This is a genomic window from Candidatus Hydrogenedentota bacterium (genome assembly GCA_035450225.1).
Classification (GTDB): Bacteria; Hydrogenedentota; Hydrogenedentia; order Hydrogenedentales; family SLHB01; genus DSVR01.
Window position 1 is genome coordinate 1 of the sequence record DAOTMJ010000014.1, and the last position, 105921, is coordinate 105921.

The window sequence follows — 105921 nt, forward strand, 5'->3', positions numbered from 1 at the left end:
TACATCACATCATAAGGACTGCCCGCAAGCTCATTCGGCGCATTGTTCCACAAGACGCAGTTTGTGAGCGATGGAAAACAACTACTACGGATATACATGGCGCCGCCGTTCGTAGCCGTGTTTTCGGCGAGCGTGCAATTGACCAGAGTTGGCGAGAACCAACCCTCGCCTGCAAGGGCGCCGCCATCCGTGGCCGTGTTCCCGGAAAAAACGCAGTTGGATATCGTCCCTTCGGACGTATCATAGGTGGCAATCGCGCCACCCATCAGTTTCGCCGTGTTCCGAACAAACACGCAGTCGGTCAGATCAAGAAAGTTATTCAGGTCGTTGTAGATGGCGCCACCGGATGCCGCCGGCACACCGGAATCGCCGGCCGCAGCATTGTCCGAAAAGGTGCACGTATCGGCTGTGAGTGTGGAGAACCGATTGAATATCGCCCCACCGAAGAAACTCGAATTGCCTGCAAACACGCAATTCGTCAGTGTGAGAGAAGTGTCGTCGTTCGAGATGGCGGCGCCGTAGTTACCGTACATGACGAACGCAGACGGACTTGTGTTGTCACGAAACGTGCAGTTCGACACGATTACGCAACAGCAGTTCTTGTTTACCATCCCCGGACGCCCGTTCCGCACGATAAAGCCGTCCAGGATGCCGTGGTCGGCTCCCGTAACGCAGATGTCCGTCCCCTTCCCGTCAATAATGGTTGGATGCGCGGCCCAATCCCGTTCAGATCGAAAAGTCTCAACGCCCGAAAAACCACCATAGATGCCAATATTGACAGGTAGATCAATGGTGGGACAATAGATGCCTTCTGCTACCCAGATCTCACCGTTTCCCGGCGGAAATGATGCTTCTATGCCCTGTTGAATCGTTGGAAAAGCTGTCGCCCACGACAATCCGTCCGGTGCGGAAGCGGTACTGTCGGCATCAACGCGGATAATAGGCCTTATTTTTACGAATAATGTAGCAGATACATTATGGTCATGATGATACACCACAGTGAATATTAATATTAGGAACAATGTATTTGCCGAGACACGACTCAAATAAGTTGTCATTGCTGTTCCCTTTATTGTAACTTGGTTACCATGTCTCGGAACTTTCATGTATTTCCTGCTAGTCAAGATTGTTTCAACATAGTCAGATGCTCTACAATGTCAACAGACTTGTATCTTCGTTCTTTAATGGACAATTTCCTGTTTCAGCAACAGGCTCCCTGCGGGCACGACATATGGAGAAGTAGGTTCGATCGCGGAATTGATAAACTCCTGACTATTGATCATTGCTACCGTTGTGCCTGCTGGATCTCTTACGCGCATGCAGGGAATAGATGTAACTTGATTCAGATTCACTGTCACAAGTTGATACAACTTGCCCTTTAGGTATACGCCGGTTTCGTCGATTAAGGCAAGCACCACGGAACCGTTCCTAACGATAAATTCCCTGTCGGATGACGGTGTTAATTGTTCGGTAGTGGCATTAATATAACATCCTGAGCGTGTAGTTATATATCCCATAGAATCAATGACGGTGCTGGGATCTATGCCTGAGGAGGTTATAATGAAACGCGAACGCAGCATATTTAAGAGTTCCTCTCGCATACCGTTCGTTCCGTTCCAACCATAATTATTTGGACGATGAAAGATGAAAGCTGCGGAAAGAGTGTGGTAACCGCAACGAATAGCGCATCGAAAGTGTGTTCTTGGATACACACTTGATGCCCATACCGAACTTTTAATCCCTTGCGGAGCTGCATAAAATCTCAGAATGTGGCCATCAGACCAGCTCTGACTCACTAAGACATCAATTACGTCCGCTAAGTCTCTTGCAGGAACCTCTTGTGCGAGTAAACTCTTCATTTGTTCACAGATTGGGTATATTGGCCATGAACCAGAAAAAGATACATCTGAGTAGACAAATAGCACATCGGGATTTGCCTCATGGCAGGCATCGCTCATATCTATGATTTCCTGTGGCGTTGCAGCTTGGTTTTGTCTCCACGCCAACTCATCCGCAATCACAATTCTCGCTCCCATGGAAACGATCTGAGTGTTAACTACCTCATTGATTTCATAGACATTGTTATAGATGAACGTTCCTATCACGTACCCATCGTTTATAAGACCTGGTATATCAACGTACTGGATGCAGTCTGCGTGCCATGGCATATAAGATAGGGTCCAGATACAGAACTGAACGCCCTTCACCTCAGGAAGAGGGTAAGTCCGAAAAGTGTCAACAATAGATGTACTTACACCTGCCTCCAGTTGTGGATGCCATACGATGCGGGGTAATGCTATCTGCGCCCAACTCGTCATGGAGATACAGTAAACAAGAATGCCCAGCAACGGATTAGGGAGCGAAGAGATGCGTGCGTGTATACAGGGCATGATGGGCGTGCTTTGCAAATGCCCGAAGTGTTTATGGTTGTGAATCATTGAGGTACTCCCTCGTAATTAACATCCCAGTATGGATGATGAAGAACGATCTTCGCAAGGCCAACGAACTTGGTGTTGTCCGCATCATGAATGCGATTCACGAGATCGATCAAATCCGCCGTGGATATAAGGTATGGGTCAACTCGCAGTGTATACCGAACCGGATTATGGGACGCTGTCTGTGTACTGTCGAGAACAGCGAGTTCAGTGCGATCACGGAGTATGTCGCCGATCCCCGCCACGCCAGACGGATAAACCGAGAGGCGAACAAGATAGGTGAAGATGAAGTCGAATACGTAGCCACCCACGTCCTGCTGGCGGAAGACCGGAGAGACGACATCGACTTCGGGACGGGACATGAGATCTCGTGCTGTTTCTTCGATTTCGCCGATACTTCGCGCCTTGTCGAACCGCAGCGTGATGGCGTTCACTCTGCCCGGCCTGCTTGAGTGCGACGGGGGCGGCAAAACGATGTCGGCGGAAGCAACTCCCTCGCAGGAAAGTAGGGCTTGACGGCATGCCTGCACATCCGCGTCCAACGGCAGAACGATGCCCAGTTCGTTTGGCACCAACTCGATCGGGATCTTCACGTTATTCTCATACATGTAGTAGACGGTGCCCGTTGGCGTCCACGGCGGGGGAAGGCTCAGCGGGAGTCCGGGCATCGTGTGCTGGATTATTTGCTGGTTCGTCATACGCTCACCGGTGTGGGCATCCAAATAATACTTCTCATCGCCACAGGGCAATGCCCAGAAGAAGTGGAATGGACGCGTCTCGATGAGAACCGCATCCGTCAAGGATACCTGTCCTTCAAGTCCAGCAGTCTGAGCGGCCTGTTCCGGCGACAGCCCGATACGTCCAAACAATCCCGCAGGACGCGAGAAGAACTTCCCGTGGCCAACTTTCCCATCGAGTCCGCATCGGAACTGTGCCAGCAAGCCCTCCAACTGCGCTGTAGACCCTGTGTCCGTGCCATTGCTTGGCACAGGTCCGGATTTCACCTCGTCCGTACAAGTCATCGTGCCGCGAACCAGCGCAAGGTAGGCTTTCGGCTCGTATTGCATGGTACGCGTCCTGTAAATCGCAGACATCTCCGGGGCACAGATGGGAAAGATTGCCACTTCACGAGGTTCCGCAATGATGCCGTATTCGGCAGCTCCAGCGCGAAAAGCGTCCAGACAATTCTTCACAATCGTTTCCTGAAAGTCGGCGTGCGCAGAGGAAAGCACGGCCAACCATACGCAATGGAGTGTGACAATCGCCAACCTTCGGTTGTTTTGCCGATAATCTGATCGCATATGCCGTAACTCCTCGAATGCCTTGCCTATTTTGGCTATTGCGAAATCAGAATTCCGCGCCCAGATCCACGGTGAAATCGCCGCCGTGGGTGGAGATATACACGCTGTGCGAACGGATCTTGATCTGCGAGGCCGTCTTGGTGTCGGCATTTTCGGAACGGATGTACTCGTTCGAGTTGTCCACGTTCACCATGCCCTGTCCGGCGCCATCGAAGGTGATCACGCCCGGCTGATTGTCATTGGGGGAACCGAAACAGATCGCGTCCTTGCCGGTGCTGAGGTGCAGGATGTCGTTTCCGGTGCCCATGTTGATGGCGTCGTCGCCTTCCTCGAATCGGATGGTGTTCGCGTTGCTGCCGTTGTTCGAGAAGAAGACGCCTCTCTTGTTGAATTCGGAATAGGTTTGCGACCCGTTGGGATAGGGATCGGGATAGGTCGTGGCCTGAAAGCCCTCGTACTGCGAATAGGCGGCATAGGCAACACCGACGCCGACGCCAATCGCAAGCGCCACCATGAGAATCACCTTCACTGCACGCTTCATTGCCGTTCCTCCTTGTTTCGTTGCTCTTGACAACCAAAACCGACTATGTCAATAGTATACACAGCAATGGGGGGGGGGGATATATCCCTTTATTCAACTGATGCCAAAATAGCACGAAGAAACGCGGTTGTCAAGACCTTTTTTGCTTCTCACGTTTCGGCCGCGGTTCAAGTCTGTTTTCTTGATGCAAACCCGGAAGGTATCTGGAATTGTGGTTGTTGGATGACTTTTATGGCCCATTGTTGTCTGAATGGCAATTGGCTACGAATTCTGCTATAAAGGCGGGCATGGACAATCTGTATCAAATACGGGAAATTTCGACATTGTCGTTCAATGAGCGCGTTCTGCAGGAGGCGGAAGACGTTCGCAATCCCCTGCTGGAGCGCCTGAAGTTTCTTGGCATTTTCTCGTCCAACATGGACGAATTTTTCAAGGTTCGGGTGGCGAGCATTCGGCGCCGCATCGAGATGGGCAAGCGCGGCATGCCGGTCCTGCTTGAAGTCGTTACCCGGAAGTCGCGGGAGTTGGATGAACGTTTCCGGAGCGCCTACAAGGCCATAACGGCCGGACTCGCCGGGGGTGGCATCAAGATCCTCGACGAGCACGACATCGAAAGCCAGCCCGCGGACGTCATCGCATGGCTTCGCGACTATTTCCACGCCGAGGTGCTGCCGGCGCTCGTGCCCATCATCCTGAGCAAGACCCGGCCGTTTCCGAGCCTTGTGGACGGCGCGCTGTATTTTGCCGTGCGCATGACGGGCAAAAAGACGCGCTATGCCCTGCTTGAAATTCCGGGCGGCATTCCGCGATTCGTCCTTCTTCCCAACGGGCACATCATGTATGTCGACGATGTCATCCGGCATTCGCTGAATGATATTTTTTACATATTCGAATACGATCGCATCGAGGCGTTCGAGTTCAAGATTTCGCGCGATGCCGAACTCGACATGGACAACGACTTTTCGGAGGGGTACATCCGCAAGATGGAGCGCGGCCTCCAGAAACGGAAAGGCGGCCGCCCGGTGCGCCTCGTCTACGATGCGGGCATGCCGCCTTCCCTGCTCGAACTGCTGCTGCGGGAACTCAAGATATCGAAGGACGATCCGCTTATCGCGGGGGGGCGTTACCACAACATGCGGGATTTGATGCGTTTTCCCGGCAAACGCCCCGATTTTCTGTTCGAGCGGATGGACCACGTGAAGCATCCCGTGCTCGATCGCGACCGCGCGCCGATGTTCGACCTGCTGCGGACGGGCGATTTGCTAATTACGTACCCCTACCAGGAATTCGATCACCTGATCCGCTTGTTGCGCGAAGCGGCCATTGATCCCCGCGTGCAGTCCATCGCCATGACGCTATACCGCGCCGCGCCTCACTCGCAGGTCGTCAACGCCCTCGTGAACGCCGCCCGAAACGGGAAAAAAGTGGCGGTTTCCATCGAATTGCAGGCCCGGTTCGACGAGCAGAACAACATCTGGATTTCCGAGCGGTTGCGCGAAGCCGGCGCCACCGTGGCCTATGGCGTGCCGACGATGAAGGTCCACGCCAAACTCCTGCACATTCAGCGCGAGGACATGGCCGTCGCGGGATTGTCCACCGGAAATTTCAACGAAGTCACGGGGCATATCTATGTGGACAGCCTACTGTTGACGTCCGACGAACGGCTAACGCGGGAGGTGCAGGACGTTCTCGGAATGCTGCTGGAGCCGTCGAAGACGCGCGTGTTGCGTCCGCCGAAGTTCAAGCACCTGCTCGTGTCGCCCATCAACTCGCGCAAGAGCATGATGAAATTCCTTTCGCGCGAGCAGGAAAAGGGGGCGGACGGGTACGTTTTCATCAAGACAAACCATCTGACCGACGCGAAGATCATCAAAAAAATCGTCGAGGCGGCCGATGCCGGCGTGCGGATGGATCTCGTTGTCCGCACGACCTATGCGATGCTTCCGCATCCGAATATCCGCGCCATTTCGATTCTCGACCGCTTCCTCGAACATCAGCGCATCTATATTTTCGGGCGCGGCGACGATCGCCTTGTGTTCATGAGTTCGGCGGATCTGATGGAGCGCAACCTGGACTGGCGCGTCGAGGTTGCGTTTCCCGTTTTCGATCCCGTGCTCAAGGGCCAGGTCTGCGACATGATGAACCTTCAAATCGCCGACAATGTCAAGGCCCGCATCCTCGACGAGACCCAATCCAATCCCTATGTCGGCGACGGTTCCGGCAAGCGCCGCGCGCAGTACGATACCTACCGGTATCTGGGGAAATTGTTCCCCGGCAAATGACCGAAATCCGGGAGATCGCACCTCTACAACAAGACGGCGACGGGATACATCGTCACGCTAGAACACGGTTGTCGCGACGGCAAATGCGCGGGTGACGGGAAAATCGCCGGGATAACGCAAAAATTCGCAGTGTCCGTCGAAAAACAGCACATTGGTGCCGCCCGGTACATGGTTGAACTGCCGGATGTTCGTGTTCACATGGTCGAACATGATCGGAATGCCGCTTTGCGCGAGCGCGGCGGCCGCGGGGTTGTTGACGTCCGTGACGAGAAACCGTTCGACGCCTTCCCGTATCTGGTAGAGCGTGACGATTCGATCCTGTTCGTTTTTGTACTTGATGTCTTGGTCGTAGACGTTTCGCGATCCCACGGGCGCCACGGCGGCCTGTTCTTCCTGCAGATCGTTGAATATGCCGACGAAACCCATGTCGTAGATTCCGGACTGCTCGGACATGCCGGCATGGATTCGGGGATCGTTTGGATCCACTCCCGGCCGCAGATAATCCTCGCCCGGGCGGCCCGTCAGCGCCCAATCGAAATAAAAATACGATTCGCCGTTCAAAGCACACGGGTCCGTTTTGCCGTTGACGATCCAGTTTCTGCGGGCATTGGCGCCTTCCGCGTCCGAGGGACAAATGAGGATGTTGATGTCCGTCAGATATTCAGGATAGACCGCCCTGCCGGACATCGTGAAATCCGCGGAGCCGTCCGCGCTGGGCGGACGATGGGGATTGGAGTATCCGCATTCGTTGTACGACGTGTACATTTCCTGCGTGTTTTCGAATGGATAGGACAACACGCACGCCATCGGCGGAAACTTATGACCGGGCGCCTCGTTGGCATACATCTTGAAAACAATGCCGAGTTGTTTGAGATTGTTTTCGCAACTGGCGCGCCGCGCGGACTCGCGTGCGCGGGCCAGCGCGGGCAGAAGAATGGCGGCCAGTATGCCGATGATGGCTATAACGACCAATAATTCAATGAGGGTAAATCCATGTTTTTTCATATAAAGTCCTCTGTGCCGAATCGCGGCGGCGGCGAACCGGCGACGGCCGCTTCGCTTTCGCCGTACTTCCCGTTGCTTTCAACGCGCTTCCCCGGCCATTCCTTTCGCCGCGGCTCCGCCGCGCCTTTTCAACACAGAGAACCGTGCCGCCCGGAGGCTTCGTTGCGGCGCGGGGCTTACTGGAAAGCCACGTTTGAACTATAATGCCGTCTTCCTGGTTTGTCAATGAGCGGACATGTGCCTCTTTATGGTGAGTAAGGCGCGGGATGGAGGACAGATTGTCCAGTCGGTCTTTTCCGAAGCCATGCCCTGTCCGTGGAAGGACAGGTTGGACAGCCTGTCGCACACATTCGCCTTTGTTTCCGCCCTGTTGGCGCCCCAAGATTGGCGCTTCTTTACAATTTCCGATAACCTGTTCAATCGGGAATACGCCCTCTTTTGGGGGATTTCAGACTGAAAAAGCCCCGTGAATTCGATACGCCCAAAGAAGACATTTTCGGCAATTTTATTTTGGATTGCCGGGGGCGAGTTTATCGGGAACGTTTTTCCAGAGGCCGTGATGCTCTTGCGCCCACGCCAGGCTGACCCGTCCGCCGAAGAGGCCCCGGAGGCTGTGCGGATTGACGGCGGCGGCGAGGTAGACGTGGGCTATAATCGCAAGGGTCATGAACAACGCGGCAATATCGTGCATGGTGTAAATAATGGATTGTGCGTCGTCGGCCTGAAGGTTCGGATGCGCCATGAGAATGCCGCTGAAAGACAGCACGGCCATAAGGAACATGTCAAACCAGAACAACAGTTTTTGACCGGCGTTGAATTTGCCGGCGGGCAACGGCTTGTTGCCGCCGAAGTAGCCGCCGGCCCCGCGCAGCCAGCGCCAGTCGCCGCGTCCGGGAAACATGAACCATATCCACGAGAGCAGGATGAACGCGGCGCCGGCGACGCCGGCGTAGCCGATCCATGTATGGACGGATCGGGCCCATGGACCGAGTGGGTCGTGTCGGCCCAGCAAAAAGCAGAAACCGGTGACGGCGAGGACGGTGATCGAAACCATCGCAACGAAGTGGGCGATTCGTTCGTGGATGCGGAAACGCGGGATCTCCGGACCGCCGTAGCCGCCCGCCCGTTGATGCGTCCCAAAGAGGACGAAGTGGATCAGGATGATTCCCAGCGCGCCGATCACAATCCACGGGCTGGCCGGTTTGATGACTTGTTCGCGCCACGCGCCGATGACCACCGCCAGCGATGTGATGCGCATGCCGCGGTGGGCGGGCAAGTCGATCACACCGCCGTCCTGGGTAAAACCATCGGACAGCAGCCGGCCCTGGAAAAAGGGCGTATTCTCCGAGTGGCAGTCGGCGCAGCCTTTCGCGCCCAGCGCTTCCGTCACGGGTTCGACGCCGTGCGCGATGTTCCAATACAGGCGTTCGCGAAACGGACGAACGGCGATATCGCGGCTGCGACTGACTGTAGCGGTAAATGTCGTTTCGGGATATGACGTGTCTTTACCGGCTTGTAGGATGAGGTAGGCGCCGTCGGTGGGTTCCGTGTCAAGACGTTTTCCGTTTTCGATGGCAACGGAATAAGCGGTGGTCCCTTTTACATAAATCAGCGCGGGCGCTTTGAATCGCGTCTGAGTTTGTCCGATGGCCCATCCGACGAGACCAATTTCGGCCTCGGTGTTGGCTTCGGGCCAACGATCGTTGTTGTCGTCGTACACCGCCAGCGGCTGCCGCTTGCCGTCTTCCACGCGCACGGGCGCAGCGTTCTTCAGAAAATCGAACGCGGCTTTCATCTCGGCCAGCCGAAGCGGGCGGACCACGCCGTTCTCGATGGCGAGCCAGTAACATGCGATTTGATAGCCTGCGGGTTCGATTGGACGTGTTTCTTCTGCTTTTATGCAGACGACGGGGTACTCCGCAAGGGATCCCACGCGTTTCGGCTCCAGTTTGACGGGAAGTTCGGCCAGCCGGTTTCCGTTCATGGCATACGCCGTGCCGCGAAACACGCATAGGGGAATGTACGGTTTCACGAGTCCGGGCGTTTTCGCCAGCGCTTTCAGCATGGCGGCCCGCGCTTCTTCCGAAGCGGCGCCGTTCTCCTGCTCGAAAATCCGGAACACCGGATCGGCGTCCATGGATTGCGCGGCGGCAAGGGCAATCTCGTCCGGCGTAAACGGAACGAGTTCCGCGTCGGGCTGCTGCGCGGCGGCTTTGCCCCACCACGCGCCGAAGGCAAAACTTTCCGGCCCGAACGCATCCATCGTGTTTGGCAACAGGACGGCCTTGCCCGTCAACGTGTCTATTGTGCGTGCGGACAGGAACGGCCGTTTTGTGATGTGGCACGCCTCGCAGGAAAGTTTTTCGAAGTGCAGAGGCGGCATTCCGCGGTGGACGCATGGCGTCGCGCCCATGCGCCGCGTGTCGTGACATTCGCGACAGGTCGGCGCGGTCCCGTCAAGATCGTCGCGCACGGTGAGATTCAGCGAACGTCCCTTGGCGAAATGGTGGCGAATGTCGCCCGGATGGCAATCCGTGCATTGGATGCCGCGTTCCGAGTGGACGTCCGGGGTGTAATGCGAATGCCAGCCCGTCCCGCGTTTCTCGATGCCGGATATTTCATGACAGAACTGGCAGGCGCGATCCGTCGGACGCCGTATGGCCAGTTTGACCTTGCCGTCGGGACCGAACCATTCCTTGCGGTAGGCGAGTTTCGGAATTTGATTGTCCTTGACGGCTCCCTCGACGGTTCCGAATCCGGCGGCGGCGGTGGCGGCCCACCGGAAATTGAGTTTTTTCAATTGCTGCGCGCGAATCGAGTAGTCGTAGCCGTCGAGGTGGCAAATGAAGCAGTCGGCTTCGACGACGCCGGATTCGTTCCACCGCGCCTGAAAATAATCGCCGTCCAGCGTTGCGGCAAGACCGGGATCGCTTCCCATGGTTTCGTCGTAACGCCGGAATCCGCGATCGTACTCCGCGGGACCGCCGCCCGGATGGCAGACGCCGCATTCCGCGACCCACTGGTAGGATGTCATATCCGCGTCGTTTGGATGGTCGAGGCGCTTGGGCGCCAGTTCGCGCTGGTAAAACGGCAGCCACTTTCCGTAACAGCCCGGTCCCTTGCTGAGCGGCGCCGGTTCGCCCGGCCTGTTTTCGGGATACAACTCGTCCTTGCCTGCCTGGAAATGATAGCCCTGCGTAATGCGCGCGTAATCGTGGCATTCCCCACAGGTCTGTTTCGTGCTGACGGGGCGCGTCACGTCCGGTTTGACATTCGCGTCAATGATTTGGCCGTATCCGTCGCGTAGATAAAAAGGCGGACACGCCATGGGCAACAAGGGGTCCACTTTCGCGCGCGACGCCCGGCCCTCCCTCGCCAAGTCCCGGCCGATGTACCGATCCGGATTCTCGGCATCATCCACTGCGAACGAGACATTTACAGCCATCCAGACGGTTACCATCAGTGAAAGGCCACACGCGACACGATGTTTCGCCCGCGCTCGACATGCCCCGTTGATCATTCTAACTCCTAACTCCTAACTCCTAACTCCTAACTCCTAATTCCTACTTCAGAGACTTACCCTATTGCTATCGGGCGTTTCAAAATCGAAAGTCCACCATGCCGGATCGAACACAATCTCGCGTTCCTCGCGCATGGCCTGGAGTCCCGCGATCCCGCAAATTGCGCTTTTCAGTCCGACCATGATGTTGGCCTTCGGCGTGCCGCCATTGATGATATCGTTTGCGAACGCCTCGAATTGCAACTGATCCACCGATTTGTCGGTGTCCACCAGCACCGGTTTTGCGTCCTTGCGCGCCTTGTTGCTCAGGGTGAGCGTGCCGCCCGATGTGATGACGGTGGCATTTTCCTGCGAGGTGTCCTTGCGTCCCTTTTGTGCCCATGGGACGGGCGACGACGCTTCCGGATAAAACAGGCTTCCGGCTTCCGTCATCTCGAATGCGCCGTTGTCGCCGAGAATCTGCTCCGAACAGCCCTTTTTGGCATTCGCGCAGATGCTCGAATACATGACCCGGACCTTGTACGGTTTGTTCAATTCTTCGATGTTCTGGTACTTGTTGCGTGGTTCGAGTTTGCGGAAACCGCGGCTGGTTTCCCTAATTTCATATTCATACGTCAGGTTGACATTGTCGTACACCTCGCGTCCGTCGCGCCAATAGTCTATGCCGCCGCGCCCGTAAACCCGCGAGGGCATCGCGTCGAGGAACCAGTTCGCGACATCGATCTGATGTGTCGCGAGTTCGGTCATGAGACCGCCCGAACTGGCGTTGTAGAGCCGCCAGTTCAGATGGCGTTCCAGATCGGGTATCCACTTTTTCTCCTCATCGCTCAACACGTAATCGGGATCAACCGGCCTTCGCCAGTCGTTGTTGCGGTGCCATTGACAATCAATGTGGTTGATCCGGCCGAGGACGCCCTCGTTCCATGCGAGATGGACCGCCTTGTTATAGACGGGATTGTAGCGTCGCTGATGGCCGACCTGTACGAAACGCCCCGCGTCGCGTGCTTTTATGACCAGATTCCGGCATTGATCGATCGTTTGGCAAAGCGTCTTCTCCGTAAAACAGAACTTGCCCGCGTCGAGACAATCCATCGTGATGGGGTAGTGGGTGTGAAGCGGCGTGGAGATGATTACCGCGTCAAGCGTCTTCTCCTTGTCGAGCATCGCGCGATAGTCCGTATACTTTCTGACGTCGCCGCCGCCGGCGTTCTGCCAGCCGCCCTCCAGATGGGGCCGGTACACGTCGCACACCGCCACGACCCGGATGTTGTGGGCGCGGGCAAGGCCGTCGCGCAGATGAAAAGATCCCTGCCCGCCGGTGCCGATGGCGGCCACGGCGACCGTTTCGTTCTGCGCGTAACTCAGCGGCGAAAAGCCCGTCGCCACCATGATGCCACCCGCGGCGCCGGTGGCTTGCATGAACCCGCGCCTTGAAATGCTGTGGATCATAAGCCCTCCTTCGGTCTTATCGAAGCCCGATCCAATCGTTAGACGCGCCCTGTCACGGCCTCGTTTCAAATCCAATCCGAACGGGCATGGGCTTTCCGTTCTCCGGTATAGGCGCCATGATCGCCCGGATGCCCTTGTGCGCATCGCAATAGGCGCGGACGCCGGCTTCGCCCATTACGAAAAAGGACGTACTCAATGCGTCGGTTTCCGTGGCCGTGTCGGCGATTGCGCTGGCGCTCAGCATGCCCTCCACCGGCTTGCCCGTGCGCGGATCGAAGATGTGGCAGTACTTTTTCCCGCCGATCTCGAAGAACTTCTCGTAATTGCCGGACGTGGACAATGATGCATCGCAAAGAGTGACCTCATCCAGGCAATGGCCGGGTCTGTAAGGATCGTAAATTTGGACTCTCCATCCCTGCAGACCGGGCGGCGCGCCTATCGCAAGGATCGAACTGGTTCCGGCATTCAACACAGCGGCCTTTACGCCGTGGGCGCGCATGGCGCGGGCCGCGCGGTCAAGGGCAAGTCCCTTGCCGACACCCCCGAAATCGAGCAAGACGCCCGGCTTGGCAAACTTTATCGTCCGAGCGGAGGAATCCACGTTTACTTTGTCCATGCCGACGTATGCGAGCGCGTCGCGGAGAACATCGCCCGTAGGCAGGATGCCCTCGCTTTTGTAGAATCCCCAACACTTGACAAGCGGCCCGACGGTGATATCGAACGCCCCGCCGGATTCCCGGTTCACCTTCCGGCAATAGAGGAGCAGATCGATAATATCAGGCGCCGCCTTGACAGGTTCTTCGGCGGCGTGCCGGTTGACGTAGGAGATTTGGCTGTCGGCCTTCCAGACGCTAATCCGGTTGTCCAGGTCGTCCACGATGTCGAAGGCCTCTTCCGCAATGCGCCGTATATCGTCTGTGCCGTCATCGCCGGGCCGCGCATACAGTGTGAACTCGAAGATCGTGCCCATCGCCGCATGCGTAAACGTTTCCTTCCGGGGATCGGCATACAATGCGCCAGAACCACAGCAAAGAACCCAGATGCACCAGATGCAATAGAATGCGAATCTTTTCACAAAGAAAGGGTATCCGGATCGTTTTTCGATGTCTTGCGGCTCCAATATTCCGCGAGGATGGACGCGGTGACGATGCACCACGTGGCGAACAGTGCGTTGGGCAGGGCCGCTTGCGGGCTGAAATGTTTCAGAGCCAGCACGGCGCCGAGTCCGGCATTTTGCATGCCGACCTCGAAGGCGAGCGTCCGGCGGCGCTTGAGGTCGAAGCGATAGAGGATGCCCGCGCCGTAGCCCAGCATCAAGCCGAGGGCGTTGTGCAGGAATACCGCGGCGAAAATCAGCACGCTGATCTTGGCCAGGCAATCCGCGTTCAGCGCGACAACCAGCCCGCAGATGAGGGCGATAAACAGGCTCGAAATCGCGGGGAACACAGGCTTGATTCGCTCGATTCGTTGCCGGAAAAGCCGTTTCAGCGCAAGCCCGGCCAGCAGCGGCAGGATTACCATGATCACGATGCTTTTGAACATGGGCCAGAACGGAACAGGGATATAGGCGCTTCCCAGCGCGAAGGTGATCGCCGGGGTCAGCAGGGGGGCAAGAAGCGTGGACGTGCTGGTCAGCGCCACGGAATAGGCCACATCGGTCTTCGCAAGGTAGGAAATGACGTTGGACGCCATGGCGCCGGGCGTGGCGCCCACGAGGATCAGCCCCAGCGCGAGTTCCGGCGGCAGGCGCAGCGCCATGGCGATCAGGAAACCCAATACCGGCATGATGACGAATTGCGCCAGCGTGCCGAACAGGACCAGATGCGGTTTCCGGATCAAGGGGAGAAAATCTTCCGCATTCATCGCCGCGCCGATGCCGAGCATCGTGGCGGCGAACAGCCACTCCATGTGCGGCTTCAGAAAAACCAGCATCGGCGGGTAACAGAACCCGATAATCCCGGCCAGGACCACCCACAGCATCATCAGGCGGGAAATTCCGTTCAACAGCCGCGTCGGCAAGGCAAGGGATTCTCTTTTCATACGGCGCGATTATAGGCGATCCGCCCATGATCGTCCAGCCTTCTCCGCGTATTCAGCCCAATAACCCATTCCGCCCTTTCGCTTCGCGCCCCATCCCCAAGAATCGTTGTTATCGAATGCCCGTGAAAAAAAAAGGATCAGTACCTTACTGGAGAGTACCGAGTTCTTGGGGTGAAATTGAAAATGGCCGCTTGGTAGCGCCGATCCCCAAATCGGCATATCGTGTTTCAGCAAGCCGATTTGGAAATCGGCGTTACATTCCGAGGTCTTCACGACTCCGGGAACACGCTACTCTCAAGACGCTTTAAATCCGGCTTCCATAAAAAACAACGAGTAAGTCTTGGGCTATTTGTGCAACCAATTGAAGTTCCATAATTTAGCGAGTGCGAAAAATGCGGGGGTTTGATTGCGATTACGATTACGAGCACGATTATGAGCACGAGAAATTGGGGTGTGGGTGTTACCCACGTCAATCTACTTTTGCCAGGTAATCCTTCAGCGCAACCTGCCACGGGCGCATTTTGCGTCCGATCTGCCGTTCAAGCGCGGAGGAATCGAGGACCGAATACCGTGGACGTTGGGCAACCGTTGGATATTCCGCGGAAGAACAGGGGATGATTTTGGTTTTCAATTTGGCCAGGCGGACGATTTCGCGGGCCATTTCGCATCGCGAACACGCGCCGGCGTTGACTGCGTGGTAGACGCCGTAGGCTTGCGTCCGGCACAGCGCCAGGAGAGCCAAGGCCAGATCGTGTGTGCTGGTGGGCGATCCAATTTCATCCTCGACCACGCGGAGTTGCGGTTTCTCCGCGGCGGCGCGACGGATTTTTTCAACGAAGTGATTACCGCCGGGGCCGTACATCCACGCGGTCCGCACGATGAAGTGCTTGGATGTCGCCGCGCGCGTGGCGCGTTCGCCGGCTTCCTTCGATTTTCCGTAAACGTTGAGCGGACGGGGGCTGTCGCCCGGAACGTAAGGCGTCTTTTTTCCCCCGTCGAACACATAGTCGGTGCTGATGTACACGACGGGCACGCCTTGCATGGCCGCCGCTTCGGCGACGATTCGCGCGCCCGTGTCGTTGGCGCGGAACGCGGCTTCCGGGTGGCTTTCGGCGGCCTCCACATCGGTATAGGCCGCCGCGTTGATCACGAGGTCCGGCGCGCCATGCCGCATCGCGGAAAGCACGGCATACCGGTTGGCGATATCCAGTTCAGGCAGGTCGAGCCCGATGGCTGCCCCTTTCGCGCCGAACACGCCCATGAGATCACGGCCCAATTGGCCTTTGCAACCGAAAATGATTGTGCGCACACCGCCGCTCCTTTATGGCCCTTGTTTGCAAATCAACGCAGCCATTCTTCCCGATGGGCTGCTACGAACGCGTCGTCGTTCAGCCATGGATACGCGCGATGGACCCGATCAATTTCTTCGGCTTGGCCCGGCGAGAGATCCTCCGCCGGATCCAGTGTCCACCGCCCCGCCATCAGACCCTGGCGTACAAGGATTTCGTGAATTCCCGCGATACAACCCGCGAAACCGTTCGCCGTGTCAAAAGCCGCGGCGTTGCAATCCGTAATCTCGACCGCACGCGTGAGCAGTTCATGCGGAACCCCGTCCATGGAGTGGACGGCCCGCCGGCATTCCTCCAGCAATTCAACGGCTTTGCGTGTCCAGAACGCCCAATGGCCCAACAGGCCGCCCACGATCCGCAACCGGACATTTCCGATGCGGTACGGGGTCAGCAAATCCACGAGAATATTGTCGTCGTTGCCCGTGTAGAGGCTGATGTCGCCTGCGCGTCCCGCCTCGACAACACCCCGGACAACGTCGAGGGTCTGATAACGGTTGAACGGCGCGATTTTGATGGCCACGACATTTTCGATGTTTGCGAATGCCCGCCAGAATGTGGCGGGCAGGAGACGTCCCCCCACCGCCGGTTGAAGGTAAAAACCCATGAGGGGCATCGCTTCGGCCACGGCCTTGCAATGCGCCACCAGCGCCTCCACCGGTTCTTCGCGCATCGCGCCCAGACTCACCAGCGCCAGATGATAGCCCAGATCCGCCAGGCGTTCGGCCTCCTGCACGGCCTGGGCCGTTTTGCCGCACACGCCGCCGACAAGCACGATTGGACGTTTCTGTTCGCGTACGGTATCGCGCGCCAGTTCGAGGACCGGTTCGAGCAAGCCGTGGCGCGGATCCCGAATGGCGAATTGCGTCGTGTGCACACCGACGGCCACGCCCCCCGCGCCTGCCGCGCAATAGTAACGCGTGATCGCGCGTTGCCGTCGCTCGTCGAGTTTGCGGCTGGCGGTCAAGGCCAGCGGGTGGGCGGGGATAACCTGTCCCTCGCGGATTCGTTGCAGGATGGACGGTGGCGGCATGGGGACCATGTCAAAACCTCCCATCGCGAATTGAAAAATGCGTGGGCTTGTGCAACAGGGAACCGCCGCGCATTACCCAATCGGCGGTCCATGCGATCAACCGTTCGAGATCCACTTCCGGCAGTCCGAAGATCCGGTGGCATTCCGAAGCGTCGCTGAGCAGCGCATCGGGGGCTTCTTGCCCGATGAAAACCGGTGTTTTCCCCATGTATTCACCCAGACGAAGGGCAAGTTGCCGGACCGAAATAGTTTCAGGTCCCGTTACGTTCAGAATCCGCGCGGGCGAGTCGGCCAACGCGAAACATTGCAGGGCCACCGCGTTCGCGTAGCTTTGCCAGACGCAATTGAAATACCCCATTGTCACGTCCACGGGGATGTCGTTCCATACGTTCAATGCCACGTCCACAATGACGCCATAGCGCAATTCCACGGCGTAATTCAACCGAAGATGAAGCACGCGGCCGCCCCATTCGCGCGCGCAGTAGTCGAACATCCGCTCGCGGCCGAGACAGGTGATGGCGTATTCTCCTACCGGACCCGGCGGCGTCGTTTCAGTTGCGCCTTTGCCGCCAGCCGGCACGAAGGGATAGACATTTCCCGACGAGAATGCGACCACGCGCGAGTCCTTGAAACGGTGTCCGGCCAGGCCGGCCACGTAAACATTCGTTGCCCACGTCTGCCATTCGGCGCCGGTCGAACCGAATTTTCGCCCGACCATATACATCACGTTTTCCGCTTCGGGCAATGCCGCAAACGCGCCTGCCTCGAGCAGATCCTTGCGAATGGTTTCAACGCCCGAGGATTCGATCCGTTCGCGCAAGCCTGGCGTGGAAAACGAAGACACCGCCGTAATTTTGCGCGGCACGCCGGAGGCCTCGCGCGCTCTTGCCGCCATCCGCGCCAGCGACGGCCCCATTTTGCCCCCGGCGCCCAGAATCAGAATGTCGCCCTCCAGCAACCGAAATGATTCCACCAGTCCAGCCGGCGGGCGGGAAAGGCGGTCTTCCAGTTCTTCCTGATTGCTTATGCCATCGCCGTGCGCCATCCGCGTTTTTCTCCATTCGGTGAACAGTGTATATGTTTTTCCACCCGGTTCCAACAGGCGGACTTTCCATGCGCATGGAACACGGCAAGAGTGCCGCATCCAAAGTTGAGGCGGCATCTGGGCGTTTTTCGTTCGCTTGACATGCCTTGGAAGTGCGCCTAGAATAATCCTGCAACAAGGAGATCCGGCCATGAAATCCTGCGTGGCACTTTCGTGTTTGCTGATCGTGGTGTGCATGTGCGCCGCGGCGCAAAACGCGCCCAATCCACCGCCGAATCCGCCGCCTTCGGCCAAACCCGAGGAAAAACCCCCGGACATTGCCGGGCCGTCGCCGGATCTTCCCCCCGGGACAACTCCCCCGGAACTTCCGCCGGGGACGCCGCCTCCGGACAAACCCCCGGAAGCCCCTGCCGGCGACGTGATTACACTCAAGTCAGGCAATAAACTTACCGGCGTGCAGGTGGTCTCCCGTTCCCCGACCGACATCGAGGTGGATGTCGGCGACGGAATTCTCATGAAAATTTCCCGCAAACAGATTGTGGATATCAAATACGACAAAATCGAGCCTGTAAAGCGGAAGTCGTCGGCCGTTTCCGATGCAGCCGTAGTGCGCGGCGACGTTATCCAAGGCAGTCAAATTACCGCGGAAGTCTCCGCCAAATTGACGGCTCCGATCCCTGATCCGCCGCTCAAATACGAGAACCAGGATTTGGTGGTTATCCTCGATGAACTGAGCAAGCGGCTTGGAATCACGATTATCGTGGACGATCCCGTCAAGGCCCTGCCCGACAACGAACGCCAATGGTCCATCGAATCCGGGCCGGATACGACGCTGATGTCGCTGTTGCAGGATCGCCTGCTCAAACAGTTTCCGGGGCTCGGCGTTGTTTACCAGTATGACAAACTGCTGGTTACGACCAAAGAAGCGGCGGACACTATCGCGGCCAAGGAATCGCAATCCGGCAACAAGACCGATGATGAAAAACCGGCCATGGAAGATCTGCCGCCCGAACCGCCGCCGGGCACTCCGCCTCCCAGTACGCCGCCCAAAACCTGATCGCGTTCGATCGAGATGGAGCATGCCCGGCTCGTAGCCCCGTTTTGAGGAACGGCTTCGTGCGGCGTGCGACATGACAGGGCGGTTCAGGGTGTCAACCACTTTCCCGGGTGAAAGCGTTTGCATCCCAAAGACGATTCTGGCATCGTAACGCCGGTTTTGGGGTCTTACGTTCGTAAAGGAAGAGTTCCGCATGGACAAGAAAGGAATCGTCGCGTATCTTTTGATTACGCTCATTTTGTCGTTTGCGATCCAGTTATTGGTCTTGAAAGTGCCCAAGGCTTCGCTGTCGCATCTACTTTTGTTTGCGATTCCGGCCTTTGCCGCATGGGCGGCCGGCCGGATTTCGCCGGCTTCGGAAACGGCCCCGGGCATTTTATGGCCCGTGCCCTTTGTCCGCGCATTGCGGATTTCATGCGCCATATACCTGTGTTTTGCCGTGGTTTTTACAATCGGCGCCATAGCCGGTTTTGCCAAACCGGATTGGAGCATCGGCGAATTGCTAATGCGTTTGCCGGCGTATAACGACATTCGTGTTCCCGAACACGTCAAGCCCATGTTGCCCATGGCGTTTCTTCTGCTTTCGTTTGCAATCATGTTCGTCATCGCCCCGACCGTTTACGCGGTGCTGCTGCTGGGCGTCGCATACGGCTGGTGCGGCTATCTGCTGCCGAGACTGATGCCGCTGGGCCGATGGATCGCGTACGGATTGGCCGGATTGGCGGCGGGCATCTCCATCCTGCCCCTTTCGCTTCGAGGCGGGGCGGATGCGGCGCACGCGTTCCAGTTGTTGGCCTACGCCATCGCGGTAAGCGCCATGGTGGGCGAAGTCTGGCGGCGTTCCGGACATTTGGGACTGACGGCCGTGTGCGCGGGCTGTGTCTATTGCCACGCGACGCAATTATGGAACGCCCTTTTCCCGGCCAACGCGACGGTGTTTCCCTGGGGTGGAACGACAGGAATTCTTTTCGCGCTGGCGTGGGCGATTGTCGCGCTGGCGCCCGATGAAGTCTTCGGGCCGCTCGAACCTTCGCGGACTCCGTCCGCGATCCCGATCAATCAGACGGACGCCGCAGGATGAAGGCAGTGAGCGCCAGCGCCAAGACCGCCATCGCCGCAAGGGGCGCAAGAACATAGGCGACGAGATAACTGCGCGCGCCGGATGGGGGAACGGGCGGTTCGCCGGCCGGGACCATGCACAACCGGGGGACGAACGCCGGAATCCGGCGATCGTGTTCCGGTTCCCAGCGCATCGGCACGCTTACCGACCGCACCTCGGCGTCTTCCACGCAGGTGCATTGAACGGACAACCGCTGCAATTGCGCGTTGATTTCGTCCCCCGTAATTTTGTCCCCTAATAGCGGCGGCAACAGCAGTTTTCCCTTGCCGTATACGATGCCCAGCCAATCCGGCATGCCGGGTTCCAGTCCGGCAAAGGCGCACAGCAATCGCTCGTGCGGGTCGCTTCGGTCGAGCGTCAGGACGGCGATCCCGGGCGATTGCTCGGCAGCCCATCGCTTGGCGACTGGGTCGAACAGTTCCGCGCGATCCGACGCGTTGGGGCCGGGCGAATACAACAGGACGGCCCACGCATTCAGAACGGCTTCGGCCAGCCGCGCGCGCAACGGGGAATCCACGATGGCCGCAATGTCGTCCGCAGGCAGATCGCCGTCCCATTGAGCGACGAACAACACGCGATCGATGCCGCGAACCCTGCCGGTAAGGGTGATGACGGGAAAACGGGCCGGAGGCCCGTCGAGTCCATAGGCATTCCATGCCGTTTCGTCATCGCTTTCGATGCGTGATGGAAGGACGTTCAACATATCGCCGGCCGCGCGAAACGCTTCTTCGACCCTGCCGAATATCGCATCGCCCCGGGCGTCGTTACGGGGCGCAATGACGGCGAGTTGAAAAAGATCGCGCTTGCCATGAAACCCCGCATCGCGGACCGTGCCCGTGTCGCACGCCCAGCCCGCAAACGTCCATGCCGCAAGCGCCGCGGCAGCCCATGATAGACGAAACATGTCCCTATTATATCCGCATTGCGCATGCTTGGGGGTAATCCGATGGGTCGGATCGGCCGGATCGGTCAAATCCACAAGCAACGCCAAGGACGAAAAGGACGTAAACGACGAAGAGATACGTTGCCGTCCGGGCATCTTGCTATCAATGGGAATTCGCGCTACACTTGCGTCTTCCGAAGGTGTCCGGCGTGGGATTGGCGCGGAATCCTCCGGAACGGAATCAAGCAAGAAGGAGAAGAGGCCATGAGATGGATTGCAACAGTGTTCGCCTTTGTCATGTCGGCGATCGCGATCGGGGCGTTTGCGGATTTCGACACGCCGGTCATCAAGGAATGGACCCAGATTGAAAAGAACGACAAGGGCAAGGATGTCACGGTGCATTACATGAGCATTGACGGCATCCTGGTCCATGAGGAAGATCCCGCGAAACAGCCCCAGCCGCCCGTTGTGACGCCCGGGGCGGACAACACGCAGCCGCCGTCGGACGCTATCGTGCTGTTCGACGGACGGGATCTGTCGCAATGGACTTCGCTGGTTCCGGACAAGCCGACGAAGTGGATTGTCCAAGACGGCGCGATGATGCCGGTAAAAGGGTCGGGCATGATTCGCACTAAACAAGAGTTCGGATCGTGCCAGTTGCACGTTGAGTTCGCCTGTCCCGCCGAAGTGTCCGGCGAAGGCCAAGGCCGCGGCAACAGCGGGGTGTTTCTGATGGGCCAGTACGAGGTGCAAGTGCTGGATTCATACGAAAACAAGACGTATCCGGATGGACAAGCCGCGGCGTTGTACGGCCGCAAACCGCCGCTGGTCAACGCCTGCCGCAAACCGGGCGAGTGGCAAACCTACGATATCGTCTTCCACCGGCCACGGTTCGAGGGCGACAAGGTCGTCAAGCGGGCGACGTTCACCGTGTTTCACAACGGCGTGCTCGTACAGGATCATGTCGAATTGTCCGGCGGCACCGGCTGGAAAGGGCCCCATTCCGTTACGGGTTATGTGCCGCACGGCGACAAAGGTCCCATCGAGTTGCAGGATCACGGCAATCCCGTGAAATTCCGAAACATCTGGATACGCGAATTGAAGGACTGAGGCCATGGGTCGGCGCCGGGATTGTCCCGATCCCGCGCCGATGATTTCTACACATGAGGCGCCTGCATGCATCCCACGCTGATCGATGCGTTCGGTTACAAGTTTCACGCCTACCCGACCATGCTGGCGGTGGCGTTTCTGACGTGCACGCTGCTCGCCGTGCGCGAGGCGCAGCGGCGCAATCCGCCCATTGACGCCACGCCGCAGGGCGGGTTGTGGGCGTTTATCGGCGGATTGCTCGGCGCCAAAATCTACTGGATTCTTCAGTATTCCGAACCCAAATACCTCTGGCGCGCCTTTTTCGTGTGGGAAGGCGGCCTGGTGTTTTACGGCGGGTTGATTGGCGGGATCTTCGCCGTGTATGTGTATATTCGCGTGAACGACTTTCCCGTGCGCGTTTGCGCGGACATCGTGGCGCCTTATCTGGCGCTGGGCGAAGCCATCACCCGCCTCGGTTGTTTTTTGAACGGCTGCTGCTGGGGTGCGCCGGCGAATGTGCCGTGGGCCGTGTCGTTTCCAAAAAACAGCCACGTTTACTGGCAGCAGGTACGTGATCATCTCATTACCGGAAGCGAAACGGCCTCACTGCCTGTCCACCCGACGCAACTTTACATGACCGCCGGGCTTCTCCTGGCGATGGCTCTGATGATGCGGCACGAGAAAACACCGCACGTACCCGGCGCGACCGGGGCCCTGTACCTTTTCTTTTACGGCGTTGTCCGATTCACCGTCGAGATGTTCCGAGGCGATTCCGCGCGGTCCGTCATGGGCATGACAGTGTCGGAAGCGATCAGTCTTGGACTGGTCTTCGCCGGCGCTGCGTTGTTTCTTTATCTCCGGCGGCTTCCCCGGCCCGCCGCGCCCGAATCGGCCGCACCCGAACCGGCGGAATCCGTGCCGGAGGTTTCCGAAGATCCACGGGAAACGTCGTGAGACGTCGTACTTTGATAGAAGCGGGCCAAATGGAATGGGTTTGGCGCTCGGAGCGGGATCTCGAATCCGAACTCAGCGCGGAGGCGCGCATGCCTGTCCGGATCGTGCTGACGGACAATCGCTCTTCCATCATGTCCGTTCGTCATGCCCCTCGCCATGGCGGCGCCGTCGTGCGTGTTCACCGTATGTTTCTGGCGGCTGAAAAGGATATTGTCCGCGCCCTTGCGCACTGGATTCGTTCGCCGCGATCAAAAACCGGCGCAGGCCTGCTGAACCGTTTCATTCAAGCCCATCACGAACAAATCAGACCTCCAAAAAACGCCCCGGAACGGCTTGAAACCCGCGGCGTCTGTTTCGATCTCAAGGCGATATTCGACGACGTGAACCGTGCGGAATTCGGCGATACCGTGCAGGCCGGGATCACCTGGGGGCGCATGCCGGCCGCGCGGCGGCGGCGTTCTATCCGTTTTGGCAGTTATTATCCGGACGAAAATCTCATCCGCATACATCCCCTGCTCGACCAGCCCTTTGTGCCGCCGTATTTCATTCGCTACATCGTGTTCCACGAAATGCTGCACGCCGCGCTCGGCATCAAGGACTCCCCCGAAGGCCGCCGCCGCATTCACACGCGCGAATTTCTGGCCCGCGAAAGGCAGTACGCGGATTACGGGCGATCCGTCGCGTGGCAAGAAAATCCGGCGAATCTCAAAAAATTGCTGGCGAAAAGGCCCTCGGGGTCGTAAGGTCCGTTACCGCCGGTTGCGGGGCCGCCAAAGGCCCATTTGTTCCGCATCGCGGATCAGCGCTTCGCGGAAGTCGGGATGTGCGATGCCAATCAACAATTCGGCGCGTTCCGGCAGGGTGCGTCCGCGCAGGTTGACGATACCGTATTCCGTGCAGACATAGTGCATGCACGAGCGGGGCGTCGTGACGGTGGCGTTGGGCGGCAGCGCCGCGACAATGCGCGAAACGCGCGTGCCGTCCTTCTGCACATAGGTCGAGGGGCCGCAAAGGATGGATTTGCCGTTTTTGGATCCCTGGGCGCCTATCGCGAAATCCAGATGCCCGCCCGTGCCGGAAAACGTCTGTCCCCCGACCGATTCGGCATTGACATCGCCGGCAAGACTGATATCGAGAAACGCGTTGATGCCCACGACATGGTCATTTTGCGCGATGACGGTGGGATTGTTCGTGTAGGAACTCACGGTCATATAGAGATCGGGGCATTCCCGCATGAACGTGTAGAAGTCCTGCGAGCCGAAGGCGATGCCGGCCGTGATTTTGCCGGGCTGGAGTTGTTTTTTCGCGCCGGTGATCTTGCCGGCCTTGTAGAGATTCATGATTCCGTCGCCCATGAGTTCCGTATGGATGCCCAAATCCTTGAGATCCGAATGGATAATCAATTCCGCGACGGCGTCGGGGATGTCGCCGAAACCGATTTGCAGGCAGGCGCCGTCGAAGAGTTCACCGACGATGTGGCGCGCGATGGCCTCGGTAATCGGCGTGGGTTGGACGCGGGGAAGGGGCATGAGCGGGGGATTATCGCCTTCGATGACGTAGTCCACCTCCGAAATGTGGATGCGCCGCTCCTCGCTGCCGGCAATCGGGAAAAGATTTTCGTTGATCTCGGCCATGAAGCATTTCGCGTGGCGGGCGTCAACCAGCGCCAGTGACGGGGACGGGCAAAAATACAGATAGCCGTCGTTGTCGGGCGGGCTTACCATGAAGGCGGCGATGTCCGTTGTCAAGTCGCCGGAAACGAACAACCGCTCGAATTCGCTGAGGCGCGCCGGTGTGTAGGCCCGGCGATCCGCCGGCACCATGAGTTCGATGGGACCCATGAACAGCGTTTCGAGTCGGAACGTCTTGCCCTCTGGATCGGCCATGAACGTCTGAAACGGCGGCGCGATGCGGATTTCGCTGCGGATGGTCACGTCCTCGAGTTCGCCGGCCCGCTTCGCCAATGCCGCGTCGAGGTATCGCGAAGACACGGAAAAGGCATAGTAGTCCACCGTGCTGTGCGAACGCACCATGGCGGCCGCCTCGTCCGCTGAAATTCGCTTGCCACGATACAGGTCCATTGCTGCTCCCATTGTCAATCCTCCGGAATTGTCACACTTCGGCCATTTTTATAATTTCATGGGCTTGGCGCGGTGTTTCCGCGGTCATGCCGATCAGGAACGACTCCAGCGCGGTCCCAAATTCGCGTTTCAAGCGACGGAGGCTTTCCACCCCCTCGCATGAGTGAACGTAAATTTTCTTTCCCGCTTCAATCGTCTTGTGATAATACGGCCACCATCGGGGATGGTCCGGCGGTTCGACGCCCGCCCCCGGCGTCCATTGCAGCATGTCGAGCGCGGGAATCGAAAGCAGATGATCGTGATGCCGCAACGCGGACGGGCCGTCCCAATGATACATCGAATGCGTGACGCGCGCGGCCATTTCGCGCAGCACGGGAACCATGAATTCACCGAACAGGTCCGGGCCGATCATTGCCGAAAAATCGCATTGCAGTTTCACCATGCGCCCGGGCGCCCACGACCAGAATACCGATCCTCCTGTTTCGTCGCGATAGGCCTCGTAGAGCAGATCGTAGCATTGGAAGTAGCAATCAGTGATTTGGCGGAGGCTTTCCCGGACCCAATCCGGACGCTCGTATAAATCCTGCAAGAGATATTCCGTGCCGCGCATGGCCGCCAGCGTGTCGAGTCCCTCGATCAGATCGGGAAAGGCGACCAGGAACTTGCCCTTGCCGTACCGGAGCAGATCATGGCCCAGCCGCCACGAAAAATCCCAGTAACAATTGGCGGGATCAAAGTGAAAACGGGCCTCGTCCGGCGAGTGCATGCAGGGTTCGCACCAGACGGTTTCGGGCATTTCAATACCGCGGCATCCCAGAAACAGCGCAAGACAGTTGGGCGCGAGATCGGGGGAAACATGGGGAACCGCCTCGGCGAAATAGTGCGTGTTCACGCAGGCGCGCAATCCCCAATTGAGACGATAGGCGTAATCACGCGTCGAATAATGCGTCAGCCAGCCGTCCGGTTCCGGAAGCGGCTCGATGTCTTCGGCCGGTGTTTCGCGCGGCGCCGTCAGCAGCAGCGCCGGACGGCCGATGCGGCCTCCATTCCACCACGTAGCCAGGCGAGCGCGGACTTCGTCCATGTCCTCGCGGTATTTCAGCCCCGCCATTACACTTCCTTCCGCAAGCAATTTCTACAACCCCATGAGTATAGCAACTGGGACACGGGGATAACAGCCTTGTCTTTCATCGTTTTGCGTCCCATCATTCGCTTGCGTTAGCCTGTAGGCTCGGGAACGGAGAAATGGCGGAACCATGGATCTTGAACGGCGGATTGAAATGCTCGAACGGCAGGTGGCCGAGTTGTCGGAACAGATCCGTTCTATCGCCGGCAATCTTCCCACGGCCAACGAAGACGCCGCACGCAAGGAAATCGTCCCGCCGCCGGAGGCTGTGCGCCCCGTCCGTTTTCCGCCGCTGCGCGGCGATTCTTCTATCCCGCAAAACCGCGGCCCTTCCTTGTATCCCGTGGTCAAGGCGTTTTCGGGCGCACGGGACGGCACGCTCGAATCGCGCATCGGAAGCATCTGGCTGAGCCGGATAGCGGTGGTCATGCTCATGACGAGCATCGTGTTGGGCGCGCGGGTGACTCTGTACAGCGAATCCATCACCCCCGCGCAGAAACTGGCCGTGTTCTATGCCGTCGCGGCCTGCGGCATCGGATACGGGCTATGGCGGCGTTCCACGGGCGATCGCTTTGCCCAGGTAGTGTTGGGCGCGGGGCTTGCCACGCTGTATTTCACGACCTATGCGGCCTTCTTCGTGGATGAGATGCGCGTGTCGGGGCGGCAGGTCCTTGGCATTCCCCTGTTGCTGGTTTGCCTCGGAGCGCTGGCCGGCGTGTCGCATTGGCGGCGCAGCCAGACCGTGGCGGGCGTTTCGCTGTTCCTTGTGTATTACACCGTCGTAGCCAGTTGCATGAGCGGCGCGAACGGCGAAAATCTGTATTACGGCCTGCTCACGTGCGCGATGCTGGCGGTTGTGGCGGTGGCCTTTCACGCGCTGCACCGCTGGTTCCTGTTTGCGTGGGGCGCGCTCATCGCGACCTATGCGGTTTACCTGTATTTCTTCCTTGTCAAGCCCGGCGGCCTCGACATGCCGGATCGCGAGTACTTCTGGCTCAGCAACGGATTTCTCGCCGTCTGCTACGTCTCCTTTGCGCTTGCGGGAATCGCCGACGCGCGCAAAACGGGCGAATACCGACGCGGCATCGCGCCCATGACGGGCGTCAACTCCTGCGTATTCATCGTCCTCGGATGGTATGCGGTCCGGCACGCCTACCCGCACGAGGAATGGATGTTCCGGCTGGGGTTTGCCGGGCTGCTTTTCGGTTTTGCGGCCTTGCTGCACGTCACCGGACCACGCGGCAACTATCTTTATCAGGTTTACATCGCCAAGTCGGTTGTCATGGCAACCCTCGCGCTGCAAGCCTATTTCTCGGGCGAAAAACTCATGGTCGCGATCAGCCTCGAATGCCTCGCGCTCGCGTTTTCCTACAAACGAAGCGGTCTCGTCACATTCAAACTGCTTGGGCTGTTGCTGCTCTTTGTGACCTTCTTGGGATCCATGTTCCATCTCAACGCCGGGGGAACAATGTCCGTCGCCGGATACGCGATAGGGACCAACTGGTTCTGCTGCGCGGGAAGCGCGATCGTGCTGTGTGTCGTCTCGGGGTATTATGCGCGGTTCGTCCGCCGCGTGCGGCCCGCGGATCGCGTGGCGCAGGGACAATGGTTCCTGGCCGATACGATTTTCGATGTCCGAAGCCGGACGGTTTCGCTGATGTACGCCATGGCGGCCGCCGTGATACTCATGGCCGTAACCGTCGCCGATCGCGGCGGCGACGTGCGCATGCCCTACCTGCTGGCCATGGAAGGGTTGTTGCTGGTTGCCGTGGGCGGATGCGTGCAGACCCCCCAACTGGCGTTCGGCGGCATTCTACTGTTTGCGGCCGCGCACGCCGCTTACCACATGTTTCTCATCGGCGGTATGCCGGGCTTCGACACACAGCCGCGTTTTGCCTTCAAGACCATCGCCCTCGCGTTGCTGACCTTTGCCGGGGCCGGTTTCTGGGACCGTTATCTGCGCCGGACACGCGGCGGCCAGCCATGGGACCACGACGCTATGGCCGCACTGCCCTCGCTGGCGGCCACCGTGATGTTGACGGCCATGATCAAACATCTCTTTGCCGGCATGTGGATTCCGTTCGGGCAGAATCTGCTGGCCGTCGGACTGTTTGCGGCAGGCGTTGTCTTGAGCATGACCTCCATGAAAGCGGCGGGACTGGTCGCCTTGGGCGCGGGGACAATTTCGCTGTTCAAGGGAATCTACTTGATTGAGCCGGGTTATCACCGCGAACCGTGTTTTCTCATTTGGCTGGCGATGATCCTGCTGGCCTACGTCGCCGGCGAGCGCTTTTTTTTGCTGCTGGAACGTCCGGAGCGGACACCGCCGCGAAACGAGGAATGGCTGCGCACGGCGATCGTCGTCGCGGGCGCCTTGGTCGGTCTGGCCGGCGTGAGCCGATATGCCCCGGACGCCCAGCGCACGCTGTATTGGCTGGGGCTGGCAGTCTTTACGGTCGTCATCGGTGTTGCCGTCCGCGAAAGCCGCTACCGCTGGATCGCGTTGATCCTTTTCGCGGCGGCCATCGTGCGCGCCTACGCCTATGACTTGCGCAGCCTGCCGCCGTTCTACCAGTTTTTGTCCTTCGCGGCGCTCAGCGTGCCATTGATCGCGATTTCCTGGGGTTATTCGCATTACCGGAGCAACGCCCCGCACGGCACGGCGGCGCCCGCCGAAAAAGATTCCCATTCCGATGAAACCGCCTCCTGACGATCCGAGATGGCCCGCTGCGCTGGGCATTTGCGCCCGGTTGCGCGCGGCCGGGCATCGCGCGTTGCTGGCGGGCGGCTGCGTGCGCGACGGCATTCTGGGCGTCTTGCCGAAAGACTATGACGTGGCCACCGACGCAAGGCCGGAAGACGTCGCGCGGCTCTTTCGCAAATGCGTCGGCGTCGGCGCGGCCTATGGCGTGCAGATGGTCGTGCTGCCCGAAGGATCGTTCGAGGTGACGACATTCCGATCCGACGGACCCTACAGCGACGGACGCCATCCGGATTATGTCGAGTTTCGCGACGAAATCGCCGACGCCCGGCGGCGGGATTTCACCGTCAATGCCTTGTTCTACGATCCCGTTTCCAACACGGTGCTGGATTATGTCGAAGGGCAACAAGACATGCGCGACAAGCGTCTTCGAACGGTCGGGAATCCGAAACGGCGGTTTGCCGAGGATCGTCTCCGCCTGTTGCGGGCGGTCCGTTTTGCCGCGCGACTCGGTTACACCATCGATCCGGACACCGCAAGGGCCATTCGTGAGACGGCCCCGCTCGTGTGCTGGACCAGCGCCGAGCGCATCCGCGACGAGATCGTCAAGATGCTGACCGAAGGCCATGCGCGCGAAGCGTTCGCCAGTTTGGACGAGTTGGGCCTGCTGGAACACGTGTTGCCCGAAGTCGCCCGCATGAAAGGCGTCGAGCAGCCCCCGGCCTTTCATCCGGAAGGCGACGTGTTCCAGCACACGCTCGGAATGCTCGGCCTGATGAACAATCCGTCGCCTGAATTCGCGATGGCGGTCCTTCTGCACGACGTGGGCAAGCCGCAAACGCAAACCTTCACGGACCGCATCCGGTTCAACTACCACGACAAGGCCGGCGCCGCCCTGGCAAAAAACCTCTGCGAACGGTTGCGCTTTTCAAATGCATCCACGGAACACATCGTGAACCTCGTGCTCAACCACATGCGGCTGGACGCCGCGCCGTCCATGCGGCCCTGCAGGCTCAAACGCTTTGTGCGGGAACCGTGGTTTCCCGATTTGGTCGAATTGTGCCGGCTGGACTGCCTGGCCAGCCACGGCGCGCTGGATACGATCGAATGGGTGGAGCGTTACCTTGTCGAAATGCCCCCGGACGCCTTAAAGCCGCCGCCGCTCATCCGCGGAGACGATCTCATCGAAATGGGGTATACGCCCGGCCCCCTGTTTTCCACTATCCTGCGGGCCGTCGAGGACGAACAACTCGAAGGCCGTCTGAGGGATCGCGGCGAAGCATGGGCGTTCGTGCGCGCGCGTTGGCCGCGTCAGGATTCCAGCGAGGCGCTGTAGGCAAACAGGAGTTGCGCCATATAGTAAAGCGGCAACCCCCAAAGAGCGTTGACGAATCCGGGCGAAACGAAGCGGTCGCGCGCCACGGCCAAATCGGAGAGGTAAAAAATAAAAGCCGCCACAAAGACGCAAAGACGCCCCGACAGGGCCGCCATCCCTCCGGACAATGCCACCATGCCCGTGATGACGAGGATATACAGTCCGACGGGAAAACGCATGTGGCCCGGCACATGCGGCCAAAGCCAGCGAACGATAATTACCACGACCGGCAGGAGGAATCCCACCATCGCCAAGGCGGCAAAGGGTTTGATCCCGCTGGCGAGAAACGCCCCCCCGTAAGCGATGTGGGCCGCAAGGAAACAGAAAAGACCTATCTGAAACACGCGTTCCGAACCCGACAACAAGAGAACGTCGCCCAGCCATGAAAGCCCCAGGGCGATCAACACCGCCCGGCCGTACACGCTTTCAAGCGCCCCCGCCGATATCGCGGTCAGTAGGAAACCCGTGGATGCCAGCGTCTTGAATATCGCCCGGCGCGGCTGCGCGTCCGAATATTCCGCCTCCAGTAGAAGAAACGCCGCTGCCAGACTAAGACATATCCACGGTAACATCATACTCATACCCGAAGAATACACCAGTTCCCGCGACTATTCCAATTTCCACGAGGGCATGCGCGACAGACCACCATGCGCCCGAACTTTTCGGCGCGGCGCGTTTGACTTGCGGCGGTGCAAAGGGTCAATATCGTTTCCTTGGAACCAAATGGACAATCAACCGACGGGGATGTCTGCCATGAGAGAAAGAATGATGGATTGCAAACCGACACGCCGTGATTTTGTCAGGATGGCCGCCGCCGCGGGCGCGGGCTTGTTGGCCGCGGATGCGCTGGCCCAGGCCGGGACCCCGGGCGCCGCCTCGGCGCCGAATCTCCAGTTCGCCACGCCGCCGCTCGAACGCGTTCGCGTGGGTTTCGTCGGCGTGGGGGGGATGGGCACGAACCATGTCCGGAACCTCCTTCGCATTGAAGGAGTAGAACTCCGCGCCGTATGCGACATCGTACCGGAAAAAGTCGCCAATGCGCAGAATCTTGCCATGCAGGCCGGGCAGCCGAAACCGGCGGGGTATACTAAGGGCGAATACGATTTCAAGCGCATGTGCCAGGAGGAAGACCTCGATCTGGTGTATACCGCGACGCCGTGGGAGTGGCATGCGCCGGTCTGTGTCGCCGCGATGGAAAACGGCAAGCATGCCGCCACCGAAGTACCGGCCACGGTCACCCTCGAGGAATGCTGGCAACTGGTCGAGACGGCCGAGAAACAAAAAAAGCACTGTGTGATGATGGAAAACTGCTGCTACGACCGGCCGGAAATGATGGTGCTCAACATGGCCCGGCGCGGGATCTTCGGCGAACTCATCCATGGCGAATGCGGATATCTGCACGATTTGCGCGAGCTCAAATTCGCCACATCCAGCGAGGGACTCTGGCGTCGCGCACATGCCGTGAATCGCGACGGCAACCTGTATCCCACGCACGGAATCGGCCCCGTCGCCCAATACATGAACATCAACCGGGGCGACCAGTTCGCCACGCTGGTTTCCATGAGCAGCAAGTCGCGCGGGCTCCAGGAGTTTGCCCGCGAACATCTCAAGGACGACGACCCGCGCAAGCAGGAAACCTTCAAACTGGGCGACGTCAATGTCTCGCTCGTCAAGACGGCCAACGGATGCACCATCACCATCGTGCACGACACCAATCTGCCCCGGCCGTACAGCCGCATCAACATGCTGCAAGGCACGCGGGGACTCTTTTGCGGCTATCCCAACCGCGTCTTTATCGAAGGACGATCGAAGGGCCATGAATTCGAGGAAATGGAAGCCTATCTGAAGGAATTCGATCATCCTTTGTGGAAGGCCAACGAGGCCGCAGCCAAGGGCGCCGGCCACGGCGGCATGGATTTCATCGAGGACATGCGCCTCATTCAATGCCTGCGCCATGGATGGCCGCCCGATATGAACGTGTACGATGCCGCCGCATGGACCGCAATCGGCCCTGTCAGCGAACAGAGTGTCGCCAAGGGCTGCGCGCCGATCGATTTTCCCGATTTCACGCGCGGCGCATGGAAGACGGCGCCCATGCTCGACCCGGTGGCGATCCTTGATCAAGAAACCATGGGGCCGCGTTTTTTAGCGTAAATCGTGTTCCACAAGGACGATATTTCTGAAATGGCGGCGCTTGATCCCCCGCATGCCGAAAAATCCCGCCGTTTGCCGGGGCGGGTCCGTTTATTTCTTGCGGCCGCTCTGGCATGCGGGATGGGCATCGTCCAAGCGGATCCCGTTGCGTTTCGTCCGCCCAACGTTTCCTGCAGGGCGGGGGGAAAAGGCGGCCCGGTGGTTTTTCTGGACAACGCCCCGTATACGCCGCTGTTCTACATGTGCAACAACCGGCAGGGAAGCGACGAGGCTTCGCTGAAGGGCCTTCGCGAGGCCGCCGGAGCGGGAATTCCGTTCCATGTCTTCAACATGCCGCTTGCGCGGCACGGTACGGCCGAACAGGCCGCGGAAATCGTGGAGCGATACCGGCAGGCGCATCCGGAGGGATACTTCCTTATTCGCGTCGCGTTGGATCCGGACGTTTCGGGCGTGGACGAATCATGGCGCGAAACCACGTCCGGGATGTTGCGGGACAGCATCCGCCTGATGGCCGAAGGGCCGCACGGCGCACGTTTCATCGGCGTGATTATTGAATGGTCGGCATCCTCCCCGGAGGAGCCGGCCCCGGATACGGGCGGCGCCGTTTTTTCGCAGGCCGATGTGAACGCGTTCCGTTCATGGCTGCGGCACCGGTACGCGAAGGACGATGCGTTGCGCAAGGCATGGAACAACCCCGCCGCGTCGTTCGAGGATGCCGCCATTCCCACGCCGGAGGAATGCGACAAAACGGGTTGGGGGCCGTTCCGCGATCCCTTCGCGCATCGCCAAGCGAGCGACTTCGAAGCCTTTCAATGCGATCTCGCGGCGGATACGCTCGCTTATTTTGCCGGCATCGTGAAAGAAACCGGCGCGCGCCGCCTGCTCGCGGGCGCCGTATGGAACGGCAACGGCCCCGCTTCGCTGGAGCGGTTGGCCGCCTGCCAAAAGATCGACATGCTGCTGGTTTCCTATTCCGTTTTCCCGGGGGAATCCATGCGGCCTTCGCTCGATTCGCCGGCGCTGCACGGCATGCTCTGCGTCCTCGATGAACCCGGGCCGGACCTTTTCGGGATCTTCGGCCATGCCTTCTCGCATCGTTGCGGCTTTTCGTATTCCGTTGAGGGTGGGGGAGAGGCCGCTTTGCGCCCAACCATGCCTTTGCTTCGGCGCTTGCAGGCGGAACTGCGCGGCATGGCGACGTTTGAACCCCAAGTGGCGTTTCTTTTCGACGAACAAGCCCGGCATTGGGTGATTCCGGCGGCATGGCGCGAAATTCGGCAATCCCTGTCGCGGTGGCAGTCCGAACTCGACCGCATCGGCGCGCCCGTGGGCTGGTATCTGCAACGCGACCTGCCGAATTTGCCCGATTCCGTGCGCGTGATCGTTCTTGCGAACGCCTTCGCGATTGACAAGGCCGGGCGGCGCGCCATCGAAAAACGCCTCGACCGGGGCGCGACCGTGGTTTGGGCCCTTGCGCCCGATATCGTGGGTCCGGACGGTGTTGCCTGTGCGCGAATCGCTGGGATAACGGGCATGGATGTCGAGCCGAAACCAGGCACGGCCTCCGGGGCGATGACCGGAACGATTACCGGCGAGGAATTCACAATTGCCGGGTTGCATTCAATCCCGCGCTTCGTTGTCGCATCCGCGGACGTGGACATCGTCGCGCGCCACAAGGATACCGGCGAAATCGCCGCCGCGGCGCGCCCGCTGCGCAAGGGCGTGAGCGTGTACACGGCGGCGCCGTTCCTGCCCATGGGGATTATGCGTACGATCTGCGCAAGGGCCGGCGTCCATCTGTACCGCGACACGCCCGGCGCAACCGGCGTCGCAGGCCACTATCTTTTCGTGCAGGCCGAAACGGAAGGAACGCACACCTTTCAATGGCCCTACCCCTGCCGCACCGTCGAGCGAATCGTTCCCCCCGGCCGGCGGCCGATCACACCCGACGCCGACCGCCGATGGTCCGATACCCTTCCCGCGCGAACAACCGCCCTCTATGCTTCTTACGCCGACTGAATCAACGCTAACCCGACTTCCGGTATGATGCCGATTTTGGCAGCAAGAAATCACGTTTTACCTCGTTATCCCGATCATTCTGTTCGATATCTGCGTGTATCTGCGTCATCTGCGGATAATCATACGATCCACAGATGACGCAGATACACGCAGATGTAAAACAGGGATGGATGTTCGGGCCAGGCGATGCCAAATTCGAATCCGCATGTCAGTGCTGTCCAAAATAAGTTTGCTCGGGGGAATTTTTTCTTCATTGCGAGAAAGAGGTGTCTTACGAACGCTATCCCTAAAAAACTGTTGTCTATTTGTTCAAAATGGCATTCTGCAAGCCGTGATTTGGACACAGATGGTCTATTTACTCAAAATGGCTTTCTGCAAGCCGCCGTTTGGACAGAGATGACTGACGATGAACTCCACGTCGCGTAAGCCACGCTCTTTGAGACGTATCAGGAAATCACGCCAACGGCTGCGGCTTTCCCGGTTGGCAAGCTCAACGCCCCATACGCACCGTCGGCCGTCGCCATGGATGCCGATCGCCACGAGTACCGCCCGGCTGCGGATAACCCCATCTTCGCGACTATGGAGCGGCGTTATGGCCGCTCGAACCGCATCTGGGCGATGGACCGCAGGATGGTCTCCGAAGGGCATATCGAATTTCTGCAACAGACCGGACGACGGTATCTGGTGGGGGCGCCCAAGAGCGGGTTGAAGAAATTTGAACACGAACTGCTTTCGGAGGACTGGGAAATCGTGCGGGAAGGGTTCGAGGTGAAGAAGTGTCCCTCGCCGGACGGTCAAGAGACTTTTATCCTATGCCGTAGCGCCGACCGGCGCGAAAAAGAAAAGGCCATGCACGAACGCTTCGCCCAACGTATCCGGGAGGGGCGGGAGAAGTTCGCCAAGGCATGTGCGCACAAGAAACAAGACCCGTTGACCATTGCCCAACGCGTCGGACGCCTCAAAGGGCTCAACAGCCGGGCGGCCGGCCTTTTTCAGGTCACGATCAATACCCGTTCCGATGGCGGGGCCAGCGTGACTTGGCGGGAGGCTCGAGAGTGGCGGGTCCGGTCCGAACTCAGCGAAGGGTGCTACCTGCTGCGCAGCAACATCGAGGACTGGAGCGCCGAAGAGCTTCGGCGTACCTCTATCCAACTGACCGAAGCATAAGCCGCCTTCCGCATCCACAAGAGCGACCTGCGCATCCGCCCCATCTGGCGCCAGAAATCCGAACGCGTCCAAGCCCATATCTTGGTGTGTTTTCTCACCTATGAACTTTGGAAAACACTCGCTCATCGGCGCCGACAGGCGGGTCTTGGCGACGGGCCCCGCAAAGTGCCGGCCGAACGGCAACAACTCAGTGTCGGAGACGTTGTCCTGTCCGCCAAGACGGGCATCGATATCCGCAAACGCTGCGTTACGCAGCCTGTGGCGCACCGCAAATTCGTCTTACATTTGGCCATCGTGTTCACAATGATTTCTAACGTTATCGGCATGGCTCTCTATTGTCGTTGGCCATCGGCACGGCACCTTTTCACGGTATCCACAAGACAATCTCGGGCAGGTCCTCGCCGAGCGTCACGCTGGTTCCTTCGGCGAAGGGCCATGTATTGGCCGTGCAATAGGGACCGCGATCGATGAGCGACGCGCCTTGGCGTCCGTCGGCCAGTTCAAAATACAGGCAGATGTTGCGGACTTTCATGAAGTCGCCGCCGGGATTCTTGACGATGAGGGTATTATACCCCGTGATCGTGGCGAGAGCGTTTGCGGGAAGCGTCATCGTTGCCGCCTGCCAATCGGTATCGCCGGCGGATTCTGGTGTCGTGCCGATGGGAATGCCGTTGAAAAACACGGGCGAGGCATAAGGGCCACCATTGACACCCGCGGTTTCGATCGCGATGTGCGCAGCCCGGATATTCGCCAGATTTTCCTGCGTCAATTGGGCCAGCGGCTTCGGAGACGGGCCGAACGCGGGGCTGGATTCTTCAGTGCGCAATTCGATTTTCCATGCCGGTTCGGCCATCACGATACGGGGCGAACCCCACATCGCCCAGTCGGAATACGAGTCGTCCTTCGGCCCGACATCGGACACGAGTTTGATGGAGATGGTTTTTCCCGCATGAGCGGAAAGATCAACGGATCGCGAAGCCCATTGATTGACGGTGGCGTATTGCTCGCTGAAGACTTCCGTTTCCTTGCCTTGATCGGTTACAGTCACCTTGAACACGCATCCGTCCCGGGTGGTGGATCCGGCGCGGAAACCCATGGCGAATTTCAACATGGGCCGTCCTTCCGGCAAGGCAATATTGTCGAACAAGGCCGAGGCGTATCCCACGCCGGTCTTGTACGGCGGGTGCATGAACACGGTCGGGTGCGTTTCGCCCGCGAGTCCGTCGCGCGCAATATCCACCAATGCGCCGGTCGCCGCCGAATCATAGGGAACCTCTCCTGTTCCGCGCAGTCCCATCCCGCGCGCCATCGGCAACCGTGTCAGTTCGGCGACGGTCCATGTCGCCGGCCGCATTTGCAGATGGCGCACGCATTCGACGGAATGTCCGGCGGCATCCGCCGTCATGCGCAGTTTCGCCGCGCAGGGATCGTCCGGCATGTGCAGACGCCAGATCAGCGGTTGAACTGCTTCCGGTTTTACAAAAACCTGGCGGCCCAGCGGTTTTGGCAACAATCCGCCGGCTTCGAGGCGAAACGTCGCCGTCACGGGACCGGGCAGGTGGCTGATCGCGTTCGCGCCCATGTCGAACGGTTTTCGGGCTTCGAGCATGAATTCGCCGGCCGGCAGCGTGATGTCGAACGCGGGCAATGGTATCGCATCGGCCCAGCGCGCGGCATCCGCGCCCAGCCATGCGGGCTGAAACGAATACCAGCATCGCTCATGCAGGGGGGCTTCGGCGGGCATCGGGAGATCGATCGTCGCGGTGGCGCTTTGCCTGTCGCCGGAACGAACAAGGTCCGCGGTTCCGGTCTTGAACGGCGCGGCGCCGGGCCGTCCGCAAGTCCACGTCACCGCAAACGGCGTCGGGTCGGCGTCCACGGGCAATCGCACGGCAACGGTTGCCGGAACGCTGTTGGTCGTCAACACGGTGCGTGAGGCCAGGCGCAATTCCGAAAAGACGGATGCGTCGGCGGTTTCCGCCGTCAATCGGTATTTCACAACGGACGACTCGGTGGAAGGAACGACCGTTACCGTATCCATTCCCTCCAAGACCGTCGCCGGTCCCACGGCCGCCCCGTCGAGCGTGCAGGCCGTCGCGCTGAAACGCACATTGCCGCCTGTGTCCAGCCATGCGCGCGCAATCGTTGCCTCGTCGCATTTCGTCGCGGGAATGATCCACCACGCCTGTGCGCCGTCGGGCTTGACGGCCAACGTTCCGCGCGCCGTCAAGACAGGCGTCCGCACCAATGCGCCCCGCGTATCGAGATAGAGGTAATCGCGGCACCAGACCAATTCATGCCGCTGTCCGTTCCGCGTCGCGGAATACACGAGAATGTCGTCCGGCTTGAATGCCGCGAAACCGCCGGGCGGCAAGGTGTACGCGACGCCGTTCACCTCGACCGGCCAGTCGTCCTTGAAACTCAGATTGCACCATGTGACAAGGCCGTTTTCGTATTCGGTCCGGATTTGCCCGCGCTTGTGGGCGTCGCCCGCGATGGCCGCGGACGTGTCCGCCAGTTCCTTTCCGTCGAAGTACCGAATCGTCTTGACCGGAACCGCCACATACCGCTGTTGCAGCGCCTGCAACAGATAATAGGACTTGAGCGTGCCGTCGAATCCCCACTCGTCCGCGAGAAAACCGATGTGACCAAACGCGATCGTCGCGGCGATGAACCGGTCGAAAAACGGACTCGTGCGCGATCGGTCTTTTGTCCATTCGCCGCCGGTTCCGTAGTACATCAGCGGCATGCCCATGCCGAAATCGGTCAGTTTCGTGTGCATCTTGAGCAGGTCGAAATCGGCGAGCGGCGGAAATTCCCAGCCGCGTCCATAGGGAACGATCGTCGCATAGTTTCCGTCCACGATCCCGGCATAGAACCAATGGTAATTGCCCTCGCTGAAGACCGGCCCCTTGTGCGCGCCGCTTTCGTTGTGCAACAACCGCGCATAGGCGTCGAACTGTGTGCGGAACTTGCCCGCGCCGGGCGTCCGCGCGTCGTAATCGGTGCGTCCCCATGGCGTGTACGCGGTATGCACGTCGCAATACTGCGCCGTCGTGCCGTAACGCGCATTGATACGCGGCGCGTAGACGGCCTCCTTTTCGGCGGCGCGTAACGGTTTCAACGCATAGCAGCGCGGCCACGCCCGCTGCCATGATCCGTCGGAATGCAGGCAGACGTCGTCCGCGTTCCAGTTCGCATTGACGGGCGCGAAATCCGTGTAGTTCGTGTAAGTGCCGAACCGGTAGCCGAGGCTGCGCACGAACGCCGCGTATTCCGCGAGTTTCTCGTCGCCGATGCTCGGCGCGGGCCGGTCGCGCAACGTGAAACTTTCGCCGCCCTCGCGCCAGCCGACTTCATGATGGCAGGCAATGAACTTCTCGATGCCATGCCCCTTGTATTTCAGAAGCATCTCGTTCTGAAACGGATGCCCGATGTTGCGCCAGAGGTATTCCCGCGCGACTTCCCGCGTATCCGAATCGGGGTTCGGAATATTCGGCAGAACTTCGTGGACGTCACTGCCGACATTGATGAAGATGCGTTCGCGCATCGGGTTGCGGACGCCCGCGGTCGTCGGACGATACACGGCGCCGCCCGCATACTCGACCGATCCGGCATCATGAACGCGCGGCGCGCCGAACAATTCGGAGGCCTCCGAATGGTAGTAATCAATCAGCGACAAAAGAAACAGCGATCCACCGTCTCCGGTCGCGCAAACGACCTTCGGCCAGTCGTCGCCATAGGTAAGATACGGAAAGAATACCGTCTTGGGCGACGACAAACCCCGCGCAAGACCGATGTCGAGTTGCACGGCGTCTCCTGTGTCCGCCGACACATCAACTATCAGGGATTTGCCCCGAACCCGGAACGCGTACCGGTAATCGAAGGTCTGTCCGTCCACCGTGGCGCGCCATACCGCAACGCAACCGTCCCCTTCATCGCGTTTTTCCATTAGCGAGACTTGAACGCCCGCATCGCCGATCCGGACCTCGCGGTTCCCGGCCTGAAACACGATTCCGCCTTTCCTGCACGGCTGAAAACGTTGTCCATTCATCTCGACGAGCACGTCGCCCAGCGTGCCGTCGCCGGGCGCATAGATATAGCGGACGGTATCCACGCCGTCCGAAGCCTCCGCCGACCAGATTCCCGACGCAATGCCGCTCATGGCCCGAATCGTCACGTCGCGTTTGCACGAGGGTAGAATCGTGTCCGGGGTCGTCGGCCATGGCAACTCGTCGGGAACCGGCTCGAACGTCAAGGGCGGATATTGAATCGTGTAGAACGATAGGGCGTCGAAAAACAATTTCGCGGGTTCGCGGCTCGAACAGCCGTTGATTTCGATACCGGTGAAATGCGCCGGAAAGTCAATGATGCCGTCGTTCGGCGTGCCAACAGGCTCATAGAGGCGCGTCTTGCCATCGGGACTTACGCATGTCGCATGCATTAGAAACCAGTAATCGAAATCCACAACGCCAAGATCGATCCGGTACGATTCCCCTTTCGCGTCGCCGATCAAAACACGCACCCCGACACGCGCCGTCGTGGGGGGATCGACCCAGCCCCAATTGTTGCCGCGCACCCACAAATCCACACCCGTGAACGGTTCCGGAATCGCAATGGGCGCAGGTGGTTCCAAAACGAAACGGCTGGCCGCCGACGTCCCGTGGTATAAAGCCTTGCCCGTATAATGGCCGAAGAGTTTTTCTTCTTTCGACCGAAACAATTGTGCCTCGGCGCCGTCGGCGCATCGCACCTGCCATCCGGTCAGATCCTCGAAATCCACCAATGCTGGCTGATCCGGTGCGGTGCGATTCGCCCAATCCATCTCGTAGGGCCGTGCGCCTTCCTTCACGCCGGGCTCGTCTTCGTTGAAAGCCCGAACCACCGACTCATCCGGCCAAGCCGCCGCCCTAAACCATACGGCAAGCAAGACAATCGCCAATACCCGTTTTGCATTCATCGGTCGCATTCCCGCCCTGCGGTCATCCGTTTCGCCTCCCACAAGCATACGGGCTTTTCAAGCAACTTTCTACTTCCGCCCATTTGAAATGGGGTGGGTTTCTGTTATAATCGCCGCATTGTACCGGGAGCGCGCGCACGACTATCGTGGTGTGCGGCGGCGCCCGGCGGGAGGGAACAAGCCGCCAATTGTCGCGCATGAGCGCGTTGTGCGGAAAGTGGTTCCCAATTCAACGGTTATCCGATGCGGGCCGCTGTGGGAAAACAGCGAATCCGTATTTTCGCACGGAAGACGAGGGCTGACTGTGATCCGTTTTTTGCGATTTCTTCCGGGTTTGTATTCCCGCGACATGGGAATCGATCTGGGCACGGCCAACACGCTGGTATATGTGCGCGGACAGGGCATCGTGCTCAGCGAGCCGTCCGTGGTGGCCATCAACCGCGACACGGGCCGCGTCCGGGCCGTGGGCAACGAAGCCAAGAGCATGATAGGCCGGACACCGGGCAACATCGTCGCGATTCGCCCAATGAAGGACGGTGTGATCGCCGATTTCGAGATCACCGAGGCGATGTTGCGGTATTTCATCACCAAGGTGCATAACCGCCGCCGCCTGGTATGGCCGCGCGTGGCCATCGGCATCCCGTCGGGGATTACGGCGGTCGAAAAGCGCGCGGTGACGGAAAGCGCCACGCTGGCGGGCGCCAAGAAGGTGTTCCTGATCGAAGAGCCGATGGCCGCGGCGATCGGCGCCGGGCTTCCCGTGCAGGAGCCGCAGGGCTGCATGATCGTGGACATCGGCGGCGGCACGACCGAGGTCGCGGTGATTGCGCTGGGCGGCATCGTGTTTTCGAAGTCGGTGCGTGTGGCCGGCGACGAGATGGACCAGGCGATCATCCAGCACCTCAAGCGCACTTACAACATGATGGTCGGCGAACGGACCGCCGAGGAAATCAAGATTGCCATCGGCTCGGCGTTTCCACTCAAAGAGGAAATCGAAATACAGGTCAAGGGCCGCGACCAGGTCATGGGCCTGCCCAAGATCCTCACGATAACCTCGGAAGAGATTCGCGAGGCCTTGCGCGAACCGGTCAGCGCGATTGTGGACGCCGTCCGCGTGACGCTCGAACGGACGCCGCCGGAGTTGTCGGCGGACATCGTGGACCGCGGCGTGGTGTTGGCGGGCGGCGGCGCGTTGCTGCGCGGCATAGACCAGTTGCTGTCCAAGGAAACGGGGCTGCACGTGGCCGTGGCCGAGGATCCCCTCACCGCGGTGGCCTTGGGCACGGGCAAGTATCTCGAAACGCTCAAGGGCTTCCAGGATGAAGATGCGTAGCCCGGCGTTTAGGTGAAAACACGCCGCGGCAAGAGGGATGGCTGTGGCTCTTTCCCGTCGAATTAGCGAACACCGGCCGGCCATTGTGCTGTTGGTCATCGTGGCGTTGTCGCTTGCTTCGATGGCCGGCGGCAAGCGCGCCGGATTCATCGGCGAAGGCCTCCGCATAGCCGTCTCCGCAACCTCCTACCCGTTTCTCAAGGCCATGAAATCGGTCCAAGGCGCCGCCGGCTACGTGGCCGGGCTGGTGTTTTCCTATAACGCCTATCGCACGGAGGTCGAAACCGCGCGCAGCCAACTCGCCGACGCCATGCAACACACCGCCCAACGGAACGAACTCCTCCAGGAAAACCGCCGTCTGCGCCAGATGATTGATTTCGCGCGCACCGAACAACGTTTTGCGCTCGAGGCCGCCGAAGTCATCGAAAGTTTTAAGGGTGCAACCGTCACCATCGATCGCGGCTCGTTGCGCGGCATCGCCGAATCCATGTGCGCCATTACCGAAAACGGCGTCGTCGGCATGGTCACCCGCGTCGGCCCTTTCAGCGCGACCGTGGTGACGTTGCGCAATACCGAATGCCGAATCGGCGCCATGATTGCCCGCAACCGGGTGCGTGGAATCGTCCAGGGAAGCGGCAGCGATATCAGCCCTTACTGTTCAATGAATTATATTGACATGAAAGACGATGTGCAGCCGGGCGACCGGGTCGTAGCCAGTCCGGAAAGCCTCTTTCCGACCGGCTATCCCATCGGCCGCGTGGTCGCGGTTCACGAAACCGGTTCGCTGTGGAAAAGCGCCGATGTCGAGCCGGCCGTCAATCCGTATCGTCTCGACGAAATCTTCATCGTGCGGGAAACGGCCCCGTCCGCCGGCGAACTGGCCGGCACGCCGCCCGCCGAACCGCTGTCGGCAACGGGCCCCGACGATCGCCCGTTGCAGGAACGGCTTGCACCCTGACCATGCAGGCGCTACGATCTTGCTTGAAACCGGGCTGTTGACATGCGAAAAAATCTGCTTTGGGCCGTGGTTGTAATCGCCACCGCGTTGCTTCAGACAACGTGGCTGGACGCGATCCGTCTCCAGGGCGTGCTACCCGATCTGACCCTGCTGCTCGTGCTGTATTTTGCGATGTGCCACGGCGAGGAACGCGCGATGTTCACCGGCCTTCTCGGCGGCCTTTACCAGGATGTGGCGGGCAACACCCTGCTTGGTCACCACATCGTGTGCCACGCCCTGATAGGCTTCTGGGTGGCGAGGCTGGCGCGCCGCTTGATCACCGAACATCCCGCCGTCAAGGCCGGCATCGTATTGGTGGCTTCCATCGCGCATGGAACCCTTTACACCTGCATCCAGTATGTGCAGACGCCAGACATGAGCGCGTTGCAGACGATCTTTTCGACGGTCATGCCCGGCGCCTTCTACACAGCCCTGGTCACGCCGCTGGTGTTTTTTGTTCTATCGCGATCGCTTCGATTTGACGAGGAAGCCTTCCAGGGAGGCGCGCCGCCATGATGCCCGCCCCATCCAAAAAAGGAGGAAGTGAATTCCGCGACAAGCGGATTTATTCCCTCGGCGCGGCCCTGACCCTGCTCTTTGCCATTCTTGCAACCAGGCTCTGGGACCTCCAGATCGTTCACTGGGCCGAATACCGGCAAAAAGCCGAGTTCAATCGGCTGCATCCCCAGCGCCTCAAAGCCCCGCGTGGGCTTATCTACGGCCCCGACGCTTCCGTCGTGCTGGCCGACAACCGCCCCGCATGCGATCTGGTCATCATCCCCGCCGAATGCCGGGAAGAAAATCTCGACGACGTCTGTGGGCGTCTTGAACGCCTGTTACGCATAGATGCCCAATCCCTCAAGGACAAAATCGAAAAAAGCCGCCGCCAGCGTCAGGTCTACCGCCAAATCGTCGTAAAACAGGACATTTCCAAGGACGATCTTATCCGTGTCGAGGAATATGTCTATGCCTTGCCGGGCGTCTATGCCGTGGCCCGGCCCCAGCGGCGTTATCTGCTCGGCAAAACCGCCGGCCAAATCCTCGGATACCTCGGCGAAATCAACCTGGACGAACTCGCGGCGAACGAACAATATCAACTGGGGGATTTGATTGGACGCGGCGGACTCGAACAAATGTACGAGGAGGACATGCACGGGACCGACGGGCAACTCGTGGTCAACGTCTACGCTTCGGACACACGCCCCCAATTGCGCACCGACGCCACCGGCCAGCCCGATATTGACCGGATTATTGACAGTTACGGCCGCAAACTCAAGGAAGAACCCGACTTCCGCGTCGAACCCGTCCCGGGACGCTCGATCTTCACCACACTGGACGTGGAACTGCAGGCCTATTGCGAAGCGTTGCTCGAAGGACAAGTCGGAGCCATTGCCGTTCTCGAGGCGGATACCGGCGCCGTGCTGGCCCTTGCCAGCGTACCTTGCTACGATCCAAGCGTCTTCGTCACCCATGGCCGCAACCGCCAGCGAAACGAAGCGCTCACCGCCAAGCCCAACCCCATGGTCAATCGTTGTTTCCGAGAAACCTATGCCCCGGGTTCGACATTCAAGGTCATGCTGGCAACCGCCGCGCTCGAAGAAGGCGTCATTGACGAGCACTCTACATTCTATTGTCCCGGTTTCTTTCAACTTCCCGGAGTAAACCGCCGGTGGCGCTGCTGGAACCATTCGGGACACGGCGCCGTCAACGTCGTGGACGCGCTCGCGTTTTCCTGCGACGTGTTTTTCTACAATGTCGGATTGAAACTGGGCGTGGACAAAATCGTCGAGTGGTCACACAAACTCGGTCTTGGCGTCAAAACCGGCATCGATCTACCCAGCGAGGTCGAAGGCCTCATCCCTTCCCGCGAATGGAAAGAACGCCAACTCAAAAAACTCTATCCCAACAATCCGTGGGAATGGAAATGGTATCCGGGAAATACCGTCAACTTGGCCATCGGCCAAGGCGAAGCAGCCGCCACACCCCTGCAATGCGCCGTCATGATGGCCGCCATTATCAACGGCGGCCACCGGGTCCGCCCGTACCTAAATAAGGCGGTCGGACCCCATGTGTCCGAACCATTCATTGGCGCCAAGGCGCTGGAAATCGTTCGGGCGGGCATGCGCAAATGCGTCGAAAAAGAGGCCCCCGCCCCCAGCGGCACCGGAAAAGCCGCAAAAGTGCCAGGCATGATTGTCCTTGGAAAAACCGGTTCGGCCCAGATGGTCTCCTTGGAACAGCACAAAGAGTATGCAAAGGAAGAAGATATTCCCTATGCATTACGCGATCATGCCTGGTTTGTCTGCGGCGTGCTGGATCGCGAACCCAAAATGGCCATATGCATCCTTGTTGAACATGGGCACCACGGCAGTTCCGCCGCCGCTCCGCTCGCCAAACAGGTTATCGAACATTTTTACGGACGCGCCCGGGGCGGAAACATGAATATCGCATCCGGCGGAATCGGGTATGACACAAAAAATTAAAGATTTTGACATCCTCGATGTTCGTGTCGGGATTTTCAATTACCGCAATCTCAAGCGAATTGACTGGATGTTCGCCGGTCTGGTCCTTGCGTTGGCCCTTGTCGGGTTAGTCGTGCTGTTCAGCGCAAGCCGCGGCACAACGGCGGGGATGCCTTATTACCTCAAACAAGCCGCGTTTTGCCTTGCCGGTGTTGTCTTGGCCCTGCTGATTATGTGCATGGACTCGCGATTTCTCGTGTCCATCGCCCCCGTTTTCTATTGCGGGGCAATCCTTATTCTGGGCGCCGTCATTCTCTTCGGCGTTTCGGTCAAGGGCGGACAACGCTGGCTGCCCTTGGGACCGCTGCATCTACAGCCATCGGAACAGACCAAGATTATCGTCGTCTACACCCTCGCATGGTATCTTTCTCTGATAAAAGATCGTGTGCGTTCGCTGCCTTTTTTCCTGCTGGCCTTCGTTATCGCCGGCGTGCCCGGCCTATTGATTCTCAAGCAGCCCAGCCTCGGAACCGCCTTGGCGTTGGGTCCCGTTACCGTCGTCATGCTGTGGGTGGCCGGATGTCGTTGGTGGCATTTGCTCATGGTCCTGCTCGCCGGTTTGGCCATGGCGCCCATCGCATACCAAAAACTCGAACCCTACCAGCAAAAACGCCTACTGTCCTTTGTAAACCCCGAAGCCGACCCCAAGGGCGCCGGCTGGCAAATCCGGCAGAGTAAAATCACCATCGGCAGCGGTGGTTTTTCGGGCAAGGGATTTCGGCAAGGAACACAGACCATGCTGAATTATCTGCCCGAACACCACACCGACTTCATCTTTTCGCTGCTCGCCGAAGAGCACGGGTTCGTCGGCGCCATCATCGTCCTGGGACTCTACCTGACCTTTCTGCTTCGCGGACTCAAACTCGCCTTGAAGGCATCCGAACCGGCCAATGCCCTGTTGGCCGCGGGCTGCGTGACCATTCTCGCTTTCCATATCTTCGTCAATATCGCCATCACGCTGGGACTCATGCCCGTTACCGGCATCCCCCTGCCCTTTCTCAGTTACGGCGGCAATTTCTACATGACCACCATGATGTGCGTCGGGACTCTTCTTCACGTGCCCGTCAGAAAACAACTTTTCGACTGAACACGAAAGAACGCGCCGCCATCGCCACCCCGAATACTTCGGTAGGCGCAAAGATTCCCGGCTTATTCCATAAACGAGATGGACTTGGTGGACGATTAAGTTCCGCAAGACATTTTTCCGCCCGGGTTAAGCCCGCCAGGCCCACAAAATCCATACTCGCCCATGGTTGGGGTCAGGGAGTCATGATCAATTGCCGGTGTGGATCAGCATTTTTCCCATTATGCCGCCATTGCGATATACTGGTGAGAAAATCGGATCGGACAGGTGGAGGCGGCATGAAACTGACCACTCGGAGCGAATACGCCCTGTTGGCCCTGATTTGTCTCGCCCGCCACAAGCCGGGTGAGCATGTCAGCGGCGAGACGATCGCGCAGGAACAGGGTATTCCCATCAAGTTCCTGCAACATATCCTGCTGGCTTTGAAACACGCGCGGTATGTGCAGAGCACCAAGGGCCAGCACGGCGGCTATCGCCTTGCCAAGCCGGCCAACGCCATCAGCATTGCCGAGATTGTAAGGCTGTTCGACGGCGCCTTGGCCCCAACCGAATCGGTCAGCAAATATTTTTACGAATCCACGCCCATCGAACGCGAGGACGGACTGATCCGCGTATTTACCGAAATACGCGACCGCGTGGCCGAAATACTCGAAGGCACGACCATCGCCGACGTGTGTTGAATGCAAACGAAATGCAAGTTATGGCCGCCCGGCCATGCCTTCCCGGATGACCGCGTGAATTAGCGGGCCCAGTTCACCCCGTTGTTTGAGTTCGGCCATGCAATTGTGGCGTTCGGAGACGATCGGTGTTACGGCCACGGTCGGGACATCTCGAAATTGCCGAATTTGCCGGGCGTCGGGCAGACTGTTTGTGCTGAAGAAGACCGTGGCAGGGGCAGGCGGTTCTTTGCGGTGGTAACATTCGATCGGATTCATCATGTTTTCAACACCGACCATGCGGCGGTTGCGGTTGTATAAAAACCTCACGCCCAAAACAACAAAGAGCACCTCGATGTGGGCTTTCGGGTGGCGCAACAACTTGGAAACATCGAAAAGAATCCCTCCAATATTTTTCCACGAACCGTATTCATTCATCGGAAAGGCCGGATTGAACGTGATGATCTGATGAATCGGCAGGAGGCCGCTGAACGCGAAAGCCGCCGCACCGCCGCCCGATGCACCGATCGCAATGTTGAACGTGGAACCCAGCCTGTCGATCGCGTCGCCGATGATGCGCGTATAAAACGCGAGACCGTTCGGCGAACCGTCCGGGGCCCGGTCGTAATAGGAACGATAAATGTCGCGCACCCAGATGTAGTTATATGTGCCGCCCGTGCCGGCCAGTGTCTTGCGAAACTCGAACTTCGGCATGGCGGCATAGAGCACGGCCATGCCCGCGAAACAAATCAGCGTCGTGTCCGAACCGTTGTCTTCCACGTCAAGATGCCGAGAAACATCCATGTCGCCGGGGTCGGCGGGATGTTCGTGAAGATCGAACTGGCCTTCCTGTTCGAGGCTCTGCGCAATGCCCGGGAAAAGCGCGCGAACCATCAACCGGACAAACGGCCGCAATAGTCTATTCACGAAAGTATCCTGATAAAAGCGGCCCCGTTCATGATGAACGAGGCCGTGGTGCACCCATCGTTTTACACGTCAATTCTTGCCGACGGTGATACCGGGCCAGTCGTCCGTGCGGAAAGGCGATGCGGGCAGACCCGCGCCGTTATACAGGTTGCAATCGGGATTATGCGCCCATCCGTACCGGACGGCAACCGGTTTGGCAACCTTGGGCGACGAAACCGCCACAGTCTTACCCTCAATGACCGCGTCGGCCCATACAAACCGCCGGTCTTCGCCCGCAATCGCAAACCCCTTCAACGTGCCGCCTTTCGCGGACAATCCACCGTCCGCATGATCGAAACGCAACAAGACTTTGTCGCCCCGCACCTGCATGGATTTGTACATCGGCCCGGAAAACGCAACACGCTTGTGGTATGCCTTGGCCAGCGCATTGAGGGCAAGCCGTTTGCCCACATCCTGCTTATTGCGCGGATGAATGTCCTTGGCCTCGCCGATGTCAATGGCCACGGCCATGCCCGTGTTGGGCAGATCGAGCGCCATCGTCTGTGCTTCACGCAATTCGGCCCAGTCCGAATCGTCCGGATCGGGCTTTCGCTCGGTAAAATTCGCCAACTGCACGAAATAGAAGTGGAACGGCCCTTGGCCCCACGCTTTCCGCCAGTCTTCTATCATCGCCGGAAACAGTTTGCGGTACTGATAGGCACGGCCGGCATTCGACTCGCCCTGATACCAAATTGCCCCCTGAATCGCATACGGCAGCAGCGGGGCAATCATCGCATTGTACAGCCCCGACGCCAGCCAGGGACTATCCGGACCTTGGGGAGGCTTGGGCTTGTCCGGCGGCTCCGGTTGGCCCGCGGCTTTGGCTTTCTCCGCGGCGGCCTGCCATTCCGCCAGCGCTTTGTCGAAAGACGCCTTTGCCGCCGGATAATCGGCCAGGGTCTTGTCCCAGCGCTCGACGATGCACCTGAGATCCGGATCGGCTTCAAGGGTTTGACGGCTGGTCCACGATTCCGCAGGCGTGCCGCCCCACGAGGTGTGAATCAGGCCGACAGGCACGTTCAACGCCTTGTGCAATTCACGTCCAAAATAAAAAGCCACCGCTGAAAATCCAGGGACCGTTTCAGGAGTGCAATGCGTCCATGAGGCCTCGCAATCATCCTGCGGCTGCGTGGCCACCGTTCGCGTGACATAGAAAAGCCGGATTGACGGCAAATTCGCCGCGGCGATTTCCTGTTCGGCGTTATTCGTGTCTTTCACGGCCCATTGCATGTTCGACTGGCCGGAGGCGACCCATACCTCGCCGACGAGAATATCGTCAAATTTCAATGTGTTTTCCTTGCCGGAGATGGTCAATTCAAAAGGTCCGCCGGCCTTCGCCTTAGGCATCTTGACCATCCATTTCCCGTCGGCGCCCGCGACCGCCTTGACGGTTTTCCCGTTGAACGTGACGGACACTTCCTCTCCGGGCGAGGCCTTGCCCCAAATCGGTATCACCTTGCCCTGCTGCAACACCGCATGACTGCCGATGACGCTCGGCACGCTCACGGCGGCCGCCGCCTCGAAAACCGAAACCACCAGACAAACCGCCACTACAAATGCCATTCGCCGGAACACAACGCGTTTCATTTTTCATCCCTCCCATTGAAAACTGCGTAATAATACCCGCCAAAAACCCTAAGCGCAAACCGAACAAGGATGAAAAGGACCAAACACAAAATAGGCTGATGCCTTTTAGGTCCCGCAAGCCTTTTATTGGGCGAAGTGCGAAAATTGCGGGGTTTTGATTGCGAGTACGAGTACGAGCACGAGGAGAAACTGGGTTGTGGGTAACGCCCACGTCAGTACTTTAATCGTCAGGCAGGATAGAGAGTGTCGCGGCCGCGGCCAGCGAGCAGGCGACAATCAGGAAAAGCCCCGCCGTGTACGAGCCGGTCAAGAATGCCGATCCGACCGCGGCGGTGGAACTGTCGCTTCCGCCCCATCCATCACCGTGCGTCCGGACATGTCAAGGCCCACGTTTTTCCATGTATGCCCCCCATTCTTCAGGCCGTTTCGATGCCGGCCTCGCGGAATGCCTTGTGAATGGCCATGTTGAGGTCGTGTTGAACGGGCACTGTGAAGTCCACATCCTCGCAGTAAACGCGCAATTCGAACTTCAGCGTGTTCTTTTCGATGCCGGCCAGCAGCACGACGGGTGCGGGATTGGCCATGACGTGTGGGATTCCGGCCGCAAGTTTGTAGAGGATGGCTTGTGCTTGTTCGGCGTCGGCGTTGCGCGCGATTCCAACCGGGATGGTTACCAGCACAATCGAGTCGGAAAGGGTCCAGTTCATGACTTGGCGCGTAATGAATTCCTTGTTGGGGACAATCAGCTCTTTTCGGGTGAAATCGGTGATGCGTGTCGCGCGAATCTGGATGCGGGAGACGATGCCGTTGACGCCGCCGACGGTTACGGTGTCGCCCACGCGAATGGGGCGTTCGATCAGAAGGATGATGCCGCTGACGAAGTTGGCGAAGATTTCCTGGAGGCCGAAACCCAGTCCCACGCTGAGCGCCGCGACCAGCCATTGGACTTTGGACCATCCGATGCCCAGCGCATTGAACGTCAGGGTGATGCCCACCATGGCAATCAGATAGCGCGCCACGGTCGTGATGGCGTAGCGTTCGCCGCGCATGTAATGCGTTCGCGAAAGCACCGTCAGGTCCAGCAGGCCGGGGATGTTGCGCGTGGCGGCGAGCGTCATGCCCGCGAAGATGCACGCAAGCAGGAGATCGCCCACGGTCAGCGCCGTTCCCGCGGGCGCGGAAGGCGCGGGCGCCGGTTGTGCGTCGGTTTTGGCGGGCGCCTGCGCGGCGGGCGCGGCGGCGAGACCTTCCGCGCGCCAGACTTCGATCTGGGTGAAGATGCGCAAGGCGGGCAATTCGCGCGACCAGATACCCCACATTCCCACGACAAGACCTATCATCGCAACGGTCTTTATGAGGCGGTTCATCTGGAGATCAATGCGTCCCAGTTCGATTTCCGGCGCCTCGTCCCGGCAAATGTCCGTGGTGTCGTTGTCTTTCGGTCCATGTCGCAACGCGCGCGCGCGATCCATGGCCAGGCGCCGGCGCGCCAGCAGGAGCCAGCGCGAAACGCATCCGCGCGCGGCGCCGATGCCGAACGCCAGCGCGGCCGTCTCGAAAAGCCGCACACCGAGCCGGTGCGCCGTGTAGTAATAGCCCAATCCCGTCAGCAATCCCAGCAGGATCGGTATCGCAATGCCGGCGGCATGCGCAATGCCTTCGAATCGGTATTTTGCGCCTGTGCGCAGGGCGTACCATTGCGGAACGGCGCCGTTGGCCGGACGCAGAATCACATGGGCAAACAGCGCAAAGACCGCCAGAACGGCCAGATAGGCCAAGCGGCCCAGGGATTCGTCAATGCGTTCGTCGCCCAATCCGGAAGAAAGCGACAAAATGAAGACCAGCGCCGGAACCAGCGCCAGCATCCAGCCGGTGTGCTTGCGAAGGGTGCGGACGGGCTTTTCCGCCCACCCCAAGTGAGCGGTCGCCAAGCCGCCGGGAAACAGAAATTCACGCACGGCGCACAGAACCAGCGTAACCCATGCCGCATTTTTAGCGGCGGCGCCTACCGCGCGAACGAGGTCGCTTCCGCCCGTGGCCGCGGCAAGACGGTCGCCGATGAGCCATAACAACAGGGGCCACGGCAATACCATGGCCAAGGTATGCCCCATGGCGCGCAGCGTGGGGATAAAAGTGATGCAGGCAGACCGGCACGCCAAGGCGCCTTCCGCGACAAGACGGGATCCCAGCCAGCGTCGAAACCATATCAACAACAGTAGCGCAATGGCTATGGCGCCATCCACCGCCGGCCGTTCAGCCACAGCGGTCCATATCGTTCCGGGAATCGTTTTGACAGTTTGCGGATTAGCGATGGACCGTAACAAATCGGCCAAGGTCCGCGCCTCGCCCCAGCCGAACAAACCATTACTGCGGATCCACAGCACGCGTTCGTCTATGAACTGCTCGAATCGCCCGGTCTCGGCGATGAGTTCGCGCTCTTTCGCATCGGCGTCCACCAGTTTCTCGAAAAGCGCATCATAGTCGTCCATCAACGCGTCAAGGGCGTCACGCTTGGCTTTCAGCAAGCCGCGCAGACTCGCGGAGAGGCGGGTCTGCTGTTGCTGGAGCGCGGGATCTTCTATCGGCGGGACAAGTTCGCGCAGGGTGCTTTCAATGTTGGCCATGCTTGCACGTTGCTCGCCAAGGCCGACACGTTCCGTCTGGATCGCGGCGATTTCGGACTGCCGGATATGCAGATTGCGGCGATGCTCGCGGAGATCCGGCAGATGCGTGCCACTCTGACGAAGCATGATCCCAACGGCATTGCTCGATCCCAGCGATTCGGCTTTCTGGCGTGCGCGGGTGAATTCGTCTTTCACCATTTTCAGTGATGATTCGATTCGGCGCAAATCCTCGGACACTTTGTCAATGCGTGCAATCAGGCCTTTCGGGCCGTTGCGCCGTTCGACAAGCGCCGCATTTTCGGCGGCCAGTTTTTCGGCGTATTGCCGCACGACGGGACTTGCCTTGGCCGCGTCCATGACGTCGGCCCGCGCCTGCGCGGCGGCTTGGCGCGCATCAGCTTGGCGACGGGCGCTTACCGCCTCGCGCCAGAGTCCAACGGCCTTTTCCCTTTGTTCAACCTCCATGACCGCGCCGTCAAGTTGCACTTTGAGCAATTGGCCGCGAATATCGAAACTTTGCAGTTCCTTTTCGAGCGCGTCAATCTCGCAGGCAATCGCAAACCGTTGCGCGCCCGCAAGCGTATACCGGGCCTCAAGCAGCAATTTGTCCGACTCGGACGCGTCCGGCGGGAACGTCACGGACGCCAGGTCGCGCAGACGCTGCCGCGCATTCAGAATCAGTGCGGGTAGTTCTTTGCGGCGTTCGCCCCGTTGTGCCAATTCCTGTTCGATGGCGGCCTGCCTGGCCTGCGCAAGACCGAGATCTTCCTCGGCCAGAAGAAGGCGGTGATTCAGTTCCAGCAACGTTGATTCTTTGGGCACGTCAATGCGGACTGTCTGCGGCTGGCCCAGAGCGTCGAGTTGCATGCGGACCAGTTGCCCCGGGCCGTTTTCCAGAATCTGACCGAACGGCGCGGCCTTGCTTTTCCATTCTTCCGCCGTCTTGAGTAACTTCAGCGCCTCGCCATACACGGCGGCGATCTCGTCCTTTCGGGGCTGCTCAATCGTATCCAGACTCTGGACATTGGCCATGCGCGACTGGATCGCGTCGGCGGCAGGCGGCGGTTCGACCACGGCCCCGCCCGGCGGCTCTTGGGCATGAAGCAGACCGGCAGCCAGCGCCATCCACAGAAGGCCCATGAAAACGTGGCCGGCCTTGTTCTTTCTGCTCATCGCATGGCTTCTCCTTGTCCGCCATTATAGGCAAGCGCGGCCCGCCGCGCCACAACCCGGTTATAAGGCTCATGGTTCAAGACACAAGGCACAAGGCACAAGGGTCAAGGTTTATGGTTGAAAGCGGGTGGTTGCTCGAAGCTATATGGATGAAAGTTGGAAGGGTTGGAAGGGGTCGAACGAACGGAAGAGCCACCCGCCATCATTTTGCAGTACGCCGGCCCATGTGGGATAATCAAATTGATTTGCGCGCCTGTAGCTCAGGTGGATAGAGCATCGGCCTTCTAAGCCGAGGGCCACTGGTTCGAGTCCAGTCAGGCGCGCCATTGTTTCCAGCGGATTGTGGCGGTTTCGCCCGCCCGGGCTCGTGCGCGGTTCAGAGGTGTTGGCTGGCAAGCCGGTTATCCGGGGAACGCGCCTTGCCGTCGAGTTCATCTGATCTCCTCGCACAAGGCTGGACTTACGACGACATCTTGCGGAACTACCCTGGCATCGCTATCAACGACATCCACGCGTGTTTTCAGTACGCCAGCGATGTACTCTATGCGGAGAAACTCTACCCTATTGGAGTATGACCGCTGAGAATCCATGTTTAGCAGGCTACAGATTGCCCTGAATTCCTTCCATGATTGAATCGGGTTCTTTCCATTCTCCGAACGGTTTCCGGTCTCGTCTGGGATGTTTGGGAAATCTGGCGCGACAGGCACTTTCGACGGCCGAGTTGCGGCGCCGCTCGGCGCTCTGCCGCCTTGACTTGATTCGCTCTGAGACAAGAGGGTGAAAAACAGGATTCCGACAGGAAAACTCGCCGTATGATGCGAGGAACGATTGACGCTTATCTGTTCAGCGGATATCCGCGTCAAACCATTTGAGGACAGCCATTATGCCTTTGGCTTGACGGAGCATGGTCGCCTTCAGGCCCTTTTGTCGGAGCTTCTCCTTGGCTTCATGTCTGGATTTTGCAATGACCACGCCCCCCACGAACGATTTTTCCTCGTCGCCTTCCGCCCGAATAGCGTGATATTCATAGGTCGGCATCCGTGACTCTCCCGTGGAACAGCATTCTCGCTGATTTCTCTATGCTTTATTTTAGCATTTTTTATTGCTGTTGCCAAGTTATTCCATTTGACCGGTTTTCTCTTTCTATGCGACGGTTCGGTTGCGCCGGACCGGACGCGTGGCGATCAGCAATGCGGCACAGGCGGCCGCAAGGAAGGCATCCGCCGCGACGGGTCCGAAGGGGCCTGTTGTTCCGGGTCTATTGAGGGCGCCTCCGATGCAGCCGGCGGGTTCGCCTTCGCCCTCACCTTCGCCCTCGCCTTCGCCGACAGGCGCTTTGATGACGGTCAGGGTGAAGCCCTTGTCGCTGGTGTCGTCGAACTGATCCATGACGCGAATGCGGAAGGTGTAGGCGCCGTCGCTCGTGGGAATGCCCTGCAAGACGCCGTCCTCGGTCAATTCCAGTCCGGGGGGGAGACCCTCGGTCTTCTGCGTGACAGACCAGCGATAGGGCGGCGTGCCCTGTACGACGTGGAAGGTAAATGCGTAGGGTTCTCCGACCGTGGCCGTGGGCAGTATGGCGTTGTCGGTGATGATCATGGGAGGTCGGCGAACCCGGATGACGCGCCTGAAATTGTCCGATCCGACAGCCGTGGTTACAGTGAGAATCACGTCGTAATCGCCCGCAACCAAAAAGGTATGCACAGGATTTTGCTCGTTGCTCGGCTGCGATCCGTCGCCGAAATCCCATGCCCATGCCGTGATGGCGGCGCTACCGGGCGTAGACTGGTCGGTGAAGTGAACGGTCATGGGCGCGTAGCCAAAGGTGATGTCCGCGTTGAAACCCGCGACGGGAAGCGTGTTCACGACGATGTAATCCGTTTTGCGTTCCTGATCGGATCCCACGTTCGTCGTGACGGTCAATTGGACGGTGTAGATGCCGGGATTGGCGTAGGTGTGCAAGGGATTTTGCTCGGTGCTTGTGGCGGTCTGATCGCCGAAATCCCACACCCGCTGGATGATGGGCTGGCTTCCGGGCGACGAGAGATCGGTGAACTGGACTTGCAGCGGGGCGAGTCCCACAACGGGATTCGCGCTGAAATCGGCCTGCGGCATGACCATGACCGTGACGAGACTGGCTACGGTTTTCGTGTCGCTCTTGCCCACATTGGTCGTGACTTTCAACGACACGGTGTAAGTTCCCGCCACGGTGTAGACGTGCAGCGGATCCTTTTCATCGCTGGTCTGTTGATCGCCGAAATTCCATTCCCATGCCGTAATGGGCTGGCTCGGCGAGGCGGTGGACTGATCGTGGAATTGCACGCTCAAGGGCGCGACGCCGTTCAGCGGCGGATCCGCGCTGAACGCGGCAACCGGCAGGGTATAGGCGAAAATGTAGTTTTCCCTGGAGGTCGTATCCTGATTGACGACGGTTCCCCGTTGCGCGGTCACGGTCAATGAAACCGAGTACGCGCCATCCTGGGCATAGGAATGGCTTGGATTCTGCTGCGTGCTGGTTTGGCCGTCGCCGAAATCCCAAAGCCATCCCGTGATGGGCCATGTGCCGGGCGTGGACTCGTCCGTGAAAAAGACCATGAGCGGCGAGGCGCCCGTTGTAACATTTGCGGAAAACGCGGCGGAAGGGGAAAGAGGCGGAGTGACCGTGATGTATGCGGTTTTGGTTTCGGTGGATTCGCCGACGGCGTTCGTTACCGTCAACGAAATGGTATAAGTGCCCGGTTCGGAAAACGTGCGGCTGGGGTTTTGGCTGGTGGACGTCTGCCCGCCGCCGAGCGACCATGCCCATTGCGTGATGGGCGAACTGCCGGGCGTGGATTGATCGGTGAACTGGACCTCGAGCGGCGCGGGGCCGGAGATCGTGTTGGCGGTGAAGGCGGCCGTGGGGCGCGCCGCGATGGTGACCTGTTTGGACGTGGAAGCGTTGCCGATGGCCAATGTGACGGTAAACGTGCCGTGTGTGGCATAGGTATGCGATGGGTTTTGCTCATTGCTGCTCCCGCCGTCGCCGAAATCCCATTCATACACAGCGCCCTCGCCGACGCAAGAACCGTCGGTGAACTGGATGATCGCCGGCACGACGCCCGACAGCGTGTCCGCGCTGAACCGGACAACCGGCGGTTCCTGTTCATAGGCGCCCATGTCCGCGGCGGCGCATTGGGGGCGCGGCACGCCGAGGATATCGGTGTTGGGCGCCTCGTCGTCCGAACCGGCATCAATGCAGGGAGAATCGTTTTTGAGTTGGAGAATGCCCGAGGCGGCATTGACAAACATGGGATTAAGGGCGATGACATTCGTGCCCGAGGCATAGCCGCCTTGAATGTCGCAATAGGCGATGACCGGTGAAGAACCCGCCTCATCCGCGATCTGATCGGGCGTGTTGTTCCAGACAATGCTGTTGACGACGCCGGGCGCGGACGCGGTATTGTAAATGCCGCCGCCCTTGCTGGTGGCCGCATTGCCATGAAGGGTGCAATTGCGGATATCCGCGGCGGAACCATCGTTGAAGATTGCGCCGCCTTGCGTGGCGCTGTTGCTGCGGAAAACGCAGTTGATCAGCATGGCCGACGAACCATTCCGGTTGGCGACGGCGCCGCCATACGTGGCTTGGTTGGTGAAAAACACACATGCCTCGATGGCGGGTGAGGCGTTGGTGGAATTGTAGATGCCGCCACCGCGTCCCGTGCCGACGACCCGGTTGCCCGAAACGACGCAGTTGACGATGGAGGGGCTGGCGTTGGAATTGTAGATGCCGCCGCCGTCGCTCTGGGCGGTATTGCCGGCGATCGTGCAGTTGGCGATCGTGGGGCTGACGGACACGTTGTAGATGCCGCCGCCGCGGATATGCGGGTTGGGGCCGTTTGCGCTGCCGCCGGTGACGGTGAAACCGTCCAGCGTGGCATTGTCCGAACCGATGACGACATGATACGCGCGCCCGCCTTGCGTGTTGCCGTCAATAAGGGTGGCGCGCGCGGCCCAGTCACGCTGATTGCGCGCCGTTTCGACGCCGGCAAACCCGCCGTAGACGGCGACGCCGGATTTCAGCAGCAGCGAATTCGACTCGTTCGACGCGCGCGATTCGTTGTAGGCGCCCGCCGCGACCCAGACTTCTCCGCCGCCCGCGCCAAAGGCCGCATCAATCCCTTCCTGAATCGTCCGGTACGCCGTGGCCCACGAGACCCCGTCGGGCGATTGCGCGGTGCTGTTCACATTTACATGCCATACGGCCCCCGCCGCGCCGGAGGCATACACAAGCGCCGCGGCCATTGCAAAGCGAATATGGTTCGTCATGATGCAAACCCTTTCCCGCCCACGGCGGCGATTACGATATCCCGGTCCGGCACGCCGGTCGAAAATCCAAATCAAAACGAAAACAGTATAACACGGCTTAGCCGCATTCGTTCATTTGACAACAAAACACGCGGCTGATAGAATGGCTTTCGACATGGGCGATTAGCTCAGGTGGTTAGAGTACTTGCTTGACATGCAAGGGGTCACTGGTTCAAGTCCAGTATCGCCCACCATTTTCTTCCTACTCGAAATTCTCTATCCGTAAAACCACTTTTACTGCGATTGCCCTGCAAGCCGGGTTATTTCACTTCTTGTCTATGGTACAATCGGACTGTGATGAAGACACCGCCGTTTGATTTTGCAAAGCCCGACTATCCGCTCGCTCCCGAAACCTTTTACAAGGTTGGCGGCCCGGCGGAGTGGGCGCTGTTTCCCCGCAATGCGGGGGAAGCCGCGCAGGCTTTCGCGTGGGCCGTGCGAAACGCGGAGCGGATGTTCGTCATGGGACGCGGCTCGAACCTGCTCGTGTCCGACAACGGCTTTGCGGGCGTCGTGTTGTTTACGCGGGGACTGGCGGACGTCACGCCACTGGGAGAAGACCGCTACCGGATTGCATCGGGCGTGGATCTGCAATGGCTGGTGCGCGAAATCATCGTTCCGAACAATTACGACGCGACGGGCGGCCTAACGGGGATTCCGGGTTCGGTCGGCGGGGCAATCGTCATGAACGCGGGCACGGTGAACGGCGCCACGTGCCAGTGGCTCGAATCGGTGGCCATCATGCGCGAAACCGATGACGCGCCGCAGACCTTTTTCGTCACCGAAGACGATTACGCCTATCGCAGCCAGACGTTCTGCGGCCGGCGGGATTTCGTGATCGGCGGCGTATTCCAATTTCAACCGTCGGACAGGGATCAGCGCGAGGTTTTCGCGCATTACATGGCACGGCGCCGCGATACGCAGCCGCAGGGGCTGTGCTGTGGGAGCGTGTTCAAGAATCCGCCCGGCGATCATGCGGGACGCCTGATCGAAGCATGCCGGCTCAAGGGCACGCGTGTCGGTGGCGCGGTGGTCAGCCCGCGGCATGCGAATTTCATCATGAACGAGGATCGCGCCACCTTCGACGACATCCTCGCGCTGATTGAACTCTGCAAGCAGCGCGTACATGAACAATTCGGCATCCGCCTTGAGGAAGAAGTGCGCATCATTGTGTAAGTCCAGCGGACATGGCGCCGCTTGCACTTTCGGGCGGACAAGCCTTATTCGCGGCGGATAAACGAGGTGCGGGGACGATGGCGAGAATTGAAGTCTGGCAACATGTTTATCTGCGGTTGGGCCGGGAACAGTCGCCGAACGGATTCGAGGGGCATCAAATGCTTTGTTACACGCAGCCCGGCCTTTCGGCCGTCGCGGCGCGCGAAATCGAAAAGCATCTGCTTTCTTTTCCGGTTGAATCGGCGCCCGGCGCGAAGCAGGCGTGTTTCGTACTACCGGATGGACGGCCCGTCGCGTCCAATATGGTGCGGTTGCCCGAACCCGACCGGTACGGCAGGGTTTGCTATCTTGCGCACACCGCCGTTGTGCCGCGCGCCGTTTTCGACTCCGCCGGCATGGACCCGTTTGGTCTGTTCAATGCCATTCCGTTTCTGGCGTCGGTCCGGGAGGCGGTGGCCTGTCTGAATCGCCATGGCGAGCATCCGACGGGCCGGGCTGGAAACGCCTGTCCGGCGCCGCCGGTAATGGCATAAGGCGCATACGTCCAGCCTTATCCTCTTTACCGCGGCCACGGCAAAACTCTTTTGTCCGTGGCTACTTCGGCGCATGGCCGCCAAGGCGCGCCGGGCCAGCCGGCATTGACGGACCCGCAACCGCGAATAATGTCAGGTTGGTGAATTCCGCACGGCACGAACAAGTGGCGCTTCACTCTTTTTCGGGGCTTTCGCGTGTGACGTGGAGGACGGGATAGGTCCAGCAGACGGCCATGGCGCAGAGTCCGAAGAGTCCGGCGATGGGACCGACAAGGAAGATGCCGGTGGGGTTTTCGATTGAATTTCCCCAAAAGCCCATTGTCAGCGTCGCGACATAAACGGAGAGCGCCTGGGAACCTTTCCATGCGAGGCCGCTGACGCTTTGATAGATGGCTTCGCGGCGTTCGCCGGAACGGCGCTCGTCGTAGTCAATGATTTCGCCGATCATGGGCGTCAGAAGAACGTACTGCATGCCCTGGCCGATGCCGCAATAGGCAAACAAGGCCGCGCCGAGTAGGGTCTTTACGTGGTCGCTCAAGCCGCAGACGCCGATGACGTACATCATGGGAAGGCCGGAGGTGATGATTGCGAGCGAGAGGAAGATCATCCATTTGACGGGCAGGTAACGGGACAGGCGATCGGTCAGCGCAAGAGCCAGCAGCGCGAAGACGATATACGGCGCCATGAGCAGCGAGACGGTGCTTTCGGTTCCGTGAAGCCCCACCTTGGCCCAGTACGGCAGGACGCGCTGCACCGCGAGGTAACCGAGGTTGAATAGAAAGAAAATAAGGATGTAGCGAAGGAATACGGTATTGCGCAGGGTTTGCGCGACAACGGCGAGCGGCGGGGCGATTACCGATTGATCTTCCGAGTGGTATCGTTCCCGGACGGTCCAGACGGTGAACTGGAAAAAGAGCAGCGCTATCGCCGAAAAGAGGATCGCCATGCGTTGGAATCCTTCCGGCGACACGGGGACGATGCCGTCTTCGGGCAGGGGTTCGGTCCGTGCGGGGGCGAGCAGGTCCACAAGGATGCCCGGCGCAATTTCGGCAATGGCCAGACCGACAATCATGCCGGCGGCAATCCACGTGCCGATGCGGACGCGGCCTTCTTTCGTCCGGGCGATTTCCGGGCCGAGCGCATTGAACGGCGTCGTGCACATGGCTACAAAAAGTCCCCAGTGAATGCACAGGATGGCCGTGCCGTAAAGGAAATTGGCGATGGAAGTGTGCGCAAGCGGCGGATGCCAGAACAGGATGCCGGTAACCGTTACTCCAATGGAGCCCCAGAAAATGAAGGGGCGTCGCCGGCCCGCGAGGGGAACCAGCCGCCGGCGTCCGCGGGTGTCGGTCCGGTCGGACCACAAGGCGATGAGCGGATCCGACAAGGCCGAAACGATGTAGGTGACGACGAACATCGTGCCGGCCAGGCCGATGGCGACGTATACGATGCTGCCGCCGCCGGATGGGGGCGAATAGAAATACGCGCCCCACTGGGTCATGACCTCGGTAATGAGTTGAATGGCGATGCAGCCCAGGAAAAGCGCCAGCCCCTCGATCCGTAAAAATTCACTTCCATTGTTGGATTGGGATGCAATCATGCCCGATTTTTCCATTTGTCCCCGAATTGGCTCTACGCTTCGATGAACGCCGAATCACGCCGGTGCGGAAGACTACTCGACATGCGTGCCGTCCGGAATGACAGCGTTCTTCATTACGACGACGATGCCGTCGCGGACGGCATATCCGTCGCCGTCGCAATCGGCCAGCCGTTTCGATCCGCGAATGACGACGTTCTTTCCGATGCGGGCGTTTTTATCCACGATGGCGCACGAGATGATCGAGCCTTCGCCGATGCCCATCGGAACGGCCGCGTCGGGATGGCGAACTTCGAGATAGTCCGCGCCCATGATTACGCTGCGATTGATACTTACACGATCGTTGACGAGGCTGCGGATGCCGATGACCGATCGCTGAATCGAGGCGTTGCGTATGCGGCACCCTTCGCAGACGATCGAGTCCCTGATGCGCGCGTCCTGAAAACGCGAACCGGGCAGGAGGCGCGGATGCGTATAAAACAGGCGATCCTGATCGAACATGCGGAACGGCACATTGGGCGATACCATGCGCATGTGGACTTCGTAATACGAGCGCACGGTGCCGATGTCTTCCCAGAATCCATCGAAGGGATGCGCGAAAACCCTGCGTTCTCGCAGCGAGTAGGGGATGACGTGCTTGCCGAAATCAATCCAATCCGGACGTTCGCGAAGGATGGTTTCGAGGACGCCGGCGCGAATCAGGTAAATGCCCATCGAGGCCAGATAGCGATGATCCGTCTTCAGCCCGAAACGGGCGAACAGCGCCGGGGGCGTCGCGAGAGGCTCGAGTTGGGCGGCGGTGGCGGGTTTCTCGACAAATTCGCGGATGCGCCCGGTATTGTAGACTTTCATAATGCCGAATCCGCGCGCCGCCTGTGCCCCCACGGGCACTGTGGCGACCGTGATGTCCGCGTCGTTTTCGAGATGGGTGCGCATCAGCGTCCGGTAATCCATGCTGTACAGGTGATCGCCCGACAAAATGAGGTAATGCGACGCATCAAGGTCACGAATGTGGCGCAATTGCTTGCGGACGGCGTCCGCCGTGCCCTGGTACCAGTCGCCGCTTTCCATGGTCTGTTCCGCGGCGAGAATTTCGACGAATCCCCGTGAAAAATGGTCGAACTGGTAACTGTTGCCGATGTGCCGGTGGAGCGAGGCGCTGTTGAATTGGGTGAGGACCATGATGCGCTTGATGCCGGAATGGATGCACAGGCTCAGGGGAACATCCACGAGGCGGTAGCGTCCCAGTAGCGGAACGGCCGGTTTTGCGCGCAGGGCCGTCAGCGGATACAGGCGCGTGCCCCGGCCGCCGCCCAGGACAATCGCTCCCACCTGTTCCATGACGTCGTGTCCAATGACCAGATCCACCTGTTTCTTGGCGGATTGCCCGCCGCCTGCCTTCTTGCCTGATCCGCGTTTCACAGCGTCAGCCTCCACCAGTGAATAGCCGCTTTCCAATAGATGATTCCGGTGCACGCCATGCCCCACAGCAGCACCGTGGCGGCCAGCGGCTTGTCTTTTACCAGCGAATTGCTCGGATCGCCTCCGTCGAGGTGTTGCTGCACAAGATACAGATACCGGAACAGTCCGTAGACCACGAAGGGCAGCGTGAGATAGAGTTTGTCCGTGCCCAGCCGCAACACGACCTCCGGCGAGCAGGTGTAAATGGTATAGGTGATGAGCGTGGCCCCCGCGACGAGGATATTCAGCGAATCCAGGTAAGGAATCGTGTAATGCAAAAGCACCGGACGGTGGTCGGTAGCGCCGTCATTCAGGAACTGTATCTCATGTCTGCGCTTGCTGAATCCAAGGAAAAGCGCAAGAAACATCGTGCAGACGACCAGCCAGTTCGAAAAGGTCACCGACAGGGCGATTGCCCCGGCCATTGCGCGAATCACGAAACCGATCGCGACCACCATCACGTCCACGATGACAAGCCGTTTCAATACAAGGCTGTACAGGATGATAAGCACGACGTAGAAGGCCAGAATCGCGCAGAACCTCAGGTTGAGTTGCAGGGCCAGCACGGCCGCCGCCGCCAGAAGCGCCGCAATCATCGCTTTCGCCGTTCCCGTGCCCAAGGCGCCGCTGGCCAGCGGGCGCGTGCATTTTTCGGGATGCGCCCGATCGTTTTCGATGTCCATGAGATCGTTGAACAGATAGATCGCGCTCGATGCCGCGCAGAACGCCGCAAAGGCAATGACGCTTCGTAGACATTGGGCCGGAATTTGGAGTTGCTGCGCGAATAGAAGCGCCGCGAACACCAGCAGGTTCTTCGACCACTGATAGACGCGAAGGGCTTTGACTATCGTACCGATCATTGTGTGCGCCACCGATAACGGAACGCATTGTGCCCCACCCCTGCGAAAAGAATCAAGAGGATTTTCCTGCCCGTTTTTATTGGCTTGTTGGACCCGTGGCCGGATTCTTTTCCGGATCGGGCGCTATGGCCTGTTTACCGGAGCCGCAAAGACGCGCACGTAACCATCGGAGGCCGCGCAGGCGATCTCGCAACGTCCGTCGCTATCGAGATCGGCGATAATGGGCGCTCCCACAACCGCTGGAAGGTCTTCGCTTTTCCAGAGGATTTGTCCTGTCGTGCCGTTATCCCCCACCGCCATCAACTGTCCGTGGCTTGTGCCGAACACAAACTCGAAACGGCCATCGCCGTCAATGTCGCACGCCGCGGCATCCGAGCAGGCCGCATCAACCGGGAGTTCCCAGCGGACTTGGCCCGTGGCGGCATCGAGACACGCAAAGCGCCCGTTTTGGCGTCCAAACCCCATAAGCCATGTGCCGTCGGACGCCCGCATAAAGGCTTCCATACCCGAGCGATTCTCGCCGACACGCGGCAGCGTGTGCCACAGGGGATCGGCGTTCAACGTCATGCCCGCTTGGAAATAGTGCCCTGCCACAAGGCATGCCACCGGCGGCTGACCCTTTCGTTCCAATATAGCCGGATAGGTGTACAGCCCCTGGCTGGGTTGCTTGAAAATTTCGGGCGGATATAGGGGCCCCAACAGCGGAGCGCCGGTTGGGCCGTCCGCGATGCAGTAGTAGTCCGGGTTGGTGAATAGGAGGTCTTCTTTGCCGTCATGGTTGAAATCGAACGTGGAAGCGAAGTTGACGCTGGGTCCCCAGTAACGCTCGATATTCGGCGATTCGCCCTTGTCCCACAAGATGGCGCCCGTTTGCCCGTCCATGCCGGCGCTGCGCACGATGGGCGCCCCGGCCCAGACGTACAGATCGGGTGTTGTTTTTCCGGTTAGGCGGATTGTCCTTGCGTATGCCTTGCGGGGTTGCGGAAGTCCCGTTCGATCGGAAGGCGGAAAAACCGTTTGCCACAGTTGTTTGTTTTCGAGCGCCGGCGAGACGACTTCAACCATGGGAGTTTGCCCGGCAGCGACATGAACGAGCGCCAAGTCGGTTTTGCCGTCGCCGTTGAAGTCGGCGAAGGCGGGCGGCGCGGAACTCTCGTATTCAGCCAGAGGCGAGAGGATCCCGGTCTCCCAATGCAAGACGCGCATGCGTGGTTCCTGATAGACAATCAGTTCATTGATGCCGTCGCTATTGACATCGGCGGCGAGCAACGTGGGCAACGGTGGACCTTGCGTCGCGGGAATCGCGCTGCAATCCGGTTTTTCTTCCTGTGCGGGAGGGCGCCACGGCGTGGTATGCGCCGCGCCGTCCGCGTCAAGCGCCAGCACGAGGACCGCGCCATCGCGTTCAATATGCGCTTGGGCCTTGTGCGGCAGGACCTTTGCCGTGTCGTCGCTCCACACCGGCGCCAACGCCCCGTCCTTCACCTTCAGCGCATGCGCTCCGGACAAGACCGTCTGGCTCGGATCGGAACTCGCATTGCCAAGAATTTCCACCATGGTATCGCCATCGAGATCGGCGCAAGCCGCGACGATCATGCCGGCATACCGGTACTTGACCGCGCCCGATACGGCATCGTACACGCGGACTTGCCACGCACGGTCGTTTTCGGCATTGAACATCGAAAGGACGATTTCATATCGCCCGTCGCCGTCTATGTCCGCGTGGGGCGGTTCAGCCCAAACCGTCGCCACTTTGCCGGTCGTCACACTTTCCGGCCAACCGTAATGCCATGCCTTTTCGAGTTTTCCGCCCCGGTTCAACAGGACTTCATGATGTTGTGCGAAATTCGCGATGCACAGGAAATCCTCGCGTCCGTCTTTGTCGAGGTCAACGAATTCGACATGGCCATAGCTGCGAACATTGCCTGGTGAAACATCCCATTCCAGGAATTGCTTGACGGCCCCGGTAACCGCATCGAGAAGCCACATCCGGCTATGGGTTTCGACCGCGAGTTCCTTTACGCCGTCGCCGTCCAGATCGGTTTGGAGAAAAGACGGAAAACAGGTGTATTCGGAAAAGTCGTACCGCCATTTCTGTTGCGGAGGCTCGCCGGAATGGGGCGAGGCAAACAAGGCCATGTATCCGTTGTCCTTGTCCGGCGGATAGGCGTGCACGATGACGGCGATTTGCTTGGATGCCGTATCGGGGAGGTAATCGCCCGCGTAAAGATACCATGCGTACGACATGGGTTCGACATCGTATCGCCAGCGCACCGCGCCGTCGGCCAACGAGACGATCACCGCAGCCCCAAACGGTTCCGCGGGGCGTCCCGCGGACAGCAAGATGTCGGGTTGTCCATCGCCGTCGAAATCATCGGCCGATACGATCGTGGTAAAGTTGAGGCCGGATGGATGAGATGTCCACAACAGCGCGCCGGAGGGTTCGTACGCGTGGAGCGCGCCGGCCACGACGGCCAACGCCCGCGGACCGTGGGCTCCTTTCACGATCGTGAGCGGCGGCTGTGAACGGCCCAAGTCGAATTTCGCGTCGCATTCAGGCGCGGCGCGCATCGCGCCCGGCATGGGTTGGCAGGCCGTCAAATGAGCGTTCTGGCGCACTTCCGGCCAATCGCCGGGAGCCGAAACGAGCCACGACATGAAAAACGACGCCAGTGCAAACATGCCTTGTATTTTCTCATTACGCGATGGTCCATGCCAATCTCGTGCTTGGTAATCGTGCATGAAACGCACAAACGGCTAAAGCAGGTTGTTGGATATCCGCCATACGGGGATGCGCCTGTCCTGATTTACGCCATGGGCTGAACTCGTATCGAACGGCCCAATCGGGTATTATCGCGGCGGGTCCGGCTGCGATGCGCAACCGGCGTGTTTTCGGGATGAGGGCGTGTATGAACGACTCGGTGTTTTCCGCCCGGCAGGCGGCCAATGCCCGCGAGCGATGGGCGCTGGCGGCCATCGTGTTGTTGGGTTTGGCGCTGCGCCTGCTCTGGTTGGGGTCGCGTCCCTATTGGCAGGACGAAGTGCATGGCCTGATCGCCGGCGAAGATCTCCTGAAAATGTTCCAGGGCAACATGCTGGCGAATCATCCGCCGCTGACCTATGTGCTGGTTCAGGCGTGGCGTTGGCTGGGAATGGACCACACCGAATGGACGATGCGCCTCCTTCCGGCGTTGACGGGCACGGCGACCTTGGTTGCGGTGTATTTTTTGGGCAAGCGTCTGGGAGGCGTGCGCGCAGGCCTTGCCGCGGCATTCCTGCTCGCGGTCAATCCCCTGCATGTGCACCATTCCCAAGAACTCAAGGAATATATTTACCTTCCGGGCGTGGTGTGCGTCATGGGCTACTGCCTGTTCGAAGCCGCCGAAAGCAACCGGCCCCGGTGGTGGGCCGCCTATGCCTTTACGGCCGGTCTGGCATGTCATACCGAACTGTTCGCCGCCCCGTTGCTGGTGGCGCTCAATCTGTGGATGCTGATCCGGCTGCGCAAACACGGGAATCGTTTCACGGGCTGGATCCTCGGAAATGCCGGGGGGGCGTTGTTGGTCGCGCCGGTGCTGCCCCTGATCCTCAAAAAAACGCAGGACACGCTTTTGTTGGCGCCGGACTGGTGGGTCCCGGCGCCGAATCCCATGACGTTCCTGTTTTTCCTTAAGGCCATTGCATTCGGCTATTCGGATCTGAAGCCCTATTTCTATTTCGCCATGATCCTGTTCCATCTGCTCGTGGCCGCCGGATTCGTCGTGGTATGGAAACGCAACCGGTACGCGGCGTTGTTTCTGGGCATGTGGTTTGTGCTGCCGGTCCTCATGATTTACGCGCTGTCCCACGTCACCCAGAGCGCATTTCTGATTCGTTCGATGATCCCGTATGCCATGGCGCTCTTCGTGCTTGCGGGCATGGCGGTCGCGGCCTTTCGGCCGGCCTCGTTGGGGATCGCCGCGGCAGGAACGGTGGCGTTGATCGGGGCCTTTTCGCTGAATGAACGTTACCACGAGCGTTTTCCGCTCCATGAAATGCCGCACCGGCCGGGCGTGCATCCCGCGATGGACTCGGACCGCGCGGCCCGGTTCATTGCGGACCGGTGGCAGGAGGGCGACGTGGTTGTCCACGGCGGCGTGGCGTCGTATCTGCCCTTTTACTGGTACGGCTTCCGCGAACGGCTGATGTATACCGGATCGCCCAGCGCGGCCTTTCGGAAATATGTGGAACGAAGCACGCCGCGCAACACGGACGATGTGGTGATGGACCGCTATTTTCCGCATTTCCCCTATCCCGTCGTGAAGGACAAGCGCCGGATTTGGTTCGTTTTCGCGGAATGGGAACGGGAACATTTCCCGAAAAATCCCATGGATACCTGGCGATGGATGGATGCGCATCTCGTCGAAACGCTTCATCAGTCCTTCAAGAACATCGAAGTGTTCCTCTACGTCAACAATGCCGCGGGCGAACCCATCCATGCGATCGCGCGCACCCGCGACGACGGCGTCTCCGCCGATTTGACGTATGCCGGCGCCATGAATGGGCCGTATACCAAGACACGCCCGGATGCGGGACTGGTTGCGTGTCCCATCGAGGCGCGCCGGGGAAACCTGGAGTTGCGCTTCGATGACGCGGCCGGCGGAGAACCGTTCCGCATGGTTTCCGGCGACGCCCCGGCGCGCACCATCGGTTTTGCCATCGAAAACCGATCCGGGGCGCCTGTTCACTGCGAAGTCCACCTGGTCGCCTCGGATGTCCTGGTGGATTTGGCGTCGCTGATCGAAAACAATCCCGAGCGCGACGTCTGGCGAATTGCCCCACTGTACAACACGGAGCCGCCGCCAAGGGAATACGAGATTTCCGTGCCCTCGGCCACCTTGCGATCCGGCGCGGATACTCTTCTGGGCGACGTGGCGCTGCCCGCCGGGGAATTCATTCCGATGATCTATGTGCTGGGGACTCCGGGCGAGAGGGCCGCGTCGCGCGCCGAATTCGACGTGTGGATTGGCAACAGCAACCTGTTTGGGCCGGAGTTGCGAAACCGCGAGGACCTTGGCGGATGGCATTGGGTCCGTTCGCAGCCGGTTGCCATTCCGGAAGGATTGTCCACGATTCCGATACGGGTGGAGGCGAGGCCCAACCCAGGCCTGCCGGAAAGTTATGTGAACATCGGTTGGCTGGCCCTGATCAAAACCACGCGCATGAAGGACATGCGGCCCGAAAGCCCCGTTTGTACGGCATGGCCCGGAGAAATCGTCGTGCCGGCCCGGCAAACCTACCGCGCAAGGGTCGAAATTGAGGCCGATATCCCCCGTGTGGACATTTGGGTCTATGAACACGGCGAAGACGGACGCGCCTACCGGATTTTCAGACTGTTGCAATGAGTTGACGATCCCTTTTTTCCCCATTTCTATGGAATTGGAGGGGAGGGGCGAGATTTGTCCAAGGGAGTCCATTCCGATCCATTCATTCCTTGCCACTTCATCTTACCCCTGTTTATTGAGCCAAATGTGTATATTTAAAAACGTGGGGATTAATTCAGGGCGTTTTCAAAAAATGAAAGAATATCGAAAAAAAAGAAATCTGTTGACATCTGGAATTTTTTGATATAAAATTCAAGTAGAAAAGTGTGTTTCTAGTAGGCTCCAATGTGCCGACAGGAAACTGGGCTGCGGCACAGGAGATATGATGGGCCTAGATGTTTCATGCGGCCAATACGCGCGAGGTTTGCATTCTCTTCTTTGTTTGGTGTTCCTGACGTTCGTTTCGGTGGGCGAGGGGTTGGCCGATTCCGGAATCTGGTTTGTTGACAAGGACAATGCGTCCGGTGCGCAGGATGGCCGATCATGGGCCACGGCCCATGCCGGCCTTCAGGACGCCATCAACGCCGCTTCCGCCGACGGGGGCGAGATATGGGTCGCGGAAGGAACCTATGCGCTAATCGTCATGCAGCCGTCAGTGCATCTTTATGGCGGTTTTTCAGGAACTGAGACTTTGCGGGATCAGCGGGACTGGACGGCTTACGCCACCATCATTTCAGGTGGCGCTCCATGCGTGACGGGAGCGGATGCCTCGACGCTCGACGGATTCCGCATCCAGTCCGGCACACCGGGCATGCAAGTCGCTTCGGGTGCGCCCGCCATTCGCAACTGTGTGTTTTCGGGGAACGTGGCGTATGGGACGCCAGCCGGCCCGCCCAGTATGGGAACCTACGGCAACGGGGCTCCGGGAGGCAGCGCAACCAACTGGGGTCTGATCGTTTCCGGCGGCGCGCCCATCGTCGAAAATTGCCTCTTTTCCGGCAACGGCGCCTACGGCGCGCCAGGCGGAAACGGCGTGGGCAGCGGGTACTGCGTGACGTTCTATGGCGGCCCGGGCGGCAATGCCGGCGGCGGCGGTGTGCTTGTCAGTTCATCCGGCGCCGCAAGTTTCGTCAACTGCGTGTTCTACAATAATTTTGCCTATCCCGGCGCAGGCGGTTCCGGCACATGCAGCGTGGTGTGCGGTTGCGCCGGTGATGGCCTTGACGGTCAGGTATCGAGCACAGGCGCGATCTGGTTCGCCGGCACGGCGATGTCCGTGATGAACTGCACATTCGTAAACAACACCAGAGGGGTCGTCAATGCGTCGGTCCATGCCGCCGGCATTGTCAATTCGATCATGTGGACGGGCGGCATATCGAACACATCCACGGGCGCGACCTCCATCGCCTACTCGAACGTGCAGGGTGGATATGCCGGCACGGGCAACATCACCAGCAATCCCCATTTCGTCAATGCGGCCACCGGTGATTTCCGGCTGACAGAGGACTCGCCGTGTATTGACGCGGGCACGACGGAAGGCGCTCCCTACACGGATATCGAAGGCGCCTTTCGCCCGCAAGGTGCGGGCATTGACATGGGCGCGTATGAATTTCCGGCGCCGATTGAACCGCTGACGATAATCATGGATTCGACCGCGCCCGCCCTGACGAACCTCTCGCCGATTCCGGTATCGGTGGCCTTCAGCCGGCCGGTGGCGGATTTCGAGGTTCAAGACATCCTGGCAACGAACGGCGCCGTGGCGAACCTGCTTGCGGGCGGTGGCGGAGGGGGCGGGGGCGCCGCGGCAGCGGGCGGCGGCGGTTCGGCGAAGGCGGAGGTTGCCTATTCGTCCAATTATACGTTCGATTTGTTCCCGGCGGGCCAAGGCGAAACCGGCGCAGACATTCCCGCGGATCGGGTTCATGATGAAAACGGCATCGGCAACGCGGCCGCGCCGCATTTCGCGCGGATGTATGACAGTATTGCACCGGTCGCCACGGGCGTATCCCGTGCGGACGTCACGCCCACGGCGGAATCCTATGTGGCCTTCAACGTGATGTTCAGCGAAGACGTCGTGGGCGTGGATGCGGCCGATTTCGCCGTGACCGCCACTTCGGGCATTTCCGGCGCCGCCGTCGTGAGTGTAAACGGGGCGGGTTCGGCGTACTCGGTGGTGGCCGGGACCGGAACGGGTTCGGGCACGATACGACTGGATGTGGTGGACGACGATTCGATTGCGGACAGGGCGGGGAATCCGCTGGGCGGGCCGGGCGCGGGGAACGGCGCCTATTTGCAGGGCGCTTTGTACGAGATTGATCGGATGCCGCCCGCGGCGTCCTTCAGCGCCGATGCGACTTCGGGCGCCGCGCCGTTGGCTGTCCAGTTCAGCGACACGTCCACGCAGAGTTCCTCGGCGATTGCGAGTTGGGCATGGTCCTTCGGGGACGGCGCCACGAGCACGGAGCAGAATCCGTCGCACACCTACGAAATCGCCGGTTCCTACACGGTATCCCTCACCGTAACCAACGCGTTCGGGTCGAACACGTCGGTCGAGACCGGCTACATCGTCGTGACATCCAACGCAAGCGGCTTATGGTTCGTGAACGGAAGCAACGCGTCGAGCATACGCGACGGACTCACGTGGGCAACCGCCTTCACGACGATTCAGGAAGGGGTGGATGCGGCCTTTGCGGCGGGCGGCGGCGAGGTCTGGGTGGCCGGTGGAACCTATACCGCCACGACCGATCCCGTCGTGACGATGCGGCAGGGCGTGGCCATCTACGGCGGATTCGCCGGCACGGAAAGCACGCGTGATCAGCGCAATCCATCCCTGTACGTCGCGACGATAGACGGCGCAAACGCGCGGCGCGGTGTGACATTGTCCAGCCGTTCGACCCTTGACGGCTTTACGATTATACGCGGCAAGGCGACGAATGGCGGCGGTTTGTACGCAGTCAATTGCGCGGACTGCCGCATCTCCGACTGCGCTTTCATCTCGAATTCGGCCGTGGGCGGCGGCGGCGCCTACGTGAACAATTCGAGCGCGACGATAGACCGTTGTTTGTTCAAGTACAACAGCGCGCGCGGAATAAACGGTGAAAACGGGTACTCCAACTTTTACAGTTACTCTTCGCCAAATCCGGTCGTTCGCACGCCCAGCACGCCGGGAAGCGGCGCAGGCGGCGGAGCGGCGGTCATCGGCGGCAGCCTGCCCGTGACGATATCGAACTGCCGGTTCGAGAACAATTCCGCCACGGGCGGCAACGGCGGAAATGGCGCGTATAATTCCTACGAAAAGGAGTGCATTGCCAGTGTCGTCAACGGCGCGAACGGCGGCAATGCGTACGGTGGCGCAATCGCGCAAAGCGGCGCAACCGTGCTGCAATTGGTCAACTGCGTGTTTTGGAAGAACCGGGCCCAGGGCGGCATGGGCGGAAGTCCCGGATATGCGCTCGTTTGCTATGGCTTTCCCGGCATGCCGGGGCGCGCACTCGGCGGGGCGGCCAACGTGGAGCGAATTCGTGCCGTCAATTCCACATTCGAGGGAAATGCCGTAAGCAGCCAGTTGCAGGCGTCCGGCGGCGCCATTTGGTGTTCCTCGTCCGGCAGCGTCGAAATCGCCAACAGCATTCTGTTCAACAATATGGACGAAATTTATGGCGCGTCCGGTGCGATTGCCGCGACCTATTCCGATATCGAGGGCGGATTCGCGGGTGAAGGCAACATCAATGCGGAGCCGCTGTTCCGCGACGCGGCCAACGGCGATCTCCATTTGGTTCCGGGTTCGCCCTGCATTGAAGCCGGTACGATGGAAGGCGCGCCAGCCACCGATCTCGAAGGGACGATTCGCCCGCAGGGCGCGGGTGTTGACATGGGCGCGTACGAATTTGTCCCCAGCGGCGAAGGTGAAGGAGAAGGCGAGGGAGAAGGTGAAGGTGAAGGCGAAGGTGAAGGCGAAGGTGAAGGCGAAGGTGAAGGCGAAGGTGAACCGATTGATGGGCCAACGGTTGTCATGGAGTCCATTGCGCCCGCACTGACAAATCTGGCCCCCATTCCGGTATCGGTGACATTCAGCCGTCCGGTTGCGGATTTCGAGGCCGTTGATATTCTCGCCGTGAACGGCACCGTGATGAATCTCGTTGCGGGCGGAGGCGGCATGGGCGGCGGGGGAGGCGCGGCAGGCGGCGGAGGCGGCGGAGCGGCAAAGGCGGCGCCCGCCTACTCAGCCAGTTATTCCTTCGATTTGTATCCGGCGGACCAGGGCGAGGTGGGAACGGACATCCCCGCCAATGCGGCGCACGACGAAAATGGCGCCGGCAACCAGGCCGCGCCGCCGTTCAGGCGCGTGTACGACGGCGTGCCGCCATCCGTTGCGCTGGCGCCCGTGCAGCCGGATTTGCGCAACATGCCGGTAATCGCGATCGAAATCGCATTTACCGAACCGGTGACGCATTTCGACCTGGCGGATCTCGCGCTGTCGCGCGACGGCGGATCAAATTTGATTGCCGGCGCGCAATCCCTCGCAACGGTGGACAGCATCCATTGGACGCTTGCCGGCCTGGATGCCATCACCGCCGAAACGGGACATTACCTGCTGACGCTCGATGCCGCGGACATCACCGACCTTGCCGGCAATGCCGTTACCGGCGGAGGCGCGGTCGAATGGACGATGGATACCGTCTGTCCCGCGGTCACCTGTATTGAATCCGATCCAAGCGGCATCACCCATGCACGGGAAGTCGTATTCACCATAAACTTCAGCGAACCGATCCTCGGTTTCGACTCGATGGATTTGTCGTGGGATATGACCGGAACGGTGTCTTTCGAGCCGGCCAGGGTGACGGGCGGCCCGTCCGTCTATATCGTTCACGCAACGAATCTGGACGGCGACGGCGCGCTGGCGTTGTCCGTCGGCGACGAATCGGACGTGACCGATCGGGCGGGGAATCCGCTGGCGCCGGCCGCGGCAACCGCCACGATCGTCCTGAACCACTCTCATCCGGCGGTCGCGATCGAATCCTCGCTTCCGGACCCGACCAACGCTTCCCCCATGCTCGTCGGCGTTACCTTCAGCGAGCCGGTCAGCGGATTCGAATCGTCCGACGTGGTCCTGGGCAACGCCACGCTGGCGTCGTTCGAGGCGGTGAGCGACGTCTATGCCCGGGCATGGCTGGCCCCGATGGAGCAAGGGATCGTGACGATGGATATCGCCGCGAATGTCGCGGTGGACAATGCCGGCAACGGCAATCTGCCTGCGGCGCCCTTCCGCCGGATCTTCGATTCCGTGGCGCCGATGGCGACCATGACATCGCCCGCGCCGGCATATACCCATGCCGCGCCGATTTCCGTGGCCGTCCATTTCACGGAACCGATCGCGGGACTTGCCGCCGCCGATTTTACGCCGGTCAACGCAACCCTGAACCGCTTCGATACCGTTTCCGAAACCTACGCGACGTTCGACTTGCTGCCCGGCGATCAGGGGCTGGTGGCGGTGGATATGGAATCGGCGGCGCACGACGCCGCGGGGAATGCGGCAACGACCGCCCATTTCGAGCGGGTATTCGACACAATCGCGCCCTCGGCCCTCATCGAGTTGCCCGGCGCCAACCCAACCGATGCGGAAACGGTCGCTTTCCTGATGACCTTCGACGAGCCGGTCCTATTGCCCGATGACCTTTCGGACGCCGTCGAGGCCGGTGGATCGCTTGCCGAGGCCGCGCAATGGACGGTAACGGGCGCGGACGGTTCCTGGGTGGTAACGGTGGACCTTTCGGGATCGAGCGGCGACGGCACGATAGGGATTGTCCCGGCGCGCGTCTCGGACCGTGCGGGCAACGTGTGCGCGGCGGCGGTATCCGGCCTGTACACCATCTACCGTTGGACCGGTTTCCGCGAAGACCTGCGCGACATGAAACTCTATGCCGGCGACACGGCGGCATTGTCCGTCGCGCCGGCCACGGCCAACCCCGCGCTTGCGTATCATTGGAAATACGAGGATGCGGACGAAATCGTGCATGAAGCCGGGGTGAATTCGCCCACGCTTACGCTGGCGCCCGTGACGATGGAATCGGCCGGGGTGTACTGGTGCGAGGTCGCCCATTTCGGCACGCGCCACGCCACCCGAAAGGCAGAGGTCGCCGTCGCGCCGCATCTTGCGATTACGCGGCAACCGGCCGGCGCCGTCGCGGGAACGCTGCGGTCGTTCATCTTCACCGTGCGCACGGCGGGCGGCCATCCTCCGCTCGAGTATCAATGGAAGAAAAACGGTCTGCCCATTCCGAACGCGACCGGCGAGCCGTCCCTGTTGTTGACGCCGCTCAAGGCGGGCGATACCGGAACGTACTCCGTCGTGGTGAGCGACAGCGGCACGGATTCCGTCGAATCGCAAGGCGCGCTGTTGACGGCCGTTGAAGGTTTGCCGGCAGCCGGGCCTTTCACCGCCGGGATCTTGGCGTTGGCCCTTCTGATTTCGGCAGGATACCGGTCACGTAAACAATAAGATCAAATCAACTGGAGGTTGGCGGTCGAAAGCGGTGTTTTCGACCGCTCCGTGGACGGGGTGGATGTTGTGGATCCGGTGAACTTTCGCCGGAAAGCGAACCTATTCACGGATCCGTCCCGCCCATGGAACAAGACGCGAGCCTTCAGCCTCCAGAGCCTTATTTCGGCTCAACCTCGGGTAGCGACCGCACGATGCGTTCCAGATTGTAGCCGAACCCCGGCCCCTTGATCGTGGAGAGATCCAGGGATCCATTTCGCCGCTGGTAGATGCCCGGATGCACGGCGGCTTCCGGAAGCGAGGCGGCGGGGTAGAACTGCATGCCGTTGGTTTCCACGCCCATGATGGTGCCGGCGTGCGCGGCCAACAGGACGTGGGGAATCTGGGCGAGCATCGGATTGGTCAGGTCCTGGACCATGAGGGTCATGCCGTGCGCCTTGGCCCAGCATAGCGAAAGCAGGGCGCCGGTCTGCGTTTTGCAGGTCTTGAGCGCGACGCCTGTCCAACCCAGGGACCGGCCCAGTCTGACCATGGGCCAGTCGTGGGCGCTTTCGTCCATGAACAGCGGTTTACGCGCGGACACGGCGTGAACGTCAATCCGGTGTTTTTCGAGATCGTACGGAAACGGCTGTTCGACATAGAGAATCATTCCGTAAATGCGCGGGTGTTCTTTCACGAGCCGGTCGAGCATGTCGGTCACATAGACGGGATTGGTTACGGTGCTGTTGAAATCCGCGCTAAGCCAGTCGGCCCCGTGCGCAATGCCGATCAGTCCCACCTGCACCAGGCGTTGATAATCCCAGTCCGCGTCGGTTCCCCGCAACTTGACCTTGAGGCATTTCAGCCCGTCGCGATCAATCCAATCGCCCAGCAGAAGCGGATAGCCGTCCCGTGGATCGCTGTCGTCGAGTTCTCCGGCGTCGAGTTTGTCTTTGCCGCCGACGAGATGCCATGCCGGCAGGCAATTGGGACGGGGAAAAACCAGATAGTCCGCCGGGTACTTGTCCCGGAACGACACGTTCGCGTCGTCGGCGGGCGTGAGATAGCGCGCCAGATCGTACGACATGAACTCACGGGTGTAGGTGTCGTAAATATATTTCTGATGCAGCATGCCGTAGGCGTCGTGCAGTGCAATGTCGAACGCGGAACAACAGACGAGCGCCGCCAGCCACGGCATGGGCTCGGCGTCGCCCCGAGAACGGTTGAATGCCTCGAGCAGTTTCGGCAGCCGTTTTTCGATGAACGCATAGCCGACTTCCACGGGATGCCCGCCGACGTTGAACAGTTCCCATTCGGCCGCCAATCGCCTCGTAAACGCCTTGAGCGCCTCATGGCGCTCCTCGTACGGCAGCGAACTGGGCCAAACCCATTGGACGCTAAGCGGCGTTTCACCCCAGCCCTCGGCCGCATGGCCGAACGTGTCCTCGACGCGCATCCGGACCCGCGCGCAGGTCACATGCGTCAATGTTTCGGTTCCGAATTTCAGCGGAACCCGCGTTTCCACGGGCAGAAAATAGAGGGTGGTCGCCCGCGGGTAGATATCCGTCGGTTTGGCCATGCGTCACGTCTCCCGGCTTTATAGCCTTCCGAGCCTTTCTTTCCACCATGATGCCGCCAACACGCTGAAAATGCAAGCCCCATTACGGATCCGTCTGTAAGGAACGCGACAAGGATGCCGAGTCCACGGTAGAAACGGCATCTTGCCGCGTTCTCGTTGCCTTGTTTGATCAAGCACGCCATGCCCTAACGCGGGCAACGCCCACAACCCAGTTTCTCGTGCTCGTGTTCGTGCTTGTAATCGTGCTCGTAATCCTGCTCGTAATCGTAATCACTCTCAAAACCCAGCGATTATCTCACTCGCTAAATCGTGGAACTTCGATTGGTTGCACAAATTGCCCACGTTCTTGTTGTTTTTTGTAGAAGTCAGATTGTAAGTTACTGACATGCTGGCGAGCCTGCGCCCCTTATTGGGAGCGGATTGCGGACGGACGGTTCGTGCCGCTGTGAAGCTGGCAGATGGCGATGGCCAGCGCGTCGGCGGCATCGTCGGGCTTTGGAAGGGCGTCGAGGTTCAACAGAATTTTGACCATTTCCTGGACCTGTTTTTTCGTCGCTTTTCCGTAGCCGACGACGGCGTTCTTGACTTCGAGCGGACTGAACTCGCCCACGGGAAGATTGCCGAGGGCTATGGCCACGGCGATGACCCCGCGCGCCTGCGCCACGGATATGCCGGTGGTCACGTTTTGCGAAAAGTAGACCTTTTCGATGGCGGCGGCATCGGGACGAAAACGCGCCAGAAGATCCCGGGTTTCCTCGAATATGATGCGCAGTCTCTCGGCGAAGGGAAGATCGGGAGGCGTGGAAATGATCCCGTGCGCGACATGCTCCAACCGCGCGCCATGGCGTTCCACGACGCCGTACCCTGTCGTTGCGGTACCCGGATCAAATCCCAAAGCGCGCATGAATGGTATTGAACACTAGCCTTCCATGGCGGCGGCCATGTCCTCGTCGGAGATGTCAAAATTCGCATAGACGTTTTGCACGTCGTCGTGTTCTTCCAGCGCTTCCATGAGTTTGAGGACATTGGCGACGGATTTTCCCTCGACCTTTTGGGTCGTTTTGGGAATCATCGTCAGTTTGGCGCTTTCTGCCTTGAGCCCCATGCCTTCGAGCGCCTTGGCCACGGCATACAGGTCCGTCGGGCCTGTGGTGACTTCATGGAATTCGTCCCCGCTGCTGTCCACGTCTTCGGCGCCGGCCTCGATGGCCTTTTCGAGCATTTCATCGTCGCTGCACGCGCTTTTGGGAATCACGATGAGACCTTTTTGCTCGAAATTCCATGCAACCGCGTTGGTTTCGGCCATGCTTCCGCCGTGCCGGGTGAGCAGATGGCGGATTTCGGCCACCGTGCGGTTCTTGTTGTCGGTGAGGATATCTATGATTAGCGCCACGCCGCCGGGGGCATACCCCTCGTAACGAACCTCGTCGTACGAAACGCCCGGCAACTCGCCGGTGCCTTTCTTGATGGCCCGTTCGATGTTTTCCTTCGGCATGTTTTCGGATCGCGCTTCCATCAGGACAGTGCGCAATCGCGGATTGCCCGCGGGATCGCCGCCGCCTGTTTTCGCGGCAATGGTGATTTCCTTCGCCAGGCGGGAAAAGATTTTGCCGCGCTTGGCGTCTGCGGCGCCTTTTTTGTGCTTGATGGTGCTCCATTTGGAATGACCGGACATGCTGCGTGTTCTCCCTTGAATACCGCGATTTCGATAGAAACCGGACCCGTTGTTGTCAGCACGGCATCATATCACGCCGCCACCGCCGCGCGCAAACCGCCCCGGTCCCTCATTCGGGGATTACCGGCCTCCGCCGTGCAGAATCGCGCGCATTTTCGCGGCGATTTTCCGGTATTTCGGATCATCCGCGAGATTCTTCATCTCGGCCGGATCCGCGGCATGATCGTAAAGTTCCCTTCCAAGCCGGCCTTCATCCCATTCGGTATAGCGCCATTGTTCGGTTCGCACGCTCCGTCCCATGATTTCCCGGGCGGATTTGCGCCGGTTCTGGGCGGAATACGTTTCGGTGGTGCGCGTCACTTGGGAAAAGGCCGCGTGCTTCCATTTGGCCTGCGGATTCTCGACCAGCGGCCGGAGGCTGTGCCCTTCTGTTTTCGAGTCCGGCGCGATACCACAGAGATCCGCAAGGGTTTTGTGCAACGAAACCAGTTCCACGGGCCGCCGGCAAACTTGGCCGTTGGCGCGGTTGCGCGGCACGCGGATGATCAGGGGCACGCGGGCCGATTCCTCGAAAATGCTCATCTTCTGCCACAGGTTCTTTTCGCCGAGGTGATAGCCGTGGTCGCTGTGGAAAACGACGATGGTCTTGTCGGCGAGCCCCGTGCGTTCGAGCGCGTCGAGCACATGGCCCACCTGCGCGTCCATGAATGTGGTGGAAGCGAAATAGGCTTGGATGGCATGCCGGCGGAGACTATCGTCCATGGCTACTTCCGCCGCTTTTTGACGGGCAAGGGCCATGGCGGGAAAAAGGTCCTTCAGATTGGGTGGAATGGCGGGCACGACCAATTTTTCCCGGGGATACAGGCTGAAATAGGATTTCGGCGCGATGAACGGCGTGTGGGGACGGTAAAAGCCGACCGCCAGGTAAAAGGGTTTCGATTCATTGGCCCGGATTTCGAGCAGGCGCGCCGCTTCGGCGGCGCCCTTGCCGTCGGTCTGCTCGTCGTCGCCGCCCTCGGCGGCCAGCCAGCTCAGGGTCCCGCCGGTATCCTTCAAGCCTTTTCCGGTAACCGTCATGGCTTTTCCATCGGGACCCAGTTGCAGCACTTCGACCATTCCGATGTCGTCCACGTCGCGTCCCCGCGGATTGACGATTTTTTCCCACGACGCCGGATCGTCGAGCCCGCTTGTCCCGATCTGCGAGGGTACGCCATAGTGGTAAATCTTGCCCACGCGCGCCGCGGAATACCCCGCCTTTTGAAACGTCTGCGGTATGGTGGCGGCGTCCGGCGCGTTTTCGCGGAAGTGGACACGGTTTTCATACACGCGGATGGTGTCGGGGCGCAGGCCCGTCATAAACGACGCGCGGCTCGGATTGCACAACGGGAACTGGCAGTAGGCCTGCTCGAACCGCACCCCGGTTTCGGCAAGACGGTCAATGTTCGGCGTCTGGACAATTGGATCCCCGTAACAGCCCAACCGGCTGCACAAATCGTCGGCCATGATGTGGAGGACGTTGAAACGGCCATCGCATTGGGCGGTTGCATCCGGCCAAGCCTTTCCCGCGCCCAGCCAAAGACCGGCCAAAGTCATTCCCAGAAAGTCGCGGCGGTTCATTGAAGGCATGGCTATACCTCCTCTGTTGCGACGCCGGCGCGTCTTCTCTCAGGTGACGTTGTCCGGCGCCTGGTTGCCGTATTCGAGGACTTCGTCGTACTTGTATTCGATCGCGATGCCGGCCTGGCGGAACATTTCTTCCGATTCGGCGCCCGCGTGATATTTGCGCTCGCACACGACGCGCACAATGCCGGCGTTCACGATCAGCATCGCGCACACGCGGCACGGCGTCATTTGAAGGTAGATCGTGGCCTTGTCAATGGACACGCCAAGTTTCGCCGCCTGGCAAATCGCATTCTGTTCCGCGTGAACGGTCCGCACGCAATGCATCGTCTCGCGTCCGTCCTCGTGGATGGTCTTCTTGAACTGGTGGCCGATATCGTCGCAATGCGGAAGGCCCGCCGGCGCCCCGGCGTATCCCGTAACGAGCAATTGCTTGTTGCGCGCGATCACGCAGCCGATGCGGCCGCGGTCGCACGTCGATCGTTTCGCGATGGCGCGCGCGACTTCCAGAAAATAGTCGTCCCATGAGGGACGCTCGTATTTTTCGGGCATGGTATCTCCTCCACGATCCGCCGGATCCGTCGGATTTTATCACATCCGTTCGAGGGCTTCGATTCCCAGCAAATTCAGCGCGTTTTCGAGCGCGGTCCGCGTGGCCACGCAAAGTTGAAGCCGGGCGTCGCGCAAGGCGTCCGTTTCCGCGCCCAGCACGGGGCACGCATGGTAAAAAGCCGTGAACAGCCGGGCGGCATCGAGCGCAAACTGCGCGATCGGCGCGCAATTCCGTTGCTCGGCCGCATTGCGCACAACCGCGGGAAACGACGCGAGTTTCAGGGCGAGCGCCCACTCCGCGTCCGTCTCAAGGGAAGCGTCTTCAACGGGGGCGCTTTCGACTTCCTGCCCGTGCTTGCGGAGTATCGAATTGATGCGCGCGCAAGAATACTGAATGTACGGCCCCGTGTCGCCGCTGAACGACAGGCTGCTTTCCCAGTCGAAAATCACGTTCTTGTTCGGATTCACGCGCAGGATCGCGAAGCGGATGGCCGCGACGGCTACCTTGCGCGCGATTTCGGACTGCTCTTCGGCGGGAATGTCGGCGCATTGTTTGGCGACGCATTCAGCGGATCGCCGCGCGGCCTCGTCGAGGAATTCCGACAACAGCACGACCTTCCCTTGGCGCGTGGACATCTTGCCCTCCGTCAGCAGGATGTACGCATAGTAGATGGCTTCCGGCGCGGGATGTCCGGCGGCGCCGAGAATGAGCGCCAACTGTTGCGCATACAACTTGTGATCCTCGCCGAGCACCATGAGATTGATGTCCGCGCCGCGCTCGCGCTTGTCCAGCGTATACGCAAGATCGCGGTAGCCGTACATCGAACTGCCGTTGGCGCGCATCAGAACGAAATAGCGGCCTTCCTCCTGCGTGTGGCCGATCTTCGACAGGTCCACCACGAGCCGCTGTTCCTCGTCGGTAAACAGCGCGCCCTTTTCCCGCAAGGCGTCCAGCACGGCGTCCAGCCGGGCATCCTTCACATATTTCGACTCGTAATCGAAGACGTCGTAGGCCACGTTGAGCCGGGCCAGTACCGCCAACTGGCCCTTGAGGCACAAATCCACCACCGACCGAAACTTCGCCCGCGTTTCCGAATCGCCCTCTTCCATCCTCGCGAGCAGTTCGTATCCTTCCCGCGCAAAGGCGGGATCGGCCTCCGCGCGCGCGTTGGCCTGAACGTACAGTTCAAGGATTTGATCGAACGTCAAATCCTCGCGCCCCTCGCAGACCAGCACCAAAAGGCCAATCTGGCGGCCCATGTCGTTGACGTAGTAATGGACCTCGACGTCGTAGTCCTCGAACCGCAGCAGCCGCGTGAGACTGTCGCCGAACATCGCGCAACGTCCACGGCCAAGATGCGGGCTCGCATTGGGATTGATGCTGGTATGTTCAATGAGCACCCGCTTTCCCGCGCCCGTCCCGTTCGAGCCGAACCGCCGACCTTCCCCCAGTACCCCGGCCACGACACGGCGCGCGACGAGTCCACGGTGCAGCCGGAAATTGACGTAGGGTCCGGCCGTCGCAACTGATGCCACTTCCGGGCCGAACGACACCTCTCTGGCGATGCGCGCGGCCAGTTGCGGGGGCGCAACCTTCAGTTTGCGCGCCGCCTCGAACGTGCGCAGGGCCACGTCGCCCAGTTCCAGATTCGGGGCTGGCACAAACGGAAGATCCGCGGGCGCCAATCCGGGTATAGCTTCGCAAATACATGCCGCCAAAGGTTCAAATAAATTCATGCGTCCTGTTGTCCTTGTTCATGCCCATGTACGGTTCCAACCGTGAGAGTTCCGGGTTCCTGCATGGATTCACCGGTTCCGAAGGCGTACGCGCTATCCTTTGGGTTTCGGTAAGCATAACAGGCTATCCAGCCTGTCTTTGCCGAAACCACGCCGTTTTGGACAGGCTGGACAGCCTGTCCCACATTTGCCTTCTGCCATGTGGGCGTTCCATGATGGATGTTTCTTTACGGTTCCATATCCTGAAAACATCGTTTCTTGGGACTTTGAGACTGAAACACGCCTCGATCATTCGGTGTTCTCAGACTTCAATGTCTCTCTTTGTAACACCAACAGACGTCCGGATGCAAAGGGCTGCGGTTTTGCAAATAATCTCTTACTTATGCTGCTTAAGGCCTTATGGAACTATTCGCTTGTTGATCCGTTCCCCAAAATCAAGAACCCCGCTAATTTATAGACGAATAGTCAATAATTTATATTTTCAAATCAATAAAAACTTGAATATACCGAACCTTTGTCAAAAAAATTCTCAAAGAGTACTTGCCAAAATCAGCAATTTGGAGTATACTCATTATATGCAGATTCGAGTAGGGCGATTGAACCTATTCGGAAATGTGGCGGAGGGGATGTTTCGTACAGGTGGGCAATCTGTCTTTGCTGTATGATTCGGTGGTGGTGATGTGCATTGAAGGAAGTAATGTGGCAAGCATTTTATGATTCAAGATACACGGATTGTTTCCAATGATTGATGGGGAATCGTCGTGCCAGGCTGGCTCGACTTACACAAAAAACCATTCTGCGCGTGCAAATAGTTTTTGATTGTAAAAACTGGTAGTTCTATGGGATAAGGAGGCGTCGCAATATGAGCAGCGAGGTGAAAAAAGCAACCGGGGCCAAGGCATTGGGGCAGAGCGTGTGTTTTTGTGTGGCATTGGCCGTCATGGCCGGCTTGTGTGGATTTTCCGCGGATGCCGCGGTGTCTGTTGTAACGTACGGCAGAAGCGCGCCGTCGGGAACGCCGTTCAATCTCACGGTGCCGGCCGGATCATCGGCGAACGGGGTCGTCGTCATCGTTCACTGCACCGCTGTATTGCTGGCGGCCGAAAACGTGAACGTGACGGTCGGCGGTGCGGCGGCCGGTCCCATTCAGGGCGGCGACATCCTGCACAACGGAAACGATGCCGACGTGCAGATTGAGACCTTCTATTGCGCTGGAAACTGGGCCGGAGGGGCCACGATTCCGATCAACTGGACATGGGTCGGCGCAACACCCACGGACTATGTCATTGGCGCGTATGCCCTGCGGGGCGTCAGCGCCGTGGATTGGCCATTCCAAGCGGTGAAGTTCCGCAGCGATCCCATTCTTCCCAACCCGCGTTCCGTACTGCTGCCTTCCATCAACACGGCTATTAACGGATCGATAGTTCTCTGGTCATATTCAAGCGATCAGCCGAACGATACGACGCCCACCGCGAATCCCGCCTTGAGCGGCGGAACGATTACCACGGCATGGGAAGTCAGCGACGGCGGATCCGGCAACCGCATCCGGGCCGAGTCATGGTTCGGGATGGCGGCCAACAGCAGCAATTCGGAGATTCTCGGGACGACAACGACCGGTGGTTCGAACAGCCGCATCGTAATGGTCGGCATGTCCATGTTGCCGATACCGCCGTCGGTTGTTTCGATTGTCCGTGCGGACAGCGATCCCACGAGCGCGGAAACCGTGACGTTTACCGTGACCTTCAGCGAACCGGTGACGGGAGTCGGCGTCAACGACTTTGCCTTGTCCGTCAACGGCGTTACGGGCGCTTCCATTGCGGGCGTCAGCGCGGACACGGGCGCGACACGAACCGTGACGGTCAACACCGGCAACGGCAGCGGCACCATCCGGCTGGACGTGGTGGATGACGACTCGATTATCAATGCGGAAGAAAATCCCCTGGGCGGGCCGGGAACCGTCGTGACCGGCAACGGCAGTTTCAGCAGCGGCGAAGTGTACACCGTTGATAAAACCCCTCCCGAAGTTACTTCGGTGCTTCGTGCCGTGGCCAGTCCCACCAATTGGGATTCCGTCACGTATTTCGTGAGTTTCAGCGAGTTTGTGACGGGAGTTGAAGTGAATGATTTTGTTCTGACGACGAGCGGCATCACCGGCGCCTCCGTTGAAAGCGTCTGGCCGGACGGTCTGGGCGCATGGCGGCTGGTGACGGTCCGCACGGGCAGCGGGAGCGGCACACTACGTCTGGATGTCGTGGCCGATGGATCGATTGTGGACGGCCTTTCGACGCCTCTTGCGGAGCCTTTCAGTACAGGCGAAGAATATGAAATTGACAAGGTGCCGCCCACCGGAACGATTTCCATTGACGACGGCCTGTATCCGCCTTCGGATGACGTAACCCTGACGCTCAGCGCCACTGACGCGAACGGCGTCGTGGGCATGCGGTTCAGTCCTGACGGCTCCTTGTGGAGCTTGGAAGAGGCCTATGCCACCAGCAAGGCATGGACCCTCTCGCCCGGCGACGGCGTGAAGACGGTCTATGTGCAATACAAGGATGCCATGGGCAACTGGTCCACGGCGCCGATAGCGGCCCAGGCGATTCGGGATACGACGCCTCCAACGGGAACGATTGCCATCGCCACCGGCGGTTATTCCAACACGACCAGTGTGAACCTAGTCCTGAGCGCCAGCGATGCAAACGGCGTTGCACGAATGCAGTTCAGCAACGACAACGTGGACTGGTCTCCCGACGAGGTGTACGCCACGAGCAAGGCATGGAACCTCGTACCGGGCGACGACGGGCCCCGGACGGTCTATGTGCGGTACCAAGACAATGCGGGCCTTTGGTCCACCGACACGATTAGCCTCAATATCATGCTGGATCGCGTGGCCCCCTCGGCGGATCTCATTGAAATCAACGGCGGAAGCGAATTTTGCATGTCAACCGATGTGATCCTGGCGGTGCAGGCCAGCGACGATAACGTCGTCGGCAGCATGCGGTTCAGCAACAACGGCGTGACGTGGAATCCCGAACAGGCCTACGACCCGAGCGCGCCTTGGACTCTTTCTCCGGGCGACGAAGTGAAGACGGTTTATGCGCAATTCAAGGATTCCGCGGGCAACTGGTCCGGTGTCATCAGCGACACCATCACCCTCGATACGACCCCGCCGGCCAGACCCGTGATGACGCCCGCGCCACCCACCACCAACCAGCGTCCCACATGGAGTTGGACTTCGGGCGGCGGCGGCAACGGCGTCTATCAGTACGATCTCGATACCAGCGGCACATGGACCGAAACCACCGACACCTCGTTTACGCCCGATGCGGATCTCCCGGAAGGCAATCACCGTCTCGTGGTACGGGAACGGGACGCCGCGGGCAACTGGTCGGCCACCAGTTTCTTCGACATCTTCGTTGATTTGACGAATCCGGTGGTAACGTTCAATCCGCTCGGTCTTATCAACGACACGACCCCGGCCTTCACCGGATCGGTGGGCGACAATCTAGCCATCGCGAGCGTCGTGGTGGCGATTGTGGACGGCAACACCTATACCGGCACGTTTGGCGGCGGCACGTGGATTGCCCAAGTGCCCAACGATCAGCCGCTTGTCGGTGCGCCGCCTACCTCTTACATCGCCGACGTGACCGCCACGGATACGGCGGGCCGGACGGCCACCGCGCGGATCTATTTCGCCATTGACAGCACGGTGGAGACGCAGGTCAGTTACGTGGCGACGGCCGACGCTTCTTTTACGAACGCCAGCCAGGTGGTCTTCGACGTGGTGTTCTCGCTGGGCGTCCGCTGGGTGACCGTGAACGACTTCGCGCTCACCACCACCGGCGTGTCCGGAGCGTCCATCGTCAACGTCGCGGGTATCGCCGACAGCGACACGTGGGCCGTCACAGTGAACACAGGAACCGGCGAAGGCACCATCCGGCTCGATGTGGTTGACTGGGACACGATCATTGACATCTACAACCACCCATTGGGCGGGATCGGCATTGGCAACGGCAATTACTCGTCCGGCGGCGTTTATACGATAGACAAGACGCCCCCGACGGTCATCCTGTCGTCGAGCGCGACGACACCCAACAATTTCGCATCCATTCCGGTGGTGGCGACATTCAACGAAGACATCCCGGAATGGTTCGCGGGCCAGCCCAATTTTGTCGAAAGCGATGTGACATTGGAAAACGCCACGTTGAGCGACTTCGAGATGACGTCTCCGAGAGTGTTCCATTTCAACGTGCATCCGGTTGCCGATGGCGAGGTTTCCGTCCGTCTCAACGCGGGCGTGGCCAAGGACCAGGCGGGGAATGGCAACACGGCCACCGGATCGCTGATTTTCCAATCGGATCGAACGGCGCCCGTGCCTTCCGTGACGGGGCCCGGTGTGGCGACCCGTGTGTCGCCGATCATTTTCACGATCAGTTTCCCCGAACCGGTCACGGGGTTGACGGAAGCCGGCATCAGCGTAATCGGCGGAACGAAGGGCGCCCTGTCGGGCAGCGGGGCCGGACCCTACACGTTGCCGGTAACGCCTCCGGCAGATGGGCCCGTCACCTGCCAGGTGCTTGCGGGCGTGGTCCGCGATGCCGCCCAGAATGCCAATCCCACCTCGGATCCCGTCACCGTTTCGTTGGATCGCGTGGCCCCGAGTCCAACCGTCACGGGACCGGCGTCGCCGACGAACGCGTACCCGATCGATTTCGTGATCAACTTCGACGAACCGGTCGCCGACTTCGACGCGGACGACGTGACGGTAACCAACGGGACCAAGGGCTCCTTCTCGGGTAGCGGGGCGGGTCCGTATACGATGCCGGTGTATCCCGATTCCGAGGGTGCGGTCACGTGCAGGGTGGCTGCCGGCGCCGTGGACGATCTTGCCGGCAATCCGTGCCTCGCCTCCAACGTGCTCAGCATCGTCTGGATTCAGGGTGCGCTGCCGGTCACGATCGAACCGCCTTCCGTTCCGCTCACACGCAACGGTCCGGTGTCCTTTGTCGTGACTTATACCGGCGCGGCCAACATAACGCTCAGCGCGTCGGATGTCACCTTGAACGCCACTGGCACCGCGGCGGGTCTCGTGAGCGTCAGCGGAACGGGCACCGAGACGCGAACCGTCACCATAGATACCCTCTCGGGCACCGGCACGCTGGGGATCAACATCAACGGCGGAACGGCGTCCGACTTGGCCGGCAATCTGGCCGCTGCCGCGGGTCCCAGCGACACGTTCATGGTGGACAACACGCCGCCCGTGGTCACCATCAACCCGCTCGGCGTAACCAACAACACCACGCCGACGATTAGCGGCACGGCCGCCGACAATGTGGGCGTGGCCGCTGTCACCGTGACGGTCGAGGGCAACACCTATACTGCGACTCTCAACGACATCTGGTGGAATGCAAAGGTCTCCGACGCCTTGGCGCCCGGCGATCATCTGGCAAGTATCGAAGCCACCGATACCGTCGGAAACAAGACGACCCAGACGATGTTGTTCACCGTGGATCCGAACGCCGTCACGACAGTCGAGGCCGTGCTCCTTACGGGGCCATCGCCAACGAACGCCGACACGGTGGACTTCCTGGTGATCTTCAGCGGGGATGTTTCGCCCGTGGTGGCGGCCGACTTCGCGCTGCACACGACCGGCGGCATCGCCGGCGCCGCGATCCTCGACGTGACGGGCGCAGGCAGCACGCGGACGGTTACCGTGAGCACGGGATCCGGCGACGGAACCATCCGCCTCGATGTCATCGATCGCGATACCATTCTCGACGCCGGACTGGAGCCGCTGGGCGGCCCCGGCTTGGGCAACGGCAACTATACGCTGGGTCAAGCCTACACGATAGACCGGACGATTCCGTATGCAACCCTTACGCTGACGTCTCCGGCCCAAACCGGCGCCGATGTCATCGCCTTCAAGGTGGTGTTCAGCGAGCCGGTCACGCCGGCGTTCGATGCGTCCAAGGTGGCTTTGCAGGGCACATTGGGCGGCATTGTCAGCATTACCGGATCCAGCCCCGTGTACAACGTGTACGTGATTCTGGCCGATCCGAATTTGGACGGCACGGTCGGCATATCGGTTGGCCAAGGGTTGACCGACACGGCGGGCACGCCCTGTGTGGTCAGTTTCTCGCAAACGTGCTATGTGTACAACTGGCGCGAACCGTATTTTGCCGTTCAACCCGCCAGCGCACGCTCGTATACGGGCAGCGCGCATACCTTCACCGTGGCGGCCAATTGTGGCGCGACCCTGATGAATTATCAGTGGAAACGCGACAATCATGCCGCCAAAGCGGTGCAGAATGTCGGCGAAAATTCGCCCAGTTACACCATACCGAGCCTGACCTCGGGCGACGTGGCCGATTATTGGTGCGAAGTGACCTATGACGGCGTGAAACGCGTTTCCGCGACCGCCTCGCTTCAGGTGGCGGAACCGCTCCAACTCGTGGGGCCGGCAAACCGTACCGCGGTCGTGGGCGGAAGCTGCCTCTTCAGCGTGTCGGCGACGGGCGGCTATCCGCCGTTGACCTATGCGTGGAAGAAGGTGGGCGGCACGAACATCCTGGGCGCCGGACCGACGCTCACCCTTGTGTCGCTGACCTTCGACGACGCCGGCAGTTATCAGGTCGAGGTGGAAGACGACAACGGAATGGTCGCCGTAAACTCCGCTTCGCTGACGGTCACCGAAACGGGCCTGCCGGTAGCCGGCGCGATCGGACTCGGCTTGATGGCGTGCGGCCTGGCTTTGGGCGGCTTGCTGGCAACACGCCGCAGGAAGTAACCGGTACGCAAAACACCGAATGAATGCAAGGACGCCGGCCGTCGGGCCGGCGTCCTGCTGTTATCGAAGACGCGGCATTCCTACCGCATTTGCATGCGGATGGCGGGCGTAAAATCAGATTTGTCTGTAATCGCCCCGGGCCGTTTCGTTATCATACTTTCCATTATGGATTTCGACGAGGTCAAACCTTCCTCCACGCTTCAGGGCGTAGATCTTACGACGGGCAGCGTCATGGGGCATTTGATCCGCTTTGCGATTCCGATGCTGATGGGCAGCGTGTTCCACACGGCGTACAGCATCATCAATGCCGCATGGGTCGGCAATGGCCTCGGGGCCGAATCCATGGCGGCGCTCACAGTGAGTTTCCCGATCCTGTTCCTGCTGATGGCCGTGGCGGGCGGTTTGACGCTTGCGTCCAACATTTTGGTATCGCAGGCGTATGGGGCGAAAAATTTCGACCGCCTCCATCAAGTGGTCCAGAATTCGCTTGTGCTTACGGGCGCCGTCGGCGTGGCTTGCGTGCTGGCCGGCCATATCGCGGCGCACGCCATTGTGCATGGCATGCGGACGCCGCCGGAAGTCGCGCCCCTTGCGGTCAGTTATCTGCGACTCTTTCTGTGGAGCACGCCGTTCATGTTCGGCATGTTCTTTCTGTCGAGTGTGATGCGTGGCGTCGGCGACTCGAAAACGCCGCTCTATTTTCAGGCGGGCGCCCTCCTTGTCAACGCCGTTCTCGATCCCGTTTTGATCTTCGGTTGGCTGGGATTTCCGCGAATGGGGCTCGACGGAACGGCCGCCGCCACGGTGTTTGCGCAGGCGTGCGCCTTCTGTTCGCTTGCGTATTATCTGCACCGGCGGCGGCACATTGTATCGCCCCACTGGCGCCGCCTTCGGCTTGATGCGCCTACGACGATCCTCACGCTTCGGATCGGCGTGCCCTCCATGCTTCAACAGGCGCTCGTGTCCTTGGGCATCTTGTTCGTCGTCGCCATCGTCAACCGGTTCGGCGCGCACAGTTCGGCGGCGTTCGGCATCGCCATGCGGCTTGACCAGTTGGCTTTTATGCCCGCGATGACCATCGGCATGGCCGTTTCCACGCTGGCCGGCCAGAACATCGGCGCGGGGCGATTCGACCGCGTCCACGAAACGTTCCGGAACGGCGTGGCCGCGAGCCTCGCCATTACGCTGGTCGCATCCATTCTTGCGTTTTCGGCGCCCGCGTGGCTTATCGGCCTGTTTTCGCGGGAGGCCGATGTCGTCGCCATCGGCAAAACCTATCTGCGCATCATCGCATTCGGTTATCTCCTGTTTGCCGTCCTCTTCGCCAGCAACGGCGTCATCAACGGTTCCGGCCACACCGCCGCGACCACGGTGTTTACGCTTGTCGGATTCTGGCTGGTCCGCGTGCCGCTCGCGATGATTCTTTCCTCGTACATGGGCCGCGTGGAAGGCGTCTGGTATGCGGTGCTGGTAAGCCTCGCCGCCGGAGCGATGGTCAGTCTGGCCTACTATTTCTCCGGACGTTGGAAAGTCCCCATCGGGCATCCCGTCCCTGCACAGACGCTTGCCGCGTCGCCTGAAGCGGATTGATCGCGCATGGAATCCGCGGGCCGTTCGGTGACGTTTGCTTCCGTTCTTGGCAAGGGCCTGATCGCCTTCGTGGCCGCGGGATTGGCGGCCACGTGGTTTGGCGCCGGGGTCTGGTTTCTGGAAGGCGCCGCCTATTGGATCCCCTGCTACTTGGCCTTGGCGCTGACCGGCGTTGCGGCGTGCGTCGTGGCCTCCGCGCGGTGCTGGGCCCTTTTCGGAATGGTTTGCGCCGCCGCCATTGCCGCAATGCTGGCGCAATGCTATCTTCCCGCCGAAAATCGCGCGCCGAAAGGGCAGACGCCCAATCTCCGGATCCTTCAGGCAAACGTTTACAATCATTTTGGCGATGCCGGATCGCTGATCGCCTTGGTGCGCGAATTCCAGCCCGACGTTGTGCTGTTGCAGGAAGCGGACGATGTCTGGGCGGAAAGATTGCGTCCGATCGAAGCCATGTATCCGCGCAAAGCCATTCTGCCGCGTTATACGCGCGGTGGCCCCGATCTGGGGCAGTACCTGCGCATCGAATCGGATGAACCCCAAGCCCTTTCGGACAAGGGAATTCCCGCCGTCATGACCACACTCAGAGTGAACGGGCGGTCCGTTTCGCTGTTGAACGTCCATACCGCCGCCCCGTTCCTGCCCGGGCGCGCGAAAAGTCATCGGAAACAGATGCGGGCGTTGACGGATTTTGCCCGGTCCATTTCCGGGCCGGTTATCGTGGCCGGGGATCTGAACAGCGGGCCGTGGTCGCCGCTGTACAAGACGTTGACACGGGAAGCGCGTCTTGTAAACGCGCGGCAGGGTTTTGGGATCTTGGGGTCATGGCCGTCGTTTTTCGGCCCGTTGCGGACCGGCATCGATCACGTGCTGGCCAGTCCGGACATCGCGGTCGTTCAGTGCCGGGTGGGAAAAGGGATCCGTTCCGATCACCGCCCCCTGTTGACCGAACTGTTCGTTCCGCCGCCCCGATGACGATTCGCAGGCTTGATGTATGAATCGCCAGTTCCGATAATTCGCATGGGACACACCGAGCGGGAGGCCATGGCCATGATACGGGTAGGGTTGATCGGATGCGGCCGCATCGCGGATTTGCATTACGCCGGTTATGCCGGACTGGAAGATGCGCGCGTCGAAGCGATATGCGACGCCGATTCGGATGCGTTGGAACGCAGGCGATGCGCGTGGGGCGTTCGACGCGCCTATGCGGACTACCGCGACTTGCTGGCCGATCCCGCGATTGACGCCGTCGAGATTCTGACGCCTCAACCGCTGCACGAGCCGATGGCCGCCGCCGCCGCGCAGGCCGGAAAGCATATCGCCATGCAAAAACCGATGACGACCTCGCTTGAGAGCGCCGATCGCATGATAAACGCCGCGCGCGATGCGGGCGTGCTGTTCAAAGTCACGGACAATTATCTATTTTATCCGCCCATTCGTTTGGCCAAAACGATGATAGACGACGGCGTCATCGGCGAGCCGCAGATGATTCGTATGAAGTTCATCGGCGGGCGATGGAACGGAGGCTGGGAAGTGCCGGCATCCACATGGGCGTGGCGCCTCCAGGAAATTCAGGAGGGCCGAGGAATTCAGACCTTCGATCACGGACACCATCTGTGGGCAACGGCATGGTATCTGCTAGGCGAAATCGAACGTGTTACCGCATGGATAGATTACACGGAAAAAATTGTGGATTGCCCGTCGGTCATTATGTGGAAGTACAAGAACGCCGCGCGCTACGGCATTTGTGATTACTGCCAGGCCATGGACCTCGCCGTGCCGTCCAAATACTATTCGTGCGATGAATGGTTCGAGATTACCGGCAGCCGCGGCATCGTCCTGATCCGCCGGTGCACGGGACATCTCGTGGACGGTCCCGCCGTCAGCGTTTGCACAAGCGACGGCTGGAGTCATCACGAGATTGAATCCGACTGGGCATCGGGTTTCCATTACGCCGCGCAAAATTTCATCGCGGCCCTACAAGGCAAAGAGCCGCCTCTTCTTACCGGCGAACAGGCGAAGAATGTCCTTCGATTCGCTTTCGCCCTGCGGCGATCTTCCGACGAACGCCGCGAGATCCGCCTTGACGATTTGTAGAAGGCCGCACCGCCGCGTACTGGTTCAATCGTTACCCGAAAAAGGATGCGGGCGAATTGCGCTTGGCGTGTCGTGCAGGCCCATGTTATCGTTTGGCCATGTTGACAACCGAACTCGATTATGAATTGCCCCCCGATCGCATTGCGCAGCATCCCGCCGAGCCGCGCGACGCGTCCCGCCTCCTTGTGCTGGACCGCGCAAGCGGCGGCGTCCAATTGGATGTGTTCCGCAATATCGGCGCCTACTTGCGCAGGGGCGACTGTCTCGTCATGAACGATACGCGGGTCATCCGCGCGCGTTTGCGGGGCCGGAAATCCTCCGGGGGACAGGTCGAGATTTTTCTGTTGCGCGAGCGATCGCCGGGGGTATGGACCGCGCTGATTCGGCCTTCCGCACGCGTCAAACCGGGAACAATCGTCCAAATCGCGGGGACGCTGGACGCCGTGGTGGGCGATATCGTTCAAGACGGGCAACGCCTGGTTCATTTCGATGCTTCGGATGTCCTGGAACGGCTCGAAATGATCGGCGAAATTCCCTTGCCGCCCTATATCCTGCGATCGCATCCCGACAGCAGCGACCTGACCCGCTATCAGACCGTCTATGCGCGGTCGCCCGGCGCGGTGGCCGCGCCGACCGCCGGCTTGCATTTCACGCCCGAAACGCTGGCCGCGCTGGACCGGTTGGGCATCCGGCACGCAACCATCACGCTGCATGTCGGGTACGGCACCTTCAAGCCCATCATGGCGGACACCCTCGAAGAGCATAACGTGGACAGCGAGGACTACGTTCTTTCCGAAGAGACGGCGGCCGTTCTGAACCGCGTCCGCGCGGAAGGCGGCCGGATCGTGGCGGTGGGGACGACTTCGGCGCGAGTGCTCGAAACATGTTTTCGCGGAGGATCGTTTTGCGCGGAATCGGGGGAAACAGGCCTGTATATCCACCCCCCGTACACGTTTCGCGCGGTGGATGCGCTGCAAACCAACTTCCATTTGCCGCGTTCGAGTCTGCTGGCGCTCGTCTGCGCGTTTGCCGGGAAGGACCGCACGTTCGAGGCCTACCGGCTGGCCATCCGCGAAAAATTCCGTTTCTATTCCTATGGCGACGCCATGCTCATTCTGTGAGCGAGTTCCGGGCGATTGTCTCCAGAAACGACGCGAATGCCCATTCCAGTTCGGGCAGCCGTTCGCGCACTTCCTTGATGCTACCGCTAAGCGCGGCCGTCTCGACGTCGTAAGCGGCCCTATGAACGGCTTCGGCCCCGATACTGGCCGCGGCGCCCTTGATGGAATGGGCCGCACGCTGCGCCTCGGATATGTCGAAATTGGCCGCCGCCTGATTCAGAAGCGCCAGTTGGCGGGGGGTGTCCTGCATGAAAACCGCCAGCACACGCTTGCAGAGTTCACGATTGTTGCCCATTCGCCGGACAAAGGCTTCCCAGTTGAAAGGCGGCAACGACGAAACCCGATAGGCGCAGGCTTCCAACCCGGCCGCCCGGCGGTTGTCCCTTTTGCCCAATGGACTTGCGTTCGATTCCATTTACCAGTCAATCCGTGTTGCTGTCTGCCCGCAATCCGCACGGATACTTACCGCCTCAATCGTACCATGCTTCCCGGTGCATGTCCAATATGATCCGCCAAATAGTCCGCGATGATTTCCGCCTTTCGGCGAATGCCGGCGGGGGTCATGTGGCAAATGTCCGTGAAGTAATTCGCGCCGCCCTTGAGGTTCTCGGCCACGGGCACATACCGCGACCCCGTTTCCGCGCAGAAAACGCGCAAGCGTTCATTATACAGCTCCGTCAGACGGACGTAATTTTTCAGGGACACATAGCGTCCCTGCCAATCCTTGCGCAAAACGCTTTCGAAAAAGCGCCGCTCTTCCCGCGTCAAATTCGGATAATCCGGAAACGCGAAACTGCAAAACAGCGTTTCGATTCCGCGGCGGGCAAACGCATCCCGCATTCGCCGCATATTGCGGAAGGTCAGCAGTCCGTACTGCTCCTCGATGCGCTGGGATGACGGCAACAACCGGTCGTTGGCGTGAAGGTTGATGAACATCGAACGCCGCAATATCCGTTGCCATTTCGATGCCTGCTCTTCCCAAAGGGGAAAGAAATTGTGGCAGAGATCGTTTACGAAGTTGTAATGGACGGCGAGGTCCGGTTCGAGACGGATATAGTCGGGCGTTCTGCGGCATTCCCCCAGCGAACCGATTCCCCCAACGCCGCAGTTGATTACCTCGATGGCGTTCGTGTGAAACCGCGCGCGCAACGCCCGTTCCACCAGATTCGGATAAGTCGTTTCGATGCTGCCGCCTTCCAAGGTCGTCGAACCCCCGATGCAAACAATCCGAAAGACGTCCGCCGGCTTGGGAAGCGTCACATCGTCGTCGCGAAAGCCCACGTTGTTCGTAAACCGCACTCCGCCCGCGGTAAGATTTTTTCGGTATTCCTGCCATGGAACCTTCCAGACGGGATCTTCGTCCGGGAATTTCGACCGCGCCGTGCGCTCCGCCAGCGGCATGTGGGTGATGTCGCGAAAAACACAGACCGCGCGCTCATGCCCGCGATCTCCCAAGGGATACAGCGATGCCTCGACGGCGCGCGGGGTTGTGCCCTGCAAAGGGATCAGGGCAATGACGGCGGCGGGGCGCGCATCGCGGATTACGCTTTCGAGAACCGGAAGCACGGGGGTATTGGGCTCGACCAGCAATTCATTCAGCGCCTTGTCCCGCACGTCGCGAAGATCGAAACCGAGGGCCGGCATGGTATCCTCGCGGCCATAGGTGGACTCCGCGCGTCCGTCGGGCCGGTATACGGCGATTGTTTCCTCGCGCAATTGCGCGTAGAGAATGCGATCGTCTTCGTTCATCGCGGCAAAACGCGTTCCCGGATGGTCCTCCGCTTCGGGCAGGACCGGACTGGCCGGCAGAGCGCCGGTATTGGCATCGGGCGGTGTTTCGACGGCGCCGGGCGGCGGGTTCCAATTCGGATGCGCCGGCGTCCGCAGGGCGGCGCGTTCGATGATTCGGTATTCCCATCGGGCCAAGAGTTCAAGCCCCAAGGCTGCCGCGATTGCCCATAATAGGATGACGGTTATTCCGAAAACCGCTTTGCCGAAACGCTTCATTTCGCCCGGTATACGTGCGTGCTGCTGCCGAAGATGATTTCGGCCGATTCCATGATGGTCTCGCCGAGCGTCGGATGCGGATGTATCGTCAAATGGATGTCGCTGGCGAGCGCGCCCATTTCAATGGCGAGCGCGCCTTCCGAGATGAGTTCGCCCGCGCCTGTACCCGCGATGCCGACGCCGAGCACGACGTCCGTTTCCGGATCGGCGACAATCTTCGTAAGCCCCGATCCAAGGTTCAGCGTGGTGGCGCGTCCCGAAGCGGCCCACGGAAACTTCGCGACCTTGACCTTGCGCCCTTGCCGGGCCGCTTCCGTTTCCATCAGGCCGCACCATGCCACTTCCGGGTCGGTGAACACCACTGCCGGAATTGCGCGCGGCGCGAAGGCCACCTTGTGGCCCGCGATGGCTTGCGCGGCGACGCGGCCCTCGTGCGAGGCCTTGTGCGCCAGCATCGGACCGCCCACAATGTCGCCCACGGCGAAAATGGCCGGATCCGCGGTCCGCCGCTGCGGATCCACCACCACGAAACCCCGCTCGTCCACCTCCACCTGCGTGCCGCGCAGATTGAGTCCGCTCGAATTCGGCTTGCGCCCGATGCAGATCAGGACCTTGTCGAAAGCGCGTGTCGTTTCGGCGATTCCCTCGCCTTCCAATTCGACTTCAATTCCCGCTTCCGTTTCCTTCATTCGGGCCACCTTGGCATTCAAAAGAATTTCGTGCATGAGAAGGGCCATGCGTTCCGCCAGCGGCTGCACCAAATCCGGATCCGCGCCCGGCAGAAGACTGCCGGACATTTCGACCACCGTCACCTCGGCGCCCATGGCCGCATACACCGAACCCAGTTCCAACCCGATGTATCCTCCGCCCACGACAAGCAATGTCTTCGGCATGTCGCGAATCTGAAGCGCGGTGGTCGAATTCATCACGCGGGGCGAGTCGAGCAACAGTTTTTCGAGAATGGCCGGACGCGATCCCGCCGCCAGAATGGCGTAATCGTAGCGCAGTTCCGTCTCTGCGCCGCTGTCGGTGTAGATTTTCAGCGTGTTCGAGTCCAGGAAACTCGCGCGTCCCTGAATGAACTCGATGTGCCGCGCCCTGCACAGTTGTCCGAGGCCGGAGGTCAGTTTGCCGACTATTGCTTCCACGCTGCCGCGCATCTTGTCGAAGTCTATTGTCGGCGGGCCGAAATGGATGCCGTAATGCTCCGCGTCCCGCGCATCGCCGATGACTTTCGCGCAGTGCAGCAGCGCTTTCGACGGAATGCAGCCGCGGTAAAGGCACGTTCCGCCCGGATGCTCGTCCAGGTCAATCAACGCAACCCGCAACCCGAGATCGGCCGCCATGAACGCCGCCGCGTATCCGCCCGGTCCGCCCCCGATGACCGCCACCTGCGTGTGTTTTCCATCTTTATCCACGGCTCATGACCTCCCGAAAAAGCACACTTCCGTTGTTTGTCGCTTCACCCTTTTCAGCCTGCGAAAAATGTTGGCGCAAGAAGTGTGGGACAGACTGTCCAGTCTGTCCATCTGTCCACTTTCTCCACTTTTTCTCCTCGGCATTCTACTCTTCCAACATCAAGGCAAGCGGTTGCTCGATGGCTTCGGCCACCCATCGCAGAAAACGCGCCGCGTCCGCGCCGTCAATCACGCGGTGATCATAGGACAAGGCCAGCGGCAGCATGGTGCGCGGCGCAAAGGCGCCGTTCACAAAAACCGGTTCAACCCGCGTCCGCGACATCCCCAAAATGGCCACTTCGGGCGCGTTGATAATCGGCGTGAAATTTGTACCGCCGATCCCGCCGAGATTCGTTACCGTAAACGTGCCACCCGCCATTTCGTCGAGCGACAGCCTGCGCGCCCGCGCCTTTTCCGCCAGCACCGGGATTTCGACCGACAATTCCAACAACGACTTGCGATCCGCGTCGCGCACGACGGGCACGAGCAGGCCGTTTTCGGTATCCACCGCGACGCCGATGTTGACGTATTTCTTCAGCACGATTTCCTGGTTTTCCATGTCCACGCCGGCATTGAAACGCGGAAACCTGCGAAGGGCGGCGCCCAGAATCTTCACGATGATGGCCGTGACCGTCAGTTTGCCGCCTCTTGCCTCCGCCTGGCGCGCATAACGCCGGCGAAACGATTCGACGGACGTGATATCCGCATGATCGAAGTGTGTCACATGGGGAATGTTCCGCCAGGCATTGGTCATGTGCAGCGCCGTTTTGCGGCGGATTGCGTTCATGGGCTGCCGTTCGACAATTCCCCACCGGTCATGGTCCGTGCCAGGGGCCGGTTGCTCCTCGAGCGCCGGTGTTGCATCGGGCGCCGGCCCGGCGGCGCGCTGCTGAGCAAAGGCGCGCACATCCTCGGCCGTAATGCGTCCGTGCGCCCCGGATCCGGCGACCTCCTCGATGGACACACCCAGTTCGCCGGCCAAACGCCGGACCGATGGAGCGGCCAGTACCGTGCCCGTCGGCCGGTGGGGCGGTTCCAAGGCGACCGATACCGGAGACGCTACGGGCGGTGGTGAAGCCGTTCGAGGGGAAATGGATGCGGTTGTTGCCGATTTTATCGGACCGGGCGGTTGGGGCGCGGATCCTGATGCGGCCGGTTCGATAACCAACACGACTTCTCCCACCGCCACCGTCTTGCCCACCTGCACGCGAATTTCAAGGACTTTCCCCGCGACGGAAGACGGAATTTCAAGCACCGCCTTGTCGGTTTCGACTTCAATCACGGGTTGATCGATCGCCACGGCATCGCCGACGGCGACCATGATCTTCGAAACCGTGCCCGACGCGATGTTCTCGCCCAATACCGGCAATTTGAATTCAACCGACATATCGGCCTCCTTTTGAAGTCCACGCTCCGGTACAATCATACCATCGGGAAGGCGTTGCCGTCACCGGAAATGCTCCTTTACATTGTCATCGGGTTCCCCTTTTCCGCGTCAATCTTCAAGTCGCGCACGGCCTTTACGGCCACGTCTTTTTCGATATCTCCGCGTTGCGCCAATGCCGTCAAGGCGGCCAGCGCGATGAAGCGCGCGTCCACTTCGAAGAATTCGCGCAACGCCGCGCGCGATTCGCTGCGTCCGAAACCGTCCGTGCCGAGCGTGACGAACGGACGCGGCATCCACTTGGCCACGCTGTCCGGCAGGATCTTCATGTAATCCGTCGCGGCGACGCACACGCCGGGGTCGCCGTCGAAGCAGGATGTCGCGTACGGCACGCGGGGCGTTTCGTCCGGATGCAACAGGTTCCAGCGTTCGCATTCCAGCGCATCTTGCCGAAGCGCCTTGTAACTGGTGGCGCTCCAGACGTCCACCGAAACGCCGTACTGTTCCTCCAGAATAACCTGCGCCTTGAGCGCCTCGTTCAGTATCGTCCCGCTGCCGATCACGTGTGCGCGGCGTTTGCCTTTCTTGGACGAATCACCGGGAAGGGAGGACGCCCTGAACTTGTACAACCCCCTGAGAATGCCCTCGCGGACGCCTTCCGGCATCGCCGGCATGGGATAGTTTTCATTCATGATCGTAATGTAATAAAACACATTTTCCCGCATTTGATACATGCGCCGGATGCCGTCCTGCACGATGACGGCCAATTCGTACGCCCATGCGGGATCATACGCGAGGAGGTTGGGCGGCGGCATCGCGAGCACATGGCTCTGTCCGTCCTGGTGCTGCAAGCCTTCGCCCGCGAGCGTTGTCCGGCCCGATGTCGCGCCGAGCAGGAACCCGCGGCAGCGCATGTCCGATGCGGCCCACACAAGGTCGCCGATCCGCTGCATGCCGAACATCGAATAAAAGGTGAAGAAGGGTATCGTGTTGATGCCATGCGTGGCGTAGGCCGTGCCCGCCGCGATGAACGACGACATCGAACCCGCTTCCGTAATGCCTTCCTCGAGGATCTGCCCGTCGCGCGCTTCCCGGTAATACAGCAGGTTGTCCGCGTCCACCGGTTCGTAGAGTTGGCCGGCATGGGCATAAATGCCCGCCTGCCGGAACAGCGCCTCCATGCCGAACGTCCGCGCCTCGTCGGGCACAATCGGCACGATCAGCCTGCCGAGTTCGGGATGATGCAGCAGTTTCGACAACATGCGGACAAATGCCATCGTCGTCGAAACCGGCCGCCCGCTCGTTCCCTGGAAAAACTCGTCGAAAAAGTCGTCTCCGGGCGAGGGCAGGGGTTCGCCTGATCGCCGGCGGCTGGGCAGGTATCCCCCCAATGCCGCGCGCCGTTCGCGCAGATACCGCATTTCGGGGCTGTCCTCCGGCGGACGGAAAAACGGCGCGAAGGCAACCGCTTCGTCATCTATCGGAATGTTGAAACGCGTCCGGAAATCGCGCAATTCGTCCTCGTTCAGTTTTTTCTGCTGATGCGTGATGTTGCGGCCTTCGCCGGCCTCGCCCAACCCGTAGCCCTTGACGGTTTTCGCGAGGATGACCGTTGGCGATCCGCGATGATTCACCGCCGCATGATAGGCCGCATACACCTTGCGGGGATCGTGTCCGCCGCGCGCCAAGCGGCGCAACTGCTCGTCCGAATAGTCTGCGACCAGTTCCAGCAGGCGGGGATCGGTCCCGAAGAAATGTTCGCGGATATACGCGCCGCTCTCGACGCTGTATTTCTGGAACTGGCCATCCACGGTTTCTTCCAGTCGCTTGAGGAGCAGCCCCTCGCGGTCTCGGGCAAATATGGGATCCCAGTCGCTGCTCCAGATTACTTTGATGACGTTCCACCCCGCGCCGCGAAAAACCGATTCAAGTTCCTGGATGATCTTGCCGTTTCCGCGAACCGGGCCGTCGAGCCGTTGCAAATTGCAGTTGACGACGAATATCAGGTTATCCAGATTTTCACGGGAAGCCAGCGTGATTGCGCCGAGCGACTCCGGCTCGTCTGTCTCTCCGTCGCCCAGAAAGGCCCAGACCTTGCCGCCCGTGTCCGCTTTCAGGCCGCGATCCTCAAGATATCGGTTGAACCGCGCCTGATAGATCGCCATGATCGGCCCCAATCCCATCGAAACGGTTGGAAATTCCCAGAAATCCGGCATGAGCCATGGGTGCGGATACGACGACAGCCCGCCGCCCGGTTTCAACTCGCGCCGGAAGTTCGACAATTGTTCAAGGCTCAACCGGCCTTCAAGGAATGCACGCGCATAGATGCCCGGAGCGGCATGACCCTGAAAATAAATCTGATCGCCGCCCTGCGACCCGTCCTTGCCGCGAAAAAAATGATTGAAGCCGACTTCATAGAGCGTCGCCGCCGAGGCAAAGGACGAGATATGGCCGCCTATGCCGTTTTCCTCGCGGTTCGCCCGGACGACCATCGCCATCGCGTTCCAGCGGATCAGGTTCTTGATGCGCCGTTCAAGCGCGCGATCGCCCGGAACAGGAGGTTCTTCGGAAGGCGGAATCGTGTTTATATAGGGCGAAGCGGCGGGATTAGGGACCGTGTTGTCATAAGACAACGATTCCCGTGCATGGGCCGCCAACCTTTGCAGGAGTGCCCGGGCGCGGGCGGCGCCCTGCTGTTCGGCGACGGCATCGAACGATTCGATCCACTCCCGCATTTCCCGATCCAAACTCGCTTGATCGCCATTCCAATCGTTCATTCGACACCTCCCGTCCGCGGAATTCTCCTTTTCCGAAAAGGCTAACATACCCGACGCGGAACCAAATTCCGTGTTTCATTTCATGGACCTGCGTCGAGTATACTGGGATTTCGTGTGCAGATGGAGTTTTCAACCTGGGAGGATTGCAGCATGTCAAAGGAGCGGGAAATGAATCGCCGCGGCTTTTTCCGCCGGGCCGGACAAGGCGCCGCATTGGCGGGCATGGGGTTGATGGTCGCGGAAGCGGCGGAGGCTTCGTCCAAACGAAAGATTGTCCCGGCGGACCCGCATGCGCCGAAGACCGGGCGTCTGCTCAAGGACGACGAGATCATCGGCATCGGCATGATCGGCGTGGGCGGCATGGGCGGCAGCCATGTCGAGGAACTCTGTTCCATGGAAAAGGCCGGGGCCAAAATCCAGATCCGCGCGGTATGCGACGTGTACAAGCGCCGCCAGACTTATCGCCAGAAATGGATCAAGAGCAATGTCGGGCGCGACGTGGACGCATACACCGATTACCGGAAACTGCTGGAGCGCGACGATATCCACGCCGTGGTCATCGCGACGCCCGATCACTGGCACGCGCTCAACTCGATTCATGCCATGGAAGCCGGCAAGGACGTGTATTGCCAGAAACCCGTCACGCTGACCACCGAGGAATCCATCGCCGTCCGCGACAAGGTGCTTGAAACGGGGCGCATCTTCCAGTGCGGCGCGCAAGGATCGTCCGACGACTGGTGGTGGCAGGCCCGCGCCTTCATCAAGAAGGGCGGCATCGGCAAGGTGGTGTGGGCGCAGGCGGATTACAGCCGCAATTCGGCCGGCGGACCCGACGATCGCGGCGGCGAATGGAACTGGCACATCGACCCCGACGCGACCGACAAACCCGGCGCCGGCGAGGCATACATTGACTGGCAGCAATGGCTGGGCCCCGCGCCGAAACGCCCCTTTTCCAAGCCCCGCTTTTTCCAGTTCCGAAAATTCTGGGACTATTCCGGCGGCATCGCGACCGACTTGCTCTACCACGTCCTCGCGCCGATGACCATCGCCCTCGACGCGAAAGCGCCCGAACGCGCCACGGCCGCCGGCGGCATCTTCGTTCAACACGACGACCGCGAAGTCCCCGACACGTTCATGATGACGCTCGATTATCCCGACGATTACACGGTGGTGCTGACTTCCTCCATGGCCAACCGGCAGGCCAACCCGACCATTATCCGCGGGCACAAGGCCACGATCCGGCCGGACGGCGAAGGCATGAAAGTCACCGCCGAAGACGAGTTCAAGGAATGGTTCAAGAAGGAATTCGGTCAGGAAGAAATCATCGTGCCGCGCCAGCCGCGTCCCGGCCACATGGAAGTATGGCTGCAGGCCATCCGCACGCGCGGCGAAGTGCATCTCGACGCCGAAACGTCGTACCGCGCCATGGCCGGCATCAAGATGGGCGTCGAGGCCTACCGGCAGGACAAGACCATCTACTGGGACTGGCAGAAAGAACGCTACGTCAACAAGCACCCGCGCCCGAATCGAAATTCAAAGTATCCGGCGGAAAAAGCCTGATCGAATATCATTCACGTGTCGTGGCCCGATTTTGGGCCACGATGCGGGCATTTCGCCGAATACCGGCATATTTCGCGCGGCGCAGGGGCGTTCCGGCCGTCAACCGATCGAAAGCGGCTTCGTCCATCGAAAGCCAGTCTTCGAGGTCTGAATTGGCCAATCCGGGACGGGGCAGAAAATCCCGTTCCGTGGTTTCGGGCGTGCGGCGGTTCCACGGACAGACTTCCTGGCAAATGTCGCATCCGAAAATCCTTTCGCCCATCCGTTTCTGAATATCGTCCGGTATCGCTCCGCGATTCTCGATGGTGTGGTAGGAGATGCAGCGGCGGGCGTCCACCACGCCCGGCGCCACGATCGCGCCCGTCGGGCATGCCCCGATGCAGCGCGTGCACGCCCCGCACCGGTTCGGGACGGGCTGGTCGGGCGCCAATTCGACCGCCGTGACAATCACGCCCAAGAAAAACCACGAACCCAAATCCTCGCGCAAAACCATGCCGTTCTTGCCGATCCAGCCGATTCCCGCACGCGCCGCATAGGCCCTTTCCAACACCGGCCCGCTGTCAAGGCAAATATAGGGAGGGGGAAGCGCGGCGGAACCCATCGTCCGGATTGTTTCGGCCAGCGCCCGCAACGGTTTCAGAAGAACGCGGTGGTAGTCGCGGCTCCAAGCATAACGCGCGATGAGGGCTTGGGCATGGGGCGGGGCGATTGCTTGGGCGTTGCGCGGCCGTTTGTTGTAATAGTTTCGTGCAACGACCACGACGGAACGCGCCTCCGGCATTTTCAGGCGCACATCCGCGCGAAGGTCCGCCGTTCGCGCCAGCCAATCCATGCCGGCATGATATCCATGCGCGATCCAGTCCCGCAGGCGTCCTTCGGGATCCACATTTCCGGCTTCGGCAATGCCGCACGCATCGAAACCCAGTTCCGCCGCCCGCGCCTTTATGCGCGTCGCCGCCATGTCCGCCTCGTTGCGCACGGTGGCCCCTCCCGCCTATTTCAAGCGTACGCGTTGGCCGTACTGCGCGATCATGCGCGCGTTCCATTCGTCGCCGCCGGGCAAATTGGCCGTCTTGAACACCGGCGGTTTCCTGCCGGCTTCGGCAAAGCGCCGCGCCACGCCATACACAATCTGTTCCACGATTGCGATGCCCGCCAGGCTCGACGTCGCCGCCACATGCAGATCCGCGACCGCCAAGGCCGCATCGCCCGCATTGCCGCAATTGTCAATGACGATGTCGCACACCTCGAACAGTTTCTTGTTCAACCCCGCGCCATACGATGCCGCCCGCGATTGGTTCAGCGAGGTGATGGCGATGGTGACCAGTCCCTTTTCCTTGGCGCACAAGGCCATTTCGACCGGCACGGCGTTCTTGCCGCTGTTGGACACAATCGTGATCACGTCGCCCGGCCGTGTGTCTTCCTTGTCGAGCACGATGCGGGCCAATCCCGGAAGCCGTTCGAGTTTCGTGCTCGTCACCGGCCCCTCGTGCTGCATCAACGCCGGAAACAGAATCGCGTTGACGGGGATCAGGCCGCCCGCGCGGTAATAGGCTTCCTCGCCGATAAAATGCGAATGGCCCGTCCCGAACAAATGCCAGACCCCGCCGGCCATGAGGCTTTGCGCGACCGCATCCGACGCCTGCCCGATGGCACCGGCCTGCGTCGCTTCAACCTGTTCGAGAATGCGGCGCGCCGCATCGAAAAACTCAAGCATTCAGATTTATCCTCCCGTGGTTCGACAACCAGTATAACACGGCCTGTCCCCTCCACCCATTCCTGCTCGTGCTATTCCGAAAATACATCCGGCCGCCACGCTGTTCGTGCTTGTAATCGTGCTCGTAATCGTAATTGAAACAAGGAATTATGACATCTTCAATTGCTTGCGCGATTATTCAAGAGAACTCATTTTCATTCCCCGCGGGGGAGATCCGAGGTCTCATGACAACTCGTTGTCGCTTGCTTGAAGGGGGTGCGGAGAAACTCCTTTTCCCCGCGAAGAAGTTTCCTTGAGAGTACCGTGTTCTTGCCTGTATTCACCTGCCCTAAACGCGCATGGGGAATCTTTCGGGCGCGAAACGTAGGACAGACTGTCCAGTCTATCTTTTCCAAAGCCACGACATGTCCGTGGGCGAACAGGCTGGACAGCCTGTCCAGGGAGTTTATACATTTTCAGATTGGTCGAATGAGACGGTGTTCGACACGAAGTCCCGGAGGGACGCCTTGAAAATAGCCCAGGACGCCAGTCCTGGGATCTCGCGGCGGTGTCGGGGAAGTCCCGTAGGGACGCCTTGAGAATAGCCCAGGACGCCAGTCCTGGGATCTCGCGGCGTTGTCGGGGAAGACCCGTAGGGACGCCTTGAAAATAGCCCAGGACGCCAGTCCTGGGATCTCGCGGCGTTGTCGGGGAAGACCCGTAGGGACGCCTTGAAAATAGCCCAGGACGCCAGTCCTGGGATCTCGCGGCGGTGTCGGGGAAGTCCCGTAGGGACGCCTTGAGAATAGCCCAGGACGCCAGTCCTGGGATCTCGCGGCGTTGTCGGGGAAGACCCGTAGGGACGCCTTGAAAATAGCCCAGGACGCCAGTCCTGGGATCTCGCGGCG

General features: G+C 60.0%; 66 protein-coding genes, 2 tRNA genes and 2 pseudogenes. 30 read left to right on the forward strand and 40 right to left on the reverse strand.

Going from position 1 to position 105921, the window contains the following annotated elements:
• From P5540_09730 to P5540_09745, 4 genes are all read right to left on the reverse strand, one after another.
• Positions 1-1058: right-handed parallel beta-helix repeat-containing protein (locus tag P5540_09730; GenBank protein ID HRT65097.1), on the reverse strand; the 1058-nt coding region annotated here is incomplete at its 3' end.
• A 123-nt stretch (positions 1059-1181) separates the two neighbouring features.
• A complete protein-coding gene (locus P5540_09735; GenBank protein ID HRT65098.1) occupies positions 1182-2438 on the reverse strand; it encodes a hypothetical protein in 1257 nt (418 codons plus the stop codon).
• Complete coding sequence (locus tag P5540_09740; protein HRT65099.1) at positions 2435-3736, reverse strand: hypothetical protein; 1302 nt, start codon at positions 3734-3736, stop codon at positions 2435-2437. The genes P5540_09735 and P5540_09740 overlap by 4 nt, the downstream gene beginning before the upstream one ends.
• Positions 3737-3782: 46 nt before the next feature.
• Positions 3783-4277, reverse strand: a complete 495-nt coding sequence (locus P5540_09745) for a hypothetical protein (GenBank protein HRT65100.1) — start codon at positions 4275-4277, stop codon at positions 3783-3785.
• Positions 4278-4564: 287 nt separating this feature from the next.
• Here P5540_09745 and ppk1 point away from each other — a divergent pair, with 287 nt between their 5' ends.
• Positions 4565-6559 carry a polyphosphate kinase 1 gene (gene ppk1 / locus P5540_09750; protein ID HRT65101.1) on the forward strand — a complete coding sequence of 665 codons (1995 nt, stop codon included), beginning with the start codon at positions 4565-4567 and terminating at the stop codon, positions 6557-6559.
• Positions 6560-6616: 57 nt separating this feature from the next.
• Here ppk1 and P5540_09755 read toward each other — a convergent pair whose 3' ends face one another.
• From P5540_09755 to P5540_09790, 8 genes are all read right to left on the reverse strand, one after another.
• Positions 6617-7564 carry a DUF1559 domain-containing protein gene (locus P5540_09755; GenBank protein HRT65102.1) on the reverse strand — a complete coding sequence of 316 codons (948 nt, stop codon included), beginning with the start codon at positions 7562-7564 and terminating at the stop codon, positions 6617-6619.
• Positions 7565-8069: 505 nt separating this feature from the next.
• The gene (locus tag P5540_09760; protein ID HRT65103.1) at positions 8070-11009 is read right to left on the reverse strand and encodes a cytochrome b/b6 domain-containing protein; all 2940 of its coding nucleotides are present in this window, start codon (positions 11007-11009) and stop codon (positions 8070-8072) included.
• Positions 11010-11132: 123 nt separating this feature from the next.
• A complete protein-coding gene (locus P5540_09765) occupies positions 11133-12533 on the reverse strand; it encodes a Gfo/Idh/MocA family oxidoreductase (GenBank protein HRT65104.1) in 1401 nt (466 codons plus the stop codon).
• A gap of 52 nt (positions 12534-12585) precedes the next feature.
• Entirely contained in the window at positions 12586-13608 is a 1023-nt protein-coding gene (locus P5540_09770) for an FAD:protein FMN transferase (protein HRT65105.1), read from the reverse strand.
• A complete protein-coding gene (locus tag P5540_09775) occupies positions 13605-14516 on the reverse strand; it encodes a bile acid:sodium symporter family protein (GenBank protein HRT65106.1) in 912 nt (303 codons plus the stop codon). The genes P5540_09770 and P5540_09775 overlap by 4 nt, the downstream gene beginning before the upstream one ends.
• A 526-nt stretch (positions 14517-15042) precedes the next feature.
• Positions 15043-15882: a dTDP-4-dehydrorhamnose reductase gene (gene rfbD / locus P5540_09780; protein ID HRT65107.1), complete on the reverse strand. Its 840-nt coding sequence runs from the start codon at positions 15880-15882 to the stop codon at positions 15043-15045.
• A gap of 32 nt (positions 15883-15914) precedes the next feature.
• The gene (locus tag P5540_09785; protein ID HRT65108.1) at positions 15915-16961 is read right to left on the reverse strand and encodes a dihydrodipicolinate synthase family protein; all 1047 of its coding nucleotides are present in this window, start codon (positions 16959-16961) and stop codon (positions 15915-15917) included.
• Position 16962: 1 nt separating this feature from the next.
• Complete coding sequence (locus tag P5540_09790; GenBank protein ID HRT65109.1) at positions 16963-17997, reverse strand: epimerase; 1035 nt, start codon at positions 17995-17997, stop codon at positions 16963-16965.
• A 190-nt stretch (positions 17998-18187) separates the two neighbouring features.
• Between P5540_09790 and P5540_09795 the strand changes: the two genes are divergently transcribed.
• Both P5540_09795 and P5540_09800 read left to right on the forward strand, forming a co-directional pair.
• Complete coding sequence (locus tag P5540_09795) at positions 18188-19054, forward strand: hypothetical protein (GenBank protein ID HRT65110.1); 867 nt, start codon at positions 18188-18190, stop codon at positions 19052-19054.
• Positions 19055-19247: 193 nt separating this feature from the next.
• Positions 19248-20135: a hypothetical protein gene (locus tag P5540_09800; protein HRT65111.1), complete on the forward strand. Its 888-nt coding sequence runs from the start codon at positions 19248-19250 to the stop codon at positions 20133-20135.
• Here P5540_09800 and P5540_09805 read toward each other — a convergent pair.
• A complete protein-coding gene (locus tag P5540_09805) occupies positions 20110-21078 on the reverse strand; it encodes a hypothetical protein (protein ID HRT65112.1) in 969 nt (322 codons plus the stop codon). The two genes, P5540_09800 and P5540_09805, sit on opposite strands and share 26 nt — an antisense overlap.
• Before the next feature lie 243 nt (positions 21079-21321).
• On the opposite strand from P5540_09805, the gene P5540_09810 reads away from it, so the two are divergent.
• The 3 genes from P5540_09810 (at position 21322) to P5540_09820 (ending at position 23843) form a co-directional block, all read left to right on the forward strand.
• On the forward strand, positions 21322-22167 hold the full coding sequence (locus P5540_09810; GenBank protein ID HRT65113.1) for a DUF1080 domain-containing protein: 846 nt from the start codon (positions 21322-21324) through the stop codon (positions 22165-22167).
• A 66-nt stretch (positions 22168-22233) separates the two neighbouring features.
• Positions 22234-23100 carry a prolipoprotein diacylglyceryl transferase gene (gene lgt / locus P5540_09815; GenBank protein ID HRT65114.1) on the forward strand — a complete coding sequence of 289 codons (867 nt, stop codon included), beginning with the start codon at positions 22234-22236 and terminating at the stop codon, positions 23098-23100.
• Complete coding sequence (locus tag P5540_09820) at positions 23097-23843, forward strand: hypothetical protein (protein ID HRT65115.1); 747 nt, start codon at positions 23097-23099, stop codon at positions 23841-23843. Before lgt ends, P5540_09820 begins: the two co-directional genes overlap by 4 nt.
• 6 nt (positions 23844-23849) lie before the next feature.
• Here P5540_09820 and P5540_09825 read toward each other — a convergent pair whose 3' ends face one another.
• Positions 23850-25193, reverse strand: a complete 1344-nt coding sequence (locus P5540_09825) for an acetyl-CoA hydrolase/transferase C-terminal domain-containing protein (protein HRT65116.1) — start codon at positions 25191-25193, stop codon at positions 23850-23852.
• 19 nt (positions 25194-25212) lie between these two features.
• Positions 25213-26292: a hypothetical protein gene (locus P5540_09830; protein ID HRT65117.1), complete on the reverse strand. Its 1080-nt coding sequence runs from the start codon at positions 26290-26292 to the stop codon at positions 25213-25215.
• Positions 26293-26437: 145 nt separating this feature from the next.
• Here P5540_09830 and P5540_09835 point away from each other — a divergent pair, with 145 nt between their 5' ends.
• Positions 26438-29017, forward strand: coding sequence for a DUF2339 domain-containing protein (locus P5540_09835; protein ID HRT65118.1), 2580 nt, complete (start codon positions 26438-26440; stop codon positions 29015-29017).
• Complete coding sequence (locus tag P5540_09840; GenBank protein HRT65119.1) at positions 29001-30344, forward strand: CCA tRNA nucleotidyltransferase; 1344 nt, start codon at positions 29001-29003, stop codon at positions 30342-30344. The genes P5540_09835 and P5540_09840 overlap by 17 nt, the downstream gene beginning before the upstream one ends.
• On the opposite strand, the gene P5540_09845 is transcribed toward P5540_09840, so the two are convergent.
• On the reverse strand, positions 30320-30964 hold the full coding sequence (locus P5540_09845) for a lysoplasmalogenase (GenBank protein HRT65120.1): 645 nt from the start codon (positions 30962-30964) through the stop codon (positions 30320-30322). The genes P5540_09840 and P5540_09845 overlap by 25 nt on opposite strands.
• A gap of 172 nt (positions 30965-31136) precedes the next feature.
• Between P5540_09845 and P5540_09850 the strand changes: the two genes are divergently transcribed.
• Both P5540_09850 and P5540_09855 read left to right on the forward strand, forming a co-directional pair.
• Positions 31137-32537 carry a Gfo/Idh/MocA family oxidoreductase gene (locus P5540_09850; protein ID HRT65121.1) on the forward strand — a complete coding sequence of 467 codons (1401 nt, stop codon included), beginning with the start codon at positions 31137-31139 and terminating at the stop codon, positions 32535-32537.
• Between the two features lie 198 nt (positions 32538-32735).
• Positions 32736-34556: a beta-galactosidase gene (locus P5540_09855; protein HRT65122.1), complete on the forward strand. Its 1821-nt coding sequence runs from the start codon at positions 32736-32738 to the stop codon at positions 34554-34556.
• Between the two features lie 399 nt (positions 34557-34955).
• On the opposite strand, the pseudogene P5540_09860 reads toward P5540_09855, so the two are convergent.
• A pseudogene (locus tag P5540_09860) lies at positions 34956-35132 on the reverse strand (transposase).
• Between P5540_09860 and P5540_09865 the strand changes: the two are divergent.
• Complete coding sequence (locus P5540_09865) at positions 35079-35723, forward strand: hypothetical protein (protein ID HRT65123.1); 645 nt, start codon at positions 35079-35081, stop codon at positions 35721-35723. The pseudogene P5540_09860 and the gene P5540_09865 overlap by 54 nt on opposite strands.
• A 364-nt stretch (positions 35724-36087) precedes the next feature.
• Here P5540_09865 and P5540_09870 read toward each other — a convergent pair whose 3' ends face one another.
• Complete coding sequence (locus P5540_09870; GenBank protein HRT65124.1) at positions 36088-40683, reverse strand: hypothetical protein; 4596 nt, start codon at positions 40681-40683, stop codon at positions 36088-36090.
• Between the two features lie 304 nt (positions 40684-40987).
• Between P5540_09870 and P5540_09875 the strand changes: the two genes are divergently transcribed.
• The 6 genes from P5540_09875 (at position 40988) to P5540_09900 (ending at position 47299) form a co-directional block, all read left to right on the forward strand.
• On the forward strand, positions 40988-42016 hold the full coding sequence (locus tag P5540_09875) for a rod shape-determining protein (protein HRT65125.1): 1029 nt from the start codon (positions 40988-40990) through the stop codon (positions 42014-42016).
• A gap of 43 nt (positions 42017-42059) precedes the next feature.
• On the forward strand, positions 42060-42974 hold the full coding sequence (gene mreC / locus P5540_09880; protein ID HRT65126.1) for a rod shape-determining protein MreC: 915 nt from the start codon (positions 42060-42062) through the stop codon (positions 42972-42974).
• A gap of 42 nt (positions 42975-43016) precedes the next feature.
• Complete coding sequence (gene mreD, locus P5540_09885; GenBank protein HRT65127.1) at positions 43017-43529, forward strand: rod shape-determining protein MreD; 513 nt, start codon at positions 43017-43019, stop codon at positions 43527-43529.
• Entirely contained in the window at positions 43526-45496 is a 1971-nt protein-coding gene (gene mrdA, locus P5540_09890) for a penicillin-binding protein 2 (protein HRT65128.1), read from the forward strand. The genes mreD and mrdA overlap by 4 nt, the downstream gene beginning before the upstream one ends.
• Positions 45480-46622, forward strand: a complete 1143-nt coding sequence (rodA, locus tag P5540_09895; protein HRT65129.1) for a rod shape-determining protein RodA — start codon at positions 45480-45482, stop codon at positions 46620-46622. The genes mrdA and rodA overlap by 17 nt, the downstream gene beginning before the upstream one ends.
• Positions 46623-46897: 275 nt before the next feature.
• Complete coding sequence (locus tag P5540_09900) at positions 46898-47299, forward strand: Rrf2 family transcriptional regulator (GenBank protein HRT65130.1); 402 nt, start codon at positions 46898-46900, stop codon at positions 47297-47299.
• Positions 47300-47317: 18 nt separating this feature from the next.
• Here the strand turns inward: P5540_09900 and P5540_09905 are convergent, their stop codons facing one another.
• From P5540_09905 to P5540_09915, 3 genes are all read right to left on the reverse strand, one after another.
• The gene (locus P5540_09905) at positions 47318-48202 is read right to left on the reverse strand and encodes a hypothetical protein (GenBank protein HRT65131.1); all 885 of its coding nucleotides are present in this window, start codon (positions 48200-48202) and stop codon (positions 47318-47320) included.
• Between the two features lie 69 nt (positions 48203-48271).
• Complete coding sequence (locus P5540_09910; protein HRT65132.1) at positions 48272-49828, reverse strand: sialate O-acetylesterase; 1557 nt, start codon at positions 49826-49828, stop codon at positions 48272-48274.
• Between the two features lie 416 nt (positions 49829-50244).
• Positions 50245-53625, reverse strand: coding sequence for a mechanosensitive ion channel (locus P5540_09915; protein HRT65133.1), 3381 nt, complete (start codon positions 53623-53625; stop codon positions 50245-50247).
• 249 nt (positions 53626-53874) lie between these two features.
• Between P5540_09915 and P5540_09920 the strand changes: the two genes are divergently transcribed.
• Positions 53875-53951 (forward strand) — tRNA-Arg (locus P5540_09920).
• 41 nt (positions 53952-53992) lie between these two features.
• Positions 53993-54200, forward strand: a pseudogene (locus tag P5540_09925) (DUF433 domain-containing protein).
• Positions 54201-54468: 268 nt separating this feature from the next.
• Here P5540_09925 and P5540_09930 read toward each other — a convergent pair.
• Positions 54469-54663: a hypothetical protein gene (locus tag P5540_09930; GenBank protein ID HRT65134.1), complete on the reverse strand. Its 195-nt coding sequence runs from the start codon at positions 54661-54663 to the stop codon at positions 54469-54471.
• A 105-nt stretch (positions 54664-54768) separates the two neighbouring features.
• Positions 54769-57933 (reverse strand): PKD domain-containing protein, encoded by a 3165-nt coding sequence (locus P5540_09935; protein HRT65135.1) that lies wholly within the window; start codon positions 57931-57933, stop codon positions 54769-54771.
• A 156-nt stretch (positions 57934-58089) separates the two neighbouring features.
• On the opposite strand from P5540_09935, the gene P5540_09940 reads away from it, so the two are divergent.
• The 3 genes from P5540_09940 to P5540_09950 all read left to right on the forward strand — a co-directional run bounded on the left by P5540_09940 (position 58090) and on the right by P5540_09950 (position 59681).
• A tRNA-Val gene (locus tag P5540_09940) sits at positions 58090-58166 on the forward strand.
• A 103-nt stretch (positions 58167-58269) separates the two neighbouring features.
• Positions 58270-59148: a UDP-N-acetylmuramate dehydrogenase gene (gene murB / locus P5540_09945; GenBank protein HRT65136.1), complete on the forward strand. Its 879-nt coding sequence runs from the start codon at positions 58270-58272 to the stop codon at positions 59146-59148.
• A gap of 77 nt (positions 59149-59225) precedes the next feature.
• Positions 59226-59681, forward strand: a complete 456-nt coding sequence (locus tag P5540_09950; protein ID HRT65137.1) for a hypothetical protein — start codon at positions 59226-59228, stop codon at positions 59679-59681.
• A 172-nt stretch (positions 59682-59853) separates the two neighbouring features.
• On the opposite strand, the gene P5540_09955 is transcribed toward P5540_09950, so the two are convergent.
• The 4 genes from P5540_09955 to P5540_09970 all read right to left on the reverse strand — a co-directional run bounded on the left by P5540_09955 (position 59854) and on the right by P5540_09970 (position 66281).
• On the reverse strand, positions 59854-61281 hold the full coding sequence (locus P5540_09955) for an MFS transporter (protein HRT65138.1): 1428 nt from the start codon (positions 61279-61281) through the stop codon (positions 59854-59856).
• A gap of 72 nt (positions 61282-61353) precedes the next feature.
• Positions 61354-62700 carry a glucose-1-phosphate adenylyltransferase gene (locus P5540_09960; GenBank protein ID HRT65139.1) on the reverse strand — a complete coding sequence of 449 codons (1347 nt, stop codon included), beginning with the start codon at positions 62698-62700 and terminating at the stop codon, positions 61354-61356.
• A complete protein-coding gene (locus tag P5540_09965) occupies positions 62697-63599 on the reverse strand; it encodes a decaprenyl-phosphate phosphoribosyltransferase (GenBank protein ID HRT65140.1) in 903 nt (300 codons plus the stop codon). Before P5540_09965 ends, P5540_09960 begins: the two co-directional genes overlap by 4 nt.
• 123 nt (positions 63600-63722) lie before the next feature.
• Positions 63723-66281: an FG-GAP-like repeat-containing protein gene (locus P5540_09970; protein ID HRT65141.1), complete on the reverse strand. Its 2559-nt coding sequence runs from the start codon at positions 66279-66281 to the stop codon at positions 63723-63725.
• A 227-nt stretch (positions 66282-66508) separates the two neighbouring features.
• Between P5540_09970 and P5540_09975 the strand changes: the two genes are divergently transcribed.
• Complete coding sequence (locus tag P5540_09975) at positions 66509-68983, forward strand: glycosyltransferase family 39 protein (protein ID HRT65142.1); 2475 nt, start codon at positions 66509-66511, stop codon at positions 68981-68983.
• Between the two features lie 343 nt (positions 68984-69326).
• A complete protein-coding gene (locus P5540_09980; GenBank protein HRT65143.1) occupies positions 69327-75401 on the forward strand; it encodes an Ig-like domain-containing protein in 6075 nt (2024 codons plus the stop codon).
• Positions 75402-75561: 160 nt separating this feature from the next.
• On the opposite strand, the gene P5540_09985 is transcribed toward P5540_09980, so the two are convergent.
• The 6 genes from P5540_09985 to argS form a co-directional block, all read right to left on the reverse strand.
• Complete coding sequence (locus P5540_09985; protein ID HRT65144.1) at positions 75562-76959, reverse strand: hypothetical protein; 1398 nt, start codon at positions 76957-76959, stop codon at positions 75562-75564.
• Positions 76960-77365: 406 nt separating this feature from the next.
• Positions 77366-77863 carry a crossover junction endodeoxyribonuclease RuvC gene (gene ruvC / locus P5540_09990; GenBank protein ID HRT65145.1) on the reverse strand — a complete coding sequence of 166 codons (498 nt, stop codon included), beginning with the start codon at positions 77861-77863 and terminating at the stop codon, positions 77366-77368.
• Positions 77864-77878: 15 nt separating this feature from the next.
• The gene (locus tag P5540_09995; GenBank protein ID HRT65146.1) at positions 77879-78634 is read right to left on the reverse strand and encodes a YebC/PmpR family DNA-binding transcriptional regulator; all 756 of its coding nucleotides are present in this window, start codon (positions 78632-78634) and stop codon (positions 77879-77881) included.
• 120 nt (positions 78635-78754) lie between these two features.
• Positions 78755-80260 carry a sulfatase gene (locus P5540_10000; protein ID HRT65147.1) on the reverse strand — a complete coding sequence of 502 codons (1506 nt, stop codon included), beginning with the start codon at positions 80258-80260 and terminating at the stop codon, positions 78755-78757.
• Positions 80261-80299: 39 nt separating this feature from the next.
• Positions 80300-80806 carry a cytidine/deoxycytidylate deaminase family protein gene (locus P5540_10005; GenBank protein HRT65148.1) on the reverse strand — a complete coding sequence of 169 codons (507 nt, stop codon included), beginning with the start codon at positions 80804-80806 and terminating at the stop codon, positions 80300-80302.
• Positions 80807-80845: 39 nt separating this feature from the next.
• Positions 80846-82543: an arginine--tRNA ligase gene (gene argS, locus P5540_10010; GenBank protein ID HRT65149.1), complete on the reverse strand. Its 1698-nt coding sequence runs from the start codon at positions 82541-82543 to the stop codon at positions 80846-80848.
• A gap of 862 nt (positions 82544-83405) precedes the next feature.
• On the opposite strand from argS, the gene P5540_10015 reads away from it, so the two are divergent.
• The 5 genes from P5540_10015 to queA all read left to right on the forward strand — a co-directional run bounded on the left by P5540_10015 (position 83406) and on the right by queA (position 94132).
• Complete coding sequence (locus tag P5540_10015; GenBank protein ID HRT65150.1) at positions 83406-89327, forward strand: Ig-like domain-containing protein; 5922 nt, start codon at positions 83406-83408, stop codon at positions 89325-89327.
• A 120-nt stretch (positions 89328-89447) separates the two neighbouring features.
• A complete protein-coding gene (locus P5540_10020) occupies positions 89448-90917 on the forward strand; it encodes an MATE family efflux transporter (protein ID HRT65151.1) in 1470 nt (489 codons plus the stop codon).
• Positions 90918-90923: 6 nt separating this feature from the next.
• Positions 90924-91889: an endonuclease/exonuclease/phosphatase family protein gene (locus P5540_10025; GenBank protein HRT65152.1), complete on the forward strand. Its 966-nt coding sequence runs from the start codon at positions 90924-90926 to the stop codon at positions 91887-91889.
• Between the two features lie 75 nt (positions 91890-91964).
• Positions 91965-93011 (forward strand): Gfo/Idh/MocA family oxidoreductase, encoded by a 1047-nt coding sequence (locus P5540_10030; GenBank protein ID HRT65153.1) that lies wholly within the window; start codon positions 91965-91967, stop codon positions 93009-93011.
• 98 nt (positions 93012-93109) lie between these two features.
• Positions 93110-94132 carry a tRNA preQ1(34) S-adenosylmethionine ribosyltransferase-isomerase QueA gene (queA, locus tag P5540_10035; GenBank protein HRT65154.1) on the forward strand — a complete coding sequence of 341 codons (1023 nt, stop codon included), beginning with the start codon at positions 93110-93112 and terminating at the stop codon, positions 94130-94132.
• Here the strand turns inward: queA and P5540_10040 are convergent.
• The 5 genes from P5540_10040 to aceE all read right to left on the reverse strand — a co-directional run bounded on the left by P5540_10040 (position 94122) and on the right by aceE (position 101757).
• Positions 94122-94547 carry an Hpt domain-containing protein gene (locus tag P5540_10040; GenBank protein HRT65155.1) on the reverse strand — a complete coding sequence of 142 codons (426 nt, stop codon included), beginning with the start codon at positions 94545-94547 and terminating at the stop codon, positions 94122-94124. The two genes, queA and P5540_10040, sit on opposite strands and share 11 nt — an antisense overlap.
• A 47-nt stretch (positions 94548-94594) precedes the next feature.
• Positions 94595-96139, reverse strand: coding sequence for an SGNH/GDSL hydrolase family protein (locus P5540_10045; protein ID HRT65156.1), 1545 nt, complete (start codon positions 96137-96139; stop codon positions 94595-94597).
• Positions 96136-97557 carry a dihydrolipoyl dehydrogenase gene (gene lpdA, locus P5540_10050; protein HRT65157.1) on the reverse strand — a complete coding sequence of 474 codons (1422 nt, stop codon included), beginning with the start codon at positions 97555-97557 and terminating at the stop codon, positions 96136-96138. The genes P5540_10045 and lpdA overlap by 4 nt, the downstream gene beginning before the upstream one ends.
• A 145-nt stretch (positions 97558-97702) precedes the next feature.
• Positions 97703-98983 carry a 2-oxo acid dehydrogenase subunit E2 gene (locus tag P5540_10055; protein ID HRT65158.1) on the reverse strand — a complete coding sequence of 427 codons (1281 nt, stop codon included), beginning with the start codon at positions 98981-98983 and terminating at the stop codon, positions 97703-97705.
• Positions 98984-99060: 77 nt separating this feature from the next.
• Positions 99061-101757 carry a pyruvate dehydrogenase (acetyl-transferring), homodimeric type gene (gene aceE, locus P5540_10060; protein HRT65159.1) on the reverse strand — a complete coding sequence of 899 codons (2697 nt, stop codon included), beginning with the start codon at positions 101755-101757 and terminating at the stop codon, positions 99061-99063.
• Positions 101758-101925: 168 nt separating this feature from the next.
• Here aceE and P5540_10065 point away from each other — a divergent pair, with 168 nt between their 5' ends.
• Positions 101926-103317 (forward strand): Gfo/Idh/MocA family oxidoreductase, encoded by a 1392-nt coding sequence (locus P5540_10065; protein HRT65160.1) that lies wholly within the window; start codon positions 101926-101928, stop codon positions 103315-103317.
• 7 nt (positions 103318-103324) lie between these two features.
• Here the strand turns inward: P5540_10065 and queG are convergent, their stop codons facing one another.
• Entirely contained in the window at positions 103325-104296 is a 972-nt protein-coding gene (queG, locus tag P5540_10070; protein ID HRT65161.1) for a tRNA epoxyqueuosine(34) reductase QueG, read from the reverse strand.
• A gap of 15 nt (positions 104297-104311) precedes the next feature.
• Entirely contained in the window at positions 104312-105034 is a 723-nt protein-coding gene (locus P5540_10075; protein ID HRT65162.1) for an SIS domain-containing protein, read from the reverse strand.
• Between the last annotated feature and the right edge of the window lie 887 nt (positions 105035-105921).

What these genes read in the sequence shown, in the direction of transcription:
- P5540_09735 (HRT65098.1), bottom strand. Translation starts at nt 2,438, where the DNA reads ATGATTCACAACCATAAACACTTCGGGCATTTGCAAAGCACGCCCATC.
- P5540_09740 (HRT65099.1), bottom strand. Translation starts at nt 3,736, where the DNA reads ATGCGATCAGATTATCGGCAAAACAACCGAAGGTTGGCGATTGTCACA.
- P5540_09745 (HRT65100.1), bottom strand. Translation starts at nt 4,277, where the DNA reads ATGAAGCGTGCAGTGAAGGTGATTCTCATGGTGGCGCTTGCGATTGGC.
- ppk1 (HRT65101.1), top strand. Translation starts at nt 4,565, where the DNA reads ATGGACAATCTGTATCAAATACGGGAAATTTCGACATTGTCGTTCAAT.
- P5540_09755 (HRT65102.1), bottom strand. Translation starts at nt 7,564, where the DNA reads ATGAAAAAACATGGATTTACCCTCATTGAATTATTGGTCGTTATAGCC.
- P5540_09760 (HRT65103.1), bottom strand. Translation starts at nt 11,009, where the DNA reads ATGGCTGTAAATGTCTCGTTCGCAGTGGATGATGCCGAGAATCCGGAT.
- P5540_09765 (HRT65104.1), bottom strand. Translation starts at nt 12,533, where the DNA reads ATGATCCACAGCATTTCAAGGCGCGGGTTCATGCAAGCCACCGGCGCC.
- P5540_09775 (HRT65106.1), bottom strand. Translation starts at nt 14,516, where the DNA reads ATGATGCTGTGGGTGGTCCTGGCCGGGATTATCGGGTTCTGTTACCCG.
- P5540_09785 (HRT65108.1), bottom strand. Translation starts at nt 16,961, where the DNA reads ATGGTCCCCATGCCGCCACCGTCCATCCTGCAACGAATCCGCGAGGGA.
- P5540_09790 (HRT65109.1), bottom strand. Translation starts at nt 17,997, where the DNA reads ATGGCGCACGGCGATGGCATAAGCAATCAGGAAGAACTGGAAGACCGC.
- P5540_09795 (HRT65110.1), top strand. Translation starts at nt 18,188, where the DNA reads ATGAAATCCTGCGTGGCACTTTCGTGTTTGCTGATCGTGGTGTGCATG.
- P5540_09800 (HRT65111.1), top strand. Translation starts at nt 19,248, where the DNA reads ATGGACAAGAAAGGAATCGTCGCGTATCTTTTGATTACGCTCATTTTG.
- P5540_09805 (HRT65112.1), bottom strand. Translation starts at nt 21,078, where the DNA reads ATGTTTCGTCTATCATGGGCTGCCGCGGCGCTTGCGGCATGGACGTTT.
- P5540_09810 (HRT65113.1), top strand. Translation starts at nt 21,322, where the DNA reads ATGAGATGGATTGCAACAGTGTTCGCCTTTGTCATGTCGGCGATCGCG.
- lgt (HRT65114.1), top strand. Translation starts at nt 22,234, where the DNA reads ATGCATCCCACGCTGATCGATGCGTTCGGTTACAAGTTTCACGCCTAC.
- P5540_09825 (HRT65116.1), bottom strand. Translation starts at nt 25,193, where the DNA reads ATGGGAGCAGCAATGGACCTGTATCGTGGCAAGCGAATTTCAGCGGAC.
- P5540_09830 (HRT65117.1), bottom strand. Translation starts at nt 26,292, where the DNA reads ATGGCGGGGCTGAAATACCGCGAGGACATGGACGAAGTCCGCGCTCGC.
- P5540_09835 (HRT65118.1), top strand. Translation starts at nt 26,438, where the DNA reads ATGGATCTTGAACGGCGGATTGAAATGCTCGAACGGCAGGTGGCCGAG.
- P5540_09840 (HRT65119.1), top strand. Translation starts at nt 29,001, where the DNA reads ATGAAACCGCCTCCTGACGATCCGAGATGGCCCGCTGCGCTGGGCATT.
- P5540_09845 (HRT65120.1), bottom strand. Translation starts at nt 30,964, where the DNA reads ATGAGTATGATGTTACCGTGGATATGTCTTAGTCTGGCAGCGGCGTTT.
- P5540_09850 (HRT65121.1), top strand. Translation starts at nt 31,137, where the DNA reads ATGAGAGAAAGAATGATGGATTGCAAACCGACACGCCGTGATTTTGTC.
- P5540_09865 (HRT65123.1), top strand. Translation starts at nt 35,079, where the DNA reads ATGGATGCCGATCGCCACGAGTACCGCCCGGCTGCGGATAACCCCATC.
- P5540_09870 (HRT65124.1), bottom strand. Translation starts at nt 40,683, where the DNA reads ATGAATGCAAAACGGGTATTGGCGATTGTCTTGCTTGCCGTATGGTTT.
- mreD (HRT65127.1), top strand. Translation starts at nt 43,017, where the DNA reads ATGCGAAAAAATCTGCTTTGGGCCGTGGTTGTAATCGCCACCGCGTTG.
- mrdA (HRT65128.1), top strand. Translation starts at nt 43,526, where the DNA reads ATGATGCCCGCCCCATCCAAAAAAGGAGGAAGTGAATTCCGCGACAAG.
- rodA (HRT65129.1), top strand. Translation starts at nt 45,480, where the DNA reads ATGACACAAAAAATTAAAGATTTTGACATCCTCGATGTTCGTGTCGGG.
- P5540_09900 (HRT65130.1), top strand. Translation starts at nt 46,898, where the DNA reads ATGAAACTGACCACTCGGAGCGAATACGCCCTGTTGGCCCTGATTTGT.
- P5540_09910 (HRT65132.1), bottom strand. Translation starts at nt 49,828, where the DNA reads ATGAAACGCGTTGTGTTCCGGCGAATGGCATTTGTAGTGGCGGTTTGT.
- P5540_09915 (HRT65133.1), bottom strand. Translation starts at nt 53,625, where the DNA reads ATGAGCAGAAAGAACAAGGCCGGCCACGTTTTCATGGGCCTTCTGTGG.
- P5540_09930 (HRT65134.1), bottom strand. Translation starts at nt 54,663, where the DNA reads ATGCCGACCTATGAATATCACGCTATTCGGGCGGAAGGCGACGAGGAA.
- P5540_09935 (HRT65135.1), bottom strand. Translation starts at nt 57,933, where the DNA reads ATGACGAACCATATTCGCTTTGCAATGGCCGCGGCGCTTGTGTATGCC.
- murB (HRT65136.1), top strand. Translation starts at nt 58,270, where the DNA reads ATGAAGACACCGCCGTTTGATTTTGCAAAGCCCGACTATCCGCTCGCT.
- P5540_09950 (HRT65137.1), top strand. Translation starts at nt 59,226, where the DNA reads ATGGCGAGAATTGAAGTCTGGCAACATGTTTATCTGCGGTTGGGCCGG.
- P5540_09955 (HRT65138.1), bottom strand. Translation starts at nt 61,281, where the DNA reads ATGATTGCATCCCAATCCAACAATGGAAGTGAATTTTTACGGATCGAG.
- P5540_09965 (HRT65140.1), bottom strand. Translation starts at nt 63,599, where the DNA reads ATGATCGGTACGATAGTCAAAGCCCTTCGCGTCTATCAGTGGTCGAAG.
- P5540_09970 (HRT65141.1), bottom strand. Translation starts at nt 66,281, where the DNA reads ATGTTTGCACTGGCGTCGTTTTTCATGTCGTGGCTCGTTTCGGCTCCC.
- P5540_09975 (HRT65142.1), top strand. Translation starts at nt 66,509, where the DNA reads ATGAACGACTCGGTGTTTTCCGCCCGGCAGGCGGCCAATGCCCGCGAG.
- P5540_09985 (HRT65144.1), bottom strand. Translation starts at nt 76,959, where the DNA reads ATGGCCAAACCGACGGATATCTACCCGCGGGCGACCACCCTCTATTTT.
- ruvC (HRT65145.1), bottom strand. Translation starts at nt 77,863, where the DNA reads ATGCGCGCTTTGGGATTTGATCCGGGTACCGCAACGACAGGGTACGGC.
- P5540_09995 (HRT65146.1), bottom strand. Translation starts at nt 78,634, where the DNA reads ATGTCCGGTCATTCCAAATGGAGCACCATCAAGCACAAAAAAGGCGCC.
- P5540_10000 (HRT65147.1), bottom strand. Translation starts at nt 80,260, where the DNA reads ATGCCTTCAATGAACCGCCGCGACTTTCTGGGAATGACTTTGGCCGGT.
- P5540_10005 (HRT65148.1), bottom strand. Translation starts at nt 80,806, where the DNA reads ATGCCCGAAAAATACGAGCGTCCCTCATGGGACGACTATTTTCTGGAA.
- argS (HRT65149.1), bottom strand. Translation starts at nt 82,543, where the DNA reads ATGAATTTATTTGAACCTTTGGCGGCATGTATTTGCGAAGCTATACCC.
- P5540_10015 (HRT65150.1), top strand. Translation starts at nt 83,406, where the DNA reads ATGAGCAGCGAGGTGAAAAAAGCAACCGGGGCCAAGGCATTGGGGCAG.
- P5540_10025 (HRT65152.1), top strand. Translation starts at nt 90,924, where the DNA reads ATGGAATCCGCGGGCCGTTCGGTGACGTTTGCTTCCGTTCTTGGCAAG.
- P5540_10030 (HRT65153.1), top strand. Translation starts at nt 91,965, where the DNA reads ATGATACGGGTAGGGTTGATCGGATGCGGCCGCATCGCGGATTTGCAT.
- queA (HRT65154.1), top strand. Translation starts at nt 93,110, where the DNA reads ATGTTGACAACCGAACTCGATTATGAATTGCCCCCCGATCGCATTGCG.
- P5540_10040 (HRT65155.1), bottom strand. Translation starts at nt 94,547, where the DNA reads ATGGAATCGAACGCAAGTCCATTGGGCAAAAGGGACAACCGCCGGGCG.
- P5540_10045 (HRT65156.1), bottom strand. Translation starts at nt 96,139, where the DNA reads ATGAAGCGTTTCGGCAAAGCGGTTTTCGGAATAACCGTCATCCTATTA.
- P5540_10055 (HRT65158.1), bottom strand. Translation starts at nt 98,983, where the DNA reads ATGTCGGTTGAATTCAAATTGCCGGTATTGGGCGAGAACATCGCGTCG.
- aceE (HRT65159.1), bottom strand. Translation starts at nt 101,757, where the DNA reads ATGAACGATTGGAATGGCGATCAAGCGAGTTTGGATCGGGAAATGCGG.
- P5540_10065 (HRT65160.1), top strand. Translation starts at nt 101,926, where the DNA reads ATGAATCGCCGCGGCTTTTTCCGCCGGGCCGGACAAGGCGCCGCATTG.
- P5540_10075 (HRT65162.1), bottom strand. Translation starts at nt 105,034, where the DNA reads ATGCTTGAGTTTTTCGATGCGGCGCGCCGCATTCTCGAACAGGTTGAA.